This is a genomic window from Acinetobacter sp. RF15B, assembly GCF_007558235.1.
Classification (GTDB): Bacteria; Pseudomonadota; Gammaproteobacteria; order Pseudomonadales; family Moraxellaceae; genus Acinetobacter; species Acinetobacter lwoffii_C.
Genome location: NZ_VLSR01000004.1, coordinates 115,344 through 230,686 on the forward strand (window position 1 = coordinate 115,344; position 115,343 = coordinate 230,686).

At 43.2% G+C, this 115,343-nt stretch carries 102 protein-coding genes, 1 tRNA gene, 1 other RNA gene and 4 pseudogenes (2 of these 108 cut by a window edge); 45 read left to right on the forward strand and 63 right to left on the reverse strand.

Translation table 11 applies throughout. From position 1 onward, the window contains the following. The 11 genes from E2K74_RS04270 to E2K74_RS04320 form a co-directional block, all read right to left on the reverse strand. Positions 1-153 carry the start of a tRNA-(ms[2]io[6]A)-hydroxylase gene (locus E2K74_RS04270; RefSeq protein ID WP_151206444.1) on the reverse strand. It extends 501 nt beyond the left edge of the window, so only the first 153 of its 654 coding nucleotides appear in the window; it begins with the start codon at positions 151-153; the stop codon falls past the left edge of the window. A 15-nt stretch (positions 154-168) separates the two neighbouring features. Continuing rightward, positions 169-894, reverse strand: a complete 726-nt coding sequence (pdxJ, locus tag E2K74_RS04275; protein WP_151203008.1) for a pyridoxine 5'-phosphate synthase — start codon at positions 892-894, stop codon at positions 169-171. A 13-nt stretch (positions 895-907) separates the two neighbouring features. After that, a complete protein-coding gene (recO, locus tag E2K74_RS04280; RefSeq protein WP_151206445.1) occupies positions 908-1,618 on the reverse strand; it encodes a DNA repair protein RecO in 711 nt (236 codons plus the stop codon). 11 nt (positions 1,619-1,629) lie between these two features. Further along, a complete protein-coding gene (locus E2K74_RS04285) occupies positions 1,630-1,824 on the reverse strand; it encodes an NF038104 family lipoprotein (protein ID WP_151206446.1) in 195 nt (64 codons plus the stop codon). 26 nt (positions 1,825-1,850) lie between these two features. After that, positions 1,851-2,879, reverse strand: coding sequence for a GTPase Era (gene era, locus E2K74_RS04290; RefSeq protein ID WP_151206447.1), 1,029 nt, complete (start codon positions 2,877-2,879; stop codon positions 1,851-1,853). Continuing rightward, complete coding sequence (gene rnc / locus E2K74_RS04295; protein WP_151206448.1) at positions 2,879-3,577, reverse strand: ribonuclease III; 699 nt, start codon at positions 3,575-3,577, stop codon at positions 2,879-2,881. Before rnc ends, era begins: the two co-directional genes overlap by 1 nt. After that, positions 3,549-3,920 carry a DUF4845 domain-containing protein gene (locus tag E2K74_RS04300; RefSeq protein WP_151206449.1) on the reverse strand — a complete coding sequence of 124 codons (372 nt, stop codon included), beginning with the start codon at positions 3,918-3,920 and terminating at the stop codon, positions 3,549-3,551. The genes rnc and E2K74_RS04300 overlap by 29 nt, the downstream gene beginning before the upstream one ends. Positions 3,921-3,944: 24 nt before the next feature. Continuing rightward, complete coding sequence (gene lepB / locus E2K74_RS04305) at positions 3,945-4,772, reverse strand: signal peptidase I (protein WP_151206450.1); 828 nt, start codon at positions 4,770-4,772, stop codon at positions 3,945-3,947. A gap of 18 nt (positions 4,773-4,790) precedes the next feature. Beyond that, positions 4,791-6,608 carry a translation elongation factor 4 gene (gene lepA, locus E2K74_RS04310; RefSeq protein ID WP_151203015.1) on the reverse strand — a complete coding sequence of 606 codons (1,818 nt, stop codon included), beginning with the start codon at positions 6,606-6,608 and terminating at the stop codon, positions 4,791-4,793. A 342-nt stretch (positions 6,609-6,950) separates the two neighbouring features. Then, the gene (locus tag E2K74_RS04315; protein WP_151206451.1) at positions 6,951-7,412 is read right to left on the reverse strand and encodes an acyl-CoA thioesterase; all 462 of its coding nucleotides are present in this window, start codon (positions 7,410-7,412) and stop codon (positions 6,951-6,953) included. Between the two features lie 128 nt (positions 7,413-7,540). Beyond that, positions 7,541-8,926 (reverse strand): Do family serine endopeptidase, encoded by a 1,386-nt coding sequence (locus tag E2K74_RS04320; RefSeq protein WP_151203017.1) that lies wholly within the window; start codon positions 8,924-8,926, stop codon positions 7,541-7,543. Positions 8,927-9,154: 228 nt separating this feature from the next. Between E2K74_RS04320 and nadB the strand changes: the two genes are divergently transcribed. Continuing rightward, positions 9,155-10,801 (forward strand): L-aspartate oxidase, encoded by a 1,647-nt coding sequence (nadB, locus tag E2K74_RS04325; RefSeq protein WP_161982773.1) that lies wholly within the window; start codon positions 9,155-9,157, stop codon positions 10,799-10,801. Between the two features lie 59 nt (positions 10,802-10,860). On the opposite strand, the gene E2K74_RS04330 is transcribed toward nadB, so the two are convergent. From E2K74_RS04330 to pabC, 4 genes are all read right to left on the reverse strand, one after another. Continuing rightward, entirely contained in the window at positions 10,861-11,295 is a 435-nt protein-coding gene (locus E2K74_RS04330; protein ID WP_162850564.1) for a PaaI family thioesterase, read from the reverse strand. A gap of 92 nt (positions 11,296-11,387) precedes the next feature. Further along, positions 11,388-11,987, reverse strand: coding sequence for a dTMP kinase (gene tmk / locus E2K74_RS04335; RefSeq protein WP_151206454.1), 600 nt, complete (start codon positions 11,985-11,987; stop codon positions 11,388-11,390). Between the two features lie 2 nt (positions 11,988-11,989). Beyond that, entirely contained in the window at positions 11,990-13,048 is a 1,059-nt protein-coding gene (mltG, locus tag E2K74_RS04340; RefSeq protein WP_151206455.1) for an endolytic transglycosylase MltG, read from the reverse strand. Between the two features lies 1 nt (position 13,049). Further along, entirely contained in the window at positions 13,050-13,865 is an 816-nt protein-coding gene (gene pabC / locus E2K74_RS04345) for an aminodeoxychorismate lyase (protein WP_151206456.1), read from the reverse strand. A 713-nt stretch (positions 13,866-14,578) separates the two neighbouring features. Here pabC and E2K74_RS04350 point away from each other — a divergent pair. The 11 genes from E2K74_RS04350 to E2K74_RS04400 all read left to right on the forward strand — a co-directional run bounded on the left by E2K74_RS04350 (position 14,579) and on the right by E2K74_RS04400 (position 27,098). Beyond that, positions 14,579-15,592: a sulfate ABC transporter substrate-binding protein gene (locus E2K74_RS04350; protein WP_151206457.1), complete on the forward strand. Its 1,014-nt coding sequence runs from the start codon at positions 14,579-14,581 to the stop codon at positions 15,590-15,592. Positions 15,593-15,620: 28 nt separating this feature from the next. Beyond that, positions 15,621-16,226 carry an alpha/beta hydrolase gene (locus E2K74_RS04355; protein ID WP_151206458.1) on the forward strand — a complete coding sequence of 202 codons (606 nt, stop codon included), beginning with the start codon at positions 15,621-15,623 and terminating at the stop codon, positions 16,224-16,226. An 86-nt stretch (positions 16,227-16,312) separates the two neighbouring features. Next, entirely contained in the window at positions 16,313-17,146 is an 834-nt protein-coding gene (gene cysT, locus E2K74_RS04360; protein WP_151206459.1) for a sulfate ABC transporter permease subunit CysT, read from the forward strand. Next, positions 17,143-18,036, forward strand: a complete 894-nt coding sequence (cysW, locus tag E2K74_RS04365) for a sulfate ABC transporter permease subunit CysW (protein WP_151206460.1) — start codon at positions 17,143-17,145, stop codon at positions 18,034-18,036. Before cysT ends, cysW begins: the two co-directional genes overlap by 4 nt. Before the next feature lie 11 nt (positions 18,037-18,047). Next, on the forward strand, positions 18,048-19,109 hold the full coding sequence (locus E2K74_RS04370) for a sulfate/molybdate ABC transporter ATP-binding protein (protein WP_151206461.1): 1,062 nt from the start codon (positions 18,048-18,050) through the stop codon (positions 19,107-19,109). A 51-nt stretch (positions 19,110-19,160) separates the two neighbouring features. Further along, positions 19,161-20,084, forward strand: coding sequence for a CysB family HTH-type transcriptional regulator (locus E2K74_RS04375; protein WP_151203028.1), 924 nt, complete (start codon positions 19,161-19,163; stop codon positions 20,082-20,084). 556 nt (positions 20,085-20,640) lie between these two features. Further along, positions 20,641-21,996: an amino acid permease gene (locus E2K74_RS04380; RefSeq protein WP_151206462.1), complete on the forward strand. Its 1,356-nt coding sequence runs from the start codon at positions 20,641-20,643 to the stop codon at positions 21,994-21,996. 87 nt (positions 21,997-22,083) lie between these two features. Then, positions 22,084-22,159: transfer RNA gene (locus tag E2K74_RS04385), tRNA-Arg, on the forward strand. A 336-nt stretch (positions 22,160-22,495) separates the two neighbouring features. Continuing rightward, entirely contained in the window at positions 22,496-23,749 is a 1,254-nt protein-coding gene (locus E2K74_RS04390; RefSeq protein WP_151206463.1) for an OmpP1/FadL family transporter, read from the forward strand. Positions 23,750-24,087: 338 nt separating this feature from the next. Beyond that, positions 24,088-25,308 (forward strand): OmpP1/FadL family transporter, encoded by a 1,221-nt coding sequence (locus E2K74_RS04395; RefSeq protein ID WP_151206464.1) that lies wholly within the window; start codon positions 24,088-24,090, stop codon positions 25,306-25,308. 404 nt (positions 25,309-25,712) lie between these two features. Continuing rightward, positions 25,713-27,098 carry an OmpP1/FadL family transporter gene (locus tag E2K74_RS04400; RefSeq protein WP_151206466.1) on the forward strand — a complete coding sequence of 462 codons (1,386 nt, stop codon included), beginning with the start codon at positions 25,713-25,715 and terminating at the stop codon, positions 27,096-27,098. Between the two features lie 70 nt (positions 27,099-27,168). Here E2K74_RS04400 and thrH read toward each other — a convergent pair whose 3' ends face one another. Continuing rightward, positions 27,169-27,786, reverse strand: a complete 618-nt coding sequence (gene thrH / locus E2K74_RS04405; protein ID WP_151203033.1) for a bifunctional phosphoserine phosphatase/homoserine phosphotransferase ThrH — start codon at positions 27,784-27,786, stop codon at positions 27,169-27,171. 205 nt (positions 27,787-27,991) lie between these two features. On the opposite strand from thrH, the gene E2K74_RS04410 reads away from it, so the two are divergent. Continuing rightward, positions 27,992-28,726 carry a phosphoadenylyl-sulfate reductase gene (locus tag E2K74_RS04410; RefSeq protein ID WP_151206468.1) on the forward strand — a complete coding sequence of 245 codons (735 nt, stop codon included), beginning with the start codon at positions 27,992-27,994 and terminating at the stop codon, positions 28,724-28,726. A 175-nt stretch (positions 28,727-28,901) separates the two neighbouring features. Then, positions 28,902-30,254, forward strand: a complete 1,353-nt coding sequence (locus E2K74_RS04415; protein ID WP_151206470.1) for a WS/DGAT/MGAT family O-acyltransferase — start codon at positions 28,902-28,904, stop codon at positions 30,252-30,254. Positions 30,255-30,442: 188 nt separating this feature from the next. Here E2K74_RS04415 and E2K74_RS14685 read toward each other — a convergent pair whose 3' ends face one another. From E2K74_RS14685 to E2K74_RS04440, 6 genes are all read right to left on the reverse strand, one after another. Further along, complete coding sequence (locus E2K74_RS14685; RefSeq protein ID WP_162850565.1) at positions 30,443-30,616, reverse strand: PA1571 family protein; 174 nt, start codon at positions 30,614-30,616, stop codon at positions 30,443-30,445. A gap of 133 nt (positions 30,617-30,749) precedes the next feature. Then, positions 30,750-32,204, reverse strand: a complete 1,455-nt coding sequence (gene rng, locus E2K74_RS04420) for a ribonuclease G (RefSeq protein WP_151203036.1) — start codon at positions 32,202-32,204, stop codon at positions 30,750-30,752. Between the two features lie 42 nt (positions 32,205-32,246). Beyond that, the gene (locus E2K74_RS04425; protein ID WP_151206472.1) at positions 32,247-32,813 is read right to left on the reverse strand and encodes a Maf-like protein; all 567 of its coding nucleotides are present in this window, start codon (positions 32,811-32,813) and stop codon (positions 32,247-32,249) included. Next, positions 32,801-33,292 carry a rod shape-determining protein MreD gene (gene mreD / locus E2K74_RS04430; RefSeq protein ID WP_151206474.1) on the reverse strand — a complete coding sequence of 164 codons (492 nt, stop codon included), beginning with the start codon at positions 33,290-33,292 and terminating at the stop codon, positions 32,801-32,803. The genes E2K74_RS04425 and mreD overlap by 13 nt, the downstream gene beginning before the upstream one ends. Continuing rightward, entirely contained in the window at positions 33,279-34,136 is an 858-nt protein-coding gene (gene mreC, locus E2K74_RS04435; protein ID WP_151203039.1) for a rod shape-determining protein MreC, read from the reverse strand. Before mreC ends, mreD begins: the two co-directional genes overlap by 14 nt. Positions 34,137-34,152: 16 nt before the next feature. Then, positions 34,153-35,199 (reverse strand): rod shape-determining protein, encoded by a 1,047-nt coding sequence (locus E2K74_RS04440; protein WP_151206476.1) that lies wholly within the window; start codon positions 35,197-35,199, stop codon positions 34,153-34,155. 131 nt (positions 35,200-35,330) lie between these two features. On the opposite strand from E2K74_RS04440, the gene gatC reads away from it, so the two are divergent. From gatC to gatB, 3 genes are read left to right on the forward strand one after another with little or no spacing between them, the layout of a single operon-like run. After that, positions 35,331-35,645 (forward strand): Asp-tRNA(Asn)/Glu-tRNA(Gln) amidotransferase subunit GatC, encoded by a 315-nt coding sequence (gene gatC / locus E2K74_RS04445; RefSeq protein WP_151205525.1) that lies wholly within the window; start codon positions 35,331-35,333, stop codon positions 35,643-35,645. A 52-nt stretch (positions 35,646-35,697) separates the two neighbouring features. Further along, positions 35,698-37,176, forward strand: coding sequence for an Asp-tRNA(Asn)/Glu-tRNA(Gln) amidotransferase subunit GatA (gene gatA / locus E2K74_RS04450; protein WP_151206478.1), 1,479 nt, complete (start codon positions 35,698-35,700; stop codon positions 37,174-37,176). Further along, on the forward strand, positions 37,176-38,651 hold the full coding sequence (gatB, locus tag E2K74_RS04455) for an Asp-tRNA(Asn)/Glu-tRNA(Gln) amidotransferase subunit GatB (protein WP_151206480.1): 1,476 nt from the start codon (positions 37,176-37,178) through the stop codon (positions 38,649-38,651). The genes gatA and gatB overlap by 1 nt, the downstream gene beginning before the upstream one ends. Before the next feature lie 44 nt (positions 38,652-38,695). Here gatB and E2K74_RS04460 read toward each other — a convergent pair whose 3' ends face one another. Together E2K74_RS04460 and E2K74_RS04470 are read right to left on the reverse strand one after the other, a co-directional pair. Further along, positions 38,696-39,616 carry a restriction endonuclease gene (locus E2K74_RS04460; RefSeq protein WP_227548003.1) on the reverse strand — a complete coding sequence of 307 codons (921 nt, stop codon included), beginning with the start codon at positions 39,614-39,616 and terminating at the stop codon, positions 38,696-38,698. Between the two features lie 672 nt (positions 39,617-40,288). Beyond that, complete coding sequence (locus E2K74_RS04470; RefSeq protein ID WP_151206482.1) at positions 40,289-40,804, reverse strand: hypothetical protein; 516 nt, start codon at positions 40,802-40,804, stop codon at positions 40,289-40,291. 225 nt (positions 40,805-41,029) lie between these two features. On the opposite strand from E2K74_RS04470, the gene E2K74_RS04475 reads away from it, so the two are divergent. After that, the gene (locus E2K74_RS04475) at positions 41,030-41,608 is read left to right on the forward strand and encodes a DJ-1/PfpI family protein (protein ID WP_151206484.1); all 579 of its coding nucleotides are present in this window, start codon (positions 41,030-41,032) and stop codon (positions 41,606-41,608) included. Positions 41,609-41,710: 102 nt separating this feature from the next. Here the strand turns inward: E2K74_RS04475 and E2K74_RS04480 are convergent, their stop codons facing one another. Next, a complete protein-coding gene (locus E2K74_RS04480; RefSeq protein WP_227548004.1) occupies positions 41,711-42,628 on the reverse strand; it encodes a hypothetical protein in 918 nt (305 codons plus the stop codon). A gap of 611 nt (positions 42,629-43,239) precedes the next feature. Then, entirely contained in the window at positions 43,240-44,433 is a 1,194-nt protein-coding gene (gene sbmA, locus E2K74_RS04485) for a peptide antibiotic transporter SbmA (RefSeq protein ID WP_151206488.1), read from the reverse strand. 564 nt (positions 44,434-44,997) lie between these two features. On the opposite strand from sbmA, the gene E2K74_RS04490 reads away from it, so the two are divergent. From E2K74_RS04490 to E2K74_RS04500, 3 genes are all read left to right on the forward strand, one after another. Then, on the forward strand, positions 44,998-45,192 hold the full coding sequence (locus tag E2K74_RS04490; RefSeq protein WP_151206490.1) for a hypothetical protein: 195 nt from the start codon (positions 44,998-45,000) through the stop codon (positions 45,190-45,192). Between the two features lie 828 nt (positions 45,193-46,020). Then, complete coding sequence (otsB, locus tag E2K74_RS04495) at positions 46,021-46,902, forward strand: trehalose-phosphatase (RefSeq protein ID WP_413773034.1); 882 nt, start codon at positions 46,021-46,023, stop codon at positions 46,900-46,902. Further along, positions 46,859-48,292, forward strand: a complete 1,434-nt coding sequence (locus E2K74_RS04500; protein ID WP_151206494.1) for an alpha,alpha-trehalose-phosphate synthase (UDP-forming) — start codon at positions 46,859-46,861, stop codon at positions 48,290-48,292. Before otsB ends, E2K74_RS04500 begins: the two co-directional genes overlap by 44 nt. A gap of 27 nt (positions 48,293-48,319) precedes the next feature. Here E2K74_RS04500 and E2K74_RS04505 read toward each other — a convergent pair whose 3' ends face one another. The 6 genes from E2K74_RS04505 to katE all read right to left on the reverse strand — a co-directional run bounded on the left by E2K74_RS04505 (position 48,320) and on the right by katE (position 55,171). Further along, positions 48,320-49,570, reverse strand: coding sequence for an MFS transporter (locus E2K74_RS04505; protein WP_151206496.1), 1,251 nt, complete (start codon positions 49,568-49,570; stop codon positions 48,320-48,322). Between the two features lie 205 nt (positions 49,571-49,775). After that, complete coding sequence (locus E2K74_RS04510; RefSeq protein ID WP_151206498.1) at positions 49,776-50,489, reverse strand: glycosyltransferase; 714 nt, start codon at positions 50,487-50,489, stop codon at positions 49,776-49,778. After that, positions 50,486-51,100 (reverse strand): class I SAM-dependent DNA methyltransferase, encoded by a 615-nt coding sequence (locus E2K74_RS04515; protein WP_151206500.1) that lies wholly within the window; start codon positions 51,098-51,100, stop codon positions 50,486-50,488. Before E2K74_RS04515 ends, E2K74_RS04510 begins: the two co-directional genes overlap by 4 nt. Further along, positions 51,090-51,875, reverse strand: coding sequence for a PIG-L deacetylase family protein (locus E2K74_RS04520; RefSeq protein ID WP_151206502.1), 786 nt, complete (start codon positions 51,873-51,875; stop codon positions 51,090-51,092). Before E2K74_RS04520 ends, E2K74_RS04515 begins: the two co-directional genes overlap by 11 nt. Further along, the gene (locus tag E2K74_RS04525; RefSeq protein WP_151206504.1) at positions 51,863-52,852 is read right to left on the reverse strand and encodes an acyl-CoA dehydrogenase family protein; all 990 of its coding nucleotides are present in this window, start codon (positions 52,850-52,852) and stop codon (positions 51,863-51,865) included. Before E2K74_RS04525 ends, E2K74_RS04520 begins: the two co-directional genes overlap by 13 nt. Positions 52,853-53,050: 198 nt before the next feature. Further along, positions 53,051-55,171, reverse strand: a complete 2,121-nt coding sequence (gene katE, locus E2K74_RS04530; protein ID WP_151206506.1) for a catalase HPII — start codon at positions 55,169-55,171, stop codon at positions 53,051-53,053. 653 nt (positions 55,172-55,824) lie between these two features. Between katE and E2K74_RS04535 the strand changes: the two genes are divergently transcribed. After that, positions 55,825-56,322: a Dps family protein gene (locus E2K74_RS04535; protein ID WP_151204255.1), complete on the forward strand. Its 498-nt coding sequence runs from the start codon at positions 55,825-55,827 to the stop codon at positions 56,320-56,322. Positions 56,323-56,628: 306 nt separating this feature from the next. Here the strand turns inward: E2K74_RS04535 and E2K74_RS04540 are convergent, their stop codons facing one another. From E2K74_RS04540 to E2K74_RS04550, 3 genes are read right to left on the reverse strand one after another with little or no spacing between them, the layout of a single operon-like run. After that, on the reverse strand, positions 56,629-57,501 hold the full coding sequence (locus E2K74_RS04540; protein ID WP_151206508.1) for an MBL fold metallo-hydrolase: 873 nt from the start codon (positions 57,499-57,501) through the stop codon (positions 56,629-56,631). A gap of 2 nt (positions 57,502-57,503) precedes the next feature. Then, a complete protein-coding gene (locus E2K74_RS04545; protein WP_151204253.1) occupies positions 57,504-57,920 on the reverse strand; it encodes a YeeE/YedE family protein in 417 nt (138 codons plus the stop codon). Position 57,921: 1 nt separating this feature from the next. After that, entirely contained in the window at positions 57,922-58,338 is a 417-nt protein-coding gene (locus E2K74_RS04550) for a YeeE/YedE family protein (protein ID WP_151204252.1), read from the reverse strand. Between the two features lie 115 nt (positions 58,339-58,453). On the opposite strand from E2K74_RS04550, the gene E2K74_RS04555 reads away from it, so the two are divergent. After that, positions 58,454-58,762 carry an ArsR/SmtB family transcription factor gene (locus E2K74_RS04555; protein WP_151206510.1) on the forward strand — a complete coding sequence of 103 codons (309 nt, stop codon included), beginning with the start codon at positions 58,454-58,456 and terminating at the stop codon, positions 58,760-58,762. A 24-nt stretch (positions 58,763-58,786) separates the two neighbouring features. Here E2K74_RS04555 and E2K74_RS04560 read toward each other — a convergent pair whose 3' ends face one another. From E2K74_RS04560 to E2K74_RS04595, 8 genes are all read right to left on the reverse strand, one after another. After that, positions 58,787-59,149: a YidH family protein gene (locus E2K74_RS04560; protein WP_151206512.1), complete on the reverse strand. Its 363-nt coding sequence runs from the start codon at positions 59,147-59,149 to the stop codon at positions 58,787-58,789. A 711-nt stretch (positions 59,150-59,860) separates the two neighbouring features. Further along, complete coding sequence (catA, locus tag E2K74_RS04565) at positions 59,861-60,781, reverse strand: catechol 1,2-dioxygenase (protein ID WP_151206605.1); 921 nt, start codon at positions 60,779-60,781, stop codon at positions 59,861-59,863. Between the two features lie 147 nt (positions 60,782-60,928). Beyond that, entirely contained in the window at positions 60,929-61,990 is a 1,062-nt protein-coding gene (locus tag E2K74_RS04570; protein ID WP_151206514.1) for an NADH:ubiquinone reductase (Na(+)-transporting) subunit F, read from the reverse strand. 15 nt (positions 61,991-62,005) lie between these two features. After that, the gene (locus tag E2K74_RS04575) at positions 62,006-62,368 is read right to left on the reverse strand and encodes a phenol hydroxylase subunit P4 (protein ID WP_151206516.1); all 363 of its coding nucleotides are present in this window, start codon (positions 62,366-62,368) and stop codon (positions 62,006-62,008) included. 104 nt (positions 62,369-62,472) lie between these two features. Further along, a complete protein-coding gene (locus E2K74_RS04580) occupies positions 62,473-64,008 on the reverse strand; it encodes an aromatic/alkene/methane monooxygenase hydroxylase/oxygenase subunit alpha (RefSeq protein ID WP_151206518.1) in 1,536 nt (511 codons plus the stop codon). 93 nt (positions 64,009-64,101) lie between these two features. Then, on the reverse strand, positions 64,102-64,368 hold the full coding sequence (locus tag E2K74_RS04585) for an MmoB/DmpM family protein (protein WP_151204246.1): 267 nt from the start codon (positions 64,366-64,368) through the stop codon (positions 64,102-64,104). A gap of 11 nt (positions 64,369-64,379) precedes the next feature. Then, a complete protein-coding gene (locus E2K74_RS04590) occupies positions 64,380-65,384 on the reverse strand; it encodes an aromatic/alkene monooxygenase hydroxylase subunit beta (protein WP_151206520.1) in 1,005 nt (334 codons plus the stop codon). Between the two features lie 19 nt (positions 65,385-65,403). Further along, a complete protein-coding gene (locus tag E2K74_RS04595; protein WP_151206522.1) occupies positions 65,404-65,697 on the reverse strand; it encodes a phenol hydroxylase subunit in 294 nt (97 codons plus the stop codon). A 414-nt stretch (positions 65,698-66,111) separates the two neighbouring features. Between E2K74_RS04595 and mobR the strand changes: the two genes are divergently transcribed. After that, positions 66,112-67,791 (forward strand): phenol degradation transcriptional regulator MobR, encoded by a 1,680-nt coding sequence (gene mobR, locus E2K74_RS04600; protein WP_151206524.1) that lies wholly within the window; start codon positions 66,112-66,114, stop codon positions 67,789-67,791. Positions 67,792-68,496: 705 nt separating this feature from the next. Next, positions 68,497-68,958 (forward strand): DIP1984 family protein, encoded by a 462-nt coding sequence (locus E2K74_RS04605; RefSeq protein ID WP_151204242.1) that lies wholly within the window; start codon positions 68,497-68,499, stop codon positions 68,956-68,958. A gap of 341 nt (positions 68,959-69,299) precedes the next feature. On the opposite strand, the gene E2K74_RS04610 is transcribed toward E2K74_RS04605, so the two are convergent. From E2K74_RS04610 to E2K74_RS04635, 6 genes and pseudogenes are all read right to left on the reverse strand, one after another. Beyond that, positions 69,300-70,997 carry an NAD-dependent malic enzyme gene (locus tag E2K74_RS04610; protein ID WP_151206526.1) on the reverse strand — a complete coding sequence of 566 codons (1,698 nt, stop codon included), beginning with the start codon at positions 70,995-70,997 and terminating at the stop codon, positions 69,300-69,302. Positions 70,998-71,384: 387 nt separating this feature from the next. Further along, entirely contained in the window at positions 71,385-72,344 is a 960-nt protein-coding gene (gene cntB / locus E2K74_RS04615) for a carnitine monooxygenase, reductase subunit CntB (protein ID WP_151206528.1), read from the reverse strand. 154 nt (positions 72,345-72,498) lie between these two features. Further along, on the reverse strand, positions 72,499-73,950 hold the full coding sequence (locus E2K74_RS04620) for an NAD-dependent succinate-semialdehyde dehydrogenase (RefSeq protein WP_151206530.1): 1,452 nt from the start codon (positions 73,948-73,950) through the stop codon (positions 72,499-72,501). A 79-nt stretch (positions 73,951-74,029) separates the two neighbouring features. Further along, the gene (gene cntA / locus E2K74_RS04625; RefSeq protein ID WP_151206531.1) at positions 74,030-75,172 is read right to left on the reverse strand and encodes a carnitine monooxygenase subunit alpha; all 1,143 of its coding nucleotides are present in this window, start codon (positions 75,170-75,172) and stop codon (positions 74,030-74,032) included. Between the two features lie 34 nt (positions 75,173-75,206). Then, positions 75,207-76,121, reverse strand: coding sequence for an alpha/beta hydrolase (locus E2K74_RS04630; RefSeq protein WP_151206533.1), 915 nt, complete (start codon positions 76,119-76,121; stop codon positions 75,207-75,209). Between the two features lie 109 nt (positions 76,122-76,230). Beyond that, a pseudogene (locus tag E2K74_RS04635) lies at positions 76,231-77,764 on the reverse strand (BCCT family transporter); the annotation flags it as partial. A 487-nt stretch (positions 77,765-78,251) separates the two neighbouring features. Here E2K74_RS04635 and E2K74_RS04640 point away from each other — a divergent pair. Further along, entirely contained in the window at positions 78,252-79,235 is a 984-nt protein-coding gene (locus E2K74_RS04640) for a LysR substrate-binding domain-containing protein (protein WP_151206537.1), read from the forward strand. 96 nt (positions 79,236-79,331) lie between these two features. Here E2K74_RS04640 and E2K74_RS04645 read toward each other — a convergent pair whose 3' ends face one another. After that, on the reverse strand, positions 79,332-80,519 hold the full coding sequence (locus E2K74_RS04645; protein ID WP_151206539.1) for a hypothetical protein: 1,188 nt from the start codon (positions 80,517-80,519) through the stop codon (positions 79,332-79,334). A 981-nt stretch (positions 80,520-81,500) separates the two neighbouring features. Between E2K74_RS04645 and E2K74_RS04655 the strand changes: the two genes are divergently transcribed. The 5 genes from E2K74_RS04655 (at position 81,501) to E2K74_RS04675 (ending at position 86,505) form a co-directional block, all read left to right on the forward strand. Next, on the forward strand, positions 81,501-83,657 hold the full coding sequence (locus tag E2K74_RS04655) for a TonB-dependent siderophore receptor (protein ID WP_151206542.1): 2,157 nt from the start codon (positions 81,501-81,503) through the stop codon (positions 83,655-83,657). A gap of 70 nt (positions 83,658-83,727) precedes the next feature. Then, on the forward strand, positions 83,728-84,339 hold the full coding sequence (locus tag E2K74_RS04660; protein WP_151206544.1) for a DUF4198 domain-containing protein: 612 nt from the start codon (positions 83,728-83,730) through the stop codon (positions 84,337-84,339). Between the two features lie 43 nt (positions 84,340-84,382). Then, complete coding sequence (locus E2K74_RS04665) at positions 84,383-84,661, forward strand: hypothetical protein (RefSeq protein ID WP_151206545.1); 279 nt, start codon at positions 84,383-84,385, stop codon at positions 84,659-84,661. Between the two features lie 3 nt (positions 84,662-84,664). Next, positions 84,665-86,224: a PepSY-associated TM helix domain-containing protein gene (locus tag E2K74_RS04670; protein WP_151206547.1), complete on the forward strand. Its 1,560-nt coding sequence runs from the start codon at positions 84,665-84,667 to the stop codon at positions 86,222-86,224. Further along, positions 86,221-86,505 (forward strand): hypothetical protein, encoded by a 285-nt coding sequence (locus E2K74_RS04675; RefSeq protein ID WP_151206549.1) that lies wholly within the window; start codon positions 86,221-86,223, stop codon positions 86,503-86,505. The genes E2K74_RS04670 and E2K74_RS04675 overlap by 4 nt, the downstream gene beginning before the upstream one ends. Positions 86,506-86,606: 101 nt before the next feature. Here the strand turns inward: E2K74_RS04675 and E2K74_RS04680 are convergent. Continuing rightward, positions 86,607-87,259 (reverse strand): annotated as a pseudogene (locus tag E2K74_RS04680) (transporter associated domain-containing protein); the annotation flags it as partial. 151 nt (positions 87,260-87,410) lie between these two features. On the opposite strand from E2K74_RS04680, the gene antA reads away from it, so the two are divergent. The 5 genes from antA (at position 87,411) to E2K74_RS04705 (ending at position 93,539) form a co-directional block, all read left to right on the forward strand. Continuing rightward, positions 87,411-88,826 (forward strand): anthranilate 1,2-dioxygenase large subunit, encoded by a 1,416-nt coding sequence (antA, locus tag E2K74_RS04685; protein WP_151206551.1) that lies wholly within the window; start codon positions 87,411-87,413, stop codon positions 88,824-88,826. A 2-nt stretch (positions 88,827-88,828) separates the two neighbouring features. Further along, positions 88,829-89,320, forward strand: a complete 492-nt coding sequence (gene antB, locus E2K74_RS04690) for an anthranilate 1,2-dioxygenase small subunit (protein WP_151206553.1) — start codon at positions 88,829-88,831, stop codon at positions 89,318-89,320. Between the two features lie 11 nt (positions 89,321-89,331). Further along, positions 89,332-90,363: an anthranilate 1,2-dioxygenase electron transfer component AntC gene (antC, locus tag E2K74_RS04695; RefSeq protein ID WP_151206555.1), complete on the forward strand. Its 1,032-nt coding sequence runs from the start codon at positions 89,332-89,334 to the stop codon at positions 90,361-90,363. A 105-nt stretch (positions 90,364-90,468) separates the two neighbouring features. Then, entirely contained in the window at positions 90,469-91,389 is a 921-nt protein-coding gene (gene catA / locus E2K74_RS04700) for a catechol 1,2-dioxygenase (RefSeq protein ID WP_151206557.1), read from the forward strand. An 806-nt stretch (positions 91,390-92,195) separates the two neighbouring features. Beyond that, a complete protein-coding gene (locus E2K74_RS04705) occupies positions 92,196-93,539 on the forward strand; it encodes an MFS transporter (RefSeq protein ID WP_151206559.1) in 1,344 nt (447 codons plus the stop codon). A gap of 64 nt (positions 93,540-93,603) precedes the next feature. Here E2K74_RS04705 and E2K74_RS04710 read toward each other — a convergent pair whose 3' ends face one another. The 4 genes and pseudogenes from E2K74_RS04710 to ssrA form a co-directional block, all read right to left on the reverse strand. Further along, positions 93,604-94,602, reverse strand: a complete 999-nt coding sequence (locus E2K74_RS04710) for an AraC family transcriptional regulator (protein WP_151206560.1) — start codon at positions 94,600-94,602, stop codon at positions 93,604-93,606. Positions 94,603-94,894: 292 nt separating this feature from the next. Further along, positions 94,895-95,821: pseudogene (locus E2K74_RS04715) on the reverse strand (IS5 family transposase). Between the two features lie 68 nt (positions 95,822-95,889). After that, positions 95,890-96,024, reverse strand: a pseudogene (locus E2K74_RS04720) (Arm DNA-binding domain-containing protein); the annotation flags it as partial. A 180-nt stretch (positions 96,025-96,204) separates the two neighbouring features. Next, positions 96,205-96,564: a transfer-messenger RNA gene (ssrA, locus tag E2K74_RS04725) on the reverse strand. Positions 96,565-96,694: 130 nt separating this feature from the next. Between ssrA and glpK the strand changes: the two genes are divergently transcribed. Continuing rightward, positions 96,695-98,179, forward strand: coding sequence for a glycerol kinase GlpK (glpK, locus tag E2K74_RS04730; protein WP_151206562.1), 1,485 nt, complete (start codon positions 96,695-96,697; stop codon positions 98,177-98,179). Positions 98,180-98,443: 264 nt separating this feature from the next. Here glpK and E2K74_RS04735 read toward each other — a convergent pair whose 3' ends face one another. Then, positions 98,444-98,941 (reverse strand): thioesterase family protein, encoded by a 498-nt coding sequence (locus tag E2K74_RS04735; RefSeq protein WP_151204233.1) that lies wholly within the window; start codon positions 98,939-98,941, stop codon positions 98,444-98,446. A 103-nt stretch (positions 98,942-99,044) separates the two neighbouring features. Between E2K74_RS04735 and hemB the strand changes: the two genes are divergently transcribed. Both hemB and E2K74_RS04745 read left to right on the forward strand, forming a co-directional pair. Further along, positions 99,045-100,058 (forward strand): porphobilinogen synthase, encoded by a 1,014-nt coding sequence (gene hemB / locus E2K74_RS04740; protein ID WP_151206564.1) that lies wholly within the window; start codon positions 99,045-99,047, stop codon positions 100,056-100,058. Positions 100,059-100,077: 19 nt separating this feature from the next. Continuing rightward, on the forward strand, positions 100,078-101,202 hold the full coding sequence (locus E2K74_RS04745) for an NAD(P)/FAD-dependent oxidoreductase (protein WP_151206566.1): 1,125 nt from the start codon (positions 100,078-100,080) through the stop codon (positions 101,200-101,202). Here the strand turns inward: E2K74_RS04745 and E2K74_RS04750 are convergent. Together E2K74_RS04750 and E2K74_RS04755 are read right to left on the reverse strand one after the other, a co-directional pair. After that, positions 101,191-102,096, reverse strand: coding sequence for a TIGR01777 family oxidoreductase (locus E2K74_RS04750; RefSeq protein ID WP_151206568.1), 906 nt, complete (start codon positions 102,094-102,096; stop codon positions 101,191-101,193). The genes E2K74_RS04745 and E2K74_RS04750 overlap by 12 nt on opposite strands. A 471-nt stretch (positions 102,097-102,567) precedes the next feature. After that, the gene (locus E2K74_RS04755) at positions 102,568-103,017 is read right to left on the reverse strand and encodes an ABZJ_00895 family protein (RefSeq protein ID WP_151203753.1); all 450 of its coding nucleotides are present in this window, start codon (positions 103,015-103,017) and stop codon (positions 102,568-102,570) included. Positions 103,018-103,635: 618 nt separating this feature from the next. Here E2K74_RS04755 and E2K74_RS04760 point away from each other — a divergent pair. The 3 genes from E2K74_RS04760 to E2K74_RS04770 are packed head-to-tail and all read left to right on the forward strand — an operon-like array spanning position 103,636 to position 109,618. After that, positions 103,636-104,889: an exonuclease SbcCD subunit D C-terminal domain-containing protein gene (locus tag E2K74_RS04760; RefSeq protein ID WP_151203751.1), complete on the forward strand. Its 1,254-nt coding sequence runs from the start codon at positions 103,636-103,638 to the stop codon at positions 104,887-104,889. Positions 104,890-104,897: 8 nt separating this feature from the next. After that, positions 104,898-108,509 (forward strand): AAA family ATPase, encoded by a 3,612-nt coding sequence (locus E2K74_RS04765; protein ID WP_151206570.1) that lies wholly within the window; start codon positions 104,898-104,900, stop codon positions 108,507-108,509. 2 nt (positions 108,510-108,511) lie between these two features. Continuing rightward, positions 108,512-109,618, forward strand: coding sequence for an acyltransferase family protein (locus E2K74_RS04770; protein WP_151206572.1), 1,107 nt, complete (start codon positions 108,512-108,514; stop codon positions 109,616-109,618). Positions 109,619-109,650: 32 nt separating this feature from the next. On the opposite strand, the gene E2K74_RS04775 is transcribed toward E2K74_RS04770, so the two are convergent. After that, entirely contained in the window at positions 109,651-110,340 is a 690-nt protein-coding gene (locus tag E2K74_RS04775; protein ID WP_151206574.1) for a YggS family pyridoxal phosphate-dependent enzyme, read from the reverse strand. A 123-nt stretch (positions 110,341-110,463) separates the two neighbouring features. Here E2K74_RS04775 and E2K74_RS04780 point away from each other — a divergent pair, with 123 nt between their 5' ends. Together E2K74_RS04780 and E2K74_RS04785 are read left to right on the forward strand one after the other, a co-directional pair. After that, on the forward strand, positions 110,464-111,501 hold the full coding sequence (locus E2K74_RS04780; protein ID WP_151203744.1) for a type IV pilus twitching motility protein PilT: 1,038 nt from the start codon (positions 110,464-110,466) through the stop codon (positions 111,499-111,501). 30 nt (positions 111,502-111,531) lie between these two features. Further along, on the forward strand, positions 111,532-112,653 hold the full coding sequence (locus E2K74_RS04785; protein WP_151203742.1) for a PilT/PilU family type 4a pilus ATPase: 1,122 nt from the start codon (positions 111,532-111,534) through the stop codon (positions 112,651-112,653). A gap of 69 nt (positions 112,654-112,722) precedes the next feature. Here E2K74_RS04785 and fur read toward each other — a convergent pair whose 3' ends face one another. Next, a complete protein-coding gene (gene fur, locus E2K74_RS04790) occupies positions 112,723-113,160 on the reverse strand; it encodes a ferric iron uptake transcriptional regulator (RefSeq protein WP_151206576.1) in 438 nt (145 codons plus the stop codon). A 113-nt stretch (positions 113,161-113,273) separates the two neighbouring features. Here fur and E2K74_RS04795 point away from each other — a divergent pair, with 113 nt between their 5' ends. Then, a complete protein-coding gene (locus E2K74_RS04795; RefSeq protein WP_151203738.1) occupies positions 113,274-113,672 on the forward strand; it encodes an outer membrane protein assembly factor BamE in 399 nt (132 codons plus the stop codon). Between the two features lie 101 nt (positions 113,673-113,773). On the opposite strand, the gene E2K74_RS04800 is transcribed toward E2K74_RS04795, so the two are convergent. From E2K74_RS04800 to E2K74_RS04810, 3 genes are all read right to left on the reverse strand, one after another. Next, positions 113,774-114,103, reverse strand: a complete 330-nt coding sequence (locus tag E2K74_RS04800) for an RnfH family protein (RefSeq protein WP_151203736.1) — start codon at positions 114,101-114,103, stop codon at positions 113,774-113,776. Beyond that, complete coding sequence (locus E2K74_RS04805; RefSeq protein ID WP_151203734.1) at positions 114,103-115,182, reverse strand: hypothetical protein; 1,080 nt, start codon at positions 115,180-115,182, stop codon at positions 114,103-114,105. Before E2K74_RS04805 ends, E2K74_RS04800 begins: the two co-directional genes overlap by 1 nt. Before the next feature lie 154 nt (positions 115,183-115,336). Beyond that, a protein-coding gene (locus E2K74_RS04810) for a bacteriohemerythrin (protein WP_151203732.1) crosses the window boundary here: on the reverse strand, positions 115,337-115,343 show its 3' end. The gene runs 449 nt beyond the window's last position; only the last 7 of its 456 coding nucleotides appear in the window; its start codon lies off the right edge, out of view; the stop codon is at positions 115,337-115,339.

Genomic DNA, 115,343 nt, shown 5'->3' on the forward strand with positions numbered 1-115,343 from the left:
CGCCGTACTGGCGGCTTTTTTCTCGCAGTTGGCATGATCCTGCATCAGAATATCCAGATTATTCAGTGCTTCATTGAGCCAGGCTTGGGGCGTTTCACAACCCAGGAAGCCAATCACGGGCTTCATGAGTTCATCATAATTTATATTTGACATAACGATCTTTTAATCTTAGCGGGCAGCTTTAATTACGGCTTTCATTTCTTGCACTGCCTGCGCCAAACCAACAAAGACAGCATCTGCAATCAGGGAGTGACCGATATTCAGTTCATGAATCTGTGGAATGGCAGCAATCGGAGTGACATTATCCAAATTCAAGCCATGGCCAGCATTGACCACCAGACCTTTAGAAACTGCGTATTCAGCGCCTTGAATAATACGCTCAAGCTCAGCCTGCTGGGCTGCTGGTGTTTCTGCATCGGCATAGGCACCGGTATGAATCTCAATCGTTGGCGCACCACATGCCACTGCTGCATCGATCTGTGCCAGATCGGCATCAATAAATAGTGAAACATCACAACCAATCGCTGTTAATTCCTGAGTCGCCTTTTTCACATCTTCAAAATGACCAACCACATCCAGCCCACCTTCGGTAGTGACTTCCTGGCGTTTTTCCGGCACAAAACAAACATGCTGTGGCTGAATTTCCTTGGCAAAAGCCACCATTTCATCCGTCACCGCTATTTCCAGGTTCATCCGGGTTTTGAGTGCGGGACGCATACGACGTACATCATCATCCTGAATATGGCGGCGGTCTTCACGCAAATGCAAAGTAATGCCCTCTGCACCTGCCTGCTCGCAGATCAATGCAGCATTGACTGGGTCTGGGTAGGTCGTACCACGTGCTTGTCTTAATGTTGCGACATGGTCAATATTGACACCAAGTAATGCAGCCATACTATCTTCCTAACTACGATTGAGATTGAGAGTTTTGAATCCACAATTGTCGACTTTTTAAGGGGCGATCGCCAAGCAAGGCAGTAATCACCTGTCGATAAAGCTTCGTCAGCAATTGTAACTGTTCTGGGCTAAGATCCCTACCACTTTCATAATGCAGCATGGTTAAAATCTGCTGGCCCGACAAATTCGAGCGAGATGGCTTGGCGGTAGGCATAAAGCCATCATTTAACTGAAAATAATAATACTGCAAGGGATTGATGGGCACCTGATTGGCATCGACTGAAAAGTCCAAAGCGTAGCCCAACTCTTCAAGCAGCACATGCTCGAACTGGCGCAGGATTTGCTTTAAATAACTATGCGGATCAGTCTGGACAGAAAGCTGCTGCAAAGCCACTAGCGTTTCGCCATATTTGGCATAAGTCTGTGGCATTTCCACTTCCAGGGGACACAGCCGCAGCAGAATTTCATTCAGATAAAAACCGGAAAAGAAGGCATCACCAAAAAAGAAAATAGGCTGATTAACAATTTCAAGCTTGGTAAAGTTTTTCAGTTCGGATTTTCCCGAAGCCTGCAAACTGATCGGCTGATATTGAGGGGGTGGAGTCTGTCGAAGTATGCCATCCATGCGGCCATATTCCTGCGTAAACAGGTACACAATATGGCTACGTTCGCGGTATTTACGATGATGAATCAAATAGCCATGCAGCACTTCATTACGCATAGACTGCTGGCTTAATCACGATCTTTTTTAGATCGTTGTTCATCTTCGTCGTCCCCATCCGGGATTACGGCACCAACGACGGCCGCAGTACCTTTGACCACCCCTTTCGTGGTTTTATAGGCCACTTTTACAGGTACAGTCACGACTTTGTGAATACAGCCCTGCAAGAACAAGACACATACCATGAGGGCTAAAACTTTCATCATGCACTCTACCTGTAAAATTTCAGTGATTAAATATCGCTATAACCAAGGCTCTTCAATGCACGCTCATCGTCAGACCAGCCGCCTTTGACTTTCACCCAAAGCGTCAGCATGATTTTTTGCTCGAACATTTTTTCCATATCCACCCGTGCATCCATACCAATTTTTTTCAGTTTAGATCCTTTTTCACCAATTACGATGGCTTTTTGTCCCGGACGGTCAACAAAAATTGTGGCATCGATATAGGTACAGGCAGGCTTCATACGTCCTGTTTTTTCATTCAGTACCGGCTCTTCGATTTTAAAAGATTCAATCTGAACCGTCAGGTCATACGGCAGTTCTTCACCGAGCTGGCGCATGATTTTTTCACGGATAATTTCAGAAGCCAGGAAACGTTCTGAACGGTCTGTCAGTTGATCTAGCGAATAAAGCGGTGGCTGGAACGGTAGGTATTTGGCAATCGTGTCACGTAAATGCTCCAGATTGGCGCCACGCAGTGCAGATACTGGTACGATTTCCGCAAAGCTCATCAACTTGGCACGTTCCTGAATCAGCGGTAAGGCCTGATTCTTGTTTTCAAACGTATCCAGCTTGTTGATGACCAGAATTACCGGCATCTCGGCATTCTTTAATTTTTCTAGCACAAGTTCATCGTTCTGGGTCCATTTCTGTGCATCGACCACAAACAGCACCAGGTTCACATCACGTAGGGCCGAATGTGCAGCACGGTTCATCATTTTATTGATGGCACGCACTTCTTTCTTGTGCATCCCTGGCGTATCCACAAAGACCGCCTGAGATTTTTCACGTGAATCAATTCCCACAATTTTATGACGTGTGGTTTGTGGCTTACGTGAAGTAATGGAAAGTTTCTGTCCGAGCAAATGGTTCATCAGGGTAGATTTACCCACGTTTGGCCGGCCAACAATCGCAACAAAACCGCTACGATAATCCGAAGGAATCTCAGTACCTTCTGCACTAAAGAATTGACTAATCAAGTCATTGCTGTCGCTTTGCGACTCGTGATCAGCATCGATGTGATCGGAATGAGTAGTCATTAAGACTTATGCTCCAAAAGTTTTAAAATATCTGCCGCTACAGCCTGTTCGGCAAATCGGCGGCTTGAACCTTCCCCGGTCATTACTGACATTCCCTGAACCTGACATTCCACCTTGAAATGTTGATTTGGGGCATCACCCTGAATATCCACCACCTCGTAAACCGGGAGAGGCTTCTTACGAGCTTGTAAATATTCCTGCAAGCGTGATTTCGGGTCTTTTAACTGGTCGGTGGGCTCAATATTGTCCAAATATGGTTCATACCATTTTAGCACAACCGCTTCCAGGATATTCAGATCGCCACAATCAACATAGATGGCACCAATAATCGCCTCGACCGTATCTGCAAGTATAGACTCGCGATGATGACCGCCAGATTTCAATTCACCCGTACTGAGAATTAAATTCTGGCTAAGTTTTAAATCATTGGCGATTCTACCCAGCGCTTCCTGACGCACCAAGGTCGCACGCATACGCGTGAGGCGTCCTTCATTTTCGTGCGGATAAGCTGTGAACAGATAGTTCGCAATGATCATTCCTAAAAGTGAATCGCCTAGAAATTCTAGGCGCTCATAGTTATGTTTATGACTGACTGAACGATGAGTCAGGGCCAGCTTAAGTAAATCAGCCTGTTTAAACTGATAACCAATTCGTCTGGTCAGACGTTCATCATTTAGTTTTGACTGTGCTTTGATCAAACTCTTTCTCAAACTTCATCACTAAATCGATATTCATTACAAAATTTTTGCGAATTTCATAATTCTTGTATACCTGCAAGCCATCCGTATTGGTGACTCGGGCAATGTCATCAAACTTCAGATCACGAATATTATTCATCTGTAAGCGCTGATCCATCTGTTGACTGAATTGTGATGGTGCCATGTTGGCGGGAGCAGTCTTAAGCAGCTCCTCAACCTGGTTATCAACCATACGATCATCGAAATACGGCCCCCACACTGCAATTGCCACTTTTGCAAGAAATGCAAAGCCTACAATTGCAACCAAAACTCCAATATAAGAAGCACCCTGTTGATGTTTCATTTTTTATTTTCCTGACTGAAACAATTAATCAATCATTCCGTTTCGATTAAACGATGGCATTTTAAAGCCAGGCTCTTTATGCATCCAGATATAGAATGCTCGACCTGTTAAGTTCTCTTCCGGAACAAATCCCCAAAAACGGCTATCAGCACTCTGATCGCGGTTGTCCCCCATCGCGAAATAGTGCCCTTCTGGTACTTTGATTTCCCAATATAAGCCATTTTCAGTGGAATACTTGCCATTGTCCACATAGTTAATAAATGGTGCCTGACGTGCAACATTCACGTTTTCAAGTTCACGCATGGTGAACGTATGCTCGCCAATGGTTTCTTTATGATACATCGAATTTGGCGTATCCATACGGTCTTTTTCACGGCTAAATTCTACCGGAACCTTTTCAACTTTTTGACCATTAATAATGAGCTGACCATGATCATAAACAATATGATCGCCGGGTAAACCAATGATACGCTTGATATAGCTAATCGTTGGCTGTGGCGGATAGCGGAATACCGCCACATCACCGCGTTCCGGATGGCCGGTATCAATAATTTTGGTGTTTACAATCGGCAGTTTTACCCCATAGTCAAATTTATTGACCAAAATAAAGTCACCCGTTTCCAGGGTCGGTACCATTGAATCTGATGGAATATTGAAAGGCTCATACAAAAACGAACGTAAGATCAGGACCACTGTCAGCACTGGCCAGAAGTCATAAGCCCATGTGATGATAAAATTTTCATTGCCCTTGCCCCGGGTCTGCCGCTGCTTCAGTACAAACTTATCCAGCAACCAGATTGCGACAAAGATTAAGGTCGCAGGAACAAGAATCAAATTAAAATCAAAATCCATGGGCTTTATCCTTATTATTTAGCGTTCGACTTTCAATACAGCTAAGAACGCTTCTTGCGGGATTTCAACACTACCCACCTGTTTCATACGTTTCTTACCTTCTTTTTGTTTCGAAAGCAGTTTCTTCTTACGCGAGACGTCACCACCATAACATTTTGCCAATACGTTTTTACGCATCGCTTTTACGGTTGAACGAGCAATAATTTGTGCGCCAATGGCCGCCTGAATTGCCACATCGAACATCTGACGCGGAATCAGGTCTTTCATTTTTTCAACCAGGGCAATACCACGATGACGGGCATCCTGACGGTGACAAATCATGGCCAGCGCATCAACTTTTTCACCATTGATCAGGACATCCACTTTCACCAGTGATGAGCTTTCAAAACGCACAAAGTTATAGTCCAGCGAAGCAAAGCCGCGTGAACACGACTTCAATTTATCAAAGAAATCCATGACCACTTCAGCCATCGGGATTTCAAAGGTAATGGAAACCTGATTACTCATGAACTTCATGTCTTTTTGTACGCCACGGCGCTCCACACACAAAGTCATTACGTTCCCTAGATACTCTTGAGGCACCAGAATATGACACTCAGCAATCGGCTCACGCAGGTCTTCAACGGTTGTACCATCCGGCATTTTTGAAGGGCTGTCGATATAGAGGATTTCACCGTTCTTCATCACCGCTTCATAAATGACCGTCGGTGCAGATGAAATCAGGTCCAGATCGTATTCACGCTCTAAACGTTCCTGTACGATCTCCATGTGCAGCATGCCCAAGAAACCACAGCGGAAACCAAAACCCAGTGCATCTGAACTTTCCGGTTCAAAAAACAGTGCCGAGTCATTGATCTGTAGTTTCTGCAAAGCTTCACGGAATGGTTCAAAGTCACTGGCATCAATCGGGAAAAGCCCCGCATAGACCTGTGGTTTCACCTTTTTAAATCCGGGTAATATTTCAACTTCTGGTGTGGTCGCCAAGGTAATCGTATCCCCGACTGGTGCACCAAAAATGTCTTTAATCCCTGCAATGACGAAGCCAACTTCACCCGCTTCCAAAATGTCGGTTTCAGTATGTTTTGGATTAAAGATACCTACCGACGTAATGATGTGCGTTTGCCCTGTTGATTTCATCAACATCTTGTCGCCTTTACGCACACGACCCTGCTTGATCCGAACCAGAGAGACAACGCCCAGATAGTTATCAAACCATGAGTCAACAATCAGCGCCTGAAGGGGTGCCTCGCGATCACCTGTTGGAGGTGGAATCACATTGACCAGAGTTTCCAGAACGCCTTCAATGCCCAGACCCGTTTTCGCTGAACAGGTTGGAGCTTCTGTCGCCTCAATGCCAATAATATCTTCAATTTCCTGAATCACACGTTCAGGTTCAGCCTGCGGCAAGTCAATCTTGTTAAGGACTGGCAGTACTTCCAGACCTTGCTCAATCGCAGTATAGCAGTTGGCTACAGACTGGGCTTCTACTCCCTGTGCGGCATCCACCACCAGAAGTGCCCCTTCACATGCTGCCAGAGAGCGTGAAACTTCATAAGAAAAGTCCACGTGTCCCGGAGTGTCAATAAAGTTCAGCTGATATTCCTGACCATTTGGATGCGTATAGTATAGCGTCACGGAGGTGGCTTTAATGGTAATCCCACGTTCGCGCTCTAGCTCCATTGAATCAAGAACTTGGGCCTGCATCTCACGATCCTGCAAACCACCACAAGTTTGAATAAAACGATCTGCAAGAGTCGATTTACCGTGGTCGATATGCGCAATAATCGAGAAATTACGAATATTTTTAATATCAACAGATTTTTTAGCTTGCGCCATGGGCTACCTTGAGAAAAAACGTGTCATGCAATTAAAAAAGATACTGCACAACAAAAACCGAATAGAAATTGCCGAGGATTATAGCAGAATGATGATACAGAAAAAGGATTATCTTTTCCTGCTTTTAAGTCGCCACTCTGCCTTGCTGATTGTTTACTGTGGCAACTCAAGCATATGTTTTTGCTGTTCAGATCACTTGTGCTTGAATGAGCCAGTAACCCAGATCATTTTTCTTGATGAAAACCCTGCTTTCAAGTCGTAGCAAGCCACTTAAAATATCTCGGATCTTTATGATTCAGTCCGCTCGGCAGAATAACAAAACCTATCTGGTTTAAAAGCGAATCAGGCAGTTTCTATGCAATAAGATTGAGAAAAATCAAGCGGATTTAGCTCAGCGGAAATAGGCTGATAAGCCTGGGTAAAGCTTGGTGACATACGTTTGGGATGTCCTGTCTCGATTTCTATACAGGCCCATTGGGTACTTCCTGTAAATAGCAGAGTCTGATCCTGAGGACGGTAAAATGCATATTGTCTGAATAGATACAAGGCATTTAGATCATTCAGCCAGGTCCGTAAAATAATCTTGTCACCCTCAAAGGCAGCCTTCCGGTATTGCACCTGATGTTGCACAGCGACCATGGCATGTTTAAGTTGTAGGTACTCTTTGAGTCCCAGCCCCAAATGCTCGATATGTGCTGAGGCTACATCCTGCATCCATTGCACATAAACCACATTATTAACATGCCCCAAAGCGTCAATATGCTCGTTTTTCACCTCTAAGACCTGATCAAAAATACCTGACACTTTTCATTTGTCCTTTCATTCAACTGTTCTGGCTTGCCTCAGTCTACAGAAATTTTCACTGGGGTAAATTGCAAAATATAAAAAACCGTCTTCACTTAAAGACGGTTTTTAAATAGAACTTCTTAACTTCAGGAAATACGCATTCCCACTATTGCACGCTGTCCCTGACGGATTAAGGTCACCCGTGCAACTGTGCCTTTTTTCAACTCTGAAACAGCTTCAATAAAGCCATTGGTATCCTGTATCGGTGCATTATTGACCTGGGTAATGACATCATTCGGCATGATCCGGGCTTGAGCTGCAATTCCGCCCGGGCGTATATCCTGAATCACCACCCCTCCTTTAATTTCCAGCCCAGTCAGTTCCGCCGGGGTCAGATTCCGGATGGTCACCCCCAAGATCGGGCCTTTGGAAGGCCGAGCCGGGGTAGCCGTTTTGGCTGGTGTATTGTCTGGAGCGGTGACTAAAGTTGCCGCAATTTGACGGCGTTTATCATCACGCAACACTTCCAGTTGAACGCGTTGTTTTGGGGCAGTACGGTTCAGGTAATTCAGCAACTCGCTGGTTCTTGAAATAGAGGTTCCATTATATTTTAGAATCACGTCTCCAGGGCGTAGTCCGGCCTGAGCTGCCGGAGAGTTTGGCTCAACCTGGGTCACCAGCGAACCTTCCGGTTTAGACAGCTTATAAGATTCCGCCAGAGTACGGTCAATGTCCTGCAAACTGACTCCCAGATAAGAACGGGTCACTTTTCCGTTTCGTTTTAACTGCTCTGCAACCTCCATGGCCACATCGATCGGGATTGAAAAAGACAGTCCCATATAACCGCCTGTACCACTAAAGATCCGTGAGTTGACCCCCACCACTTCACCGCGCTGGTTAAATAACGGCCCCCCCGAGTTCCCCGGGTTTAAGGCTACATCGGTCTGAATAAACGGAACTGCCGTTTCTCCCATCATGTTTCGCATTTTGGCGCTGACAATCCCGGCAGAAGCCGAATAGTCAAAACCAAAAGGAGAACCAATGGCAAGCACTGGCTCACCTACCCGTAAGCGGTCTACATCGCCCGTGCTTAATTGGGGAAAATTAGCACCCTGTACTTTAAGTAGGGCAACATCTGTCCGCTCATCACTTCCGACAACCGTGGCATCAATTTCACGGCGGTCATTTAAAGTAATGGTCACTTTGGACGCATCTTCAACTACGTGATGATTGGTCAGCAAATAGCCATCCTTACTGATAAAGAAGGCACTTCCATAGCCGGTTTTTTCCTGTGGCATCCGGGGCTGTGGAATAATCACCTGATTGCCAAAAAAGCGCCGTAAAATTTCAGGCACTTGTTGCTGCAAGAGCTCTTCTTCGCTCATTTTCTTGACAACATTGACACTCACCACAGCCGGGCTGACCTGCTCGACCAGATTTGAAAAGTCTACAGGGTTAGCAGCCTGTAGCTGGGCAGCACTCAGAGTGACAGTAGCTGCAAATAATCCTTTTTTTAAGTCCAGAATTTTCATATAAATTATTCACTCAAATTGTTGATAAATTTATGTAAATAGGTTTTATCATAAACAACATTGGTTTTAAGTAACAATATGTTCACATATCAGAATACTGCTATCTTGGTTTTTTTACTGCATTAAGTTAAGGCTTTTATTAGTTTTTTGATCAATAAATCTGTATTTAAAAGCTTGCCTTTTATGCAAAAAAGCGCTGTCATTACCAGACTTCTTTTAAATTAGCTGATGGACATGTCTAATTTACATCTCACCCATCATTTTGACGTGATTATTGTAGGCAGTGGCGGCGCCGGCTTAAGTTTAGCACTATCGTTGCCAGAACATTTTAATATTGCAGTACTGGCAAAATCCAGTCTTACGGATGCCAGTACCTTCTATGCCCAGGGCGGCGTGGCTGCCGTACTGGATGAAACTGATTCAATTCAACAGCATATTGATGACACCATGATTGCAGGAGTCCATTTGTGTGAAATGGACGCGGTTAAACATACCGTCGAAGGCGGCAAGCCTTCTGTCGATTTCCTGCTCAAGCATGGGGTGCAATTTACACTGGATGAACAGGAGCAGCTGCATTTGACCCGTGAAGGCGGCCACTCCCAACGCCGTATCATTCATGCAGCGGATGCCACTGGACGCGCAATTTCCACCACATTGGTACAGCGCGCCCAGGAAAAAGACAATATTACGATTTTTGAAAATTATATTGCTATTGATCTGATCTGCTCACAGAAACTTGGTCTTGCAGATCAGGCCAACCGTGCGCTCGGCTTATATGCACTGGATGAAAAAACGGAAAAAGTACATACCTTTTTAGCACCTTTTACCGCCCTCGCCTGTGGCGGTGCGATGAAGGCTTATCTTTATACCTCAAACCCGGATATCGCAACCGGTGATGGGATTGCCATGGCTTACCGGGCAGGCTGCCGTGTGGCCAATATGGAATTTAACCAGTTCCACCCCACCTGTTTATATCATCCCCAGGCACGCTCCTTATTAATTACTGAAGCCATGCGTGGTGAAGGCGCCTATTTACGTTTACCGGACGGTGAGCGCTTTATGCTGCGCTTTGACGAGCGGGCTGAACTGGCGCCCCGAGATATTGTGGCGCGTGCGATTGACTATGAAATTAAGCGTCTCGGGATTCGTCATGTCTGGCTCGACATTACTCATAAAGATGCAGATTTTGTCAAAACTCATTTTCCGACACTGTATACACGCCTGCTCGAACTTGGCATTGATATTACCCAGGATATGATTCCGGTTGTTCCAGCTGCGCACTATACCTGCGGGGGCGTTGTGGTCGATGAAAACAGCCAAACCGATATTCAGGGCCTGTATGCAATTGGAGAAACCTCTTATACCGGCTTACACGGTGCTAACCGAATGGCCAGTAACTCACTTTTAGAATGCTTTGTATATGGCATCAGTGCTGCCCGACATATTGAAACGCATTTTGAGGGATCTTATCAGTCCCCTTCGGTGCCCGCTTGGGATGATTCACAGGTCACCAACCCGGATGAAGATGTGGTCATTTTGCAGAACTGGGATGAATTACGTCAAACCATGTGGAACTATGTCGGTATTGTCCGTACGACCAAACGTCTGCAACGTGCGCTACACCGCATTGAGATGCTTAAAAAAGAAATCGCAGAATATTATCAGGACTATCAGGTCAGTAAAAACCTGATTGAACTGCGTAATCTGGTTCTGGTTTCAGAAATGATTGTACGTTGTGCCATTGAGCGTAAAGAATCGCGGGGCTTGCACTTTACTCTGGATTATCCGCAGCTTTTACCAGAACTACGCAAGACGGTGCTGATTCCACCGAGCTTTAAAGTAGAGCAGGTGCTGGTCAATACCGCAGAAGCCTAAAGAGGATTTAAGCTTGTATAAAAAAAACCGGAAACAAGTTCCGGTTTTTTTATAGCTGCTTATGCTTGCACTGCAGAAGCCGGCTGGGGCGGCACAGAATAGGTTCCGGTTACATGCGCGACCGGCTGTTCCTGATCAACTGAATAGATCCAGACCTCGCCCACGATCAGTACCCGGCCGACTTTCATTAACTTACACTCTGCCCGCAAGTTCACGCCACCCGAAGGTTTACGTAAAAAATTAATATTCATATTGGTAGTGACCGCTAAACCGACCAGACCGATCTCTCCCAAGATTGCGACATATAAGGCAAAATCCGCCAGCGTCATCATTGTGGGTCCAGAAACGGTTCCCCCTGGACGCAATTCCTGCTCGCCAACCCGATACAGCATCGTGGCACCGCAAGGAACAACGGCTTCAATCTCACATTTTTCCAGACTCTGAGGAAACTCCTGCTCCAGAAACTGAATAATTTCTTCTCGTGTACTTTTCATCATATTTAATCTTCCTGATTTCCTACACTATAGAAGATTTTGCTGGTAAAAATCGAGGGAAAAACCAGATCAAAAGTATAATTGAAAATTACTTATTTCAGATACTGAAAGGCCTGATCAAATACCTGATCAGGCAGCAAAGTAGCATCGAGACGTTTGATCCGGTCCGGATAACGCTGCCATAAGGTCGCATAACCTGTTCTGACTTTTTCAAAGAAAGTCATTTTTTCTTGTTCAAAGCGGTCCAGTGCTCCGCGCTCGCGGGCACGCGTCATTCCCAGTTCAATCGGAGCATCCAGCCAGAACGTCAGATCTGGCATGTGTGCCACAAAGCTTTTATTCAGCAAATTCAGCTTATCTTCACTCACGCCACGTCCCGCACACTGATAGGCAAAACTGGCATCAGTAAAACGATCACACAGAACGGTTTTACCGGCGGACAAGGCAGGCAGAATGACCTGCGCCAAATGCTGGGCACGGGCTGCATACATCAGCAACAATTCGGTATCATGACACATGGCCTCATCATGATTAACACTGAGCAATAAAGCCCGGATTTGCTCTGCCATGGGCGTACCCCCCGGCTCACGGGTCAGAATGACTTCTTTGCCTTGTGCCATCAGATCAGCATAAATTCGATGAATGAGCGTCGTTTTGCCTACCCCTTCTGTGCCTTCAAAGCTAATAAACATACTCATTCCTTATTTTTCGAGCGTAAAACGGTAAGGTATTCCTGCACAGCTTGGTTATGCTCTTGCAGATTGCTACTGAATTTGTGTCCGCCATTGCCTGTAGCAACAAAATAAATATTTTGTGAGTTATCCGGATGCATGGCAGCCTCAATAGCTTTCTTACTGGGCAATGCAATCGGCGTTGGCGGTAAACCTGCCATGGTATAAGTATTATAAGGCGTTGGGGTACGCAGATCTTTGCGGGTAATATTGCCAGTATAGGCATCGCCCATACCATAAATAACTGTCGGGTCGGTTTGCAGACGCATGCCCATGTTCAAACGGCGTACAAACACACCAGAAACCTGTTGCAGCTCACTATCAACACTGGTTTCTTTTTCAATAATCGATGCCATAATCAGCGCTTCATATTTATTCTGATACGGTAGACCTGATGCGCGTTGCTCCCAGGCTTGATCCAGTGTTTTGATCTGTTGCTGATAGAGATTGGTCAAAATCTTGCGGTCAGTTTCCCCTTTGGCAAAGAAATAGGTATTTGGCGCAAATAGCCCTTCGGGATGCGAAAAGGGAATATCAAGTTCCTTGAGCAGCTGTTCAGTAGGCAGGTGCACCACTTCCTTGGTGACCAGCTCATCTTGCTTTAAAGCATCAATTAACTGTTTAAAGGTGGTGCCTTCAATCACCAGAATACGGTTCATCTGGGCATTTTCAGCATTGGAAATCATCTCCATCACTTCACGAATACTCATGCCTTGACGAATTTCATAAACCCCCGCCTTCATGGTGTCATGAATCATAATGCGCTGATAAAGCTTTAAAGCAAGCGGAAAGCTGACCTGTCCCTCTTTTGCCAAACGGTCAATAAAACCCGAATAGGTCTCACCTGAACTAATCGCCAATAGCTGTTTTTGCCCATCGACCGGATAGGCTTTCCATAGGCTGCTTTTCAGGATCAGGCCGAGAACCAGAATGATTCCGATCAGCACTAAGGCGATCCCCTTTAGAAAACCTGTCGAGTTGGTTTTATTTGTCTTTTTACTGCTGGACTTGGAAGCTGACATATTAATAAGACATCTGATTCAATCGAAGACGGTTAAAAAGCTCAATACAAGCATCTACATTTAAAGCGCGTTGCTCAAATTGAGTGGCAATTTTCATCGGGCTAAGTGCATTACAAAAAAACAGACTATCAATATGTGGAATTTCATCTATTTCCACATCACGTTGCTGACAGACGATTTGCTGCTCTTGCATCCGTTGCATAATTTCTGCACGCATAACACCGAAGACGCCATTATAACGAAGTTTCGGCGTGACCCATTGATTCTTTATACGAATGAAGCAATTACTGCTCACCCCTTCAACAATTGCCCCCTGTACATTGGTCACCAAGGCTTCAGGCCAAGCGCGTAAATCTGCTTCCTGCTTGAGTAAGACCTGTTCCAGCCGGTTCAGGGTTTTTAGTCCGACCAGATTTGGCATACTCAGGCCTATAGCCTGCTGTAGCACGCCGCTCTGAATCTGCTCATAACTAAACTCTGATACGGTTTGCGGATAATAAAACATCCACAGGTCCGCAGAATGGTCTGGCAGGCTATAACCTCGCTGACCAATACCACGACTAAGTACGATTTTTAATGTGCCATTCAGTGCAGTTTCTGATTCAAGCAAGACCGCTAGGCTTTTTGTAATCAGCCCCAGATCAACATCTAAGCTTAGTTTTTGCTGGCTCATTCTTAATCGCCCCAGATGACGTTCAGCTAACTCAATGCGATTGTGCCGGATGCGGGCTGTGGTAAAACAGCCATCTCCATAATGAAAGGCACGATCTAACAAATCTATATTATTGACAATTTGAGCATTTCTTAAACATAGCATCCTTAGATCGCCTCTTAAGCCTTAAAGTGAGGTAGTGAAATTATAAGCCTAGTCCCGCTATCTCTGTTACCCAGCTTACATTGGTTTTTCATTATTTTTTATACAAAAATATCACGCCATATCCGCCTCATCTAACCAAAACCAAAGAAGCCGAGGTCGGCATACATCTTCAGTAATTAACAAGCCCAAGGAACTGGCAGCACTCCTGTCAGTCAGGACAGGAAATATACCTGCAAAAGTTTGCCTGAATATTTTTGATGAACCAGCTTGCAAATTGTACGACAACTTGAATCAAGAATTGAGTCCATGCTGGAAAAAACTACCGATCCAATGATTCCTCTTAACCATCGGATACTGGTTCTGATCAAGCATTGCTCTTCGCAATACCAAGGTATCGAAGCAAGACAGTCCTACACTCAAGTCATTAAAAGCGCCCATCCTTCAGAAAAAATAATGCCTAAACTCAGGGACAAAAATAGCAATTAGACCACTATCGGGCCTTGGATGAGAGGATCACAAGCAATCACACAAAAGCCTGACTCATCTGGTCACTCAGTCAGGCTCTTTTTTATAAGCATAGACTCATGACCAGTACTTAAGTGCTTATTATCTCTTTTTTTCATATTGAATTCATTTTTAGTTATTTTTTATGCATAGCTAATAGGATTATGCTGCGCTTAAGTTAAAAGACATAGAAAAGAGCGGGGATGCAGATGAGCATTGTACAGACATTAAAACTTGGGGTTTTAGCTATAGCGATTTCGGCAAGCTCTTTTGGTGCGATAGCACAGGATTTTCTTAACGTTTCTTATGACCCGACCCGGGAACTGTATGAAGAGATCAATAAAAATTTCAGCAAATACTGGGAAAGCCGTACCGGTCAGAAAATTAATTTTAAACAGTCGCATGGCGGTTCAGGCAAACAGTCACGTGCTGTGCTGGATGGCTTAGAGGCAGATGTTGTTACTCTCGCACTGGCAGCCGATATTGATGTGCTGGCAAAGAAAGCCCAGCTGCTACCCACAGACTGGCAGAAAAAATTACCGCACAACTCAACCCCATATACCTCAACAATTGTCTTTCTGGTTCGTAAAGCCAATCCCAAAGGGATTCAGGACTGGGATGATCTGGTTAAACCCGGCGTGGCCATTATTACGCCAAACCCAAAAACTTCCGGCGGCGCACGCTGGAACTATCTTGCTGCCTGGGCTTGGGCCAAACACCAGAAAGGTGGCAATGATGCCAAAGCCCGCGATTTTGTGCGTCAAATATATAAGCAGACCAAAGTTCTGGATTCAGGTGCACGTGGTGCAACCACGACTTTTGCTGAACGCGGTATCGGAGATGTCTTGCTAACTTGGGAAAATGAAGCACATTTAGCCCTGCGTGAACAGCCCGGCAAGTTTGAAATTGTGACGCCCTCTCTTTCAATTCTGGCTGAACCACCGGTTGCCATTGTCGAGAAAAATGCCCAGGCAAAAGGCAATAGCTACCTGGCCAAAGGTTATTTGAATTTCCTCTATTCCCCATTAGGTCAGGAAGTTGCAGCAAAAAACTATTACCGTCCGCGCAATAAGGCAGTACTTAAAAAATACCAGCAGACTTTTAAGCCACTAAAACTGGTGACGATTGAGCAGGAATTTGGCGGCTGGACTAAGGTGCAACAGACCCATTTTGAAAATGGCGGAATTTTCGACCAGATCGTCAAAGCCAATCAAGCGAAATAACAACTCATTACTTTTAAGGAGCATCGATATGACACATACGCTTATTGTTCCAGGTGTGGGTGGGAGTGAATACTGCCACTGGCAGACATGGTTACAACATCGTCTGATGCGCTGCTCCCGGGTACAGCAAAAAAACTGGCATCATCCTGTCCTGAATGAATGGGTGGCCGAGTGTGTCAAAACCCTTCAAGCCATTCCAGATGATGTGCAGATTGTAGCGCATAGCTTTGGCTGTCTGACCAGTCTGGCGACCCTTGCCCGGTATCCGGAACTGAAGGCCAAAATTAAAAATCTGGTGCTGGTTGCACCTGCCAATCCGGCACGTTTTGGGGAAAATGGGTTTGCAGATGACAGCCTGACGGATTACCGCGCCTATTTTCAGCAACTCAAGATTCAGGTGCCGACTCGCTTATTGATCAGTGAAAATGATCCCTGGCTGAATTTTGCAGATGCCTTGCAACTTGCCAAAGCCTGGAACATCAAACCGATTAATTTAGGTCAGGTCGGCCATGTCAATGTCTCTTCCGGTTTTGGGCCTTTTCCTGAAATTGAACAATACTTAATTTCAGAAAAGACTATGCCACATATCAGTAAAACTGATGACTGCAAGTATTTATTTAAATTTGCATTTTAGATGCTGCTAACTATGCTTGTGCCAAATTTGTTTTCTAATTTTCGCTGGTCAGCTTCCACCAGCATTCTCTCTTTTGAGGAGTAATCATGTCGCAGCGATCCCGAGTGCTGCCAGGATTTGGTCTTTCTCTAGGCTTTACCCTAGCGTATTTATCATTAATCGTTCTGATTCCGCTTTCTGCCGTTTTTATTAAATCACTGGGCATTGGCTGGGATGGCTTATGGGACATCCTGAGCTCTGAACGTATTTTAAAATCATTACAGCTAAGCTTTAGTGCCGCCATTATTGCAGCACTGGTCAATGTGGTTTTCGGTCTGTTACTGGCATGGTGTCTGGTACGTTACAGCTTCCCGGGTAAACGCATTATAGATGCTCTGGTCGATTTACCTTTTGCCCTGCCAACTGCAGTGGCGGGTATTGCCCTAACTTCTTTGTATGCACCGACCGGCTGGATTGGCCAGTATCTTGAGCCACTTGGAATTCAGGTGGCCTATACACCAATTGGTATTACCCTGGCTTTAATCTTTATCGGTTTGCCTTTTGTGGTGCGTACGGTTCAGCCGGTTCTGAGCGATCTGGAAACCGAGCTGGAAGAAGCGGCATCTGCGCTGGGTGCCAACCGTTTGCAGATTGTTACTAAAATCATCTTCCCGATTTTATTGCCAGCGTTAATTACCGGTTTTGCCTTAGCATTCGCTCGCGGTGTCGGGGAATATGGTTCGGTCATCTTTATTGCGGGTAACCAGCCTTTTGAAACGGAAATTGCGCCCTTAATGATCATCTCCCGTCTGGAAGAATATGATTATGCCGGTGCCACCACCATTGCGGTGGTCATGCTGGTATTGTCTTTTGTGATCTTGTTCCTGATTAACTTAGTCCAAGCCTGGGCCAGCCGTCGTACCGGGAGAACTGCGCGATGAGTTTAAATACCAACAGCAATGCGCTGGCTGAAAAACTACAATCACGCGATGCGACTCGAGAGCCGACCTGGGTGCGCTATACCCTGATCACGATTGCCATGATTTTCTTCCTGAGCTGCCTGATTCTTCCTCTGGTTTTAGTCTTTGTAGAAGCATTTAAACAAGGGGTCGGAGTGTATGCCCAAGCTCTGGTACATCCAGATACCCTGTCTGCCGTGAAGCTGACCTTACTGACTGCCGCAATTGCAGTGCCTATGAATGTGGTTTTTGGTGTAGCGGCAGCCTGGACTGTGGCGAAATTTAACTTCCGTGGCAAATCGATATTAACCACCATCATTGACATGCCGTTCTCTGTATCGCCGGTGATTGCAGGTTTGATGCTGGTCCTAATTTTTGGCAGTCAAGGCTGGTTCGGCGGCTGGTTGATGGATCATGACATTAAAGTTTTATATGCCGTACCTGCCATTGTCTTGGCCACAATCTTTATTACTGTACCTTTTGTGGCACGTGAGCTGATTCCGCTAATGGAAGCACAAGGGACTGAAGAAGAAGAAGCAGCGATTGTATTGGGTGCATCGGGCTGGCAGACTTTCTGGAAAGTCACCCTGCCTAATATCAAATGGGGGCTGATCTACGGCGTGATTCTGTGTAATGCCCGTGCAATGGGTGAGTTTGGCGCTGTATCGGTCGTCTCCGGTCATATTCGCGGTGAAACCAATACCTTGCCGCTGCATGTCGAAATTCTCTATAACGAATATACCTTTAGTGCTGCGTTTGCTGTGTCCTCACTGCTGGCTTTCCTCGCGATTATCACCCTGATTTTAAAAACCTGGGTGGAGCTGCGTCAGGAACGACAAAGCAAACGTAATGAAGATTCAACAGTTTCTTAAGGAATGCCCACATGAGTATTCAAGTTAAAAATATTGAAAAACACTTTGGTGCATTTCATGCACTGAAAAATATCTCCCTCGATTTTCCAGATGGTCAGCTCGTTGCACTCCTGGGTCCATCGGGCTGTGGTAAAACCACCCTGCTGCGGATTATTGCCGGTCTGGAATCAGCCGATGGCGGTCAGGTTATTTTAGAAGGCCAAGATGCAACCCGGGTACATGTGCGTGAACGTGAAGTGGGCTTTGTATTTCAACACTATGCCCTATTCCGCCATATGACGGTTTTTGACAACGTCGCTTTCGGTCTGCGTGTACGTCCACGTTCGACTCGCCCTTCCGAAGCAGAAATTAAAAAACGTGTCACCCGTTTGCTGGATCTGGTTCAGTTAGGTTTTCTGGCTGACCGTTATCCGGCACAGCTCTCTGGCGGCCAACGTCAACGTATTGCTTTGGCACGTGCTTTAGCGGTTGAGCCACGTGTCCTGTTACTGGATGAACCCTTTGGTGCGCTGGATGCCAAAGTGCGTAAAGAACTGCGCCGCTGGCTACGCACCCTGCATGATGAACTGCATATCACCTCTATTTTCGTGACTCATGACCAGGAAGAAGCGCTTGAGGTAGCAGACCAAATTATTGTAATGAACAAAGGTAATGTCGAGCAAATTGGTTCACCGCGTGAAGTCTATGAAACTCCAGCCACCCCCTTTGTATTTGACTTTCTGGGACAGGCCAACCGCTTTGAAGGAAAAAATCATGGCGGTATTTTACAACTGGGTGAGGACCGCATCCAGTTTGATGCCGCCAAACAGTCAGCCCAAGGCAATGTCATTGTTTTTGCACGCCCCGATGAACTGCGTATACACGCGCAGCCGCAGGACAATGCCATTCAGGCGACCTTCTTGCGTGAGGTCTGGATTGCTGGCAAAGTAATTGCTGAGCTCAGTGATCGTCAAGACAACCTGATTGAAATTTCTTTGACCCCAGAAGAAGCCAGAGCACATCAGTTCAGACCGAATCAGACCGTTTGGTTAAGTGCATTAAACCTGCATTTGTTTGAAAATCAGGTCGCTTAAGACCAAAGGTGGGGCGATAATATGCCCCATCCTCTTATAGAGTATATCATCATGAATTTCCAACAATTAAGAATTATCCGGGAAACGGTTAGACAGAAATTTAACTTAACTGAAGCTTCAGCAGCACTTTATACTTCACAATCTGGAGTAAGCAAACACATTAAAGATCTGGAAGATGAGCTGGGGGTACAGCTTTTTATTCGCAAAGGCAAACGCTTACTTGGTCTGACTGAACCGGGTCAGGCTCTATTGGGCATTGTCGAACGTATGCTAGTCGATGCGGATAATATCAAACGTCTGGCGGATGACTTTAACAAAGTCGATGAAGGCACACTCACGATTGCCACGACCCATACGCAGGCACGTTATATCCTGCCGCCCATCGTAAACCAGTTTAAAAAAGAGTTTCCTAAAGTCCATCTGATTTTACAGCAAGCCAGTCCAGTCGAAATTACTGAAATGCTGCTGCAAGGTGAGGCTGATATCGGAATTGCCACCGAAGCGCTTACAACTGAAGATAATCTGGTGAGCGTTCCCTACTATACCTGGCAGCACAGCATTATTACCCCGCAAAATCACCCATTAACAGCTATAGAGCATATTCAGATTGAGGACTTAGCCAGCTACCCAATTATTACCTATCATGGTGGTTTTACTGGCCGTTCTAAAATTGACAAAGCGTTTGAAGATGCAGGTGTTGATGTCAATATTGTAATGTCTGCACTTGATGCCGACGTGATCAAGACCTATGTGGAGCTGAATATGGGCGTGGGAATCGTCAATGATGTGGCTTATGATTCAGAACGGGATTATCGCCTAAAACAGATTAAAACTGAGATTTTTGGCTTAAATACCACCTGGATCGCTGTTCGTAAAGGTCATCTGTTGCGGGGATATGGTTATGAGTTTATTTCACTCTGCTCGCCCGATGCCGATATTAAAGCCTTAAAGAGAGTCGCTTATCCGGATGAATAGAAACTAAAAAATTGAGAGGCGCTATGGCCTCTTTTTTAATGAGTGCGTGTTGGTCTTCTGTCTATACGACAGATTCAAGGCACAAGTACAATCAAGAAAACAGCCCTATCCCCCTTCTCTATTTTCGTTTATCGTTCTTTAAATCGGCTCAAGTGGTCTAAAAATAAGTTTCTGTACTTGCGGGCGGATTCATTTTTACTATTTCAAGCAGAATAAACTCTGTCTTTTTTTCTTGAAAAGTTACAGATATGAGGACATTGAAAACTTTCAAATTACAAATTAAAAATTCAAATATTCCAGCATATCTGAGTTTTTATCCCATTGCTCAGGTGTCACATCTGGTTTGCAGCCTATTCGCCGGCAAAAAGTAAAAATCCGTCAATTATTGTGTCAATAAAAATAAGCCATTGATTAATTGATATTATATTTAATTTACCACCATAAATAATCATTATTGTTTTTATAGCCATCATTGATTTTTATGATGCACTAGGCTTCTTATCTTTGATCTATTACAATCAGCGACTTATTATTTTCCATTGTCGGGCTGAAAACTTTGAATAACGAGTCTTCACAACTTCAGCGTGGCTTAAAGAACCGTCATATTCAGTTGATCGCCATGGGCGGTGCAATTGGCACAGGCTTATTCTTAGGTTCCGCACAGGTGATCCAATCAGCTGGCCCTTCTATTATTTTAGGCTATGCCATTGGTGGATTAATCGCATTCTTAATCATGCGCCAATTAGGTGAAATGATTGTTCATGAACCGGTTGCCGGTTCATTTAGCCATTTTGCTTATACATATTGGGGGAAATTCCCGGGTTTTCTTGCAGGCTGGAACTACTGGATTTTGTATATCCTGGTTGCCATGACCGAACTGACTGCTGTCGCAAAATATATTAACTACTGGTGGCCACATATCCCTGCCTGGGCATCAGTTCTGTTTTTCTTTATTGTGATTACCCTGGTCAACCTCGGCAATGTAAAATTCTATGGTGAATCAGAATTCTGGCTGTCAATTATTAAAGTGACTGCGGTCGTTTCGATGATTGTCTTTGGCCTCTATCTGATTTTAACAGCAGATGCCTCCTCAACAGCATCTTTTAGTAACCTTTGGACTGCAGGCGGCTTCTTCCCGAACGGCTTTGAAGGCTTGTTCTATATGCTTGCATTTCTGATGTTCGCTTTTGGCGGGATTGAGCTGATTGGTATGGCAGCAGCAGAAGCTGATGATCCGGAAAAAACCATTCCTAAAGCGATTAATCAGGTGGTTTTCCGTATTCTGATCTTCTATGTGGGTGCTTTGACCATTCTCTTGTCTCTGGTACCTTGGAACCAGCTTGAACTTGGTGGCCTGGATAAAAGTCCATTCGTCATGATTTTTAGCCAGCTTGGTATTGGCTGGGCTGCTCATCTGCTTAACTTTATTATTTTGACTGCTGCGCTTTCTGTCTATAACAGTGGAATGTATGCAAATAGCCGTATGCTGTACGGCCTGGCACATCAAGGGAATGCCCCTAAAGTGTTCAAAACAGTCAATAAACAGGGAGTTCCGGTTCCTGCAGTGCTTTTCTCTGCGCTACTGATCTTTGGTTGTGTCTTGCTTAATTACCTTGTTCCTGAAAATGCACTGAGCCATCTGATTTATATTGTCGTCGGTGCGCTGGTCTTAAACTGGGCCATGATTTCCCTCACCCATCTCAAGTTTTTACAGAGCATGAAGAAATCAGGACAAAAAACCAGTTTCCCTGCGCTTTGGTCACCTGCAGGCAATCTCCTGGTCTTAAGCTTTATTGCTATGATCTTGTATATCATGTGGACACAGGGCTTCAAGGAATCTGTACTGATGATTCCAATCTGGATCATTACCATGCTGTGTGTATTTAAATTGCTTAAGCCAAAAAATACTTGATACGCTGATTTATTTTGTATATTTAAAAAGTTACTGCTCCAGCAGTAACTTTTTTTATGCATTTTGCAGTAAAATAAACTTCTGTTTGCGCCCTTAGCTTAACTGGATAGAGCAGTTGCCTCCTAAGCGACCGGCGTGGGTTCGAGTCCCGCAGGGCGCACCAAGAATAAAAATGTGATTTATTCCGCATAAAAAAACATGAAATTGCATCCTTTTAGAATATTTTTTAAACAAAAAAACATTTTCTTCTCATTATTTTATGCCTTTTACTATCAATAACTTAACCTAACCAACTCTTATATTTTGGTGTAAAAACTCTATTTTGATGCTTTTTTGAACCAATTAGTTTTTTCTAGAGCATTTACTCTTATTTTAATTGTGCTATTTTTGTCACATGGAGTAACAAATGATTGCGGTTCATCCCCCTAAAGTCTCCACAAATTCAACAAGTGCAAACAACAACGCTAGCTATAAATTTGTACCTCAAGGAAAGACATAAATGAAATTAAAAACATTAACGACTGCAATGATTCTCGCGACTGTACCAATGACTGGGGCATTTGCAGCAGCCCTAGATCGTTCAGGTCAATCTATTGCAGCCTTCCTGCAACCAGGGAATTACTTTGAGGCAGGAATTTCAGTTCTAGACCCAAATGTTTCTGGTAAAGCAAAAGCAGCTTCTGGGGGCGGAACATTATCTGATATGGCAGGGGATTACTATTTTCCAAGTGCTGCCATTAAATTCCAGCCAACCGAAAAGTTCTCTGTAGGTATTTTATATGACCAGCCATTTGGGGCAGATGCGGCTTATTCAAACTCTGATCCGTTAGTTGCAGCAGGTACTGGATTATTCCATCTTAATGGCGAAAGCACTGAAGTAGATGTAACTACACAAAGTTTATCTTTCATTCTAGGTTTCCAGCCAATTGAAAATATCAATATTTATGGTGGCGCCGTTTATCAAACTGTGGAAGGTGACGTACAACTTCGTGGAGCTGCTTATGGTTCTGCTAACGGTTTAGGTAAATATAACGCAACCATGAAAGAAGATTCTGCTGTTGGCTGGTTAGCGGGTGTCGCCTACCAAATTCCAGAAATTGCGTTAAAGGCATCTCTAACCTATCGCTCAGAGATTGATCATGAAGCTGCGACACGTGAATATGGTCAAAGTAATATCCTTGCTGTTGTAACACAAAATCCAGCAGCTGCTTTATATGATGTTAATACAACGACCAAAATTACAACTCCGCAATCTGTGAATCTGGATTTCCAAACTGGGATCATGGCAGATACAGTGGCTTTTGCAAACATACGCTGGGTCAATTGGGAAGACTTTTCTATCCGTCCAGAAAAATTTGATCAAGTAGGCCGTATTTTAGGTGCTGCCGGACAAACTCCTGATAATCCTAATGGCTTTGACTTAGTTGCTTATACAGATGACCAATGGTCAGCGACTGTAGGTGTAGGTCGTAAATTCAATGAACAATGGGCCGGTAATGCCTCAGTTGGCTGGGATTCTGGTGCAGGTAACCCAGTTTCAACGCTTGGTCCAACTGAGGGTTATTGGAACGTTGGTTTAGGTCTGCAATATTCTCCAGCTCCAAATTATTTTATCGCTGGTGGTGTTAAATACTTCATGTTAGGCGATGCAGATGCTCAACCTGCTTCTATGTTTGGAACAAATAATGCAATTGCCGAGTTTGAAGATAACGATGCTTGGGGCTACGGTTTAAAAATAGGCTATCGCTTCTAATGTAATCTAGACAACATAATAAAAGACCATTTTCGAATGGTCTTTTATTGGTTAAGCTTGATTGCCTACATCTCTATCTCAGTTGCTGGTTTTTACTACAATTAAAACTCATAAAAAATTAGTACTTTTACATTATTCTGCCTTTGATCGACCCTATATTAAATTTATATTTTTCATATATTTAAGCAAAAAAATCTAGTATAAATACTCTAGACAAGCATTTTCCTTAACCGCTATAGTTCACTTCTTCGACAAAGCTGAGTATTTACTCTTTTTAAAATTGTGTTACTTTTCCACAACTTTTAATAATTTTAATGTAACTCTGTCAAGGATGAGCCATGAAGCTTAAGCCAATTTCTATCGCGATTCTCCTGTCCACACTCCCTACTTCTGTTGTATTCGCTGCCGGTTTAGATCGTTCAGGTCAGTCCATTTCTGCATTTTTACAGCCGGGTAATTATGCAGAAGCAGGTATTTCAATCCTTGACCCTGAAGTAAAAGGAAAGGATACAAGTGGCAACAAAACAGGTGACATGGCAGGTGACTACTACTTCCCTAACGCTGCTCTAAAAATTCAAGCCACAGATCATTTCTCTGTTGGTCTTATTTATGATCAACCTTTCGGTGCAGATGCAGAATATTCTGGTAACAACAGATTTGTAGAAAACCGGCCAGTTCCATTTCAAGGCGGCACATCTGTTACTGTCGATACTCAAAACTTAAATTTACTTTTTGGATATCAACCGAACGAAAACTGGAATCTCTATGCAGGTGCTGTATATCAAACAGTAGATGGTACTGTTCTTTTACGTGGTGAAACTTATTCAGCATTTAATGGATATGATTTTAGAACAGGTGAGGATGAATCTGTAGGTTGGTTAGCAGGTGTTGCCTATCAAATTCCAGAAATAGCACTTAAAGCATCGGTAACTTACCGTGCTGAAATCGAGCATAAAATGAATGCCTCTGAGCGTTTTAATGCCGCAGGGATGACTGGAAACACAGTTTTAGATAACGCAATGATTGCTCTAGACTCTGCTAAAGGTGAAACTGCACTAACCACTCCACAGTCTGTAAATATTGACTTCCAAACAGGTATTATGCAAAACACTATTGCATTTGCTAATGTACGTTGGGTGGATTGGTCAAAATTCAAAGTGCAACCATACAAGTTTGGAAAACTTAGTGAAACACTTGGTCAAGCTGGTATGGTTCCAACCAAGCCAAATGGATTTAACCTGATTGACTATAAAGAGGATCAGATCTCAGCAATAGTAGGTGTGGGCCGTAAGTTTACAGATCATTGGGCGGCAAATGTATCGGTAGGCTGGGATTCTGGCGCCGGTAATCCTGTGACCACCTTAGGTCCAACTGACGGCTATTGGAGTGTCGGCACTGGCGTACGCTTCTCCCCTGCTACAAATTACTTTATTGGCGCTGGCGTAAAATATTTCTGGTTAGGCGATGCTGATGCTGTAACGGGAGCACATACACCCGCGGGCACATTCTCAGACAACCATGCAATTGCTTATGGTTTAAATATGGGTTACAGCTTCTAATCCCAAGGTATAAATACCAGCCAACTCTCTTTTAAAAAGAGCTTCATTAGAAGCTCTTTTTTTATACCCTTAATCCATTAAAATTTACACATACATTATTGCATGACTCATCTAAATTATTTGCTATTAGTTCTTTAAAATCCCCCGCTAGCTATAAGCCAAAGCAATATAGACCAGACACAAAAGAACAATTTTATTAATAAAAATATGCACATAATTAGAATTCTTACTTTATTTGGCTTTATTTTGCAACATCTTTATTTTATTAAAAATTCAAATTAGAACCTTTACTCTTTTTTTCTTTATGCTATGTTTTGCACATAGATATGATTAAAAAATAAATTACATATCTCATATTGTTATTAACGCATTGAAGCGTTTTTTTATACTAGGAAAGTAGAAAAATGAAGTTAAAAACTTTAACCAGTGCCATTCTATTAAGCTGCATCTCAACCTCAGGAGTTTTTGCAGCCGCCTTGGACCGTTCTGGCCAGTCTATTAGTGCCTTTCTTCAGCCAGGCAACTACTTTGAAGCAGGGGTTTCTGTACTAGATGCAGATGTATCCGGTCAGATGCGTGAAGGTTGGATGCCGCCAAACTCTCCTATTCAAGGCAAAGGTTTAGGGGGTACTGAATTATCAGATATGGCTGAAAGCTACCAGTTTTATAATGCAGCGCTTAAAGTTCAATTAACTGATCATTTTTCTTTCGGCTTAATCTATGATCAGCCTTTTGGCGCAAAGGCTAAATATTCAACTACTGATGCCAACTATTCTGACATCGGTACAGGCCAATCAGCACTAAAAGAGTCAGGCGCTTTCTTTGCGGGCGGTGAAGGTACTGAAGTGGATGTAAGCACTCAAAACCTATCAATGATTTTTGGATTCCAACCTAATGAGAATTGGAATATCTACGCAGGCCCAGTGTACCAAACCGTTAAAGGTAATATTAAACTACGTGGTGCAGCCTATGGTCCCTACGGCAGCGCGCTTTGTCCAGTTATGTGTTCAGGTCTCGCAACTGGTCCAGATAAAACACCATTTAAAGGTTATGATGCAAGTGTTGGCGAAGATTCTGCTGTAGGCTGGTTAGCAGGCGCAGCATTCCAAATTCCAGAAATTGCACTTAAAGCTTCTGTAACTTACCGTTCTGAAATTGATCATGATATCAATATCGACGAAACTTTAGGCTATGTCACCAATACTTTAGTATCTGGCCGCTTCCCTCCACTACAGGCTAGTAATATTAATGCCATCAATGCAAGCTCTGGCAATACCCAAATTACAACACCCCAGTCTGTAAACTTAGACCTTCAATCCGGCATCATGGAAAATACTGTTGCTTTTGCACAAGTACGTTGGGTAGATTGGTCGAGTTTTGCAATTCGTCCCTACAAGTTTGGTCAATTATCCTCTCAGTTAACTCAAGCAGTAGCTGGTACTCCACGTGGGTTTGACTTAATCGCTTATGAAAAAGATCAAATTTCTGCAAACGTGGGGGTAGGCCGTAAATTCAATGATCAATGGGCAGGTACAGTGATGGTGGGTTGGGACTCTGGCGCAGGTAATCCTGTCTCCACTTTAGGACCAACTGAAGGCTATTGGAGCCTAGGTTTGGGTGGTCAATTTAGCCCAACTCCCCAAACATTTATTCAAGCTGGAGTTAAATACTTCTGGTTAGGGGATGCTAAATCACAAGTTGCATCAGACTTTGGCACAGACAACTATGCAGCTAATTTTGAAGACAATGATGCAATCGGCTACAGCATGAAAATTGGTTATCGCTTCTAATTTACATCACAAAAATCAGGATTAAACAAGAAAGGGCGCCATGAGCGCCCTTTCTTGTTAACCTAAAAAATTAAGCTGGAATATCACGTACCGACGCATTACGAATCGCTTCTTTTAATGCATCATAACCATTGATTGGCGGAAACTGTGGAAACTCAGCAATCACATTTTCAGGTGCATCAAACAGAAAACCATGATCTGCTTCACCTAGCATAGTGGTATCATTATAGGAATCACCTGCTGCAATCACACGGAAGTTCAGGCCATGCAGAGCTTTTACAGCCTGACGCTTTTGGTCCGGCTGACGTAATTTATAGTCTGTGATCATGCCATTACCATCTGTTTCCAGTTTATGACAGAAAATAGTTGGCCAGCCCAATTGCTTCATTAAAGGATGGGCAAATTCATAGAAGGTATCTGACAAAATAATCAGCTGGAAATGTGTACTTACCCACTCTACAAATTCTTTTGCCCCTTCAAAAGGTCCCATCTCCGCAATCACGGCCTGAATATCATCCAGACCTAAACCATGCTGTTTAAGAATATTCAGACGCTGAGTCATAAGTACATCATAGTCAGGAATATCGCGTGTCGTTGCTTCAAGCTCCTTGATGCCGGTTTTTTTTGCAAAGTTAATCCAAATTTCTGGAACCAGAACGCCTTCTAAATCTAGACATACGACTTCCATGACTATCCCCTTTGAACGGTATTAAAAAAATCAGTCTTATGATAGCTGAAGAAATAAATTTTGCACTGCTCTTTTTAAAATCTATTTTCCTCATAAGTATTTATTTTTTAGTGCTAAGTCCTTTAAGTGAAGTCTATTAAAATGCCTATAAATTAAATTAGTTGATAGGCCGCGTCACTTCCAGGCCTATGTTGCCAGGACTCTTATGACCAAAATCCCGACTATTGATATGGTGGATGCGCTGGCATCCGAATATGCAGATAAATCACCGAGTGAAATTTTGGCGCTTGCGCTAAATCAATCTGGCGAGATTGCGATTTCCTTTTCAGGTGCAGAAGATGTAGTTCTGATTGATATGGCCTCACATCTGGGCAAGCCGTTCCGGGTATTTAGTCTCGATACCGGCCGCCTACATGCCGAAACGTACCAGTTTATTGAGCAGGTTCGCAAACACTATCATATTGATATTGAAATCTGCTTTCCGGAAACTGAAGCCGTTCAACAACTGACCACAACAAAGGGTATGTTTAGTTTTTATCAAGATGGTCATCAGGAATGTTGTGGGATTCGCAAGGTTCAGCCTTTACGTAAAAAACTGGCGACGCTGGATGGCTGGATTACCGGGCAGCGCAAAGACCAGAGTCCGGGCACCCGTCAGGAAATCCCAGTGGTACAGGCGGATCTCGGCTTTTCTGGCCCCGGCAAACAGCTGATCAAATATAATCCGCTAGCAAACTGGTCAAGCGCCGATATATGGAGTTATATCCGCATGATGGAGATTCCTTATAATTCGCTACATGAAAAAGGCTTTATTTCAATTGGCTGTGAGCCATGTACCCGCCCTGTACTTCCAAACCAGCATGAACGTGAAGGTCGCTGGTGGTGGGAAGAAGCCACTCATAAGGAATGCGGTTTGCATGCCGACAATTTAAAAAAATAATCTGGTAAAAACCACCGCCTTGTCGGTGGTTTTTTTGTAAACCTATCCGCTACATAAAAGTACTCCTTTTATGTATGTGGCAAAATCGCTATACTTTATCTTACGATACCAATAATTCTAACAAGGTTGCTTGCACAAAAGCAGCTGAAGAAAATGCAGTGAGGCAATCTACGCTATGCGTCCATTACATCCGATTGATTTTATTTTTTTAACTTTAGAAAAACGCCAGCAACCCATGCATGTCGGCGGATTATTTCTGTTTCAAATCCCTGAGCATGCACCCGCCTCTTTTATTCAAGACTTAGTGAGCGATATTCGTAATTCAAAATCTTCTCCGATTCCCCCTTTTAATAATTACTTAAACGGCCTATTTTGGGACGAAGATGAAGAATTTGATCTTGAGCATCATTTTCGGCATATCGCTCTGCCTAAACCTGGACGTATTCGTGAATTACTCAGCTATATTTCCCAGGAACATAGCGCACTGATTGATCGGGCCAAGCCTTTATGGACTTGTCACATTATTGAAGGCATTGAAGATAACCGTTTTGCCATGTATTTCAAAATACATCATGCCATGGTAGATGGCATTGCCGGAATGCGTCTAGTCGAAAAATCCCTGTCCCACGATCCGGATGCAAAAAGTATTGTACCTCCCTGGTGTGTACAGGGCCCACGGGCTAAACGTTTAATGACCCCGAAGGTGAGCCGGCTAAAAAATATCCTGCGGACTATTAAAGGACAGCTTGAATGTACTCCACGGGTCGCTTACGAGCTGTCTCAGACCATAATGAAAGATATGGGACGCAATCCCGACTATGTATCCAGTTTTCAGGCTCCCTGTTCTATTTTAAACCAGCGGGTCAGCTCCTCGCGCCGTTTTGCCGCCCAATCTTTTGAATTTTCACGCCTGCGTCACATTTCCAAAGCGTTAGGGGTGACCATTAATGATATTGTACTGGCGATTTGCTCAGGCGCCTTACGTGAATATCTGCTCAGCCAGAATGCACTACCTAAAAAGCCTCTGATTGCCATGGTACCAGCTTCAGTACGCAGCGATGACTCCGATCTTTCCAATCGGATTACCATGATTCTGGCAAATCTCGGTACGCATAAAGATGACCCACTGGAGCGTCTAGACATTGTACGCCGCAGCGTATTAAATGCCAAAGAACGTTTTAAACGCATGAATGCCAATCAGATTTTAAACTATAGTGCATTTATTTATGGTGCAGCCGGTTTAAATATTGCATCGGGTTTAATGCCTAAACGTCAGGCGTTTAATCTGGTCATTTCAAATGTTCCAGGACCGCAAGAGCCACTTTACTGGAATGGCGCGCGTCTGGAAGCCCTCTACCCTGCCTCGATTATATTGGACGGTCAGGCACTGAATATCACGATGACCAGCTATCTGGACAAACTTGAAGTCGGCCTCACTGCCTGCCGTAATGCCTTACCGAAAATGCAAAACCTGCTGACTCATCTAGAAGAAGAAATTCAACGTTTTGAGCAACTCATAGAGAGCTAATCCCCCCTGAAGTTACAAGCGGTAGCTTAATTGCCTCCCCTACAGAAAGACATTAACTCAACAATTTGGCATTAAGCACTTTTGCCAATCCCGCAAAGACAAATAAAGGGATCTGATCGATCCCTTTAGTTATTGATTTACATCAAGTGAATTATTTTTATACAGAAAATAAAATCGTTAAACTTGAATTAACCCTTAATAGTACGACACTGTTTTAATAACTGATGGCATACCGTACGAATCATAGAAGCAGTAATCTGAACTTCATTACCGCGCTCATCAACAATATATCCAGCATGAACAGTTTTTGGTTCTAGTACATGTTTTAGGCTTTTATTTACAACCGCTTTACTCATACTCATCATATACTCCTTTTGCTAAGCCTAGAACGGGGAGAAATGGCTTTGGCTAATTTGATGTTTCTAGTATTGTAAATCTCGACCCAATTGTAAAATTCCAGATGTAACAAGTGTTTAACGATATTCTGTTACAATTTCAGCTCAGAATGATATCGTATTGCTCTTGCGTATATAAATTTTCCACTTGGAACTTAATCACGCGATTAATAAAATGCTCAAGATCAGCGACTGCTGGTGCTTCTGCAGTTAACAAGCGATCAATCACCGCAGGATGAGCAACGACAGTAAAGCCACTCTGTGACTCATATGCCCGTGCATAACGCAGAATTTCCCTAAATATTTCGTAACACACTGACTCTGCTGTTTTGACATAACCTCGCCCTTGGCAGGTTGGACATGCTTCACATAATAAATGCTCTAAAGATTCCCGGGTACGCTTTCGGGTCATTTCCACCAGACCCAATTCAGACACCTGGGTAATTTTGGTCTTGGCATAATCCCGTTCCAGCATACGCTCAAACTGCTTCATAACCTCTTCACGATGCTGGGCTTCCTGCATATCAATGAAATCAATAATGATAATTCCACCCAGATTACGCAAGCGCAGTTGACGTGCAATGACCTGGGTAGCCTCCATATTGGTTTTGAATACGGTATCTTCCAGGGAACGGCCACCGACATAAGAACCGGTATTGATGTCAATCGTAGTCATGGCCTCAGTCTGATCAATCATTAGATAGCCACCAGATTTGAGTGCGACACGGGTCTGCAAGGCCTTTTGCAAATCCTCTTCAACATTGTACAAGTCAAAAATAGGACGTTCACCTGGATAATGCAGCAAACGATCCTTCATGCTCGGCACGAATTCTTCGACAAACTCTTGCAACTTGCTATGAATTTCACGTGAATCAATATAGATTTTGGCGGTATTCTCATTTGCCAGATCACGAATCACCCGCTCAGGTAAAGGGAGTTCTTCAAAAATCAGTGAAGGGACTGCAATGACTTTTTGTTTACGCTGAATATATTCCCAGAGCTTGGCCAGATAAGCCATATCCTGAGCAATAGCGGCCTCTTCAATCCCTTCGGCAGCCGTGCGTACAATGACTGAACCCGGAAGCTTATATTCACCCTGAATATGCTCAATGATAGAACGTAAACGGTTGCGCTCATCTTCAGATTCAATCCGTTGGGATACTCCGATATGATTGCCATACGGCATCAGCACCAGATAACGTGAAGGAATCGAAAGGTCGGTAGAAAGACGCGCACCTTTGGTGCCCAACATGTCTTTCATAACCTGAACGGTAAGAATTTGTCCCGGTTGCAGCAGCTCAAATACATTTGGTGTAGGCTGATTGCGCGGCCAGACCATGTCATTAATGTGCAAAAAGGCAGTTCTAGACAGGCCGATATCGACAAAAGCGGCTTGCATGCCAGGCAGAACCCGGACCACTTTGCCTTTATAAATATTTCCAACCAGACCACGCTTGGCCGTGCGCTCGACAAACAGTTCATTGACTGTGCCGTTTTCAATTAACGCAACGCGGCATTCCATTGGCGTGACGTTAATCAACAATTCGTCAGACATAACAACACTCAAAACATTATAAAAATTCTTTTTTATCAGTAGTTAATTTAGTGCCTTAACTCTCTGTAATAACTGTACTGTTTCATAAAGGGGCAATCCCACCACATTGGAATAACTGCCCTGAATGCCTGGAATATAGCGTGCGGCAATGCCCTGAATTGCATAAGCACCTGCTTTTCCTACCGGCTCACTGCTTGCCCAATAACTTTCCATATCCTGGACACTCAGTATCTGAAATTCAACCTGGGTTCTGACAACTATACTGTATTTTTCATCTTTTGTACGCACACACACCCCAGTGTAAACATCATGCCACCGACCTGAGATTTTTGTCCACATTTCAATCGCATGCTGTTTTGATGCGGGTTTACCCAAAATTTCATCATCGACGCCTAAACTGGTATCTGCGGCGATGATAATTGCTTCTGGAAAACGCTCCGCCACGGCATCAGCCTTGGCCCGTGCCAGACGTTCCACATAGGCTGCGACGGACTCGCCTGCATGCACAGATTCGTCGATATCCGGACTATAAATATCAAAGCTCAGTCCAAGTTGCTGTAACAACTCGCGACGTCGCGGCGAGCTAGAAGCAAGAATTATATGCGCCATTTCTTCAACATATAGTAAAGGACAGGCCAGACCAGAATACTGGTCAGCACTGGAATCCAGTGCCGGGCAAAGGAAAACTGTACGCTGGCTAAAATCTGGGCAAAAAAGATCAGCATCAGATGGGCCACAATGGCAATTGCAGTGATGATCCACAAATTGGAAAAGGTCAAAATACGGCGTTCACGGGTCAGGAAACGTGCCAGAAAAGCGATAAGTATAAAACTGAGTGCATTAAGCCCCAAAGGAGCATCCAGCAACAAGTCCGCAAAAATACCGGTCGCAAAAGCAAACCAGATCCCGCACCAGGTGGGCTGACACAATACCCAGAACAGCATCACCATCAGCATAAACAGCGGACGCCAGCCCGACAAGGTATAGGACAAGGGATAAACCATCAAGATCGAAGCGAGGATTACCGATATTACAATTGCCAGAAAAGGATCACGCTGTGTTCTTGATTTCATCTTAGCGATTGACATGCGGCTGCTCCATCGCCAGTGAGTCGGAGAATAACACCACCACATGATGCCCGCCCGCAAGCTGCGCTGCCGGAATCATGTCAATTTGGGCAAACTCGCCTGAATTATGCCGTTGGACTTTAGCCACCGTCCCCACCAGATAACCGGCCGGAAAATGCTGGCCCAACCCGGAGCTATATACTTTTTCTCCAACCTTGATGTTGGCACTGGTCGGTACATATTCCATCTTTAAACGTCCCAGATCGCCCGTACCGGATACAATCGCACGCATGCCAGTACGTTCCAGACGTACGGACAGCGAATGCTCTTTATCAGACAGCAACATTACCCGGCTACTATGTGGATAGACACTGATAATCTGCCCCATGATGCCTTTATCATCCAATACGGTCTGCCCTACTTTCAGGTCATTTCTGGAACCACGGTTGATCACGATAATATGCCGCAGGGGGTCGGCATCTGTGCCAATCACCTCGGCAATTTCCATGCGTCCATCAATAATCAGCGGTGTATCCAGCAGACCACGTAAACGGGTATTTTCGGCAGAAAGCTCGGCAATTTTTTGCAGTCGGACTTGGGCCTGCAACAGCTCAGCCTGCATCGCGGTATTTTCACGACGCAGTTGTGCTTCAGATTTGGTTTGTTGATTCAGCCATTCTCGCGATAGTACCGGATAGCTGGCCACGGCATAAATCGGATTATAAGCCGCGTACAAGACATCCCGTGCAGGTTGGACCACATGTGGCATGCGCCAGTCAAAGAACAGCACTACCAGACAGGTGACCAATGCAATGATAAAAGAGCGAAAAGATGGCGGTTGTCGAGAAAACAGATGTGCTTGCACCCGCCGAATCCTTGTCTTAGCCTACAAATAACATGTCGTGATTTGGATTATCGAAGAACTCGAGTACCTTGCCACCACCACGGGTCACGCATGACAGTGGATCTTCAGCAACCACTACAGGCAGGCCGGTTTCCTTGGCTAACAACTTGTCAAGGTTACGGAGCAATGCGCCACCGCCTGTTAACACAATACCGCGTTCAGCAATGTCCGAAGACAGTTCTGGTGGAGTTTGTTCAAGCGCAGATTTGACTGCTGAGACAATATTTTGTAGGGGATCAGAAATGGCCTGAGTGACTTCATCCGAATTCACCACAATCGCACGTGGCACACCTTCTGCGAGGTTACGGCCGCGGACTTCAATTTCCAGTGGCTTTTCACCTTCATCTGGCAATGCCATACCCACTTCTTTCTTGATCACTTCAGCTGTGGTTTCACCAATCACGCAGCCATGTGCCTTACGCACGTAGTTGATGATCTGCTCATCGAATACATCACCGCCGATACGCAGCGAATCTGCATAGACACAGCCTTGTAGCGAGATGATGGCGATTTCAGTCGTACCCCCACCAACATCAACCACCATGGAACCACAGGCCTGCTCAACCGGCATACCTGCACCAATTGCCGCTGCCATCGGCTCTTCAATCAGACGGACTTCACGCGCACCGGCATTATATACCGCCTCGCGGATCGCCCGGCGTTCAACCAGAGTCGATTTACATGGCACACAGACCACGACACGCGGTGCTGGCGGAAATAAACGTTTTTCGTGTACCTTACCAATGAACTGATTTAACATGGTTTCGGTCACTTCAAAATCTGCAATTACACCATCTTTCATCGGACGAATTGCAGAGATATTTGCAGGCGTACGACCGAGCATTTGTTTCGCGTCAAGACCTACAGCAGCAACAATTTTATGTGAACCGCTATGACGGATGGCTACAACCGTCGGTTCATTTAATATAATGCCTCGTCCTGGCGCATAAATAAGTGTATTTGCAGTACCTAAATCAATAGCGAGATCTGGCGAAAACAAGCCTATTAGTCGTTTTAGAATCACGGGGACGTTCTCAGTTAAACTTTATATGGACGCAAGGTGGCCACTTTAACTAAATGTGATGATTTGGACAAGTCAATCGCTTATCATAACGCATGATAATTTGAATTTTTTAATACTGATTAGGTAATATTATGTCTACATCGGATGCACAGTCTTCTGCAGATTTAAATGCAGAAACAGTTTCAGCTATTGCCCACCTCGCAAGGTTATCTCTTAATGATACGCAATCTGCTGAATATGCTCAAAGTTTAAATAAAATTTTAGGCATGATGGAAACCCTGAAAGGCATCGATACAGACGGTGTTGAGCCGCTAAAAAGCCCTTTCGATCACCCGCAGCCATTACGTGAAGATGTCGTGTCGGAAAGCAATCATCGCGAGCAGTACCAGGCCATTGCCCCTGCAGTTCAGGACGGCTTATATCTCGTCCCGCGCGTAATTGAGTAATTACTACCCAGTTCATTCTTTTTATTAAATTAAACGTAAAGAATTATTTCTCATGACAGATTTACATCGCTTATCCATTCGTGAACTTAGTGAAGGCCTGGCCAATGCCCAGTTTTCATCCCGCGAATTAACTGCACATTATTTAAAGCGCATTGAAAAGATTGATGCTCAGGTGAAGTCTTATGTGACTGTCACTGCTGAACAAGCCTTAGCGCAAGCCGATGCCGCAGATGCGGCCATTAAAGCCGGAAATGCAACCGCACTGACCGGGATTCCGATTGCACACAAAGATATTTTCTGTACCCAAGGCATTAAAACCACTGCCGGTTCTAAAATGCTGGACAATTTTATCTCTCCTTACGACGCAACCGTTGTAGCGAAAGCTAAAGCTGCGGGCCTGGTGACGCTTGGTAAAGTGAACATGGACGAGTTTGCCATGGGTTCAACTTCCGAGTCATCTTACTTTGGCGCGACCAAAAACCCTTGGGCTTTAGATCATGTTCCAGGTGGTTCTTCAGGTGGTTCTGCTGCGGTTGTAGCGGCTGATCTGGCACCCTTCGCAACCGGTACTGATACAGGTGGTTCAATCCGTCAGCCCGCCTCTTTCTGTGGTCTGACTGGTCTGAAACCGACTTATGGCCGGGTATCGCGTTTCGGTATGATCGCGTACGCATCATCACTGGACCAAGGCGGCCCAATAGCACGTTCGGCTGAAGACTGTGCTTATCTGATGAACGTGATGGCCGGTCATGATGCTAAAGACTCTACTTCAATCAATAAAGAAGTAGATGATTATGTAGCAAACCTCAATGGCACATCAGTCAAAGGCTTACGCATTGGTATTCCAAAGCAGTACTTCAATGTTGAAGGTTTGGCTGCCGATGTGAAGGCACGTGTTGAAGAATCCTTAAAAAAACTGGAAGACATGGGCGCCATTCTGGTTGAGATTGATCTCAACATGACTGAAAGCTATGTACCGACCTACTACCTGATCGCACCTGCCGAAGCTTCTTCAAACTTATCTCGCTATGACGGCGTGCGTTATGGCTACCGTGCAGAGAATCCTGTGGACTTGATGGACTTGTACAAACGCTCACGCTCTGAAGGTTTTGGTGCTGAAGTACAACGCCGTATCCTGATCGGGACCTATGCTCTGTCGGCGGGTTATTACGATGCTTACTATGTAAAAGCGCAAAAAGTCCGTCGCCTGATCCAGCAAGACTTCTTAAAAGCCTTTGAAAATGTAGATGTGATTGCTGCACCATCTGCACCAACTACAGCTTATAAGATTGGTGCTAATCTAAGCCCAACGGAAATGTATTTGGGTGATATCTATACCCTCGCAGTGAACCTGGCAGGTCTTCCTGCGATTAACGCGCCTGTTGGTTTTGACCAAGACCACTTGCCAGTTGGCTTACAACTGATTGGTAACTACTGGTCAGAATCTCAATTGTTGTCTGTGGTCCATCAGTACCAGCAAGCCACAGACTGGCATACCGAACGCGCGGCAATTGCTGAGGAGAACGCATAATGGCTCAAGCTCAAAAAAAACCAAAGTCAAATTTAATTGATGGCTGGGAAGTTGTCATTGGGATCGAAATCCATACGCAACTGGCGACCAAATCTAAAATCTTCTCGGGTTCTTCTACTGAATTCGGTCAAGATCCAAATACCCAAGCCAGTTTGGTGGACCTTGCTATGCCGGGCGTACTACCGGTATTGAACAAGGAAGTGGTTGATCTTGCCATTCGCTTTGGTTTGGGAATTGATGCTTATATCGACCAGGCTTCTGTATTTGCACGTAAAAACTACTTTTACCCAGATTCGCCTAAAGGCTACCAGATCAGCCAGATGGACAACCCGATTGTGGGCCTCGGTCATATCGATATCCAGCTGGACGATGGCACAGTTAAACGCATTGGCGTAACACGTGCGCATTTAGAGGAAGATGCAGGTAAATCGATTCATGACCAGTTTGAAGGCATGTCTGGTATCGATTTAAACCGTGCCGGTACACCGCTGCTTGAAATCGTATCTGAACCGGATATGCGTTCGGTCGAAGAAGCAGTGGCTTATATTAAAGCCATTCATACACTGGTACGCTGGTTAGGTATTTCTGACGGTAACATGGCGGAAGGTTCGTTCCGTGCCGACTGTAACGTGTCGTTACGCCGTCCGGGTCAACCGTTTGGTACCCGTTGCGAGCTGAAAAACCTGAACTCATTCCGTTTCATTGAACAGGCGATTAATGTTGAAATTGAGCGTCAAATGGAAATTCTCGAATGGGACGGCACCATTGATCAGGAAACGCGTCTGTTTGACCCGGTGAAGATGGAAACCCGTTCTATGCGCTCGAAAGAAGAAGCGAACGATTACCGTTACTTCCCTGACCCAGACTTGTTACCTGTGATCATTGCAGACGAGCAAATTGAAGCCATTAAAGCAACCATGCCTGAACTTCCTGCGGCACGTCGTGCGCGTTTCGTGGCGGACTTTGGTGTGACTGAGTACGATGCTCATGTGCTTACACTAACGCGTGAAATGTCAGAGTTCTACGAAGAAGTTGTCGCTGCTGCTGGTGGTGCTGCACAAGGTAAGATTGCTGCAAACTGGGTCATGGGTGAATTCTCAGGGGCACTCAACAAAGCAGGCTTAGATTTAGCCGATTCTCCTGTATCTGCGGAGAAACTTGGCGGCATGATCGCGCGTATTGTGGACAACACCATTAGTGGTAAGATCGCGAAACAGGTATTCGGTTTCATGTGGGACGAAGGCAAAACTGCGGACGAGATTATTGCTGAGAAAGGCTTGAAACAGGAAACTGATACAGGTGCGATTGAAGCGATTATTAAGGAAGTGCTTGCTGCCAACGAGAAGATGGTTGAAGAATATAAATCTGGTAAAGATAAAGCGTTCAACGGTCTGGTTGGTCAAGTAATGAAAGCGTCTAAGGGTAAAGCTAACCCTGCTCAAGTGAATGAATTGATGAAGAAATTGATTGGTTAATCTGATTTTTCTTTAAAAGAAAACCCGCTTTAGAGCGGGTTTTTTTATTCTATATAATGAGTGTTTAATAAGGCTTCAGAAGTTTGTGAAACATGACGCCTACTTCTTCTTATAATATTTTTCAACGTTTCTATGCCTTGTAAGAAAGTGAATAAATGACTCGAATCTAGAAGTAAAAGTGTTGTCTTCCTACCTGAGGCTTCCTTAATCGCTTGACAAGAATAACCAGACATCGAAACAAAGATACCCATTGTGTTGTCAGCCATTTTATCAATTTTAGCTTTAAAACTATCAATATCCCCAGATCCTGTTTGGTTTTTCGTAAACTTTAATTCAACTAAGTAAGTAGTCCCATCTATCGTTAATGAACCATCTATTTGTCGGCCATCTACTTTATACGGTCTCCTACATTGAATATCTGAGTAATCCAAGGCTTCATAAAACCATTTTTCAAAATCATATCCCCCTTGTTGAGTGCCGACTGATGGTAATAGGCCATGAAGTTGCTGTTGTAGCCCCTCTCTATCAACAAGTGACTTTCTAATTTCTTTTTGGATTTCTTTAAGGTTCTCTTTTGTCTTTTGCTTTTGTTCTTCCGCTTTGAGTTCATCTAATTTATGATTTATATAAGATCTCAATTCTATAATAGACTTATGTGCTTGCTGTATTTTTAGATCTGAATCTTCAAATCCTCGAAGATCAGGAAAAGTTCTTTGTTCAGATAATTCATGAGCCCATTTAAGCACAACAGATTTACCTTTCTGATTTTTTGATAGGGCAGTAAACAACCTATCTAAAAATTCACGTTTTGTTTCTCCAACTCCCCAACTTGAAATTATATGCTCGCTTATACCTGTATTTCTTAAAAAACTCTTTAAGGTTTGTTTTCTCCAAAAAGATCTTAATAATGCTTCGTATACAAGTAAAATTAAACGTGCATTAACATCCTGTTCAGCAATCCCCATATAAATTTCGCCTCTTTGTATTAATCAGCTATGGATTAAATTATAACCCACAAAATAGTAAAACTTAAAAATCAAAGGGAGAAAGATTATCATTTAATTTCCATAACTTTAATCATAGAATTAATCTAAATATTTCACACCAAAAACAACATGACTATCAAAGATAGTATCTTCTATCGCCGGACTCAAACTTAGGACTTATTAACGTCGCCAATCACTTTAAATCCTCCTTTGAGAAGGGGGAGACTTGTCATGTTCTCAATTTAATAAGCGAAATTCCCTCTCCTGAGCGAGTTTTACAGCACTGCTTTTAAAACGAAGCGCAAGTGAGGGTTAGGGAGAGGTATTTCTAAAAAAGAAACACAAGCGAGGATTAGGTAGAGGATTACTATTTATACTATAAACTCAAAAACACTTAAGAAAAACAAAAATGACAACCGAACTCTTACTTACCATCATTCAAGTAGTAATTGACATATTCGCAGTTGTTATTGTCTTTTTGCTCATTGTTCCTAAAAACTGTAAATGGCTCTCTGAAATAAAACCTGAACCCCGTAGAAAACAACGCGGATAGATTTTCCTATGGAGCTGAAGTGATCTTCTCCCCCATTTACTGGCTGATTAAAATCATCATCGCTATCTTCAAATAAACTCAAAAACCACTTATTCCTCTCACATCGACCCTAACTTATTCCACACATCCGGTGTCAAAAATGTCATCACCAATTTATTTAAATCAATATATCGTACCACGCCCTTGAGCTGCTCTTTCACTGCTGGAGTTTTTAGAATTTCTTCACCCGTAATACTGCCTAGCTCCTGAAAACTATTACCGACAGCTGGCAAGCCTTCTGCCTGAATCACTGCTTTGGTCTGTGCCGAACATTGTTCAACTAAAATACGCTGTAATACCGATGCCAGATTTCGATCCAGACTTTCTCGCTGCTGTGCAGACACATTGCTAAAACCTTTCAGGTCTGGATGTGCAGACAATGCCACAAAAGTCCATTGCAACACCATCGTCTTATCCGTTGTTGTGGTCGATTTCACCAGACAATCACTCAACTGATCCACCGTTGGCCCGGCCGATGCAAGTTGAGTTGCACCGCATAAAGCAAGCGCCATGACAGCAGCACAGCCCATACGGGAAAATGTGTGGCGAACAGCCGTGAATACACTACGAGACATCAGGCAAACTCCTATTAACAATGAATTCTTTGTATCACAAACCGCCTCTGCTCACCTGTTATCCATCTGTAAAAATAAATATTATTCTTTTACTTAGCTCAAAATTCCATGATTTTAAGAACTATTTTTATTCGACCAAAGAAGGTTTCCATTTTCTTATCACTGTCACCTACTTATGCTAAGGTTCGCTAAAACAGTAAAAGTATACTTTTCGAGGGGAAAAACATGTCTAAGCAAATTCTGATGCTGGTTGGCGACTATGCCGAAGATTATGAAACTATGGTGCCATTTCAGTTTCTGACTGGCCTAGGCTATACCGTGCATGCAGTGTGTCCTGACAAAAAAGCGGGAGATAGCATTGCAACAGCCATTCATGACTTTGAAGGCGAGCAAACTTATAGCGAAAAACGCGGTCATAACTTTGCCATTAACTATGATTTTACTGCGGTAAATTCACGGGAGTATGTGGGACTGGTCATTCCTGGTGGACGTGCGCCTGAATACTTGCGTATGAATGATCGTGTGGTCGAGATTGTGCGTGAATTTGATGCAGCACAAAAACCGATTGCTGCGGTGTGTCATGGCGCGCAGCTTTTAGCCGCTGCTGATGTATTAAAAGGCCGTGTCTGTTCTGCTTATCCTGCTTGCGCTGCTGAAGTGAAATTGGCAGGCGGTCAATATGCCGACATTGCTGTTACTGAAGCGGTTACCGATGGTCATCTGGTTACTGCGCCTGCATGGCCTGCTCACCCGGCTTGGATGGCACAATTTGTTAAAGCTTTAGGCGCCACCATTCGCCTTTAATGCTTTATGCCAAAGATTCTAAACTTGCTGGACTCTAAGCGGGTTTAGAATCTTTCCTATCATAATTGCAACTGCTTAAACCTCATTGATCAAGAAAAACATCTAATTGATTTGCTTCAGCATATTCTTCGCACCACTATGATTATAGTGAGTCGCCAAGTTTTGCAACACTCGCTTGGCCTGAGCTTTAGAGTTCGGGAAGCGATTCGCATAAGCAGGAATACCATTCAGGCAGCGCGCCACCAGCATTCCCGACTCGGTATATACCCGGGTGCCTTCTGTTCCTTGTAACTTGCCATAATTATAAGCACGTTGCGCATTATTACAGGCATTGTTCAGGTTTTTACCGCTATTAATATCACGACGGGCTACCACATAGAGCTTCATCTGCTGCTGTTGTGGCGTTTCCACTTTACGGCGCGTTACAACTGCAGGCTGTTCTAGAGGTACTTTACTTTCTTGTTTATCTGTTTCTTTTTTATCAACATCAGCTTTCTCGACCTCTTTCACGGTAGTTTTAGCTTCTGCTTTATCATTGCCCGGTTTCCTGGCTTTAGAGGCGGTCTTATGAGCCTGATAAAAATTATGCGCTTCATTCAACGTGAACATCTGTGTCAATAAACGTACTGCCCGCGTGCCCTTCTTATCCTGCTGGCGCTCGGAAACAGGCTCAATCGATACAATCCAGTTTTTTTGTGCCTGGCTCGACAGATGGCACTGATAGGCACCAATCCCTTGGGTGACATAACGATTTTTATTTAGACTGCTTCTTTGGGCATTCTCTTTGACCAGACTTAGGCGGCTTCGATGTAACAGGGAAAACTTCCCGCCCTGTTCATGACAATACTGGCTGAGGACGGTACGGGGATATAAAGATTGCGGTTCCAGGTGCTGTCTGGCTGCGTCCCATACATAGACATACTCTTTTGCCTGACCATTTTCTAAGTTTAAATTTTTTTTGACAATCACTTCTTGAGGGCTAACAAAAGGGTGCAAAGCCTTGGGTTTTGAGGGCATCATACTATTACAGCCCGCTAAAATTATTGTACTTATTGTTAGAATGATGAATTTTAATTGCACAGCAAACATCTCAACCCGGATTAAGCTATAACATATAGCAAATACAAAAAAACAACAATCACAAGATATTGATAAATATCGGAATTAAAGTAAACATTCGCACAGATCATCGCCAAAGGTGTTAAATATGACAACCTTTGTTTTATAAAAATGGATTTTGTTAACATTTTAATGGTTCATCAATCGGACAAATCACTGTATTTAAATTTTAACCACAACCTGCTCACCTAAAGACCGAAGAAACGAGTTGTTCGGTTATCCATTCTAAATATACTCAAGATCTTTTTATTATTTTATTAAAGATGAACATTGATTCACTTCTTCTATATCCTCTAGATGAGATTAAAAAATTGAATCATTTCAAATATGTAAAATTCTTATTTTATATACACCCAGTATGTAAATTAAAATAGCAGTCATACTGATCTCTCAGACACGAGATAAGAGAAAACAGTTGAATTTGTTGGCTCATTTTCTCGCTTTCTCCTGAAAAATAAAAAAAGGCCACACTTTGAATGTTTGGCCTTAAAATTAAATATTTTAAAACTCATTTATTTAATATGAGATTCAAACGCTTTCAAACGTTTATAGATCGACAAGAGTTCAATAATCGTCGGCCAAGACATAATCAGGTATTGAAAAGACTCGCGAACTTTGCCAAAAACATTCATGATTTGCATCATTAAGCCCAGCGTAATCGTGCCCGCAGCAATACTTGGGAACAAAATAAATAGTCCGTAAATATTATCGAGCTGCAAATACCAGATCCGCACCATATTGAAATAGGCATAATGGAAATATAAACGGAAATAGTTCCAGCGTACCCGGCTAAAAAGTTCCTGCAAGGTCAAAGGATGGGCACGATCTTCATAATCTTCGCCGTAAACTAGCTCTTTTCGATAGGCAGCTTCTACTTTCTGGTTATTAAATTCCAGTCCTGGCAGCTTCATGCCAACGATTATCAAGATCACCGTTCCCAGTGCCGCCCAACCAATTGATGCCCACACCAAACTATGTTGAATCTCCCCGACAAAAGGCAAAACTTTTACATGCGAGGACAGTTGGTACAAAACAGGCAAAAAAGCCATTAATAACATAAGGGATTCAATCAGGGAAACACTAAGCTGCTCGGTGGTCTTGGCAAAACGCATGGTATCTTCCTGAATACGCTGTGATGCCCCTTCAATATGACGCAGTTTTTCCCAGTGTGCAGTGTAATAATCATTCATTGCAGTACGCCAGCGGAATACATAATGGCTGACAAAAAACAGGTTAAAGACTGCCAGCGTGACATAAATCATGGCAATATAAATAAAGGTCAATGCCTCCTGGTAAAGAAACTTTACATCCCCTCCACCTTGACTGAGCATATTCTGAATCTGGTTATAAAACGGATTATACCATTCGTTCAGCACCACATTGACCTGTACGCCAAACCAGATATTAAACAGGATAAAAGCTGATCCCCAGACGGACCAGCGCTGCCATGGGTGATGAGCTTTAAACCGCCAAAACAAAGCAAACAAAGTGGTAGCGACAAAGAACCATAGATAAAACCAGATAAATTTCGGGGTCCAGAAGCGGTTAATTCCAATAGGAAGAGTTGCATCCTGATACCCTTGTGCCAAGCCGAGATACCCCCCCCAGCCTGAACCACCGCTATGCCAAAGGCCGAGATTGATTAGAAACCACAAGACCAGACTGCTGAAAAACCAGACCGGTTGCGGAAAAAATGACTTGAACATAGAGGTATAACTCTCCTTTTATCTCTGGTTCAGAAATGAAGCACAGTGTATTCTTATTTTTAGCTTGAGAACCTGCGACAGCATTATTTTTCAATTTAATGCAAAAAACAACAGATGAATATAAAACATTAATGCCTTAAATATAATTTATTCTTTTAGATTAAATTTATTCTAAATACAGGGGGGTGTTGGCACTTGGTCGAGCTGGGCGACAAAATATATGCTGAGCTAGACGAGACAGAAAACCCAGTCACTCTCCATGAATAAGCCATCATACTATAGCCGCCTCCCCTCTTCTTCACTTCAGTCATTCAATTTTATCTTTAGTTTTGGGGCATCTTTGGCTCTCATAATTTTAAGGGTTAAAATAAAGAATTTTTATCGAATGGAAAATTACCAAGATACTATTTTTATCTTTTCTATGTAGCATATGTTTTTTTAATCTACTGAAATTAATCAGGAAATAATTGATAAAGTTCTCATTTTTTATAGAAACAGTTGAATTTTCACAAAATATGTTATGATTAGGCCTATAAAAATTCATTGACCGCGGGGAGATAAAAAATGGAAAAATCAGTCATCGAACTGCTGAAGCCTGTAACACTGGAAAAAGAAAACTGTCCTCCTTTGGTATTTGAAACAGGTACAGTTCTGAAAGTCCTGATGCAGACTCCTACCAGCCTGCTGGTGAGTAAGGACGATGATTTTAATTTTACTGTTGCTTTAAAAGATGAAAACAAGATTTGGCGTGTACTTTAAATAAAAATAATCGGCTCGACAGAGACTTTATTCTGGTCTGAAAGAATTTAATACCTCCTCCAGATTCTGCTAAAGCCAAGGTTTCAAAAACTCTGATCATTGGCTTATAGAGCAAAGCTGCTGTGTACAAAATGATAGCTCTACCTACCAAATGGCCGGCAGTATTTCTCACTTTCAGCGTGAATAGCTGGCATGTTCCATTTCGTCAACTGCCTAATATTTTATTTTGCTGTATGGTCTGAAATGATATTGGTCTGCTGTAGATGACTAAACTGTCTTCAGGTTCTTTTCAAGATCAACACTTGGCAGGTCTTAAAATCAGGGCTTTGCTGTTTGCATTTATTTTGACTCTTGATCCATATCAGGTTCATCAATTAAGTCTCAGCTCCATAACTCTGATTTAAAGTCAGAAAAAATTTATCTGCTTGTATCAAGGTATTCTATTTTACCTCCAATAACCTTAAGTAGAACTTTAAATAAAAAGTCACTTTAAATCGTTAAATTTAAAACATTTCCAAAACACAACGTGTTTTATATTCTAAAGGAAAATTTAAAGCATTTTAAAGTTTCAGTTAATTAATTTATTATAATTACATAAATATACATTTTTCTAATAAAATAAATAATCATACACTCAGAAAATATAATATTTAAATCGCCTAAATATTTCGAAATTTTACAAAGTAAAGATACACACTAAAAGTGTTTGGTTTCTGCATTGAAGACCGAATCAATAAAAATAATATGTTATAAATCTAGAAGATCAAAAACCAAACAAGTCAAAATTTAATATTTATTTAACCCTATATCAATTACTTAGGCAGATTTATAATGTTCAAGCATTCGGAGCAAGTTATAGAAGATTCATCTGAAGCTTCTTTTTATATGTCGCCAAATACGATTATAAATACTTGCCCATCAGAGATTTATTCTCAAGACTTGGTTTTATTTCTTGATATTGATGGAACAATCTCTGAGTTTAACCCTGATCCAGAAAAAAGTATTATTAGTAGTGAAATTATAGATTTACTTAAACAATTACAAACCTACCTCACCCTTATATTAGTTACTGGCCGTTCTATTATACAGGCGCAAAATCTTATTCATCCATTTAAATGGAATATCGTAGGTTCACATGGCCTGGAATTAAGATATCAGTCTGAGTTAAAAACATTAATTCAATTAAATCCAGAACGGCTTCAACAATTAAAAGACTATATTCAAACTCATGCACGGCAGCTTACCCAACTGAGAATTGAAGTTAAACGCTACTCCGTTGCCCTCCATTTTCGTGAACATCCGGACATGGAACAGGCAGCACATACACTGGCTTTAAACTGCCTGTCTCAGTTTCCAGAGTTTGAGCTAAAACCTGGCAAATATGTCTTTGAACTTGTACCTCAAGGTGCAAACAAAGGCTCAGCCATTCAGCAGATCATGCAGCAATATCACTCCCCCACTGCTTATCCCATTTTTATCGGCGATGACCTGACCGACGAAGCCGGTTTTCAGGCCATTAACGCATTGAAGGGCTGTTCCATTAAAGTCGGCAGCGGAGTAACCGCGGCGCAATACAGATTAGAAAATGTGTCCCAAGTGCAAGCTTTTCTGGAAATATTTTTAACATCACTCAAAGCACAAGAACAACAATTATCGGAGAAATCACATGTCAAAACTCATCGTGTTATCAAATCGTGTGAATCTACCTAACCCAGATAACATGAAAGCTGGTGGATTGGCTGTCGCATTGCAGGATGCTTTGCAGGATATCGGCGGAATCTGGGCAGGCTGGAACGGTTCAAGAACTGAACAGGTCAAGGAGCAAAAATTTCAGATTCAGAAGTTTCAGAATGTCGAATATCATACCAGTCCATTGACTGAGTCCCAGTATCAGGGATTTTATTGTGGTTTTGCCAATAATGCCTTGTGGCCACTGATGCATGATCAGCATCAACTGGTAGATTATCAGCCTCAGGATTTCAAGATATATAAAGAGGTAAATTTACGTTTTGCCAAACACCTGAAACAGATTGCTTCGCCACATGACATCATCTGGATTCATGATTATCATTTTCTCAGTGTGGCACATTATTGTCGCAAGCTCGGCATGCGTAACCGGATTGGTTTCTTTTTGCATATTCCATTTCCGGAATTGAAACTCTGGCAGACGCTTCCTCCTCATCGGGATTTGGCCCATCATCTGGCAAATTACGACGTGCTCGGCTTTCAAACCCCGCGTGACCAGATGAACTGTATTCATTTTCTGGAACAGATGCTGCATCTTGGGCACCGCAATGATGAGATTCTAAATTATCAATCTAGACGGATTAATGTGAAATGTTATCCAATTGGCGTGCATCCGGTACAAATTCAGAAACAGGCGGCAGCCAGTCAGCAGACGGAACTTCCATTTCACTTGACTGAAACGCAATCTTATAAAACTATTATCTCAGTTGACCGAATTGACTATAGTAAAGGTTTACTGGAAAAAATTGGCGCCTTGCAAAGCTTGCTGGAAGATCAACCGGAGTTTAAAGGCCAATTCCAGCAGCTACAGATTGCCTGCCCTTGCCGGCTGGATGTAAAAACCTATCAAAACCTGTATCAACAGTTCCAGTCCGCTGTAGAGCAATTGAATCAGCAACATGGTTCAGCAGACTGGCTGCCTTTTGAGTGCAGTTTTAATACGCTCGGTCATGAAAGCCTGATGCACCTATACCGACATGCTGATATTTGCTGGGTAAACTCCATCCGGGATGGGATGAATCTGGTGGCGAAAGAATATATTGCTGCCCAGGATCCGAAAGATCCGGGCGTACTGATCCTGTCCAAATATGCGGGCGCTGCCGAGCAGATGAAAGAGGCTTTACTGGTCGATCCTTATGATCATGACAGCATGAATAAGGCATTAAAAAAAGCCTTACGGATGTCTAAATCAGAACGTATAGAGCGTTATCGTTATTTGCAGCAAGGTCTTAAAAACTTCGACATTATGCGCTGGCGTGATCAGTTCCTGACCGATCTAAAAAAAGCCCAAAGTTTGCGAATTTACCGTCCGCTGGCTGCGGGGATTTCGACCCAGTTCAGTGTACATGGCTAATCGCTGCACCGTAAAAAAACACCAGCTTTATGCTGGTGTTTCATTTTCCAGTACAGGCAGAGCTGCTTCTGGCTGTTCTACAGGTTGTTGGTCCGCAGTCAGATGGTTCAGGATGACAATACTTAACAGGCCGAAGGCCACTACAGTAAAGACCACACTTAAACCGACTATTTCACTCCCAAAACCCACCAGAGCCGGTCCAATTAATGAGCCGGTATAAGCAAAGACTGATACATAAGACAAAGCCACGTGGGAGGCCAAAGTCTTTTGACGGCCTGCACGTGAAAACATCAAGGGAACGATATTGGCACTGCCCAGTCCTAACACCGCATAACCCACCAGTACCATAGGCCAGACAGGTGCAAATACCACAATAAATAAACCTGTTGCTGCCAGCAATGCACTCAACAGAATCGTGGTTTTCTCACCTAAAACCTGAATGAACAAATGTCCGCTAAAACGCCCCAGCACCATCAAGGCAGCGAAAAAGCTATAAGCCAAGCCGGTTTGTGCAGCTGGCAAGCTGAACTCGGTCGCCAAATAAATTCCGCTCCAGTCCATGGCCGCCCCTTCGGACAGAAAAGCCACGAAACAGATCAGACCAATACCGAGAATGGCCCAGGTTGGACGTGATTTTTTAGTTACTTCATGCGCAGTTTCAGTTATATCTTCCTTGATTGCTGGCGCAGCACGACCCAGGCAAAATGGAATAGCTACCATGGTAATAAGCAGCAAAATTATACTGATAGTTACCGCACCCATTAAAGGGAGCAGGCCGAATCCCATTAAAGTCGTCATCCCCAGCACACCTGCCAGACCACCCAGACTGCATACGCCATGGAAACCAGACATCAGGCTTTTACCCACGTATTTTTCAATTTGAGCAGCCTGAAGGTTGACCGTTACCCCCAGCGCACCAGCACTGGCACCAAAGAAAAATAGGCTGATTGCCATAATTAGGGTGTTTGGACTGGCAGCCAAAGCCGGTAAAATAAACAGGAATGCTGCAAGAATGACTGCTAAAACCGGACGACAGCCAAATTTATTTGCCAGACGCCCCGCCAGTGGCATAGCCAGCATTGAACCAATGCCCGCGCACAGCAATAATAAGCCGAAATCTGCATGGTTCAGAAAAAGACGTTGCTGGGCATAAGGAATAAGCGGTGCCCACGCTGCCGTACTAAAACCCAGACTGAAAAAACATAAAGCCGTTGCAATCTTTTGCCATAGATAGGGTGATGGAGACTGAAGTCGAGCACGTAAAGTTGGATTTAACATGATGTTGTTCCAAAGAAAATTCAGGCATCCATTACCGAGCATCCATAGAAAAACCCCACCTACTTATAGCTTGGAGATATAAGTAGGTAGGGCTTAATTTGCGTGAATTATATATAAAATGAAATGAAATAAAATAGGCAGAAAACAGATTTTTTAATATTTTCTTACAAGTGTTTGATTGTATAAATTTTATAATTTTATTGTTTTATTTGTAAACAATGATCGGTTTTTCGACTGTCTCCTGAGTCTCTAAATTTTGCAAGAAACTGGCAAAGCCTTCTGTCACTTTTGAGTTCAAACGACTACTGGTCAGCACTCTTAAACGGTTAGACCAGGTGATCTGGACATTTGCCCGTTCCAGACGCTGAATGAACTCTACATCTTCATGACAAGCCAGCTGTTCAAAGCCTTGGTTTTTTATATATACATCTGATTTAAAACATAAATTTGCACCATGAACATGGTGATGATTCATTCTATCCTGATAATGGCTCAAGTACTTAAAACGGGTTCCCGGGCTTAAATGATCCCACTCATCCAGCTCGACTACTCCGCAAATCACCTCAGTGGGTTGATGCTCTAACATGACTTTAAACCAGTCCGGCTGCACTCGAGAGTCTGCATCGGTGCAGCAGATCCAATCACAGCCTTGAGCAATGAGTTGCTGGATGCCTAAATGACGGGTTTTGCCTACACACTGAAAATCACACTGGATGCTTTCAACCGCCATTTTCTGGACTTTTTGCGCAGTCTGATCGGTACAAGTGTCTAAGACGACTAAAATCTTAATCTCAAATAGACTTTCTACTGATTCAAGCGATTGAAAAAATTCAAGTTGGGCTGTTTTTAAGGCCAATAAACAGCGTTCAATATAAGCTTCCTCATTGCAAGCAGGAATGACCACACCGATCTTTTTCATTTCAAGCCCTCTTGCTCTGCCACGGATTGAGCGGCATTTACCCACAGATCGACCAGAAAATCAGCCTCTTCCAGATGTAATACCTGACGATATTGCAAGTTTTCTTTTAAATACGCATGGATGACATCGCCATTAAAATGAAAGTCGACAATCGGGGCGCGCCAATGACAGGCCAAAAGACAGCCCCCAGCATCGAGCGCCTCATGTAACCATTGGAGTACCTGTTCCAGACTATGTGGGTCCAGATAATATAGAATCTCACTCACCACAATGAGCTGGAACTTCCGCTTTGGCAAGTCCAACGGGATGATGCCTTGCTGTACATTAACATGTCCATAAGACCGCAACCGTTGCCGAGCCATCTCAACCGCCGTGGCATGCGCATCCAGACAGACCAGCCCCTTACTGCGCTGCGCCAGTTCCTCTGCAAATACACCGTTGCTACAACCGATTTCAATCGCCGAATCAAAAGATGGCTGGGGTAAAATGGCCAGACAAATCTGGCGTTTGCGCTGTTCATACCAGCGCTGTTCATAGTGCCAGGGATCACCCTGATTAATACGATAGAGACGATCGAAATATTCCTGCTGATAGGTCAATTTACTGTTCATACAGATAGACCTCCCATGGTTGTAAAAGACGTTGCAGCGCATAACCGGATAGGATTGGCGGCTGTCCGGTCGTCGGGTCCATTTCCAGCTGACTCTTAAAACACTGCGCGGCTCGTCGCTTATGACTTAATTCGGTAGTACTAAGCTGAAGTTTATGGGCAATGTTCCAGTTTATCCGTGCATCACCCGGCTGGGCCCAGTGCCATGCCCAAATCAGCACCTGTATACAAGGCCGCTGCAATTCTGTCGCCAAATCCTGTATCACCTGCGCAGTCCCTTCATGATCAGGATGTCCGTCATGAATAAAGGTCGTCACCAGTACATCATGGGGCTGTAGTTGTGCTTTTAGACGCTGTTTAAGCAGTTCACGCTGTTCAATTACTTCTCCATCCTGAATTTGTAGTGCAATTCGTTCTACGCTCTGCTGCAACTGTAGTGCTGCTAAGGCTTGCCGTGTTTCATATGGCCGAATCTGATCGAGTTGCGCCGGGCTATAAAGACTGGAATCAGGATGACTGGCAGTCCCATTGGTCACTGCAAAAATCGTGACTGGATACCCGGCCTGATCCAGGCGCTGGATCAGACCGCCACACCCCAGAATTTCATCATCCGGATGTGGCGCAATAATACAGACCCGCGACCCCATTGGAATTATGGCCTGAATATCGAATGCAGGAAGCTGCTGCAAGATCGGGCAGGACAGCCATTGCTCTTTAGGCGTCCCCTCCCCGTGAATTACCCGATCTCCTACGATCTCATGAACTAGAGTTGCCATAAGGTCTGCTCCTCCTCCTGTGCACTTAGTTCACCGATACGCTCCAGATCAAACGCCGCATGACTTTGCCTGATAAACACCGGAAGATCTGCAACCAGACGGGCGAAATGAGCATTTTCACAAAACGGCGTCGCACCTAGCGCTTTGCCTACCATGTTCAGCACATGAAGTGCACTTGCCTCGACTTGAGCGCGCAGGCTGCGAACTTTCAGTTCATGAGACTGTTCGGGATACTGGTCAATCTGCTGTGCCACTTGATGGAACATGGCACGCGTTGCCAAGAGCTCACGACTGACCTCGCCCAAATACATGGCTGTATAAAGATGGGGCCGGTTTAATACGCCCTGTTTTAAATACTGAGCCACAGCGACGGTGGCCCCATACCAGCATGCTGCCACCCCTGCTGCACCATGCCAGAATCCGGCACGCTCCAGATAAGCATGCGGTGCTGCGACTGCTTGTACCGCGACCTGATCCAATTCAAGACGGCTGGTGCCGGTATGCTGCATTCCGACTGCATGCCAATGCTGCTGATGGTAATGAATACCGGGTTGCAACATATCCAGAATCAGGAGCTGCGACTGATGATGTTCATTTCGACAAGTGACCAAGGCGGAATCTACCCAGGCTGCGGCTGAACACCAAGGCTTGCTTCCACTTAATTTGCCCTGTTCCAGTTGCAGCGGTTGAGGTCCGCCTTCTGCAGCCCAGATTGCCCAGAGCCGCCCCGAATCGGCCGGAATATGAAGTTCATGTAAAATAGCCAGCGCATCCAGATGGGACTCAAACAGTTTGCCCAGGCTTAAGTTGGTCGCAGAAACTTCAGCCAGAATTTGCCAGCGTTTTAAGGTATCGCCAGAGGCAGGCAAAGGAATCTGTTCAGAAAACTGTACCAGTTCCTTTAAGGTATGGTGAATACTTTCTTCGAGTTCTAAAGATGAATGTTTAAATTTTTCTAATATTGAACCGAGGTTCATGTAGATTCTTCCTCAAAATGGAAATCGGGTCAGCATCCTCTCCAACAAGCAAAGGGCTGTACTGTTTCTAGGTTTCAAACAGGCATCACCTCAATCATTGTTCAATGATTCTGTTTAACCCTATAAATCCTGCTCTACCCCCTCACTCAGCCCTTGCGAAACAGGGAATAGAAGCCGGATCTTCTATTCCCTGTAAAGTTATGCAGGAATAGTTTCTGCAATCGCTTCACGCATCCACACACGATGGTTCATGATTAAAGTTTTAAATTGATCTTGGACTTTTTCAAACTGTGTACCTACCAAAGTGCCTTCATCACGGCTCAACCGCAGCTCTTCGATCAGCTGGTCTTTATCACCCAGGAAAACCACAGGCTTAAGATGCTTATATGCCTCAAGCAGATAGTGTGTGGCGACTCCATCTTTTAACACCATGTCATGATTATCGCCATCGACAATCACCACAGCATCGTAGGCAATCGAAGGCTCTGCTTTTTGCATGCCATCTGAAGGAATGACTGCACCCTTCTGGCTAAGTATCGGGCCTGAGCGTGGAGTAAGGACATCAGCCACCGCACTTTCTGATTCTGCCCAGACTTGAACTGCCTTAATACTGGCTTCATTGGCCTGATCATGAGCCAGAATGGCAATTTTTCGGCCCTTGATATCTTGTGGTTTAAAAGCCTCAAAAGACAGGCGCTTGGAAACCACCACCTCTGGCAGTTTGGCTGCCTTTTTCTCGGCCGGAATCTCGATACCTAGCTGGTCTGCGACCTGCTGGGCCAAAGACAAGTCAATATTGCACAACACATCCAGTACTTCACGTTCCTGAATATGTTTACGCTGGACTTTACTCAGCTCAAACACATAGGCATCTACAATATGCTTCTGTTCATGCGGCTGCTGGCTTTGGTAGAAAATACGCGCATGACTAAAGTGGTCATTAAAAGATGGGCTGCGCTGACGGATTTTATGACCGTCAATACGCTCCTGATAGCTTTCAAAGCCACCAGCCTGCGCGCCCGCTGCTTCGGCTGGCCAGTTGTTATCAATTGAGTTTGGCTCATAATTGGCCTGGCCACTATAGACAATACGCTGATGCAAGCCATCTCGCTGGTTATTATGAAATGGGCAGACTGGCTTGTTGATTGGAATCTGGTGGAAATTCGGACCACCCAGACGACTTAACTGGGTATCGGTATAAGAAAATAGACGCGCTTGCAGCAGTGGGTCGTTGGTAAAATCAATTCCTGGTACCACATGTCCGGGACAGAAGGCCACCTGTTCAGTCTCGCCGAAGAAATAATCTACATTACGGTTGAGTACCATACGGCCAAGTGGAGTTACTGGCACTAACTCTTCCGGGATGATTTTGGTCGGGTCCAGCAGGTCAAAATCAAACTTCATTTCATCTTCTTCAGCTACGATTTGCACCCCAAGCTCCCACTCAGGATAGTTTCCTGAAGCAATGGCTTCATACAAGTCACGACGATGAAAGTCCGGGTCTTTTCCTGCCAGCTTTTGTGCTTCATCCCAGACCAGCTGCGTCATGCCCTGCTTCGGTGTCCAGTGGAATTTGACAAAGACAGCTTTATTTTCAGCATTAATCAGCCGGAAAGTATGCACGCCAAAACCCTGCATGGAACGCAAGCTGCGTGGAATTGCCCGGTCGGACATGGCCCACATTACCGCATGGGCCGTTTCAGGAACCAGAGACACGAAGTCCCAGAAGGTATCGTGGGCCGTAGCACCGGTTGGTATTTCAGTTTGCTGTTCCGGCTTCATGGCATGTACAAAGTCTGGAAACTTGATACCGTCCTGAATAAAAAATACCGGAGCATTATTTGCCACCAGATCATAATTGCCTTCATCGGTATAGAACTTGGTGGCAAAACCACGAATATCACGTACTGTATCCGCGGAACCACGTGGCCCCTGTACTGTAGAAAAACGTACAAAAACTGGTGTCTGTACGTCAGTACGGGTCAAAAATCCGGCCTTAGTCCATTTGTCATTGCCGGGATAAGCTTCAAAAAAACCGTGCGCTCCAACACCACGTGCATGCACAATCCGCTCCGGGATACGCTCATGGTCGAAATGGGTAATTTTCTCACGCAGAATAAAATCTTCCATGAGCGTTGCGCCGCGAACACCGGCTTTCAGACTGTTCTGATTGTCAGAGATTTTCACCCCCTGATTGGTCGTGAGTGTCTGTTCTGTCGCATCACTACGATATACATCCAGTTGCTCACTTTTCTTATTGGTATTTTGCTTATCTAAACTGCCTGTCGCTGCTATTGGGCTGTTCGCCTTGATTTTCATGATTTTTTCCTTGCCGAGATCGAGTTTAATAAAAGTATTCTTGGTTCTATCTCAAATTTGCTTGAGTCTGGTTCAATACTTGAGTCTGGTTCAATAGACGGCGGGTTCAATAAAAAATTCCGGAGGTCTGCTATCGCTGCTGGGCTGAATCAATTGCGCTAAGCCTCAGTTTTTTTTGATAGTATCCTTAAACTTTAGATCGTTTTCTTATCGACTTCGCCTTTGCTCCCTACCTTAACGGTATTTATAAAATCAGAGTGATGACTCTTTGTAGTGCATTGTTTAATAAAGGCGTTGTTGTGTTATTTTTTTAATACACCCAATGATCAAGCAAGAAAAACCGGCTTAAACTGCAAGTTTGGAGTTACTCACACAGAGATTAAGCCTTTGTTTTATTTGAATTTAAAATATTAAAATAAGTGCGGTTACAATCTTACTCTTAGGCTATACACAAGACCTAAACTTTAAGTTATTCATTCCTATAAAATTTATGGGATGGCGTAACTTAAGTTATACAGCCCGTGCTAATCCTGTGGTGATAAGCGGTTTCAGATGCTTTTGATCAAGCAAACTCAGTCCATTGAGGGCTTAAATCAGTAAGAAAGTGAACAGTTGATAAAAATAGATATTTAGATTTTTTAAGGAGTCACATTATGGGTTCTTCAAACACAGATGCACAGATCATGAAGATTGATATTGGTATCTCCGAAGCTGACCGTGCCAAAATTGTAGAAGGCTTATCCAAACTGCTGGCAGATAGCTACACATTGTATTTGATGACACACAATTTTCACTGGAATGTGACCGGTCCACAATTTAACAGCCTGCATACTATGTTTATGACGCAATATACCGAGCAGTGGAATGCGCTAGACCAGATTGCAGAAAGGATTCGTGCGCTGGGTTTTGCGGCACCGGGAACATATAAAGAATTTGTCAAACTGACTTCGATCCAGGAAGTTGAGGGCGTGCCTAACGCAGAGCAGATGCTCAAGTATCTGGTGACAGCGCATGAAACCACTGCACGTACCGCCAGAGAGCTATTTTCAGTGGTAGATGAAGTCAATGACCAGCCAACTGCTGATTTACTGACTCAACGTCTGGATGTGCACGAAAAAACGGCATGGATGCTCAGAAGTACCTTAGGCTAAGCACGGCCCCTATTTATAAATAATTTAAAAACTATAAATCCTAAGAATTATCCATTTTCCAAACACCCGAATGTCATCATTCGGGTTTTTTTTAGTCTTGTTGGCTGGGCAAATCAAAGCAGGACAATAAAAATCTCTATCTGTTGAGTACGCTGCAAAAGCTTCTTATCGAAAAATCTGCAATAAAATAGTCTGGCCCAACCATACCAAAAATAAAAAAATGCCTTATGCAGGGATAAGGCAATCTTCAGTCAGGCGCTTAGCCGTGCGAGCATCAGTGCAGATAATCGTCCAGCTCTACCCGCTTTATTTAAAATAGTTCAGGGGCAATTTTAAGTAAGACACGCCATTGGCTTCTGCCTCGGGAAACTGCCCGGCTTTCATATTGATCTGGATCGCTGGCAGAATCAGCTTGGGCATACTCAACCCGGCATCCCGCTGATTACGCATCTGTACGAATTCAGCCTTAGGCGTGCCCTCATGAATATGGATATTCTGGGTTTTCTGGGTCCGAATATCGGTTTCACAGTGATAGGACTGGCGTGTTTCAGGCAAATAGTCATGGCACAGAAACATTCGGGTATTTTCTGGAAGCTGATACAGCCTTTGCACTGAATCAAACAGTATTTCTGCACTGCCACGCGGAAAATCACAGCGTGCGGTCCCATAATCCGGCATAAACAGCGTGTCCCCCACAAAGACTGCATCCTCAATTACATAGCTCAGACAGGCCGGTGTATGTCCCGGTGTCGGAATATTATAGGCGTGCAGTGTTCCGATCTGGAACGACTCATGATCTTCAAATAAGTAATCAAAGAGCTGCTGGGCATTGAACTGTTTAATATCCAGATGATAGATGGCCCCAAAGGTGTCCTGCACAATGCCAATTTTTTGGCTCATGGCAATCTTGCCGCCCAATTCTGCTTTCAGATACTGCGCAGCAGTCAGATGATCGGCATGCACATGAGTTTCCAGAATCCACTCGACGCTTAATCCATGCGCCCTGACATAGGCAATGATCTGATCGGCATGTGTGGTTGCGGTGCTGGCCGAAGCGGCATCATAATCCAGCACGCTATCAATAATGGCGCAGCTTTGCGTTGCAGGATCACTCACCACATAACTGAAGGTATTGGTATCTTCATGAAAAAAATCCTGGACGACGGGTCTGTTAGACATATTTAAGCTCCTGCCCATTTACGATGAATCCATACACCCAGCATCATCGCAACAATAAAATAAAGTATCTGATAATGTCCCAGACCAATCAGGGTAAAACTGGGTGCCGGACATACGCCTGCAATGCCCCATCCTATACCGAAGAGTAAACTGCCAGAGATTAGTTTGGGATCAATCTGCTGATTTTTCGGTAAATCAATCGGTTCATTAAAAATAGTTTTTGGAGCCTGACTTCTAACTGCTTTCTGAAAAGGAATAAAAGCGACTGCAATTGCACCCATCATAACAAAAGCCAGACTAGCATCCCAGTCACCAAACACGTCCAGAAAATCGAGTACTTTTTCCGGATTGGACATGCCAGACAGCATCAATCCAACAGAGAACAGGGCACCAAAAACAAAGGCCAAGATATTTTTCATTTTAAAATGCTCCTGTAACATGGCGAATGATATAAACGATCACAAAACCAGCAAACATAAAAGTCAGTGTGGCAATGATAGAACGTCTGGACAGACGGCTGATTCCACAGATCCCATGCCCACTGGTACAGCCTGAACCCAACCGCGTTCCAAAGCCAACCAGCAAACCCGCAACGATCATCATCAGTGGGCTGGCATTCAGTTCAATATCAGGCTGGACAAATAATCCGTACAGGAATGGGGTAAGCACCAAGCCCGACATAAACCAGAGGGCCGGTGTTTTAAACAGGGTTTGAGGATTTAATACCTGACTAATCAGGCCACTAATGCCGGCAATACGGCCATTCACATACAAATAGCCCACCACCGAAACTCCGAGCATCAAGCCTCCGAGAAACGCGATCAGAAAATCATGCATAACACGCCTACCAATTCAATATATATTTTTATATTATATAAAATTAGATATTAATCAAGCTTTCTATGCTATTATTCTGTAAACACGCTGCTGTAGAGGAGCACAAGCCATTTCCATGAATATCGCACAAAATGCCAAAATTGATTTTTCTCAGGTAGATACAGTGACCAACTGCTTAAAAGTCCTGTCCAATCCTGACCGGTTGAGAATTTTATGTGTGCTGGTCGATGGCGAGCTGAATGTACAGCAAATCGAGGAATCTACTGACATTCATCAGCCGACCCTGTCACAGCAGCTCACAGTCTTACGCAAAAATAACATCGTGAATACCCGCCGTGAAGGTAAACAGATTTTTTATCAGGTCTCCGATCCTAACGTGCTGGTGATTATGCAGACGCTCTATCAGTTGTATTGCGCTGTTTAATGCCCGCATCCGGTGAAGACATTTTTAATGAATCCAGAAGGAAATAATCAGTAAGATACCGGTAAAGATGGTAAATAAATTCAACCAGACCGGCTGCCGGGTTTGATAGCCTTCAATAAATTCAGCAGGATTAAGCGATTTGAGACCTGTGCGATATTGTAAAATTGAGCCGATATTGACCAGCAGGCCAAAGACAATCACAGCAATCCCCAGCCATTCTGTATAAACAATTTTATGCTGATAGTGAACTGGATCAATCAACTGAACCAAGAGATTAGATTTTTCAATCACGAAACCAAAAGCAATTAAGGCCAGACCACTACGGTTCCAGGCCAGAGCGGTGCGTTCTAAAGCAAATAAAACCCGCGGATCCTGTAGGTTTGACATATTTATTCCTCCTCTATTTTCTGAACTGCCTCAGCTCGGGTATCGCTTTCCATCCGTCCATCGACCAGCCGGATGGTACGCTCACAAGGGAACAGACGGCCATGGATCATGTGTTACCCATAGTACCGCATACTCTCGCTTGCGATGTACTTGCAAAACAGCTCGAATATGTCTGCTGCGGTTTGCGCAGATTTCTGGGTCGGCCTCATCTGGCAACAATGAGGCAGGATGAACCATTAAATAAGGCCCGGACAAGGGCGACACCTTGCTGCTGTCCGCCACGAGCAGTACAGGAATCATCAAAAGCTTATAGGGGCTGGTTCGCCATGGCATCTCCGGTTAATTTTTAATGGTATATTTTGATTTAAAAGACCGATAATCTTTTTGTATGTTTTAATTCATACCCAGTTTTGCTCAGATTTAGATGCATTTTCTGGGTGTCTGTTCTTAATTAAAAACAGGCTAATGCTTAGCGCTGCTCTGGTCTCAATTGTGTTTCGCCTCCGTTGCTGATGATTAGCTTTGTGCAGTGCTTCAAGTCAGAATTGTGCAAAATTTTCTGACCCTATAATCTGCTTGACATGCTTCTTCAAGTAACTCGGAATCTTCCTGTTTTTGTCCACGACTTGCAGTTAAACAATCGGTATATTCCATACTATGTGCTGGGTGTAAAAAAACAGCCCGTTGGCTGTTTTTTTTGATTCCCTGCGTTCAGACACTGGCACGACGACGTTCCACCTTAGTCGATGGCGCATCCTGTATATCTTTCACCAATTCAATATTAAAACGGATGTATTGGAATGCCTGATCTAAACCACGACGCTGAATTTCAGCAGGATCTGTCACCTCAACGGCACTAGCAACCAGCCCCTCACGGGTCGCAAAGGCAAAGTCATCCCACAAGTACTGGTCACCCTCAATATTAAACTGCGTGGTTAATTTACGGAAACCCGGTGCAGAAACAAAATAATGCACATGGGAGGGTCGATTGCCATGGCGTCCGAGCTTGTTCAGCAAGGCTTGCGTGGTGCCTTGGGGTGGACAGCCATAGCCTACAGGCATTGTGGTTTGTGCCACATACTTCCCTTCAGCATCACTAAAAATGGTACGGCGCAAGTTAAATTCAGACTGTGATTTATCAAAGAATGAGTAGTTGCCTAAACCGTTAGCATGCCAGATTTCCACTTTGGCATTTTCAATGATATTGCCTTCAGTATCACTTACTGTCCCTTCAATAATAAGAGTATCAATCTGATGAGACTCTGAACCATCATCCATACGGGCAAACCCGACCGATTCAGGCGCACCTGCTACATAAAGTGGCCCTTCAATCGTACGTGGCGTGCCCCCTGTCACCCCGGCCTTGGCATCCGCCTGATCGGCACGTAAATCCAGATAATGTTCTAGTCCCAAACCGGCAGCGAGTAAGCCCAGTTCATTGGCTTTCCCTGCATCGGTTAAATATTCCAGGCCTTTCCAGACTTCAGAGGCTTGAATATCTAAATCTTCAATGGCTTGAAATAAGTCTGCCAGCAAACGCACGACTATTTGTTGCACACGTGAATCGACAGGGCCGGTGGCAGTCGCTACATTCATTTTTTTCACTAAAGCATCAATCTCTTGACGATTCATCTCACTCTCCTTAGTTCTTGCTTTGGCCAGTGCCTGTTTGCCCTTGGCACGGTGATAGTCTTTATAAAAGGTCAATACTTCAGCTGGTTCTGCATCCACATCGACCTGTTTTGTGAGTTTTTTATAAAATAACGGGCTAAAATATCTTTAAATATGCTTAAACAACGCTGAACGTGACTGTCCACTGGCACCATCGGCAGCACTTAAGAAACGTTCAGTATGAATATCCCGCTCAAATAACCGGCTTTGCATTAAGGTAGAAATGGCAGCATCAATCATGACCGGTGGACCACATAAATAGGCTTTGTGTCCAGCACAACGCTGTTCAAAATAGTCAGCAACCGCTTCATGGACATAGCCGGTGAAACCGGTCCAGTGATCTTCTGCTTTAGGTGCATTCAAGGCAGGAATATAGCGGAAGTTTGGATAATCCTTAATCCATTGTTCAAACAGCTCACGGTTATAGAGCTCGGCTAAATCACGCGCCCCCTGGAACAGGTAAATGGTGCGAGTATCACCGGATTCGAGTAAGTCCAGAATCATGGACTGCGGACTCGACAAACCAGAACCACCAGCAATAAAGATTGCATCCTGTTGATCTGATTTACGCACAAAGAACTGTCCATATGGTCCGGAGATTTCCAGCTCATCGCCTACTGCCAGTTGCTCATGTACATAAGTGGTTGCACTGCCGCCCGTCACATGGCGAATATGCAGTTCAATCACACCGGGCTGGCTGGGTGCATTGGCAATTGAAAAAGCCCGTGTCCCTTCAATATCAGGGAACTGCACATTAATGTACTGTCCCGCCTGAAATTCCATGTCCCGATCTAGTTGTAAACGCAGGCCTTTAATGGTCGGGGATAAATCGCGGATGTCTAGCACTTTGGCATGGTAGTCCTGTACCAGATAACCCAGAAAATCTGGATCTTCATCGACATCGGCTTCAATTACCATATCCGACTCAGGCTTACAGCAGCATGCCAGGACCTTCTGCTCTTCACGCTCCAGATCCATTAAGGCAAAGGGTGAGGCTTCGCCCACATCATAATAACCGTCCGTCACCTGCACTTTGCAGGTACCGCAGGTGCCATGCCCGCAGGCAAATGGTAACCACACGCCCTGACGTAAAGCGGCATCTAAAATGGTTTGATCTTCTTCAACTTCAATGGTGGTGCCAATTGGCTCAATTGTGACCTGATAGCTCATCTGTGACCTCCTGTCTTAAACATGCGCACCCTGATAACCCTTTAATCCTGGAGTTACAAAGCGAAGTAGAGATTTATGATCGAAACCAATTTCTGCCAGCGTCTGTTCCGGGCGTGGCTGAATGGCTTGTTGATTCAGCTTAAATTGCACTTCGTCCCAGTTAATGTGTTCAAAGTCAGGATGCTGATGAAAACCCGCCTGCATTTGCTGATCCAGAAACTCCTGAAAAGTCTGCTGCGGTGAAACCAGCATGGCATGGGCGGCACAATATAAGGTGTGATGATCCCAACCCACATAAATCAAAATGTTATCGCCATAGTGTTTTTGTAGATCGCGTGGTTCAAAGTCGTAATCTGGGCGAATAGCGCGTATTGCCATGGTCATTCTCCGTATTGGGGGTGGTTTGAGCCCTAATGGCTCAAACCCAAATCCTTTTAAATGTAAATCTTGAAATAAACTACTCGTTGGATATGTAATGCGCTTTAAGCTGCATCACCTTTCTCACCTTTCCATTTTTTCCAGCGCTGCTGGTCTGGTGAGCCTTCAATATCCAGATTGTCTGCACCGACATTGAAGCGGTAGTATTCACGCAACATGTTTTCCAAATCCAAGCCACCACAATTGCCTTGTAGAATCTGGTTGACTGGTAACCATGCCTGTACATATTTTTCCGGTTCACGCTCAAAAATATCGTGACAGCCATCTGAACAGGTGTGATAACGCTCGCCTTGATAAATCGACTCGCGATAAGTAAACAGGGTTGGATCATTTTCCATGTCGGTAAAGGTCATCGGCACTTGGCAAATCTGGCAGAGTTGTGGCAAACCTGAGCTATAAAAGCGCTTGCCTTCCGCTTCCATTTTTCGTGCCAGTTCCCAGCGTGGGCGGTAATACTTATCAAAAGTGTCTGGATATTTTTCAGAGAGCCAGTCCATCTCCTGATCAGTTGGAATCCAGGTATGGAAACCGGCTGCATGACCAAAGTTATAAAAAATCCACCATGCCTGATGCGATACGTGTTCTTTCTCTTTGGTGATCACTTCTGAATATTTCGGCATACGAATACCGTAACGGCTCAGATCATTAAATAATGCTCCTCCCGCTTCTTCAAAATAAGTTTCCCAGGCTTCTTTCCATGACATGACTTTGTTTGGCAGCATGTAATCCATCATCATGCCGACAATAGATAACAGTCGTGTACCGCGCCAGAACCATTTATCAATCCATTCCTGCACAATTGGCACGTTGTCTTCATGCTGTTCCAGCAAGAATTTGACGATTTCCAAGCCTAAAGTCATGTGACGGGCTTCATCCGACTGCGCGCTAAAACCAAAGGTCACGGTGGCCATATCACCATTATGGGCAGCACCGGACATGAACGGTACGAACAACAAGTTGGTCAAGACATATTCAAAGGCAAAACTGATCGCCAGCAGGAATTCAAACGGCCCGGCAGAGCGCGCATCTTCAAAGAAAGATTTTGGTACAGACAGGTACCAAACGCGGTCATGCATGTGCGACCAGTCCTGGAAACCATCAAAGAATTTGTTGTAATGGCTCATGGCATGAATTTGAGTCTGTACATGACGTAATTCATCAATTGACTGCATTTGTGATGCAATACGCGCCCCGACTCCGCTAAACTGACGCCCTACATGGGCATAACCTTGGAACGCCTGATATTCAAGTGGGGTAACCGCAGTTAAAAACAGTTTGATGGCATTTAAATAACGCTCATTGCTCACGTTTAACTGACCATTGTTTTGTGCAAACGCATCAAAAATAGCGTAGAGTTTTTTCTCTTTTTCAGCCTGATATTTCCAGTAGGTATCCATGGTTAAACGAAATGGATCTTCCCATTTGGACCAGTCGGTAATTTTAATGCCTTCAAATTCTTCATAAGGGAACGCTTCTTTACGATCTGTATAAGAAAAGTCCCAGTCTAAATCACGTGTTAACGCGCGATAGCGATCTTTGGCATTCAGTTTTTTTGCCGGGGTTTTAACTTGTGAATTCATGTTCATCATCCTTAAATTTTTGAGCGGCAATCTATGCAGCAATATGTTCTGCTGGCACTGCGCCAATCATTGGCGCAGTGCACATCCTTATTGTTAGTTCCAGTGCAGACGGAAGCTGTCGTCATCTTCTTCGACGTTGCCACCCAACGTAATCATGTTGAGTTGTAAAGACTGAATATCCCAATCCTGTCCAAGCTTTTCAGAGACCGTTTCTGCTTTGACAATCAGACCGGTTTCGCTTTCTACCCGAATCATGGCTGGCAGGTATTGAATGCTGGCATCTGGATTGTCTTCTTCAATCGCTTCAATGATGTAGCGTGACGTGTCATTATCCTGTAGTGCGAGATAAACCTTAGACATGCTGCTTCTCCTTAAGCCTGCAAAGTTTTTTCAAGTTCGATGCCAATTTTTTTACTGCGCTCCAGCAGTTTTTGTTCTGCAATTTCGACTGCATCGGCAGCTAAGACCTGCGCTGCCCACGGGGCAAATGCTGCTTTCACTTCAGGTAAATAGTCTGCTAACCACTGGCTCAATAACTGTTTGTTGTGTTCAGATTCTGCTGCAGCAGTTTTAAATACGCTGTCTGACCATTTGCGTAAATCAGCCAAGGCTTCCTGCATAAACTCAGTCAGCATGGCCAAATCATGCGCTTGATGTTCTGCCAGCCACTGATCAAACTGGGTATAGACCAATTCGGTCATAAAGCTGTCAATCACCAGGTTCTGTAATAAAAATAGTTTGAAATAGTCTTGCTCCGTCAAGCTTTGCTCACACAGCTTGCGTAGCCCTTGCCAAGCTTCATCCTGCATCCATGCCTGTTTGGCTGGAATTAAAGCGTCACCCGTGTTGCCATCTAAGGCCAAACCAACACGCGAAATGTACTGCGCCATGCCTAAACGGTCCATCGCGGCATAAATACAGGCTTGGGTCAGTACCGTGCCATAACCATAGGCACTGCCGGACATCATGTGTAAATTGGCTGTTTGTTCGATATGACGAAACGGTAAAAATAGCGCAATGACTTTGGCTTTGACTTCTTCAGAAATATGCGCTGCCAATTGGCGTTTTTCAAAAAAGCTAAAATTACTTTCGGCAATATCCTGCAAACGCGCACGGTGCTGCACATAAGTACCGTAATAAAACTGGCGTGGATCTTTAAACGCATACCAATCCTGCATTTCAATGGCAGTGTAGGTTTTATCATTTAAGGTTTTGTCCGGATTCCACAACGGACGGTAATGAAAGTTGGTTTCCGCCTGAATATCAAAACTGACTTCCTGGTAACGGGTGGCTGGCTTGTTGCCAAAACGGCGCTCAATATAGGCATAGTTTTGACGAATCGGTTCAATACCCGCTGTTTTGATTTCTAAAGTCATCGCTTATCTCCTTAAGCATTCAGTGTTGATCTTCATGATCAATGTTGTAGCGCTGTGCACCGACTAAGGTCTGGTGCTCAATGCCATAACGCCATTTGTCTTCTTCGGCATCATTCACGGCCTGTTGTTGTTCGCTCATTTCCACCACCTGATGGGTTGCGCAGAACTCGCGAAAGGCTTGCTGCGGTAACACCAGTTCCACATATAAAGTGGGATCGTGAATGGCAAAGTCGAACTCGACAAATGCGGCCTGAATATCCCCGGTCACCCGAATATATTTGGTTAAGGGTAAAGTGCCTGTTGCATCCTTCATGTTGTTCTCCTACAAGATCTGATTCATTCAGAGCTTGCTTCAGTTGCTTCATGCATCTGCTGCTTGGTTTTACTATTACAACAAGCGTGCCAACTTTATAAAAAACAATAGAATCAAAATCTTATAAAATAAGAGTATTTTTATCAGAATTATTTTTTCATGATTTGATGAATTTTTATTTTTTTAAATAAGTGAATTTCATGATTTGATGAAATATAAAGTGGAGTGATACAAAAAATTACCCTTAGACTAGGGCCAGTCTCACTAGAAACAGAATAAATAAAAATAATAAAAACATATGGATATAGCGCCATACCTTTAAGATTTAACTTGATACCGTTTAGGTATTATGAATTTCAGGGATTTTGCCTAAGATGACAGATGGCATCGAATTTAATGGATTAAACACGACGCATGGTACAAGTAAAATACGCCAACAACGGAAAATACGCAGCCTATCCTCAGGAAATTCATGACCTGCTTTCCAAACTGCATTTTGACACTGAACATGGACAAATCTGGTTTGATGAATATCGTATGCTGCTGATGCATACCAGCCTCATGGGGTATTTGCGTAAAGATCTGGCCAACATGATTGGCATAGAACGCACCAAACGCTTTTTTATCCGTCTAGGTTATCAGGCCGGATTAAAAGATGCTGAAGTCACCACCAAAATGCGCCCGGGTTTAAATGAAGAGCAGGTATTTATGGCAGGACCACAAATGCACGGGATTCGTGGCATGGTCAAAGTCGAAGCCAATCAGCTGATTTTAAATCACCAGAAAAAACAGTTTTATGCCGATTTAAACTGGTTCAATTCGTTTGAAGCCGATGTACATCTTGAGCAATTTGGACGGGATGATGAACCGTCCTGCTGGATGTTATTGGGCTATGCCTGTGGCTATAGCAGTTTTGCCACGGGCATGACCATTATTTATCAAGAAATTGAATGCAAAACCTGTGGACATGCGCATTGCCGTATTATTGGCAAGCCTCTGCATGAATGGGAAAATGCTGATGAACTGATCCAGTTTATGTCGCCAGAACCGATGGAAAAGGAACTGATTGCCTTACAGTCTGAATTATTTGAACTAAAAAAGTCGATTTATACGACCAGTAAAAATGACTACAGCATGTTCAGCTCGGTTGGGCAGTCTGCAGCCTATCAACGGGTGTGTGACTTACTCAAAGCCGCCGCCGGGGCCAAAGTATCGATTTTATTGCAAGGCGAAACAGGAGTGGGTAAAGAGGCTTTTGCCCGTGGTGTACATGAACTGAGTCAACGTAAAGAACATGCTTTTGTCGCCTTAAACTGTGCCGCCATTCCTCCTGAACTGATTGAGTCTGAATTATTCGGGGTAGAAAAAGGTGCATTTACAGGGGCGCATCAATCCCGTTTAGGCAAGTTTGAACGTGCGCACGGCGGCACCATTTTTCTGGATGAGGTGATTGAACTTTCCCCTCGCGCCCAGGCTGCTTTACTGCGAATTTTGCAGGAAGGCGAGTTTGAACGCGTGGGCGATTCACAAACGCGGCATGTTGATGTAAGGGTCATTACTGCCACCAACGAAGATCTGGAACAGGCCGTCAAGGCAGGCCGTTTCCGTGCCGACCTCTATTATCGTTTGAATATTTTTCCTGTACAGATTCCCCCATTAAGGGAACGCCGTGAAGACCTGCCGCTTTTGGTCGATCACTTTTTAAAACGCTTTGAGAAGATGTATGACAAACAGATTCAGGGGCTAAGTGAAAAAGCCACCGCTTTTATGCAGACTTATGCCTGGCCGGGTAATATCCGCGAGCTGGAAAATTTGCTGGAGCGCGCAGTACTGCTGACCGAAGATCAGCAACTGATTAAACTGCATGCCCTGTTCCCACAAATGCACACCCAGATGGAGGATCATCAGACTGAGTACCCTGCCAAGGATTTAGCTACAATGCTGACCACAGGATTTGATCTGGAGCAGCATGAACAGCAGTTAATTCAAACCGCCATGCATACAGCCAAACAGAATATTTCTGAAGCAGCACGTTTATTAGGTATTAGCAGGGCAAAGCTGGATTACCGGCTGAAAAAGTATCAGTTTATCTAAATGTGTTATTCATAAAGATGAGATTGACTCAGAGCATCTTTTTTAACATAACGCACAATTCCTGAGGTCGCCAGCCCTGAAACCCTGTAAGCGGTTACAATACTTAGCGTGGATAGGCGAGTTTTAGCTCAGGAATTCGATAAGCTAAACGCTATTTTCTAGAAACCTAATCAGTGCTTTTAGCACAACAAGTTTATGAATATAGTTAGGTTATTTAGCAAACATGCTGCTAAAAAACAGTTTGGAAGGATTGCTAATTAATATGACCAGCTCAAGGGTAATTATCAAAGTGCGGTTGCTTTAGCTGGTCTTTATATTTGACTGCATTTATAGGCTGAATTCTGAACTAAAAATATCGGCACACTTTAGAAAAAGCACTAATTCAAAGGCCTAGACGAATGAATATCTCTCAGAAACCAATCAACGTTTAAATCATCACCCAAGAAAAAGACCCGGCTTTAAAAGTTCGAGTCAGATAGTATTATAATCACATGGTGGTCCACTTCACATGCTGATCTAAGTGATATAATGCTGACGATATAAACTTCAGAATCTCATGCCAGATTTCTTCTTTTGAATAGAAGCGCCCATCGGTCTATTCGTGTTTTGATTTACAGTTTTTGCTTTGTCTCATCCCTCCTTGGCGCTAAAGTAAAAACCATGCCACTCAGTAATGAAATCAAGAAAACCATTCACAGGTGAAAAATGAAATTAGCAGAAGCCCTTTTGCTTAGAAGTGATCAACAAAAAAAACTTGCGTCACTCAAGCAACGTATCAATGCAAATGTACTGGTACAGGATGGGGATGAACCCTCGGAAGATCCCAATGAGTTGTTAAAACAGGTATTTGCTCTTACTCAAGAATCCCAGAAACTGGTGTATGCCATTCATCAAACCAATGCCTTAACAAAGTTAAGTGATGGTCGTTCTTTGCTGGCCTTACTTACTTTGCGTGATGAGCTGGTAGAATGTCATAAAGTCTTAACGGCCGCCATCAGTAGTAGTTCTCGTGAACCCGATCGTTACAGTACACGTGAGATCAAATGGCATAAAGTCATTCCTGTTTCTTCCTTACAGAAACAGGCCGATGATATTAGTGTAAAACTACGTGATTTAAACGTCTTAATTCAAGCCAGCAACTGGAAAATTGACTTGCTCGAAACCTGAAATCTCCCTGATTTCAGGTTATAATTCAATGCGAACATACTGGGCGAGTACAAGATCCCCTACTTCCACAACACAGGATTGCAAATAAAGTGTAGTGGCCTGCAAAGCGAGTGGATCAGCTTAAAACCTTAAGCACTCCTCAATCCATCACTTAGCATTCTTCAAGTCTTTGCGAAAGCAAAGTCACCCTTGACCAGGCACTACCATGTACTGACAGTATGTTCACCTTCTTTAATTAAAATAAGATTTTCCGGAACGCTGGCATCTTACTTGCTCTTAATAGCCCACACTCCTCAAGCTTTAGCTTCTAAAAGCTTGTTTTTAATACAACCTACTCATCCTTAAAATGTAATACGATGATATTTACGATATTGAGGACGCCAGAAATTACTGTTAATTTTTTCCTCCAACTCTTCCAAAGTCAGCATCGGAGCAACCCCTTCTTCCATGGCAGCCTGAGCGACTTTTAAAGCAATCACTTTCGAAATATGCTGAATCTGATCCAATTCCGGAAGTAAATTTGCTTTTGGATCTGTTAATTTTGGCGAGCATTCTGCCAGAGCATTACTGGATGCCATCAGCATTTTATTGGTCACGCGTGTAGCACCTGAGGCAATAACCCCCATCCCTATACCTGGAAAGATATAAGAATTATTGCATTGAGAGATATGATAAATCTCTTCGTGATAATTGACGGGTGCAAATGGACTACCGGTAGCAATCAGTGCCTTGCCCTGTGTCCACTGGATAATATCAGCAGGCACGGCTTCCACTTGAGAGGTTGGATTCGATAAAGGAAAAATAATTGGAGATTCACAGTTCTGCGCCATGGCAGTAATAATATCTTTACTAAATAGGCCGGGCTGCCCAGAAACCCCGATTAACACCGTGGGTTTGGCAAATTTAACCACATCCAGCAAGGATATGGTCTGTTCAGCCTCCGCCCATCCAGCAATATTTTTCAGATCTTGAGCTAATTTTCTTTGGAAATTCAGTAAATTTGGCTGATTTTCTGTGATTAGGCCAAAGCGGTCAACCATAAATACCCGTTTTCTTGCCTCGGCATCGGTCAGACCTTCTGCTACCATCTGGGCAATAATCTGCTCTGCAATACCGCAACCGGCCGATCCAGCGCCTAAAAAGGCAACCGTTTGATCTTTTAACTGTTTATTGGATGCATGTGAAGCTGCTATCAGGCTTCCAACTGCTACAGCAGCCGTTCCCTGAATATCATCATTAAAACAGCATACCTGATCCCGGTATTTTTCTAACAAAGGCATCGCATTATGCTGGGCAAAATCTTCAAACTGAATCAGTGCTTGCGGCCATCTTCTCTGGATCGCTTGGATCACTTTATCTACAAATTCAAAATACTCGTCCCCGGTGATACGCGGTTGAGACCAGCCCATATAAATCGGATCATTCAATAATTGTTGGTTATTGGTTCCCATATCTAAAGTAATGGGCAGTGTGTAGGCAGGACTAATACCGCCACAGGCAGTATATAAAGATAATTTTCCAATCGGGATTCCCATTCCACCAATTCCCTGATCACCTAATCCCAAAATGCGCTCACCGTCTGTAAGCACGATTACTTTGACATTTCTCCGGTTTACATTATGTAAAATGTCATCAATATGATGGCGATCTGGGTATGAAATAAAAATACCGCGATGGCGACGATAAATATCTGAAAAGCGCTGACATGCCTCCCCCACAGTCGGGGTATAAATAATTGGCATCATTTCACTTAAATGATTTTCAATTAAATGATAGAACAGGGTTTCATTGGTATCTTGAATATTTCTTAGATAAATGTGCTTATTAATATCTTCATTGAAGGTACGATACTGCTGATATGAGCGATGACTTTGTTCTTCAATACTCTCAATAACTTGAGGGATAAGCCCCTTCAAGTTAAAGTTTATACGCTCTTCTTCTGAAAAAGCTGACCCTTTATTCAGTAGAGGCAACTCAAGTAAGGTATTGCCTGCATATGGAATATAAAGTGGACGATCAGGATTTTGATTAGTATTCACTTTTGACTCACATAAAATTAAAAATAATAAACTTTCTCATCTTAACCCCTTTAGTGCTGATCTATGTATTTAATAACTTGATTATTAAAAACAGGCCATTTATAAATTTAATAAAATAAGCAATATCTTTCACTCAATACTGAGTTATACGAAAGACTCTTGGATGTACGGTAAGTTTTGAATATAAGCTTCTTCACTTAGAAATTATAGTGTTGATGAGACCTTGAATAATAGGTTTATACAACAAAGCCATAAAAATATAATATTTATAAATTTACTTATTTTTAAACATTCATCCCTTAATTTAAAATGATGAGCATAATAAAACTATCTTACAGAGATTTATATTATGCCCATCTATTTTAATATATAAAAAATTATTAAAAATCAAAGATCCAATGTAATTTCTTTGCCTTTCGCACGAGAAACACAGATCATCATACTTTGTTGTGATGCTTTTTCATCATCATCTAAATATTGATCAAAATGCTCCGCTTCACCTTGTAAAATCGCAGTTTCACACGTTCCGCAGACACCTTCTCGGCATAAGCATTCGACGTCCACATTCAACGCTTCGATCGCTTGTAAAATAGTTTGATCTGCCATCACTTCAATACGCTGATTTGATTTTGCTAAAATGACAGTAAACGATTCAGCATTTTCAGGCGCACTTGAGGCAAACTGTTCCCAATGAATATATTCATCACGATAACGGTGCTGATTACAGGTATTAATCACCGCATCAATCATGGGTTTTGGTCCACATACATAAACATGGGTACCTTTGGGCTGAGAACCAATGAGTGTATTTAAATCTAAATGTGAACCTTCACTGTCGATATAACTGTAAATATATTCAGCATGAATACTTTGTTTTAAATCACTTAGCAAAGCCGCATGTTCAGGTGAACGGAATGCATAATGTAATTCATAATTTACTCCGCGTGCAGCCAATTCGTCCATCTGTGGTAAGAATGGCGTAATTCCAATCCCACCCGCAATCAGAATATGTTTCTCACCTGTCTGTGCCAATTCAAATAGGTTTTTTGGCGAAGAAATCTCAAGTTGAAAGCCTTGCACGCAGTGATCATGCATAAATACAGAACCACCTTTTCCTTCCACATCTTTACGGACACATACTTGGTAGGTCGATAAATCATTGGCATTGCTCATCAATGAATAAGCATTGGAAAGTTTGTCATTCATTTTGACAATGATATGACTTCCGCCAGTAAATGCTGGAAAGTTTTCACCATCTTGACGTTTAAAAGTAAAACGTTTAATCAATGGCGTAAGTTGTTCGACTGCTGTAACAACAGAGGGAAACATTTGATAACTGTCAGTCATCTGTAAATCCTGATTTTTAGCATAAAATACTGCATGCACAGTCTTTAATTTTGAAAAACATATTCCCCAAAATCCTGAGTGACATTGCTAAAATGCCACTCAAAGTTTGGGAAATTTAGCGCAATAAAATGAACTCTTTATACGAAATAAAAAATTAAACCGCTAAACATAAATATTTAATGGTCATAAATTCTTCTAAACCATATTTAGAACCTTCACGACCAATACCTGACTGTTTCACCCCACCAAAAGGTACAACTTCATTAGAGATAGCGGTAGAGTTCATACCCACCATGCCATATTCAAGTTGCTCTGAAACCTTAAAAATACGAGAAATATTTTCGGTATAGATATAAGCCGCTAAGCCGTAAATTGTGGCATTGGCTTTTTCAATCACTTCTTCATCAGTTTCAAAACTGATCAAAGGTGCAACAGGTCCAAAGATTTCTTCAGAGACAATTTCCATGCTTTGATCGACATTGGTCAAAATCGTTGGCTCAAAAAAGCTATGGCCTAATGCATGACGCTGACCACCACAGGCAATTTTTGCACCTTTGCTGCATGCTTCATCAATCAGTTTTTCAGCTTTGAGTACAGCTTTTTCATTAATTAATGGCCCAATTTGCACACCTGCATCCAAACCATTGCCAATTTTTAAAGCCTGTACCGCAGCGACAAATTTTTCAGTAAATGCAGCATAGATATTTTTATGCACATAAATACGGTTAGCACATACACAGGTTTGCCCTGCGTTACGGTATTTTGCCAACATCGCACCTTGAACTGCTTTGTCTAAATCAGCATCTTCAAAGACGATCAGGGGTGCATTTCCCCCCAGTTCTAGCGCAAGCTTTTTAATGGTTGGCGCACATTGCTGCATAAGCAAACGACCTACAGGTGTAGAGCCTGTAAACGTCAGTTTTTTTACTTTTTCGTGTGTAGTAAAGACCGAACCGATTGCTTCAGATTTACCTGTCACCACATTGATCACACCTGCTGGAATACCAGCTTTTTCAGCTAATTTTGCAATCGCTAAAGCACAATAAGGTGTTTCATTGGCAGGTTTAATCACAATGGTACAACCCGCAGCAAGTGCTGGTGCGGCCTTACGTGTAATCATGGCCAATGGGAAATTCCACGGGGTAATCGCCGCAACAACACCCACAGGCTCTTTAGTAACCAAGAAACGTTGACCTGCATTGGTGGTTGGAATGACATCGCCATAAACACGCTTGCCTTCCTCGGCAAACCATTGAATAAATGAAGCTGCATATTTCACTTCACCTAAAGCTTCAGCAAGTGGCTTCCCTTGTTCAATCGTCATGATTTGAGCAAGTTCATTGGCATGCTCTAAAGTGAGCTTGTGCCATAGTAATAGTAAATCGGCACGTTCTTGTGCAGTTAAAGCTTTCCAAGACTGCAAAGCGTCATAAGCACATTCAATTGCGTGTTGTGCTTCGGCTTGTCCCATATTGGGGATCGAACCAATCTCTTCATCTGTGGCTGGGTTAGTGACAATCACACGATCTTGGTCATCGGCATTAACCCATTGTCCCGCAATAAAAGCAGATTGTTGGAATAACGCGTTTTCTTGTAATGCTGACATTGTTTGTTCCTACAGTTAGCGTCTTGGGTTGAGAAATAAGAATGGGCTTATTCCCAACCCAAAAGTGTCGTTCATCAAATTATTGATGATGTTTGGCTACAAGACTCTGGAAATAAGCAATACCATGCTCGCTGATACCTGAACGTTGTTTATCAGTCATGATACGACCTTGACCACGGTAACCCCTTGATTTCAAACCACGCTGTACGCTTTCAACTAGATTCAAATCTTCTGGGCGGAACACATGTTTGTACCATTCGATCAAATCTTTCTGATCTTGAGTCAATTCTTCATTTAAGAAATAGATGTCGTAGTGCTGTAATGTAGTTTCTTCATCCACTGGGAATTCGTAAATTGCAGTCATGAAATCACCACCTGGTGGTACGTTGAACATCGTACTAGGCCAAGTCCAGAAACCACTGAAAGACGGATCAACAATCGATGGATCTAATTTGAATGATTTTTCAGAAGAACGTGCATAACCAAACTGTAAAGTCCAGTTTTCATGAATCGTATGCCAGTATTTATCGACTTGTACAGAGTCCGAGAAGCCAGGGTGTGCAGGACCACAGTGGTAGCATTCCATGTAGTTATCAACGATGAGTTTCCAGTTCGCTGCGGTATCTGTAACAAAACGTGCTGCAAGTTTAAGATCTTTTACAACCTTACATGCTTCGGCTAATTTTTCAGCAAAACCAGGTAATTGATCAGCAACACATGTTGCTTCAGGATCCATATTGATGAAAATGAAACCCGCATGCTCTTCAACTTTTAGAGACACAAGGTTTGAACCTTCTTTGTCAAAGTTGGCAACATTTTCACAGTTACGTGCCAATGCCAATGAGCCATCTAATTTGAATGTCCATGCATGATATGGGCAAGTGATGACATTTTTAGATTTACCCGCACCTGTTAATAACTCATGTCCTCGGTGTGGACACACATTATAAAATGCACGTAAGACACTGTCTTTACCACGAATCACGATGATATTTTCACCAATAATTTTACGGGTGAAATATTGGTTTGGTGTTGCAACTTCGCTGCAATGTCCTACACAAATCCAACTTTTTGCATAGATTTCTGCGGCTTCCTTTTCAAATACTTTTTTAGACGTATAGAATGCTTTTGGAATTGTCCAAGCATTGTCTGCATCCTGACAAAAATCTTCAGGTAATGTATCCACTGCTTCGACAGTAGGAATTTTCTCAAGTGAATTCATCACATTCTCCTCACTAAAATTGAATTCTGATTTTTTAAAAATTAGGCTGTAAAAATTTCAGTAATGCCTCATACACTGAAGCAACTGCATAACAATCACGGAGTAAAGGCAGACAATTGCCCCTTAAACCCATGCCTGTATAAACGTCTATTTGGGTATTGAGCTGCTTTAATTTTTCCAACAAGTCTAAATTTTCCGCATGACATACATCATATTGCGTCAATGCAATAAAGCTGCTTGGCACAGCATGTTTTAGCTGGGGCACAGTACGCAACGCGTGTTGCGCTGACACCCCTGTCCATGTTTTCATCAAGTGTTGATCTTCAATTTGATAGATCAAACTTTGTGGTTGATGCGTTGCGCTGTTTTGAGTTACAAATGATGGGAAAATTAATGCCAATGCTTTCGGTTGTTGCTGTGCTGATAGTGCTTGTTGCACTTGTAATGCAAGCACAGCACCTGAACCATCTGCCACAATTGCACCATGCTCAGGACGGATATTCCATTTTTCTGCTTGTTGCAAAATAAGTTGATAAGCATCCAGACAATCTTGCTGTCCTTGCGTCCAGTCAAACTCAGGCACTAAACCATATTCAGCTAAAAAGACTTTGACTTTAAGATCACGTGCCAATTGGCGGGCAATATATTCATGTGAGTCTGCACCTCCCACCACATTGCCTCCACCATGTACATAAAAAATCCATGACCAACCGGTTAGGGGTTCAATATCTTCAGGTGAGAACACACGCATGTCGATACGATGCGTCGGTAGTGTCAAAGTATGATCTTCGATACACATGCCTTCCGTGCGCGGTAAGGTGTAATGTTGCTGAAAAGCATCATAAGCTGCACGCAAAGAGTCAATATGTTGATCAGCAGGGCTATATACACCACTCCAATAATCAAACATGTGCATCTCTTCGGTTAGAATTGGCTGACTATTTTCCATCACACAGACTTCCTTTCATGCTCAGACTTTAATTCACTGTTCAATGCTTGTTGAATCAGTGTTTCATTACTTTGTTGAATACGTTTGAGCGTGTCGCTTTTCTCACCTTTTTCAATCATATAAGATGGCAATTTTGCATAGTCCTCACGTAACCAGCGCACCAGACCAAAAGTCTGTACCAAAATAATGATAATGAAAGGTAAAGCTGTGACGATGGTTGCTGCTTTCATGGTATCTAAAGGTGCTTTGGAAAAAATCATCGCCAAAGGCACTAAAGTCAGCATCACACACCAGAACAGACGCACATTTTGTGAAGGATCTTGTCCTTCTTGCAAGCCTTTAGAGCAGGTTGCTGATACGGCATAACCCACTGCATCCATGTGTGCTGCAAGGAAAATCACCATAATTGCCAAGAAGATCCACATCATCAATGTGCCGCCTGGTAAGAGGTTCAAGAGCTGTGCAATCGCCACCTCTCCCCCTTGAGTGCTCAACACTTCAGGGACGTTCACCACACCATGTAAAAACTGGTAAATACTGTAATTTTCCATGATGCCAAAGAAAATCCACATCCCAGCACTACCACCAAGTACCATGGCAAGTAATACTTCTTTAATCGTGCGACCTTTTGATACTCGGGTGACAAATAATGCTACACCTGGTGCATAAGACGTCCACCACAACCAGTAAAATACCGTCCATTCACGGGTAAATTTGCCATCGCCCAATGGGTCGGTAAATAAACTCATGCTGACAAAGTTGCTAAACATTAAACCAATACTGGTAATGGTATTATTTAAAATGAACTGGCTAGGACCAAAGAAGAAAACATACAGCGCAAATGCGAAAACCGCATAACACACCATTGAACTCAGGCGTTGCATGCCTTTGTCCATACCCACATAAGAGCTTAGAGCAAATAAAACAGATACACAAAGTACAATAATGGCATTGGTCATGAAAGTATTTGGAATACCTGTCAATGCCGATAAAATATTCGTAAACGTAATTGCGGTGAGAACGAGTGAAATCGTTAAAGCACCAAACATACACAGTAAGAACAACAAGTCAATTGAGCGCCCAACTATGCCTGTGGCTTTAAAACCTGTGATCGACTCGATAATTGATGCCAGACTCAAGCCTTTATTTTTGCGTACATGAAAGCTATAACATACTGAAATAGATGCTAAAGCATAAATTGACCATGCACTAATCGTCCAATGAAACATGGTATAGGGCACACTGTATTTCAATGCTTCAGGTGTTTGAGGTGTAATATTCAAACCTGGTGTTTGATAATAATATGCCCAGTCTAAAAAGCCCCAATATAATGTCGATGAGCCTAGACCTGCCAAGATAAACATGAAAATCCACGAAGACGTGCTGTACTCAGGTTTCCCTTCACCGAGCTTGATATGTCCATATTTGCTGAATGCTAAGCCCGCCACAAATACACAGGCAAAAAAGCCGAACAAAAGAACTGGCGCAGAAAAAAGTGAGGTACTCCAAAATAAAATCTTTTCTGCAAATGCAATTGATTCTTTCGAATACACTGAAAGCGCAATAACCGACAGGAAAACAATAGATAAACTGACTGTTGCCAGCACCTTATCCATTTTCACCTTATTGGGTTTACTGTCCATATTCATAAATCCTTATTGATGCGCACAATCGCAGTTGATCAACCCTACAAATGCCCCATGATTGATACTATCGTTGCATCCATCACGTCATCCGTTCTTAGCCTACGGTCAAACTGATTGTTGTAACGCCATGAATGAATACATGTGCAAGCGCCTACATCATGTCTTAACTGACAAACTCAAAAGCAAAATGGCATCGCGTTTAAAATCATAAAAATCAAAATAGATTAATCTTAAATATCAAGAGAAATATTGCTTTTACCCTCAGTAACAGCACTTCAACCCAATTGATCTAGATCAATGATCTTTACTCACTGTATGCCTTATGGTAAAACCCTCTACAAATCCTCTCATCTGTCATCGTTACGATTTTCCAGATCTTTGCTACACCACCTACTTTGCTTCTTAGTACATTCCTCAGGCGCTAAGATGCTTTTTTGCGCATCAAAGATCAACAAGGTAATCATTAACCCAATGGACACGAATCGTGAATAATCTGCCAAATCTTTCAGACCTAAAGGTCTTTTGTGTCGTTGCGAAACGAAAAAGTTTTGTTGCTTCAGCAGATGAATTAGGTGCATCGCCTGCTTATGTCAGTAAAAGAATTAATATTTTAGAAAATAATTTAAACTGCACCTTGTTTCACCGCAGTACACGACATGTCAGTTTGACTGAAGATGGAAAATTAATATTGGAACGAGTATCCAATATTTTAAATGAGTTTGATGAACTCAGTGATTTGATCAATAATCCGCAAAATACCCCAACAGGACGTATTGATATTGTCAGTAGCTTTGGATTTGGACGTAGCCATATTGCGCCAATTTTATCGAAACTGATGACCATGTATCCGGAGTTAGATATTCAGTTCAATACCATTGACCATACGGTAGACCTGATTCAACACAGCCTAGATCTAGATATTTTTGTTGGCAATGATATCTCACCCAATATGATTGCTAAAAAATTATTGTCGAATTTTCGGATTTTGTGTGCCTCACCACGCTATTTACAAATGAACAGCGAACCTGATGATTTAGATGAACTTGCAAATCACAGCTGTTTAGCCGTTCAAGAACGTGATCAGTCACGCCATGCATGGAAATTACGCAGCCCGATGGAAGATGTGTCGATTGCCATTACACCGAAATTCACTTCAAATAACAGCGAAATTATCAAACAATTGGTGATGGATGATCAGGGCATTATGCTGTGTTCGATCTGGGATGTAATGGAGGAATTACACACAGGAAAGTTACAACATATTTTAACGAGCTATTGGCAGGATGCTGATATTTGGGCAGTTTATCCTTCACGCCTGCGTAGCTCATCGAAATTAAAAACTTGTATTTTGTTTATTCAAGCGCAATTACTTAACCGTCTACAGCATTTAAATACCTTAACTCGAGGCAAACCTGTTCTCGCTAAAGCAGAACAAGTCATTCTTCCTCCTGAAAAAGTGTTTTTATAATTTTAATATGTCTTATTTCCCTCCAACCAGGGTAAACCGTTTCCACGAATTACCCTGTTTTTATATTATTTTTCAGAACTATGTAAACTGCTCAGCTCAGAAATAATAACCAACTGCCAAATATAAAAGTTTATTCCATTCATTATTATCGCCTTCCGCCAAAGCTTTTGAACTTCCACCGATCATGGCATCATTTCTTGACCAAATATATTCTGCTTGTACACCAATTTTTTTATAATTAAAGGCTAAACCAGTAATAATCCGATTTGAGTCTTTATAACCTGACTCATCTTTAAAAAATTGACTATAGGATAAATAAGGCTTAATCCCCGTGATATTTTTAAAGTCATTTTTAAGATTATAATTCAACTCAGCCATAACATATTCACCATCATTAGCAATGTTATACGTATAATCAAATGCACCCAAAGTTGAACTGTGAGGCATCAGCTGATCCTTATTATTTATTTTTTGCTGCCCAGCCAACAGCATGAACTGCCAAGCTTGATACTGAGTGGTAGTGAAGATATTCCAGTTAGTTTTATGTCCGGTTTCCTGGGTTATTCTATTGTCTAAGTCTGAATACCAAATCGAGCCACCAATTTCGGAGGAAAAATGACTTTCTGTATCCCAGGTAATATTTTTTGATACACGCGCCACCCACATATTTTTTTCTTGAATATGGGTTCCGTTTTCCAGATCCTCCGCTTCGACAAAGTTGCCTGTATAACGGCTGGCATCTTTGGATGTTCCTTTAAAATTACCACCATCCGTTGGGTAATAACCTAAAGTTAAATTATAATCCGGATGTTTTAATTGATATTTGAGACCCAGATTATGTACATCTTCATAACCCAGTGTATTAAATAATGTTTCGTAATAACTACTGCCCCAAAAGCGTCCAAAACCAAAATCGACAGGTTGCAGGCCTGCACTTAAAAGTTGCATTTTATCAACTTTATAGCCTAACCATGCACTATGTAAAAATACAGCATCACATAATCGGTCATATTGATAACAACGCACATCACTCTGAGCAAGCCAGGTCGGATTTTCATAATTCAAAACAAGTTTTAAATCTGCAAGTTTCCAATCATTGTTAGTTCCTTCATAAGCCTCATCAACGAAATCTTTAGATTGGTAGCGAGTACGAATTGCCCCCGTGATGGATAATTGGCCAACTTCAGCCTGATTGCTCCCCCAAGTTAAATCATTTGCATATGTAGAGGTAAATGAACTGCCCCACAGACCAATGAACCAACAGCTAAGCAATATTTTTCTCATTGTAAACACCTTGATAAAAGACGTATAACTTGACCACAAACACCTACGCAATCAATACACCATCTATAATTATAATCTTCACACTATGGATTTAATCTAAAGATATTAGGTCTCTTGTCAAAGTCATTATGGACTGCTCGCAATATCCCAGACATGAGACCCCCTCATTTTGAAGCTGCCTCAAAGGATTCTGAGCTTATCCCGTCGAGATGCAAATGATGCCTGCTCCTGATAGTTCGGGACAACTACCTATACCTAGCCATGACCACTTACCATCTGCTTTTTATATCTGAATAACCCTGCTTTTTACCGTCAGGCTTCACACGAAATATATAAGTCTGTGCCATCCTGCTCTCGATACTCTTTTGATTCAGGCTCAAGTTTAGCTAATACCTTATCCGATAAAAGACGGCGTTTTATATCAGTTGTCTTCATGGCTTGTACACCAGCGGATTCACTAAATCTTGCAATGCACAAGACACCTATACACTATGGCTAGTTATACTAGGTTATGTTCAGGCAAGAAAAAGGCTCAATCCCTTTAGAATCAAGCCTCTTCGTTTTAAAACTTGGCGTATTTTGCCATGTTTTGTTGGGTATTTGGTAGAGGGGCAACAATTGAATTCAAAAACCTAAGCCATTCATTTTAAATATTTTTTATTAAATAAAAAATGACTGATCTAATTTTGACCCCAATTAGGTTTAGTGTATTGATTTAACTTTAAATATTGTTCAAATTCGAATTAAGGGTTTGAAAAGTTATAGAGCAGGATATAAAAATGAGTTCAGGAACAAAACTCAAGTAATACCATTTTTTGAATAATAATACTTTATTGCCCTACTCCCTACATCAAAGTCTTGGTTGTCGATTTACCTATCACTAACTCATTTTTAATTTAGATTTCCTATTATGTTGATATTGCTTTAAGACTCAATGAACAATAATATTATTAATAATCATTATCATTTGCATTAACTAAAATGTCTTATACTGTTCCTTCATCATTTAATCTATCTTGTATTAGCGTTGCTATTTTACTTAGCCAGCAAAGTTTTGCCGATACGACTCAGCAATTACCAACGATTACTATTACTACTCAATCCTTAGCAGACTTAGAGAGTTCTGAACAAAGCAAAAGCTATATCATCCAAAACTCTTCAACTGCCTCAAAACTGGATATTTCACTCAAAGAAACGCCGCAAACAGTCAATGTCGTCACCCGCCAGCAGCTGGATGATTTTGCATTAGACAATACCCGAGATGTGCTGCGTAATACCCCAGGGATCACAGTTAGTAATCAGGAAACAGAACGGACCTCCTACCTTGCCCGAGGTTTCGAAATTTCAAATCTCTTAGTCGATGGCGTTGGCATTCCATTCGAAGGCTATAATTATAATAATGATAATCCTGACAGCTTCTTGTTTGACCGCGTCGAAGTAGTCAAAGGTGCAAATGCCTTAAATAATGGAATTGGTGATCCCGGCGCAACCATTAACATGATCCGTAAACGCCCTACTCAGGAACTTCAGGCAGTATTGAATGCTAGCTATGGCTCATGGAATACGCAGCGCTATGAAGCAGATATATCTTCTGCCCTGACCGAAGATGGGAAAATGAGAGGCCGTGTATTTAGTTATCAACAGACTGGCGACAGCTATCTGGATCGTTATAAACTGGAAAAGAACGGCACAGGGGTTGTTCTGGAAGCAGAGGTAACTGACACTACCTTATTGACTGCTGGCTATACCGAAACCAACCATAAGCCGAATGGTGTCAATTGGGGTTCTAATCCGCTGATCAATACCGAAGGTAAGCAGCTCAGTTATTCACGAAATTATAATTACAGTCCAGACTGGACTTATTGGAACAGCAATATTAAAAGTTACTTTGCCGAGCTTGAGCAAAAGCTGGCAGGCGACTGGACAGCCAAACTGACTTATGATGAAAAACGTACACAACGCGATTCAAAACTCTTGTTTCTGTCCGGAAAACCTGGTGCAAATGGCACTTTAGGCATCACCCTATATCCAGGCATGTATATTGATGACAATAAAGAACAACAAGCCAGCCTGAGTTTTAGCGGCACCTATCCACTTTGGGGACAACGCCATGAAGCCTCATTGGGCTATGTATGGGCTAAGAATAGTCTAGATGAATTGGGTTATGCTGGCAGCTTTGCCAACCCGCTGACCACAGATTTAGCCAGCTTTACACCAGAAGAGCCAACCTGGGATATGTCGAAAACCAGTGGTGAAATGCATATCCGTCAGAAGAACCAAAGTCTTTATGCTGCAACCCGACTGCATCTGAATGATGATCTCAAACTTCTTTTAGGTGCCAATTATGTTCAGGCTGAGAGCAGTGGTAGCAGTTATGGGACCGACACCATTTATGATGAAGATAAAGTTTTACCCTATGCCGGTCTAACCTATAACTTTAGCCATGAATATACAGGTTATCTGAGTTATACCTCGATTTTCCGTCCGCAAACCACCAAAGCAATGGATGGCAGCATTAACAAACCGATCGAAGGTGAAAGCTATGAAGTAGGAATGAAAAGTTCCTGGCTAGATGACAAGCTTACCGCCACCATGGCCGTGTTCAGAACGGAGCAAAGTAATTATCCGCTTCGTGATTCTGATGGTATTCCGACTTTACGCAAGACTCAGGTCAGTGACCTGCGTTCCCAAGGCTACGAGTTCGGCTTGGCGGGACAACTGAGCGACCATTTAAACTTAAGCTTTGGTTATATCCAATTTAGCCTGAAAGATCTAATCAATGGCGGCGATGCGCGTACTTTCAATCCAACCCAATCTTTTAATCTCCTAACCACTTATCAGGTACCACAAATTCCAAAACTGAAACTGGGCCTTGGGGTGCAATGGCAGGACCGAACCTATCTGGATGTGCCTGAAGCAACAACCAATGGCGTAATTACCCAGAAAGCTGGAGTTATTGAGCAGGATGCCTACGCCCTGGTGAACTTAATGGCCAGCTATGAGCTGAATGAGCATATGACCTTGCAAGCCAATGGCAATAACCTGACCAATGAAAAATATCTGTTCAATTTCCCGAATCAGCAAGGTTTTTATGGCGCACCAGCGAATTACAGCGTTGCTATGAAATTCAAATATTAATTTTTAGGCTTAGCCTTGACAACATGTTCAGGGCTAAATCATCGATAAATACACAAAACAGGTAAAACAAATGAAAAAAATGATCGCTTTGACCATTGGACTGTCTATGACACTTTCAACTCAGGCGCATATACTTTGGCTGGAACGTGGTAAAGATATGCAGACTCATGCTTTTTTTGGTGAGTATAGTGAACAGCTTAAAGAAACGCAGCAAGGTGCCCTGAAGTCTTTCAATCAGGCAAAGGCCGTTCAGGCCAAAAAAACATTTAGTCCTCAAATGCGACAGGATCATTTGCTCTATGCGACCCAAGGCCAGACAGATGTCCAACTCAGTCATGAATTGATCTATGGAGAATCATTGCTGAGCTATCATGCCAAATCCGGCAGACAAAACTTGAAAGCAGAGTCAGAACTGGATATTGTCCCGACCCAAACCAACAGCAATATATTTACGGTACTGTATCAGGGTAAACCTGCTGCTGATGTTGAAGTCACGGTCTTTTCCCCGCAATTCTGGCTAAAGAAATACACCACCAACAGCCAAGGCCAGATTACGATCGCCACGCCATGGAAAGGTCAATATGTCATTGAAGTCGGTAAAGAAGCAGACAAGGTAGGAAAGTTGAATCAGCAGGCCTATAAAAAACAGTATCTGGTCACGACTTTAAGTTTTGTTCATTAAGTTTTTTAGATTTTCATCAGTATAGATTTATTCAAGGCCAAATATGATTTCTGTAGTGCAGCCACTCGCCATTCTCTATCGCTTAGGCATGGTCTTTGGTATTGGCTACGTGTGCAGTTATTTAATCGCACTCGATCTGGCTTACTTTTTACAAGCTTATTTGCCTAAAGCTGAGTCTGTCTATTTGGCCGCCTTTACTGCCCTGATTTTTTATGTCTGTTTTGTGATTGGAATTTTTTGTATCCAAAGCTTAAAAAAGCTTTCTATCTATAGCCTGATTCCTTTACTTATTTTATTTCTCTTCTTCCGCTTCATAGGTTAAACCATGCATAAATCTGTCCGTCAATCCATGGCATGGTTACATTCATGGTTAGGTTTAAGCTTTGGCTGGTTACTCTTCGGCATTTTTTTAACAGGCGCCGTCACCTATTACCGACATGAGATCAGTATATGGATGCAGCCTGAATTTGCCTCAATACAAGTCAGTCAGGAAACTGCTTTAAAATCTGCTTACAGCTATTTACAGCAGCATGCACCGGACGCCCAAAACTGGTATATCGGAGTCGCCAATCAAGACTCACCTGTGAATAAAGTCTACTGGCAAAAAGCAGATGGCGGCTATGAAGTTAAAACCCTGGATGCCTCAACAGGAAAAGAATTAAACCTCTCAGCCACACAAGGGGGCGATTTTTTCTATAATTTCCATTTTCAGCTCTACGGTATGCCCTACACGATTGGTCGCCTTATTGTGACAATTGCGGCCTTTATCATGTTACTGACTCTGATTTCAGGAATTATCACCCATAAAAAAATATTAACAGACTTTTTTACCCTAAGAGCCTTTAAAGGACAGCGCTCCTATCTGGATTTTCATAATGTCAGCTCAGTGATAGCCCTGCCGTTTTTTTTGACCATGACATTTACCGGGTTGGCGATTTTCTTTTATATAGTGCTGCCTTCTGGTATGAAAAAACTGTATCCAGATAATCCCTTTCAATATTTTGAAGAAATTCGCACGGTCAATGTATTAGCAAAGCCTGTGGCACATGTGAAAACCGAGATGCTGCCAGTTCAACATTTCATCACCACGGCGCAGCAACATTGGGGACAGGCAGAATTTGACCATATCACGGTCAAGCAGCCCAATACCCAGCTGGCACAAATAACCTTGACTCAACTCAAAGATCATTCGATTACCCGAAATCAGGTACAACTTATTTTAAATGCTGCTACCGGAAAATTGCTTGAAAATACACGAAATGAAAGTGCAATTGCCACCTTAAATGCCAGCATGTATGGTTTACATATGGCACGTTTTGCCGAGCCTGCTTTACGTTTAGGATTGTTTTTCTCTGGCCTATTAGGCTGTGGTATGATTGCCTCCGGACTGCTGCTCTGGAGTCTGAAACGCCAGATACAGAAAAAATCAGCGCGGTTTCATCTCGGCCACTATTTGGTTAACCGTTTGAATATCACTATAATCATTGGCTTGCCGCTTGCCATGCTGGGATATCTCTATGCAAATCGTTTCATCAGCATCCCTGCAGGTGCACCGAATTATGAGATTTATAGTTTTTTCAGTATTTGGTTGGGGAGTTTCATTCTGGCCTGTATAACCCCACAGCAGCATATATGGAGAATGCAGCTTAAAACCCTGATCTGTGCCGCTTTCATGCTTCCGCTCATCAATGTTTATTATTTAGTTTCCCAGCAATATATTGATTCTTTTCCAACTTACTGGCCATTTCTACGGATCGATCTAATGCTATGGATTTTGGCAATTCTTGCTCTCTTTTTACACCAGAAAATTACGCCCATTCAGCAAAAGGCTATTAAGAAAATCCAGACCAAACTAAAAGCTACACAGCAGGAGTCTTCCATATGATATGGATCGCAATCATGGGGCTTTTATGGCTAAGCTGTTTTGGTTTTTATGCGGTAAGTGAAAAGCAGATTATAAAAACCCGAAAATCTCACTATTCTTTTTTAACCACTTATCCTAAATGTACTCGGTTTGCTGCGGGTATTTTTTTAGTCAACGCGATGTTTCTGTTAGGCACACAGTTTAGTCCGAGTATTGGCTTTGTGGCTGTATGGGTATTTCTAAGTCCTATACTTTTTATCTTTATTTTAAAAATAAACAACTTAAAAAATATGAATATTTGATTTGCACTATATCTCAGTCCAAATATAAAACTGATATAAATTCCTGCCCCCTAAACTTAAAAGCCCTCATAAAAAATTATGAGGGCCTAAAAAAGCGGTGATTATTTGAAAGTAATCATGACTGTTTTAATGCGATTTTCTTCTAACTCTGTGACTTCAAAGTCCGTATCTTGATATTGCACACTTGAACCTACGTCTACTACGCCATTACACTTCTCCAGCATTAAACCTGAAATACTGATGTAACCAGAATCTGGCTTAACAAGGTCTAAGCCTGATTCAAGCTCAAGTTAATATAGATCTAACCTACCTGATGCTCTGCAAGTACGATCATTTACTTAACTAAATCAAGTTGCTCATCTACATCAGGGAATTCTCTAGCAATCGCTTCAAACACATCCAGCGGAGAAATTAGCCTGGCTATGCCCTAACTCATCATTGCCTAAAACCAATATGAAGCTTTAGAGGTGCGCAAGGTATTAATAGCATCAATCACTTTCATTTTTTCAAATATATAGATTGGGCGGTGACTATCAGAGCTTTCAACTGCTCTTCATTTTCCAGAACCTCTAATATTCCTTTGCACAAACCACATTCAAGACTTTATCCAGACACCCCGGCATACAGGAAATAAACTATGAGGCATAGACAGTACCTGCTCACGAATTTTATCAGGTGTCTCACCAATCTCTATCCACGAAATTTGACTGCGTGGTGTCATGATAGAAGCGATTGATCTTTTAGCCAGGGTCAAATACACATACCCTAAATACTAAATAATTATTTAAATTAAAAATTATTTAGTATCCTAAAAATTGGATAAAGATCTGGAGGATTCGGATAGCTGCATAGGATGAATTTCGCTTCAATGAAGGAAATACCCTAATGGACTAGAGGATATAACAATGACCTCACGCAGCATTACTGAATGGCAAGACTTCATTAAGAACTGTATTGATTTTCGTCCACACGATGGTGTGTTCCGCATTGCTCGAGAAATGTTCACTGAAGCTGAACTGTTTGACTTGGAGATGGAGCAGATCTTTGAAAAAGTCTGGATTTATGCCTGTCATGAAAGTGAAATTCCGAACAACAATGATTTTGTGACGGTTCAAATTGGCCGTCAACCCCTGATTATTAGCCGCGATAGTAATGGTGAACTTCATGCCATGGTCAATGCGTGTGAACACCGCGGCGCCACCTTGACACGTGTCAGTAAAGGAAACCAGGCCACATTTACCTGTCCTTTCCATGCTTGGACCTATAAATCTGATGGTCGCTTAATTAAAGTTAAGGCGCCAGGCGAATATTGCGAACACTTTGATAAAACCACACGTGGTCTTAAACAAGGCCGTATTGCCAGTTATCGTGGTTTCGTATTTGTCAGTTTAGATAGCCAGGCGACGGATTCTTTAGAAGATTTTTTGGGCGATGCCAAGGTCTTTCTTGATTTAATGGTTGAGCAGTCACCAACGGGTGAACTTGAAGTATTACAAGGTAAATCAGCTTATACTTTTGCAGGCAACTGGAAACTCCAAAACGAAAATGGCCTAGATGGTTATCACGTCAGTACGGTGCACTATAACTATGTATCGACTGTTCAGCATCGTCAGCAAGTCAATCTCGAAAAAGGAGCTGACTTAGATACCTTAGATTACAGCAAATTAGGTGCAGGTGACTCTGCAACTGATGATGGCTGGTTCAGCTTTAAAAATGGTCATAGTGTATTGTTCAGTGATATGCCCAATCCAACAGTCCGTCCAGGTTATGACACTGTAATGCCATACCTTTTAGAAAAATATGGAAAAAAACGTGCCGAATGGGCCATGCATCGTTTAAGAAATCTGAATTTGTACCCTAGTCTGTTCTTTATGGATCAAATCAGTTCACAGTTACGTATTATCCGTCCTGTAGCATGGAACAAAACCGAAGTGATTAGCCAGTGTATGGGGGTTAAGGGTGAATCTGCCGAAGCACGCCGTAACCGTATCCGCCAGTTTGAAGACTTTTTTAACGTGTCAGGTCTAGGTACACCAGATGACCTTGTGGAATTCCGTGAACAACAAAAAGGCTTTCAAGCTCGACTTGAACGCTGGAGCGATATTTCTCGCGGTCATCATACTTGGGAATATGGCATTACCCAAAATGCTCAAGATTTAAATATTAAGCCAGTCATTACTGGACGTGAATTCACCCATGAAGGCTTATACGTTAATCAACACGGTCAATGGCAACGTTTAATGCTCAATGGCCTAAATAAAAAAGCGTTAAAAATGCAAGATGTGACTTTTGAGCAACACACTATCAAGGACGAGGTGTAATCATGACTGCTGAACTTAACTTTGCTGTTTCTCAGTTTTTAATCAAAAAAGCCGAACTCTGTGACACCTATGATTGGGATGCTTATCTTGATCTATATGATGAGGATAGTGAATACCATATTCCGCAGTGGATTGATGACCATAACTACGTCCAGGATCCGAATCAGGGCTTGTCCTATATTTATTATGAAGACCGTACAGGCCTAGAAGACCGAATTTTTCGTATCCGTACCGGTAAGGCAGCCTCTGCCACTCCTTTACCCCGCACCTTACACATGATTAAAAATGTTCGGGTCAAAGAACTGGATGATGGCTTAATTGAAGCAAAAGTAGCATGGCACACCCTGTATAACCGTCAAGGTTTAGAAGGTAGTTTTTATGGTCATGCCACGTATACCTTACGCAAAGCTGAAGAGAGCTTCCGCATCCGTCGTCAACATACAGTATTACTGAATGACAAAATTGACTCGGTCTTAGACTTTTATCATGTTTAAGGATCAATAGTATGACTCATTCAGTGGCGCTCAATTTCGCTGATGGTAAAACTTTTTTCATTTCTGTACATAATGACGAATTGCTGCTCAATGCAGCCATTCGTCAAGGAATTACCCTGCCTTTAGATTGTCGTGAAGGGGTATGTGGAACCTGTCAGGGCCAGTGCGAAAGTGGGGCTTACGAACAGGAATATGTCGATGAAGAGGCACTCAGTGAACGTGATTTGGCAGAGCGTAAAATATTGGCATGCCAAACCCGAGTGAAATCCAATGCTGCATTTTATTTCGATCATAATTCAAATCTTTGTAATGCCGGCGAGTCTTTAAAAACTGCCACCACAGTGACTGCTGTAGAACTAGTTTCTGAAACCACGGCCATTTTGCATGTCGATGCCAGCAGTTATAAACAACCTTTGCACTTTTTACCCGGTCAATATGCACGTCTGCAAATTCCAAATTCTGAGGACTGGCGTTCGTATTCTTTTGCCAACCGGCCTAATGCCACCAATCAGCTGCAATTTTTAATTCGTTTGCTGCCAAACGGTGTGATGAGTAATTACTTACGTGAATACTGTAAAGTCGGACAGACCATTTATATGGAAGCTCCTTTAGGTAGTTTCTACTTACGTGAAATCGAGCGCCCCTTGGTGTTTATTGCTGGTGGTACGGGATTATCTGCCTTTTTAGGCATGCTGGATAATATCGTTGAACAGCCTAATGCCCCAGATGTACATCTTTATTATGGCGTGAACCAAGAAGCCGACTTGTGTGAACAGCAACGCTTACATGCCTATACCGAACGGATGCCTAATTTTAAGTATCAACCAATCATTAGTAAGGCTTCAGATAATTGGACCGGTAAAACGGGTTATATTCAGGACCATTTAAATAAAGACCAGCTTGCAGAGCAAGCATTTGATATGTATCTGTGTGGCCCGCCACCAATGATTGAAGCGGTCAAAGACTGGCTGGAGGATCAAGCCTTACAGAACTACCGCCTTTATAGTGAAAAATTCTTGCAAAGCAATACCAGTCGCCTTTAACAACAAGCTTTGTAGATAAAGGCTTAACTTTTGTAGTGCTGAATCAATGCAGCATGAAATCAGCAGTTTTAAATAAATCTAAAATACCCACTTAAGGAAAGTAGCATGGAACGCAAACAAATTAGTGATCTGGTCAAGCAAATGAATGTAGACAGTGCCACTGGACCTGTGGATACACGTGTACAGGAAATTATTGTACGTTTAGTCACAGATCTTTTTCAGGCCATTGAAGAGCTCGATATTCAACCTTCTGAAGTGTGGAAAGGCTTAGAATATTTAACTGATGCAGGACAAGCTAATGAACTGGGCTTACTCGCAGCAGGCTTGGGACTAGAGCATTTTTTAGACTTGCGAGCTGATGAAATCGACTTAAAAGCAGGTATCACTGGAGGCACGCCACGCACCATTGAAGGTCCTCTATATGTAGCAGGTGCGCCTGAGTCGGTAGGTTTTGCACGTATGGATGATGGCTCTGAGTCTAATAAAATTGATACTCTTATTATTGAAGGGACAGTAACTGATACAGAAGGCAACCCGATTGAAAACGCCAAAGTCGAAATATGGCATGCAAACAGTTTAGGAAATTATTCATTCTTCGATAAAGCTCAATCAGAATTCAATTTACGTCGTACGATTTTTACCAATGATAAAGGAAAATATGTAGCATTAACTACAATGCCGATCGGTTATGGTTGTCCTCCAGAAGGTACTACACAGGCTTTGCTGAACAAGTTAGGCCGTCATGGCAATCGCCCTTCTCATGTGCACTATTTTGTATCTGCACCTGGATTCCGTAAGCTGACCACCCAGTTCAATATTGAAGGTGATCAATATTTATGGGATGACTTTGCTTTCGCAACACGTGATGGTTTAGTCGCAACAGCAGTAGATGTTACCGATTCAAGCGAAATTAAACGTTATGGCGTAGATAGACCGTTTAAACATATTACATTTAATATCTCTCTGGCCAAAGACAGTGTTTCAGCGCCTTCCGCAGAAGTTGAACGTCGTCGCTTATGTGCATAGTGCTCTTTTACTCTCCACTTGAACTGAGTTTTAATCTTGATTCAAGTGGGGAGTTCTAAATTAAGCTAAATTGAATTATCTCATTTCCCATTTTTCTAATCTTCTCACTTCAAAATAAATATTTTTTATCCTTAATTATTGTACTGTTCTCTAAAAAACTGATGTATCTATTATCTCCAATCCTATTTTATTAAAAGAGATAATTTATTCCTAAAAAACCTCTAGTCCTTTAGCACAATCGTCTCTTTGTAAAATATTTCCTTCACATATCATTTTTGAGCTATTTAACTAAATATCCCATTTATCTAATTTGGAAAAAATGGATGGTGTTTAGGAATTTCTGGATAGTTTAAAAGAATCAAAAAGCGTTCAATCAATACTCTGAAAAAAAATTTCAAGTGAATGGAATATAGCAAGCAAGAATCAATTTCTCTAAGGAAGGTATGGGATGACAGATCAGCAAAGACCAACAGTAAGATCAAAAAATCATTTATATTATTCAGTATTTTAAGTGATATAAGCTGATGATGAAAAGTCTTATCATTTTATCTATAGCTAAAATTTTAAAGATTATATTCTAGGACTGAATACGATTCGGTAATACCTTTAAGGCTGTTGATGGTCACGAAAATAAAGCAAGTAAAGCTAATTTTATTTGAAGCTATACATTTCAACATGCACTATCTCAAAGGTTTAGCTGTGCACTATCTTTGAATTGATTATGACGTTAAATATAGCACTGATTTCAAAAAGAAACTTTTTTGTAAATTACAGTAAAGAATTCTAAAAACTTTAAAGGAATAAAGATGAAAACAATTGATCTTAATACGGTGATAGACCGTGAAAAATTATCACCATTACAATGGCTCGTATTTACACTAGGCTTTTTAGTATTTTTTTGCGATGGCTTAGACACTGGTATTATTGGTTTTATTGCACCTGCATTATTAGATGATTGGGGGATAAGCAAACCCCAACTTGCACCAGTATTGAGTGCCGCTCTAGTCGGTATGTCGATTGGCGCTATTCTGTCTGGCCCTCTTGCTGATAAATTTGGGCGGAAAAAAGTTATTACTTTCACCACATTACTTTTTGGTGCATTTACAGTTTTATGCGGATTTGCCACGTCAACACAAGAATTGATGATTTACCGGTTCATTACTGGTATCGGCTTAGGTGCAGCCATGCCAAATATCAGTACAATTGTTTCAGAATATATGCCTGCAAAACGTAAAGCATTTTTAACCGGATTGGCGGGTTGTGGATTCATGCTGGGAATTTCTTGTGGTGGCCTTCTATCTGCTTATTTATTAGAGAATTTAGGCTGGGCTAAAGTCATTATTATTGGTGGGATTGTTCCCCTTATTCTGGTAATTATACTACTAGCCAAATTACCAGAATCACCACAATATTTAATCAAAAACAATCAACCTTCAAAAGCTCAGCATATTTTAGAGATGATTCAAGGAAAGCCTTTTCCCGATAGAATCACAATTAGACTGGCTTACACTGAAGTACAGTCTACTCAAAATCCTGTTAAACAAGTTTTAAGTAAATATTTAGTAAGTTCAAGTATGTTATGGCTTTGCTGCTTTATGAGCTTACTAGTTTTTTATCTTTTAACCAGTTGGATGCCAGTTATTTTAAAAACAGCAGGTTTTACCACTCAGCAATTCAGTTTAATTGCCGCTATATTTCCTTTTGGTGGAGTCATTGGCGCTATAATTATGGGCTGGTATATGGATAAGACCAATCCGAATACAGTTATTCGATACTCTTATCTGATTGCTTTTGGCTTATTTATTGTAGCTGGCTTCATAAGTTCAGACATATTTTTATTTGGAGTTACCATATTCTTAATTGGTGCCTTGCTTACTGGTGCTCAATCCTCCTTACTACCTTTAGCAGCTATTTCCTATCCTTCAACCTGTCGAGCTGTAGGGGTATCATGGATGCATGGCATTGGTCGAATTGGAGCAATTCTAGGTGCTTTCTTCGGATCCTTAATTTTCACATTTGATCTGAGCCTGAGTGGTTTATTCTACATCCTTGCAATTCCTACATTTATTTCTTTTATTGCTTTAAGCCTAAAAGTCCTAAGTGAGAAATCAAAATACTCAGAACAAGCTGAAATTAAAGAAATAGCTTAAATTATTATAAGAGCATTAAAAGCCAGATTTAAATCTGGCTTTTAATCTTTACATTTTTAGTCTTTTAATGAAGCTCTTTAAATTTGTTTTTAGTATCACTTGGCTTTTCTCCAAACTCCTCACGATAATCTTGAGAGAATCGACTTAAATGATTAAATCCCCATTTAAAAGCCAATTGTGAAATAGAGATTCTTTTATCAACACTCGGCGTACATAAAGATTTATAAATTTGTTGTAAGCGATATTTTTTTAGATAAGCCAAAGGGCTTGTTCCATAATAGGTGTGAAATTCTTCATATAATTTTGACTTCGAAACTCCTGCTAATTGTTGCAAAGTATCGACACTAATTTCCTCACATGCATGAGTAATTATAAATTTATGTACTTTTTGAATATAAGCAGGCTGTTGTTGATTCGATACTTGTCTAAGCTGTTCTGAATAATTATTTTCTTGAAATAGCAACAAGGTTTTAATGATAAAGTTTTCATAGTCTTCAGCAAGCAAAGACAATCCATGAGAATTAATATACTGAGATTTTGAGTTTAAAAAATCCTGTATATTTTTCCACCACAAAGTCGTAAGTTGCTGCGAATCAAAATGCATTCTTGGGCTAAAAATAACAGACTTTTCAACAGGTTGCTTAAGAATATCTGCTAATACAAGATGTAAACTTCTTTCAGGAATGACGACTTGAAGTTTTTTACAATTTTTATCAATTGTAAGATCTTGCAACTGGGCATTTGAGATAATAAGTCCAGTTTTTTCGTCTGAATAATATTGTTCTCCCCTCATATTTAAAATCTGTTTACCACACAGAGGCAGGCTAATACTATAAGCTCTGAGATGGGAGGTATTGATTGCCACATTTGCACCATAGGAAATGGTGCCAATCGTCATTCGCTTACTTGGCAAGCGCATGCCATCATAATGAAAATCTAAAGTATTTCGATAACTGGTATCTAAGCGATGTTCGCCACAGATGGTAGACATAAGATCTTGAGCAAAGTCGGCTTTTTTCGAATAATGCTTTAATTCAATATCCTGTTGGCTTAGTGAGTGCATTCCTTTTCACCTAGCTAAAATTTATAATATTTTTCCAATATATCAGCTAGACACACTATTTGAATAGATCAATTCTATATTTGAATGATTAAAATTCGTATCGAATATTCTTTAGTTTACAAATTTATTTAATGCTAAATTGAAAATAAATATAATATTCACAATCAAAGTTATAAAGCCTATTATTTTAAAAAAAGAATAACTTCTATACCTTCTGGATATTTATTTATACCCACAACGGGCTTTGTTACATAAAGCATAGAAAGATAGAGTTCTTCTGGGGCACTCAAATTTAAGTGACAATTGGGGTGTGAGGTTGGCCTAATTCTGTAAATTTATTTAAGATGGCTATACGTGCGTGAATCTCCTTGATTTAACTACCGAAGTTCTTAGCACTTAGCTTATCTCCCTATCATTTTATGCCATACATTTTGGTTTCTACCAAACTACGTCGATGATACCCAGACCACTTTTCCCCAATCATTCTTCCTAAGAATTTACAAATTTTCAATAATTCATTTCTATCTAAAGATCCTTATTTTTTGTCTTTCTGTAGTTTTGCATTTGTCTTGGTGGAATTATGGCAGGTGCTTGATGATCTTAAATGAGCTATCGGCAGTATTTAATGTCATAAGCTCTATTGGGATAGATAGAATCTATGCCTTCATCAAATGGGATTTGATCCAGTCAATCACAGAGTACCTGTGAATCGCTGATATCGTTCGGGATGAACTGGTATCTATTTGCAGTGTTTTAGCATTCATACCAAGATGAAGCTTAAGCCATGAGCGGTGATATTCAGGCTGATGCTTCTTACGCTTTCATTCACTCTCACTTAAAAACCTCAAGCCAGTAGAGCCAACGATTAGATGAACTCCATCATTACTTTTCTGGTAGCGAATCGAAATATCAATATGCTTTTGTCTTCTACAAAGCATGGAATAATCTGGCGCTGTCCCCTCTAATTTACAGAGTCTAATGACGCTCTGAACAAAACCTGTGACCATGCGTAAAGAGAGTCGAAATAGAGATTTGATCATGAGCAGCATTGTATAGCTGCATCACAATAGGTTTGATTTCGTCCGTGTTTACCTTGTGGTTGAGCATACCATTGAGTAGTGAGATCAAACCAAATTGATAGGTTTCCTTGATTGATCAGGGCTGTATTGTAAGAGGGACAATTCGTTGTACGGTAGACTTTAGATATGGGCTTATTCATTTGGAAATTATATTGCTGAATAAGCCGTCATCAATAGGTTTGTGCAACAAAGCCTATCTGAACAGCTATGCTTTTTTGCCATCAGGCTTCACACGAAAATATAAGCCTTCGCCGTCCAGTTCCCGATACTCTTTTGACTCAGGTTCTAGGTTAGCTAATACGGTATCTGATAGCGGCCTGCGTTTTATGTCGGTTCTTTTCATGAGCTTGTACACCCGTGAGTTCAATAAAATATGCAATGTACAAGGCAGTGTACACCGTGCATGTACACTATAGATAGTTATATTTAGTTATGTTCAGGCAAGAAAAAAGGCTTAATCCTTTTAGAATCAAGCCTTTTCGCTTTAAACTTGGCATGTTTCGCCATGTTTTGTTTTGAATTTTGGTGGAGGTGGCGGGAGTTGAACCCGCGTCCGCCAGCACTACGCTCGAGAATACTACATGCTTAGATATCGTCTATTGTTTTAACTCTTTGTGACCCGACGAACAGGGTACAAATCGCGATCCTCTTAATTTAGTACAAAACCCCGAGGCTTGGTTTTATACGGACTTGTGTGCTTGCGCTTCAGTCGGGATCTCTAACCACAAGTATTCAGAGATGCGGACAAGCTGCCCTTAGGCAGCTAGAGCGTATGATTCGTCGTTTGCGACTATTAAAATGCAAATTTGATTTACGAGAGAAAATGCGCTCTCGACATGCATCTATGAGTTTCATCACCAGCGTCGAAGCCAGAAACACCCCCAAAGTACGATTCATCATAGCATAACTGTGAAGAATTGCGATGCCATTTTTCAAACAATTACACTTTGATGTGCCTTAATTTAATAATTGCGCTAATATTTTGTTTTTCAAGTCCTCTAAAAGAAACATTCATGAGCTATTTATTGGCCCTTGATCAGGGAACGACTTCAAGTCGTGCGATCATTTTTAATGAACATGGACAGGTTCAGGCAACGGCTCAACGCGAGACCCATATCCAGACGCCATATTCAGGCTGGGTCGAACAGGATGCACAGGAAATCTGGAGCTCCCAAATTGCAGTCGTCCAGCAGGCACTGGCTACAGCGCGCATTCTGGCCAAAGATATTAAAGCCATTGGACTGACCAATCAGCGTGAAACCACAGTGGTATGGGATCGCCGTAATGGTAAACCCTTGGCACCCGCCATTATCTGGCAGGATCGCCGGGCAACCGATTGGTGTAATCAGCTGATCCAGCAAGGCCTTATGGATCAGGTACAACAAAAAACCGGATTACGTATAGATCCTTATTTTAGTGCTGGCAAACTGGTTTGGCTACTGGCAAATATTGATGGATTGCGCGCCCTAGCTGAGCAGGGGCATGTGGCTTTTGGCACCATTGATAGCTGGTTAATCTGGAACCTGACCCAAGGTGCCGAGCATATTATTGAAGCCAGTAATGCATCCCGTACCATGCTGATGAACTTGCGCAATCAGAGCTGGGACGAAGAGTTATTAGAACATTTTAATATTCCGGCCTCTATCCTGCCAAGAATTGTGAGTTCCGATTGCTATATTGCAGATACTGCACCCGGTTTACTCGGTGCGACTATCCCCATCACCGGAATTTTAGGTGACCAGCAATCAGCCCTGTTTGGACAGTCATGTTTTGAGCCTGGTACTGCCAAAAACACCTACGGTACTGGCTGTTTTATGCTCTTCAATACCGGCCATGATATTCAGTTCAGTCAAAATAAGCTCCTTTCTACTCTCGCCTGGCAGGCACAGGACAAAACGACCTATGCACTAGAAGGCAGTGTATTTATGGCTGGCGCAGTAGTACAGTGGCTGCGTGATGGTCTCGGTATTATCCAAAAAAGCAGTGATGTCGAAAAGCTCGCCAGTACAGTCGTTGATACAGATGGAGTAGTTCTAGTGCCTGCCTTTACCGGACTCGGTGCACCGCACTGGGATAGCGAAGCCCGCGCCCTGCTCTGTGGTATGTCACGCGGCACCCATAAAGCCCATATTGCCCGTGCCGCGTTAGAGTCAATTGCCTTTCAAGTTTCAGATGTATTGACCGCAATGCAATCGGATATTAGCCATCCCTTAAAAGAATTACGCGTTGATGGCGGTGCCAGTGGTAATGACATGCTGATGCAGTTTCAGGCAGACCTGCTAAATGTACCGGTATTACGTCCGAAAATGCTGGAGTCTACCGCTTGGGGTGCCGCAGCAATGGCGGGCTTAAAATCTGGCGTATTTGCAAGCTTTGATGAAATTGCACAGTCATGGCAACTCGACCGGGCCTTTGAACCCAAAATGCAGGATGACAAACGTGCAGCACATTTAGCCAAATGGCAAAATGCCTTAAAGCGGGCAAAGTCAGATTTATAAGCCTGATAAAAACCGCTGTCTACTACCGGTTTTCTATTGAATATTTTCTTACTTACTACTTTATATTGCGCTGAGATCAACACCTGGGGAGAGTTCAAAATGAGTTTTACTGGCTTGTTATTTTTTGCGGCCATGAATGATGGTACATCTTGATAACAATCCCCGATAGAACAATGTAAGCTGAAAAGTTAAATCTATAAGCACCTCTGCTTAGAAAGGTGCTTATATACTCAGCTCATAGCCAACCTTGAGCTGCCAGATGGATTAATATGCATAAGAGGCAATAGCTGTAGCAATCGGCTTGTCTTCGTTATTGACCATAGTCATACGCATGGTACAGCCCTTACGCCCCAATCTTAAGGTTTCTGCACGGGCAATAAAATATTTCCCGCGTCCCGGTGCCAGATAGTCTACCCGCATATCCACTGTTGCCAGTCGTGATACTTTTTTAATGGTCTCGGCAATGGTCTCCGGTCCTGCCTTTTTATATAGCTCTCCCATGGCCACAATTCCGCCAATACTATCGAGTACCGTGGCTGCCAGACCACCATGCAGAATCTGGAAGGCCACATTACCAATCATAAAGTCCTGCATCTCAATATAAGCTTCAATCTGACCATCGACGATCCGCATGGTCATACCATTATGCTTAAAAAAAGGAGAGGCATTAAAAGCATGTACCAACTGATTTAAAACCACATCAATATCCACCTTTGCTCCTAAATGTATACTACCTGTCCAGTTTTTCTCTGTCTTAGTCATAAGTCTGTCCGAAGCCACCACAATAAAACCGCTAATTTATGCCCAAAAATTTCAGATAGGGCTACAATAGCAGCCTAGTTTAATACTGATTGCTGAGATTTTTATGACCTATACGTTCAATCGTCCCGCATTTCCTGCAACTCGCATGCGTCGTATTCGTAAAAATGAGCATTTACGTTCTATGGTACGTGAAACGCATCTCAGTGCTGACCACCTGATTTATCCAGTCTTTGTACTGCCAGGACAAGACCAGACGCAAGACATTCCAAGTATGCCCAATGTGCAGCGCCTGTCTGCTGACTTGTTGCTAAAAAAAGCGGAACGCTTGCTGGAACTGGGTGTGAATAAACTGGCGCTGTTCCCAGTAACGCCGCAAGAAGATAAAAGCCTGCTTGCAGAAGCAGCCTGGCGTGAAGATGGGCTGGTACAAACCACCGTACGTCTGTTAAAAAAAGAATTGCCGGAACTGGTATTGATTACCGACGGCGCGCTGGACCCTTATACTACCCATGGTCAAGATGGCATCATTGATGAAACTGGCTATGTATTAAATGATGAAACAGTCGAGGCCCTGATTAAACAGGCTCTGAGTCATGCAGAAGCAGGCGCCGACATCGTAGCCCCGAGCGACATGATGGATGGTCGTATTGGCGCGATCCGTCAGGCTCTCGAACAACAAGGTCATATTTATACTGCTATTATGGCCTATTCAGCCAAATATGCGTCGAGCTTCTATGGCCCGTTCCGTGATGCAGTCGGTTCTGCCAGCAACCTGAAAGGCGGCAATAAATACAATTACCAGATGGATGTTGGCAACCGCGCTGAAGCCCTGCATGAAATTGCGCTGGATATTCAGGAAGGTGCAGACATGGTGATTGTCAAACCTGGCATGCCGTATCTGGATATCGTTCGTGAAGTCAAACACACCTTTGGTCTGCCGACCTTTATCTATCAGGTCAGTGGCGAATATGCCATGCTGGCCGCTGCAATCCAGAATGGCTGGTTATCTGACAGCGTGATTCTGGAATCTTTGATGTGCTGTCGTCGTGCCGGTGCAGATGGTATCTGGACTTATTTTGCTGAAGAAGCAGCTGTTAAACTGAAAGAGATGAAATAAACATAAGGACCCTGGCGCAATGCATATCGCCATTATCGGTGCGGGTATTACCGGATTAATGTCCGCACTGGAACTGCTGGAACAGGGATGTTCGATCACGATTTTGGATCAACAGGCCGCCGGACAGGCAGCGTCCTGGGCCGGAGGCGGCATTCTCTCCCCCATGTATCCCTGGCGTTACCCAAATGCCGTCAACACTCTGGCTCGCCATGCCAAACCGCTGTATCAGGCCTGGAATCAAAAACTGCAACCGACAAGCGGAATTGATTTTCAGATTCATAACACGGGCATGCTGATTTTTGATGAGTCCGATTTTGAAATCGGTTTACGTTATGCCGAGCAATATCAGGACCCGCAGCAGCAGGCGCAACTTCTCGATCAAAGGCAGCTCGGACAGATCAATCCCAGAGTAGATCAGACGAAGTTCAAACAGGCTCTTTATTTTCCTGAACTGGCCAATATCCGCAATCCCCGACTGCTAAAGTCGATCATCAGCTATTTGAGGCAGCATCCCCGTGTGATCTGGCAGGAACATTGTAAAATCAGCCAACTCGATATACAGCAAGGTCATGTTCAACAGATATCAAGCGAGAATGGACTGAGTTTTCAGGCAGATCAGTTTGTGATTGCAACCGGCGCATGGTCAGCTTACTGGTCGGAACAGCTCGGCTTTGACATTCCGGTACAGCCGGTACAGGGCCAGATGTTGCTATTTAAAACACCAGAGCACTGGCTGCCCAGCATGTGCATGCACAAGGTCATGTACCTGATCCCACGCCGTGATGGTCATGTGCTGTGCGGTTCCAGTATGCGTCAGGTGGGCTTTGATACCTCCCCTTCAACCGAAATCCGTCAGGATATTTTCGCTGCCTGTCTGGAGATGGTACCGGAGCTGGCTGATTTTCCGGTGGTGAAACAATGGGCCGGTTTAAGGCCCAGCTCACCCGATGGCATTCCCTATATTGGCAAAATGCCGCATCTGGACAATCTCTGGATCAATTTCGGTCAGTTCCGTAATGGCCTATGTATGGGCGCTGCGTCGGGGAAACTTCTGGCCCAGCTCATGCTGGAACAGCCGACTTTTGTTGATCCAGAGCCTTATAATCCGGCACAGCGTTTAGAAACGCAGGCTTTAGCGGTTTAACACTTCCAGTAGCGCCTCTTTCAGAGTCGGATAACTAAAAGTAAAACCAGCCTCCTGTAAAGCTTTAGGCTGAACATACTGTCCATTTAAAATCAGTTGGGATTGCTCGCCCAGCAGCATTTTCATGCTGCAAGCTGGTAACGGCAATAAAGGTTTACGCTTCAGCACCTGTGCTGCGATCCGGGCAAATTGAGCCTGACTGACTTTTTCTGGAGCCACCAAGTTAAAAATCTGGGGCTGAGTCGATTCCTGCATCAAAAATTCGATGGCCCGCATGACATCCTGAAGATGCACCCAGGTCACCGGCTGGCGGCCATGACCAATCCGGCCAAACAGATTAAGTTTGATGGGTAATAACATCTGCGGAAGAATTCCTCCACCCTTAGCAAACACCACACCTAGACGAATAATCTTGGTGTTCTGCTCAGGATAAGATAAGGCCAAACGCTCCCATTCGGCACATAGCTCGGACATAAAAATGTCTTGTGCCGGGCTGTGTTCTGTACACACCCTATCCCACTGCTCTTCAGAATCAATGCCATAGTAGCCCACAGCAGAGGCTGAAATAATCCGTTTGGGCTTGATCTGATATTTTTCCAGATGCTCAAAAAGCTGCCGGGTGGTCTTTAGACGACTATCCATCAGTTTCTTTTTACGGGCGGTGGTCCAGCGACCCTGACCAATACTTTCACCAGCCAGATTAATCACATAGTCAATCTGCTGGTTTTTTAATTCATCCAGATCATGAACCCAGTGAAAATCCGGGTGGGCGTTGCGCAAGTTTTTCTGTCGGGTCAGACCGATCACCGCATAATCCCGTACCAGTAAAAATCTTACCAGATGGCTGCCAATAAAACCGCTGGCACCTGTCATCAATACGACTGGTTTATACATACCGATTCTGCACTATTCTTCTTGTCATGATTCAGAGTATACGCTGCTCACCTATCAAAATGTCGAGTATAAAAATATTGATCAGTAAATGAAAAATCAGGCCATCCAGAACATGTCTGCTGTTACTCTTTGGCTCATTTTATTTATTAAATAAAGATTTGCGCTAAAACCATCTGAATATTTAAAATAGCCCGCGGTCTGGTTGATAGTTGCGTTAGTTTATAGATTTAATTTTACTAACCCTTTAAACATCCTGGTTTAGCAAGATAAGAGTTGCAGAAGCTTATATTTACCTTAGATAACCTCATTATTCATAAAATTCTGCAAATGGCTGTGTATAGCCAAGATCCAAATTTTGAGAGAGCCAAAGTCTTTTATCTATACACGACGTCCTGTCATGCTGAGTAATCTGTGACCTCCGTGTCCACTCACATATTTAAGGTTTTCTTGCACATAACGGTTGAATGGCAACTATAAACCAGAAATTTTAGCTGCCATACGCTGTGCCTGTTTGCCATAAAACCAGTAGGTCAGCAAATAAAGTGGAATGGCGATCAGAAGGAACATAATCACGACAATGCTGACAAATTGCGGCTGTTGCAAATACAGCAAAAAATCCTGCCAGGCATTCGGATTGGAACGCGTCGCAATCACAATCCCCAAAATTAAAAACGCCAGATTATAGCCCCAGTAAATCAGACTGAAGCCCAAGCTAAATTTTTTACGTTCGGTTGCAGAGGGCGCACGGCGCTGCTGTTTTAAAAATTTGAACAGAACCCAGATCATCGCCACCAGATAAGGCACAATGGTCAAGATGGCGCCCATGCCGGTTGGCATCAAGGCTGCCAGCACACCGCAAATACAGGTAAAGACAAAGCACAGGAAGAAAAACCAGAGAAAATAGCGAGTTAGCGGCACCATTAGAAGAACCCAAAGACGATTAACAAGCTAGTATAAAAAAAATTAAGTTTTTTTTCATTTTATTGTCAACCTCAGCCAAGATCATGACGTTATATAGGGTACAAGGTTCGAAAATTTGGACTGGCATCCACAAGTTTTCGTTCACTTCGCTAAAGCAATAAGTTCAGTGTAGGTGGAAATTTTGAACAGCAGCCAAAATTTTCATCTGCACAATTTTTGACCGACGATTTCACTATCACTCGAATCGTCGGTTTTTATTGTTTAGGCGCTGCATTTTGTCACTCTGACCAGATGAATCAGGGACTGTTTTATAAGAGCTAACATAAGGATCAGTCCTTATTTTTCAAGTCTGCTTTGCCTAGTTTGTATAAAAACCGCTCTAAAAGGGTAAATTTTTCAAACCGGCCTCCCCCAATGAATGAAAGTAAAAACAACCTGAAGCTGAATAAAGATGAGACCCGGCCTATACTTAAAAGCTGTCTCAACGATGGCAGGCAAACTCAGCAGGCTCTACGACCAAGTTCAACGGCTTACAAGCAAACAAGAAAGTATTTTTCAAGTAGACTTTTACTGGCGCTTTTTTCTATAGTAGGAAGGCAAAAATAAAGGTTGGTATACATGGCAGTTCATTTTCTTCATACTTCTGATTGGCATTTGGGGCAATTCTTCCATAACCATGACCGTGAATTTGAACATACGCAATTTCTGACCTGGCTACTTGAACAAATCAAGATCAAACAGCCGCATGCCCTGCTGATTGCCGGGGATATTTTTGATGTCATCAATCCGGCTTCAAGTGCACAACGACAGCTGTATCAGTTTCTTGCTGATGCGCATGAGCTGGCACCCCATATGCAAACCCTGATGATTGCCGGTAACCATGATTCAGGTTACCGGATTGAACAGGTACAGCCTTTACTGACCAAATTTAATGCCAAAGCGGTGGGGATTGTCGGCCGAACCTCGACCAATCAGCTTGATCTGGACCGTCTGCTGGTGCCAATTTATGACCAGAACCGAACGATTGTGGCCTGGTGTCTGACCTTGCCCTATTTACGCAGCGCTGAAATTACCGGAATTAACGAGCACACTCATAACAGTCAGAATGCCATTAGTTATCTGCATCAACAGCTGATCGCAGAAGCCAAAGCACGTAAGGCGCCCCATCAGGCACTGATTTTAATGTCACATGCGCATATGCAAGGTGGTGAAACCTCAGATTCTGAACGCCCGATTATAGTGGGCAATGAAGAAGCGCTTTCAACGGCGCTGTTTGATGAAGTTATCGACTATGTAGCACTTGGTCATCTGCATAAGCCGCAAAAAGTAGGCCAAGCGCATATCCGTTATAGTGGCTCACCGATTCCCCTGTCTTTTAGTGAAATTCACTATTCGCATCAGGTGGTTGAGGTCAAAATTGATCCCGAGCAAAAGGCTGAACAGCGCTTTCAGTTTGCAGCCCTGCAAGTACCGCGTACGGTAGAACTGTTTAGAATCCGGGAAAATCTGGACAATCTGATGAATAAAATCCAGGCGCTACCTGCGGGTGAAATTGAACATCTCGCTGCCCGGCATTTTCTGGAAATTGAATACACAACCGATGCTCCGCCGCCAGTCGATTTACGTCAGCAGATTGAACAGGCGCTGCCAGTCAATCGTTATCGTCTGCTCAGGATCAGCCGGGTTTATCAGCGTCAGGCAGAAGATCCGGCGGATAGTTCCAAAATTGATCTGGCGCCTCCAACGCCGGAATCACTATTTTTTAATATCTGGGAAAAAATGGGCTATCGTCAGGACCCTTCGGTACAGCAGGATTTTCAGCAGCTGCTGGTCGAAGCTCAGCATGAACTTGCCCAAAAACAACAAGCTTAGGATCAGCCATGAAAATTATCCGTCTGAGCCTGAATAATCTGGCATCGCTGGCTGGCACTCATCATATTGATTTTGAATCCAGCCCGCTGGCTTATGCTGGCCTGATTGCCATTACCGGAAAAACCGGCTCCGGCAAGTCCACCTTGCTCGATGCCATGTGTCTGGCACTATATAACGAAATTCCGCGTCTGAAAGGTGCAACCGGTAGCCTGAAAGATGCGGGCGGCCAGGATGTCTCCATCAAGGACACCAAGAATATTCTGCGCCGTGGCTGCGTACAGGGTTTTGCCGAGCTTGAATTTATCGCTTTGGATCAGAAACGCTATACGGCACGCTGGGAAATCCGTCGTGCCCGGCAGAAAGTCGATGGTAATTTAAAAGTAGAACGGGCCATTACCTGTCTGGATGATCAGCGGGTGTTAAACCAGAAAATTTCGGAATGCACCCCACTGATTGAAAAACTGGTGGGCTTGAGTTTTGAGCAGTTTACCCGTGCGGTTCTGCTGGCTCAGTCTGAAGTCGGTGCCTTTTTAAAAGCCAAGGATAATGAGCGTGCCGATTTACTGGAATATCTGACCAACTCACAGATTTTCAGTCTGGTCAGCCAAAAAGCATTTGAAAAACATAGTGAAGTTAAACAGAAACGGGCTGATCTAGAAAAACAGATTGGCTATCTGGAGCTATTATCCGAAACAGATATTGCCACCTTAGAGCAGCAACATACTGCCTTAAAACAGGTGATTGAGCATTTTAACCAGAGTGAAAAAGTGCTGGACAATGATCTAAAATGGCATCGTCAGCAGCATTATTTATATACTGAAATTCAGGCCAAAAAAGAAATTTATATGGTTCAGCTGGATGCTGAGCAGAAGATGGCACCACAACAACAGCTGCTGGAACAGCTGGACCAGTTTCAGCAGATCCGGGAACAATTTGTCCAGCAACAACAGCTCCACAATCAGCGTAGCCATTTTCTGGCCGAGCAGCACAGTGTCGTTGTCGAGTTTTCAGCGATTCAGCAGCAACGTGACACTCAGCAGCAGAAGCTACTTCAATTGCAGCAACAGCAACAACAGCAGCAGCAAGAATTTCAAAAGATCAAACCCTATCTGGATCAGGGATTAAAACTGGATCATGAGCTACAGTCAGTGGGTGAGCAGTATAAACAGCTTACAGCAGAGCAACAAACTTATAAAGCCCAGCAGATTCAGCCTGTACAGGAGCAGATCCGCCAGACCGAACAACGGTTACAACAGCTTCAGCTGCAATCTCAGCAGATTCAGGCACAACTCGAACAACAGGAGTTTTTAGCGGCTTTTGATCATGAGCCGCAGGCCACCCTGCAACGTTTGCAGGAATATCAGGCACTGCGTGAAAAATTTATGCAGCAGTCTCCGGCAGTTTTTCAAGCGGGCCCCGCTGAACTGCAACAGCAGCAACAGCGCTTAGCTGAAAATTTGCAAGAATTCACGCAGCGCTATACCGATCTGGAGCAGCTCGAACAGCAATTACAGCAATTGCAAAGCCAGCAACAGCAAGCCAGCATCCAACAGTTAAAACTGGAAAGCCTGATCCAGGCTGCCCAGAAAATGGCTGGACTTGAGGCTGAAAGCCAGCAACTGAATAGCCAATTACAGCAGCATCAAAATACCTTAAAGCAACTCACCACGGAACTGCTTCAATTACAACAACAGCGCCAAGAAGCTGAACAGTCCTTTGAACAACTGCAACAGATGCTCGCGCAGCAACGCCTGTTACAGGCCCAGAGCGTGCAGGAATTGCGCACCCAGCTAAGACCTGATGAAGCCTGTATGGTCTGCGGCAGTCATGAACACCCTTTTGTGCAGCATCAGGAGTTACTGGAAAATGCCTTGCAGCAGCTGCATGATCAACAGCTTCAGGAAGCCCAAGAAAAGTTGCAGCAACAGACTCATGCATGGCAGCAGGCACAGATCCAGCAATCTCAATTACATACCTTGATTGAGCAACAACAGCAGCGCAATCAACAGCTCACCACCACACTGGCACAGCAAAAATTCCAGCTTCATGAAGAGATGCAACACTTTGGCTGGCAAGTGAATGCAAACCAGAATACCGAGCAGCTACAACAGCAGCTTGGCCAGCATGCGATTCATCTTCAGCAAGAACAACAGCAGCTTGCACAACAGCTCCAGACTCAGCAAGGTGACTGGAAACGCTGGCGTCAGCAGCAGCAACAACTGGATCAGCTGCGTTTGAGCATGCAACAGTATCTCCAGCTAGAACAGATGATTCAGCCCGTGCTGGCCCATTTGCCCGAGTCCCTGCAAAATGCCTGGGTCAAGGATACTGGCTCGAGCTGTCAGCAGCTGTCTCAGCAACTGCAACAGCGCCAGCAGCAATGCCAAGAGTTTAAAACCCTAGAAACCCACATTCAAAACCTCAATCAGCAACTTGAAAAAGCACGTGATCAGTTGATTCTGCATCAGCATCATGATGGGCAGTTGCAACAAAAGCTGGATAAGGCGCTTCACCAGGGTAAAGCATTACGTGAACAGCTGAATAGCCTGACTCTCAGTCATGCCGGACAAAGCTATCGCACGGCACAGGAATGGCGTGACCATCTGGAACAGCAGCAACACATACTGGATGAGCAGCTACGGGCACAACAGCTTACTGCCCAGCAACATGAGCAGCGCTTGCAACAGGCTGAATTGAAAAAGCAAAGTATCAGCACCCAGATTCAGCAACTGCAGCAGCAGATTGAACAATGTCAGCAGGCGATTCAACACTGGCAAAGTCGGCATCCTGATTTTAATCATGAGCATATCCAGCAGTGCCTAAATATTGATCTGCAACAGCACCAGCAAATCCGCCAGCAATTACAGCTACAGCATCAGACTGTAGAAAATGCCAAAACGGCCTGGCAGATTCTGGAAGAACAATATCAGCATCATCTGAAATCCAAGCCTGAACTGAGCTTTGAAGAAGTTGAACTACACTTAAATAAACTGGCTCAGGAAAAGGCTGAACAACAAAATGCCTTTAATGAAGTCGATACCAAGCTAAGGATTCATGCCAATAATCAGGTGACCTTGCAAAGACACCAGCATCAGATTGAACAGGTCAAAGCTGAAGAATACCGCTGGGGTCGGATCTATGACCTGATCGGACACAAGGAAGGCAGCAAATTCCAGAAAATTGCCCAGGAGCATCATCTGGATATATTGGTGGAATACGCTAACCAGCAGTTACAGCCGCTGGCACCGCGTTATCAGCTGTACCGGATTCCGGACAGTTTAAGTCTGGCCATTATTGATCTGGACATGAACAGCGAAGTGCGTCCGGTGCTCTCTTTATCCGGGGGGGAAACTTTCCTGGTTTCACTGGCGCTGGCTTTGGCGATTGCCAATATGGCCTCCGGCTCGATGAAACTGGAATCCCTGTTTATTGATGAAGGCTTTGGTACGCTGGATCCGGCCTCCTTGCACATGGTAATGAATGCTCTGGATAATTTGCAGAGTCAGGGCCGTAAAGTGGTACTGATTTCGCATGTGCAGGAAATGCATGAACGCATTCCGGTACAGATTCAGGTCAAACCGGTCGGTGCCGGTGCCAGTACAATCGAGATTATAGGTTAAAGATGCCCCATCCGCCGAACCAGCTCTCGCCCTATTTCAGCTTACAGCTAGAGAGCTTGCGAGGCATCAGTGCGATAATAGTCCTATTTAGTCACTGCTTTCAGGCCTTTATCGCCCCTTTTGATCTCAGCCTGTATTCATGGGTGCGTCTGCTGGGTCAGGCCGCAGTCATGATCTTTTTTGTACTGAGTGGCTATTTGATCGGAACTTCCATCCAGAACCATTCCCGACGCTATGGACAGTTTAATGTACGGCATTATGCGCGGCAGCGTTGTCGCCGGATTTTACCACCTTTTCTGTTTGCTTCTGCTTTAAGCTTGGTTTTATATATGCTGGCGCCTTGGTTTTTTGCTTCACAAAGCCATCATTTTCAGAACAGTTTTGGCATGATGATCCGGACTGACTATGACATTACAGCCCCGGACTTTATTGCTTCGCTGCTGTTTCTGAATGGCTTTATTGGTCCCACCATATCTGCCAATGCACCCCTCTGGAGTCTGAGTTTTGAAGTCTGGTTCTATGTACTGGCCGGATTTCTGCCTTTTCTGAAAGACTCTGAACTCGCCAAAATCGGCTTTCTGCTTCTGTTCACTACGCTGTCGGCGCTGAATATCCAGTTTTTGTTTTATTTTCTGCTCTGGCTGACAGCGTTCGCCAGTGCGCGCCGTCATCTCCAGCTCCATTTTTTAGACCGCTTACAAGCCATTAAATCCGCCCTGTTAGCTGTAGCCTTCATCATTGCCTGTCTGGATGCCTATCAATTTCAGGTGATTGAACAAACAAGATTTTACACCACGCATTATTTTGTGCCTTTTAATATTTGCATCGGACTGGCCTTTGTCTGCTGGCTGGTGCAGCTACAACAGCAGCAGAGCTGCTATCATCCGGTCTGGGTGCAGTCTGCAAATTTTTCTTATACGCTCTATGTCACCCATTTTCCATTACTGTTATTTATTTTAGGGGCTGTGCCTGCAACGCTGGCCTATGGTCTCGGTGGTGCTGTATTAGCCCTGCTCGGCAGTATGTGTGGCTTAATCCTCTTTGCCTGGCTCATGGCCAAATGGCTTGAACCACAAAGAAACCAAGCGTTATCCAATACCCTGCAATAACGCTTTTTTTTGCCCAAAGAATCTGACCGGCTTTATTCAGCCTTTTTAGGACGCGCACCAAACAGCGCTGTTCCGACACGAACCATGGTAGAGCCAGCTGCAATCGCTTCGGTCATATCGGCAGACATGCCCATACTCAAAGTATCCCAGTCCTCAGGATGGGCATGCTGAGCCTTTACCGCATCAAATAAGGCTTTGGCATCTGCAAAGGCCCGGGTATTTTCAGGAGCAGGAATCACCATCAGGCCGCGTAAGCGTATATTCGGCAATAGGCTGATCTGCCTCACCAGTTCGCTAAGTTGTTCAGGCTGACAACCATCCTTACTGTCCTGTCCGTCAATATTCACTTGTAGACAAATATTCAGTGCCGCTTGAGAATCGCGACGCTGATTGGATAAACGCTCGGCAATAATCAGACGATCCACCCCATGCACCCAAGCAAAATGTTCTGCTAGAGGCCGGGTTTTATTACGCTGTACATGTCCAATAAAATGCCACTCAATGTCCAGCGCGTGTAGAGCCGTGATTTTTTCCAGTGCTTCTTGCAGATAGTTTTCACCAAAGGCCTGCTGTCCGGCCTCATACATCTGCGCCAGGATAGCGCTTGGCTGAGTTTTGGAGACCGCCAAGAGTTGTACCGAATCCGGTTCACGTCCGGCCTGGGTACATGCGCTCTGAATCTGAGCTAAAACCTGATTTCGTGACTGTTGCAGCATATTCATTGATGAGGTTCTCATTTTGTCCTGATTTTTTTCCCTTGCTCGCCAACTAAGGGTTGGTTAAGCTGACGGAAAGCCTTATTATTCTAGCAAAATAAATAATATTTTAATGAAATTGGGGACCTGATGGATATCACAGAACTGTTAGCCTTTTCTGCTAAAAATGGTGCGTCGGATTTACACTTATCTGCCGGCTTGCCGCCGATGATCCGTGTAGATGGTGAAGTACGTCGTATTAACCTGCCTGCACTGGAACACAAGGAAGTACACAAGCTGGTTTATGACATCATGAACGATAAGCAGCGCCGTGATTATGAAGAAAACCTGGAAACTGACTTTTCTTTTGAAGTTCCAGGTGTGGCCCGTTTCCGTGTCAACGCCTTTAACCAGAACCGTGGCGCTGGTGCGGTATTTCGTACCATTCCTTCAAAAGTCCTGACCCTTGAAGATTTAGGCATGGGCCAGATTTTTAAAGATATCAGTGAATATCCACGTGGCCTGGTACTGGTCACCGGACCCACCGGCTCAGGTAAATCAACCACCCTTGCCGCCATGCTCGATTATATCAATGATAACCGTTATGACCATATTCTGACTGTTGAAGACCCCATTGAGTTTGTACACCAGTCGAAAAAATGTCTGGTCAACCAGCGTGAAGTCCACCGTGATACGCACGGCTTTAATGAAGCACTGCGTTCAGCACTACGTGAAGACCCGGATATTATTCTGGTCGGTGAGATGCGTGACCTTGAAACCATCCGCCTGGCCTTAACCGCGGCAGAAACCGGTCACCTGGTCTTTGGTACCCTGCATACCACCTCCGCAGCCAAAACGATTGACCGTGTGATTGACGTCTTCCCGGCCGAGGAAAAAGACATGGTACGTGCCATGCTATCAGAGTCTTTACAGGCCGTTGTTTCACAAACCCTGCTCAAAAAAAATGGTGGCGGTCGTGTGGCAGCGCATGAAATCATGATCGGTATTCCAGCGATCCGTAACCTGATCCGTGAAAATAAGATTGCGCAAATGTACTCTGCGATTCAAACAGGTGCCAACTATGGAATGACCACACTGGATCAAAGCCTAAAAACCCTGGTTTCCAAAGGAATCATCAGCCCGCAAGTAGCGCGTACAGCAGCCAAACAGCCTGAATCATTCTTATAAAAAACAGTTCATTATATTGGGGGCTTGAGCATGGACTTTAATGGCTTACTGAATTATATGGTAGAGAAAAAGGCCTCGGATCTGTTTATTACAGCCGATGTCGAACCTTCCATCAAAATTAATGGCCAGATTGTACCGATTGGTTCGGTAAAATTACCAGGGGCTGCGGTGGGGCAACTTTTAAACTCCATCATGACTGAAAAACAGCGTAAAGAGTTTGCAGAAACCCGTGAATGTAACTTTGCGATCAGCAATCCGGACAAGACTGCGCGCTTTCGTGTCAGCGCTTTTCAGCAACGCGATCAGCCGGGCATGGTCCTGCGCCGGATTGAAACCGTAATTCCCACCATGGACCAACTGAAGTTGCCACCGATTCTTAAAGAACTGGCAATGACCAAACGTGGCATCATCATTTTTGTAGGGGCCACTGGTACAGGTAAATCGACCTCACTGGCCTCGCTAATTGGCTACCGCAATGAAAATTCCAAGGGCCATATCATTACCATTGAAGATCCGATCGAATTCGTCCATCAGCATAAGGGGTGTATCATCACCCAGCGTGAAGTCGGGATTGATACAGACTCCTTTGAAATCGCCCTGAAAAACACCCTGCGTCAGGCACCAGATGTGATCCTGATTGGTGAGATTCGTTCCCGTGAAACCATGGACTATGCAATTGCCTTTGCCGAAACCGGCCATCTGGTCTTTGCGACCCTGCACGCCAACAATGCCAACCAGGCCATTGACCGGATTATCCACTTCTTTGAAGCAGACCGTCATAGCCAGCTGTTTATGGATCTATCCTTAAACATGAAGGCCATCGTGGCGCAGCAGCTGATTCCAACAGTGGATGGAAATGGTCGTCGGGCAGCCATCGAACTTCTGATTAACTCGCCTCTGGTGGCAGACCTAATCCGTAAAGGTGATGTGCATGAGATCAAGGACCTGATGAAACGCTCGCGCGAGCTGGGCATGCAAACCTTTGACCAGGCACTTTATGATTTATATAAAGCCAAACAGATCAGCTATAAAGATGCCCTAAAACATGCGGATTCACCAAACGACCTGCGTCTGCAAATTAAGCTGTCTGAAGAAGGCGGCGAGCATTTATTGCGTGCCAATTCCAATATCACCTTTGATGGTCAGAGCTGATCATTTAAGAGCCATAAAAAAACAGGCTTCTTATGAAGCCTGTTTTTCTTATTTTAAGCTGAACCGGGATTATTTTTTACGGTAAGCTTCCTGACATTCAGAGGCATCACAATAACCGTATAAATTAAGCGAGTGACCGGTTAGCTCGAAGCCGAACTCCTGAGCCACGTCATGCTGCTCTTTTTCAATGGTATCATTAATAAATTCAACAACTTTGCTACAATTCACACAGACCAGATGGTCGTGATGGTCTTCCTGCATAATTTCAAAAACGGAATGATTGTTTTCAAAATTATGACGTTCAATAATTCCCGCGGCTTCAAATTGCGTTAACACACGATACACAGTTGCAAGACCGACATCTTCTCCCTGTTCGAGTAAAGTCTTGTAAATATCTTCCGCACTAAGATGATGCTGTTTAGAGTTTTCTAATAATTCTAATATTTTAATTCGTGGAAGGGTGACTTTCAGTCCAGCTTTTCGTAAATCTTGGTTTGAAATAGGCATGTAAAAAGGTCTCTCAACAAAATCAAAGTTGGAATATAGGCAACAAAGTTTAGATGCAGTATGATCTATCCTTGGATCAAATGCATCATAATTAATTGGGATAGTGTAGCAAAATGCAAAAACTCATGTTGACGTTATTCGTCACCTCACTGCTGGTCGGCTGTTCGGCATTAGGTGTCTACAAAGTAGATATACCGCAGGGTACTCCTCTCACTCAAGCGCAGGCTTCCAAAATCCAGGTGGGAATGAATCACCAACAGGTACGTTTCTTGCTCGGCAGCCCAACGGTGACAGATCCAATGAATCCTTTACGCTGGGACTACATCTACAACTATACCCCGGGAACATATGCCAAAAAGGCCAAGATCCCAGCCGCCCAAGGCCAGCATTTAAAAATCTACTTTAATGAATCTGGCGTGGTGCAGCGGATTGAAGGTCTGGAAACAATTCCAGCATCTCAACCCGGTTTACCAGGTTCTAAAGAAGCAATTTTAAACGCACCTCCACTATAGTCGGTTTTTCATAAAAAAGCCCCTGAATTCTCAGGGGTTTTCTGATTAACTCAATTGATCTATCAAATTACCAGCAAATACACCGAATCAGTCGTCAGTTCCTAGGAAGATGTCTTGAGTTGCTTAAAACGGTTTCCCTTGGCATAACGGCCCACCGGATTTTTCTCTGCACGTTTACGGCGTATATCTTGGGGATTAATGGTCAATACACGATAAATTTCTACACGATCCCCAGCAGCCAATGGCTGCTGCTGATTCTGCAAGCGCATTCCAAAAATTCCTAATACCAGCGGCTCAGGCAAAGTAGCCTGCTGTGCAATTCCACTTTGCTGAACAGCATCCAGCGCAGTCATTCCAGCCTGAAAAGGCAATGCAATATGAAACTGCTGTTCCGGGGCGGCATAAGCCACCCAGACCATGCCCTTACTCATCACACCCACTGCCCGATCACAGCCAGCAATGCAATGATGATAGAAAGCGGCAGGACGACACGCACCGCAATACGCCAGATATTATAAAAGGCTTCATTGCTGAAATTCATAGACTTACGTAAATGACTAATCTTCATGATCCAGCCCGCAAAAATGGCATAGACCAGACAGATGAGCAGTCCCCAGATAATTAACAAGCCATTAAACACCGGAGCTGTATTTGGAATAAGCCAGATCAGAGTCGCTACACTTAGAATCAGCCATTGCATGGCGATATTTAGCTGACGTTGTTGCAACTGCTCACGTGCCATTTGCAGTATAAATGCGGCAGCAGCCACAATTGCTGCGCACAAGGTCAAAGCTGAAATTTGTGCCTTAACAGCAAAGAAAGCAAAGGCCACCACGGCCAGCAATTGCGCGATCCAGATTGGCAGTACAGTTTTAGTTGCAACAGATTGCTCTTTTACACTTGCAAGGCTGGACTGCCAGTACAGTCCCATTCCCAGACCACTTGCCACCAAAGCCAGTACCGTTGCATTGCCCCACTCTGAAAATTCAATTGGGGTGATTTGCCAGGCAGGTAGTGCCGTTCCCTGTATATGGGCAAAGGCCAGCGAAGCCAATACCCCGACGGTACTCAGCAGCAGTAAAATTTGACGGGGAAGCAAAGAGAGCGCCAACGCGAATACGGCAAGGCCTGCAAACAGTATTTGCGGCACAACGTTAATCGCCGCAACGCTGAGTAAACCACTAGCGTTATTAAGTATGGCACCGGCTAAAAATGGAATAAAAATCACGCCAAGCCAGCCAACAATACGCCATTTTTGTGATGCATCCGCTTCCCGGGTCAAACTTGACAGCGCTTGCACGGCGGTGGTTTTAGAGCGTTTGGCTAAGGCAATTTCCAAATAGCAAACGGGAAGCGCCAGAATCAGCATGGTGCCTAACCAGAGCATCCAGAAATCCAGCTGACGATCAGTCTGTATACCTGTTATCGGTGCGAGCGTCGCGATGATAATAAACGATAAACAGAAAGCCATCAGCGGTGATAACCATTTTGACATAGCTTTGTCCTGCATGATGCATTCCTATAAAAACCTAGCGCTATTTTGCCTTGTGAGGCCATGAAAATCAAAAACAAAAAAGCAAATCACCAAGACAGTGATTTGCTGCGCGAACTTATTATTAGAATTTTAATTTTTTTTATCTCAATCTATGCGGAGTTCTTCCAGATTATGAG

Excerpts from the sequence above, each read along its gene's own strand:
- E2K74_RS04540 (WP_151206508.1), bottom strand. The coding sequence starts at position 57,501 with ATGTCTAACAGACCCGTCGTCCAGGATTTTTTTCATGAAGATACCAAT.
- antC (WP_151206555.1), top strand. The coding sequence starts at position 89,332 with ATGACTCATTCAGTGGCGCTCAATTTCGCTGATGGTAAAACTTTTTTC.
- E2K74_RS04460 (WP_227548003.1), bottom strand. The coding sequence starts at position 39,616 with ATGGGGATTGCTGAACAGGATGTTAATGCACGTTTAATTTTACTTGTA.
- E2K74_RS04355 (WP_151206458.1), top strand. The coding sequence starts at position 15,621 with ATGACACATACGCTTATTGTTCCAGGTGTGGGTGGGAGTGAATACTGC.
- E2K74_RS04330 (WP_162850564.1), bottom strand. The coding sequence starts at position 11,295 with ATGAAAAGTACACGAGAAGAAATTATTCAGTTTCTGGAGCAGGAGTTT.
- E2K74_RS04775 (WP_151206574.1), bottom strand. The coding sequence starts at position 110,340 with ATGAATATGCTGCAACAGTCACGAAATCAGGTTTTAGCTCAGATTCAG.
- pabC (WP_151206456.1), bottom strand. The coding sequence starts at position 13,865 with ATGCTATGTTTAAGAAATGCTCAAATTGTCAATAATATAGATTTGTTA.
- E2K74_RS04510 (WP_151206498.1), bottom strand. The coding sequence starts at position 50,489 with ATGAAAAAGATCGGTGTGGTCATTCCTGCTTGCAATGAGGAAGCTTAT.
- era (WP_151206447.1), bottom strand. The coding sequence starts at position 2,879 with ATGACTACTCATTCCGATCACATCGATGCTGATCACGAGTCGCAAAGC.
- mreD (WP_151206474.1), bottom strand. The coding sequence starts at position 33,292 with ATGTCAATCGCTAAGATGAAATCAAGAACACAGCGTGATCCTTTTCTG.
- E2K74_RS04800 (WP_151203736.1), bottom strand. The coding sequence starts at position 114,103 with ATGAGTAAGGGCATGGTCTGGGTGGCTTATGCCGCCCCGGAACAGCAG.
- E2K74_RS04590 (WP_151206520.1), bottom strand. The coding sequence starts at position 65,384 with ATGACTTTAGAAATCAAAACAGCGGGTATTGAACCGATTCGTCAAAAC.
- E2K74_RS04750 (WP_151206568.1), bottom strand. The coding sequence starts at position 102,096 with ATGTATAAACCAGTCGTATTGATGACAGGTGCCAGCGGTTTTATTGGC.
- E2K74_RS04500 (WP_151206494.1), top strand. The coding sequence starts at position 46,859 with ATGTCAAAACTCATCGTGTTATCAAATCGTGTGAATCTACCTAACCCA.
- E2K74_RS04670 (WP_151206547.1), top strand. The coding sequence starts at position 84,665 with ATGCATAAATCTGTCCGTCAATCCATGGCATGGTTACATTCATGGTTA.
- E2K74_RS04395 (WP_151206464.1), top strand. The coding sequence starts at position 24,088 with ATGAAGCTTAAGCCAATTTCTATCGCGATTCTCCTGTCCACACTCCCT.
- E2K74_RS04660 (WP_151206544.1), top strand. The coding sequence starts at position 83,728 with ATGAAAAAAATGATCGCTTTGACCATTGGACTGTCTATGACACTTTCA.
- E2K74_RS04710 (WP_151206560.1), bottom strand. The coding sequence starts at position 94,602 with ATGCACTCACTAAGCCAACAGGATATTGAATTAAAGCATTATTCGAAA.
- E2K74_RS04535 (WP_151204255.1), top strand. The coding sequence starts at position 55,825 with ATGGGTTCTTCAAACACAGATGCACAGATCATGAAGATTGATATTGGT.
- catA (WP_151206605.1), bottom strand. The coding sequence starts at position 60,781 with ATGAATCGTCAAGAGATTGATGCTTTAGTGAAAAAAATGAATGTAGCG.
- mobR (WP_151206524.1), top strand. The coding sequence starts at position 66,112 with ATGGTACAAGTAAAATACGCCAACAACGGAAAATACGCAGCCTATCCT.
- katE (WP_151206506.1), bottom strand. The coding sequence starts at position 55,171 with ATGAAAATCAAGGCGAACAGCCCAATAGCAGCGACAGGCAGTTTAGAT.
- thrH (WP_151203033.1), bottom strand. The coding sequence starts at position 27,786 with ATGGAAGTCGTATGTCTAGATTTAGAAGGCGTTCTGGTTCCAGAAATT.
- gatB (WP_151206480.1), top strand. The coding sequence starts at position 37,176 with ATGGCTCAAGCTCAAAAAAAACCAAAGTCAAATTTAATTGATGGCTGG.
- E2K74_RS04390 (WP_151206463.1), top strand. The coding sequence starts at position 22,496 with ATGAAATTAAAAACATTAACGACTGCAATGATTCTCGCGACTGTACCA.
- E2K74_RS04320 (WP_151203017.1), bottom strand. The coding sequence starts at position 8,926 with ATGAAAATTCTGGACTTAAAAAAAGGATTATTTGCAGCTACTGTCACT.
- gatC (WP_151205525.1), top strand. The coding sequence starts at position 35,331 with ATGTCTACATCGGATGCACAGTCTTCTGCAGATTTAAATGCAGAAACA.
- E2K74_RS04630 (WP_151206533.1), bottom strand. The coding sequence starts at position 76,121 with ATGGAAAATAGTCAGCCAATTCTAACCGAAGAGATGCACATGTTTGAT.
- catA (WP_151206557.1), top strand. The coding sequence starts at position 90,469 with ATGGAACGCAAACAAATTAGTGATCTGGTCAAGCAAATGAATGTAGAC.
- tmk (WP_151206454.1), bottom strand. The coding sequence starts at position 11,987 with ATGTTTATTAGCTTTGAAGGCACAGAAGGGGTAGGCAAAACGACGCTC.
- E2K74_RS04570 (WP_151206514.1), bottom strand. The coding sequence starts at position 61,990 with ATGAGCTATCAGGTCACAATTGAGCCAATTGGCACCACCATTGAAGTT.
- E2K74_RS04605 (WP_151204242.1), top strand. The coding sequence starts at position 68,497 with ATGAAATTAGCAGAAGCCCTTTTGCTTAGAAGTGATCAACAAAAAAAA.
- E2K74_RS04645 (WP_151206539.1), bottom strand. The coding sequence starts at position 80,519 with ATGAGAAAAATATTGCTTAGCTGTTGGTTCATTGGTCTGTGGGGCAGT.
- pdxJ (WP_151203008.1), bottom strand. The coding sequence starts at position 894 with ATGGCTGCATTACTTGGTGTCAATATTGACCATGTCGCAACATTAAGA.
- E2K74_RS04400 (WP_151206466.1), top strand. The coding sequence starts at position 25,713 with ATGAAGTTAAAAACTTTAACCAGTGCCATTCTATTAAGCTGCATCTCA.
- glpK (WP_151206562.1), top strand. The coding sequence starts at position 96,695 with ATGAGCTATTTATTGGCCCTTGATCAGGGAACGACTTCAAGTCGTGCG.
- E2K74_RS04370 (WP_151206461.1), top strand. The coding sequence starts at position 18,048 with ATGAGTATTCAAGTTAAAAATATTGAAAAACACTTTGGTGCATTTCAT.
- E2K74_RS04575 (WP_151206516.1), bottom strand. The coding sequence starts at position 62,368 with ATGGCAATACGCGCTATTCGCCCAGATTACGACTTTGAACCACGCGAT.
- mltG (WP_151206455.1), bottom strand. The coding sequence starts at position 13,048 with ATGTCAGCTTCCAAGTCCAGCAGTAAAAAGACAAATAAAACCAACTCG.
- E2K74_RS04755 (WP_151203753.1), bottom strand. The coding sequence starts at position 103,017 with ATGGTGCCGCTAACTCGCTATTTTCTCTGGTTTTTCTTCCTGTGCTTT.
- recO (WP_151206445.1), bottom strand. The coding sequence starts at position 1,618 with ATGCGTAATGAAGTGCTGCATGGCTATTTGATTCATCATCGTAAATAC.
- E2K74_RS04410 (WP_151206468.1), top strand. The coding sequence starts at position 27,992 with ATGACCAAAATCCCGACTATTGATATGGTGGATGCGCTGGCATCCGAA.
- E2K74_RS04415 (WP_151206470.1), top strand. The coding sequence starts at position 28,902 with ATGCGTCCATTACATCCGATTGATTTTATTTTTTTAACTTTAGAAAAA.
- E2K74_RS04665 (WP_151206545.1), top strand. The coding sequence starts at position 84,383 with ATGATTTCTGTAGTGCAGCCACTCGCCATTCTCTATCGCTTAGGCATG.
- E2K74_RS04425 (WP_151206472.1), bottom strand. The coding sequence starts at position 32,813 with ATGGCGCATATAATTCTTGCTTCTAGCTCGCCGCGACGTCGCGAGTTG.
- E2K74_RS04580 (WP_151206518.1), bottom strand. The coding sequence starts at position 64,008 with ATGAATTCACAAGTTAAAACCCCGGCAAAAAAACTGAATGCCAAAGAT.
- E2K74_RS04285 (WP_151206446.1), bottom strand. The coding sequence starts at position 1,824 with ATGATGAAAGTTTTAGCCCTCATGGTATGTGTCTTGTTCTTGCAGGGC.
- lepB (WP_151206450.1), bottom strand. The coding sequence starts at position 4,772 with ATGGATTTTGATTTTAATTTGATTCTTGTTCCTGCGACCTTAATCTTT.
- rng (WP_151203036.1), bottom strand. The coding sequence starts at position 32,204 with ATGTCTGACGAATTGTTGATTAACGTCACGCCAATGGAATGCCGCGTT.
- E2K74_RS04520 (WP_151206502.1), bottom strand. The coding sequence starts at position 51,875 with ATGGCAACTCTAGTTCATGAGATCGTAGGAGATCGGGTAATTCACGGG.
- E2K74_RS04765 (WP_151206570.1), top strand. The coding sequence starts at position 104,898 with ATGAAAATTATCCGTCTGAGCCTGAATAATCTGGCATCGCTGGCTGGC.
- sbmA (WP_151206488.1), bottom strand. The coding sequence starts at position 44,433 with ATGTTCAAGTCATTTTTTCCGCAACCGGTCTGGTTTTTCAGCAGTCTG.
- E2K74_RS04560 (WP_151206512.1), bottom strand. The coding sequence starts at position 59,149 with ATGTCAAACCTACAGGATCCGCGGGTTTTATTTGCTTTAGAACGCACC.
- E2K74_RS04515 (WP_151206500.1), bottom strand. The coding sequence starts at position 51,100 with ATGAACAGTAAATTGACCTATCAGCAGGAATATTTCGATCGTCTCTAT.
- E2K74_RS04780 (WP_151203744.1), top strand. The coding sequence starts at position 110,464 with ATGGATATCACAGAACTGTTAGCCTTTTCTGCTAAAAATGGTGCGTCG.
- E2K74_RS04795 (WP_151203738.1), top strand. The coding sequence starts at position 113,274 with ATGCAAAAACTCATGTTGACGTTATTCGTCACCTCACTGCTGGTCGGC.
- E2K74_RS04585 (WP_151204246.1), bottom strand. The coding sequence starts at position 64,368 with ATGTCTAAGGTTTATCTCGCACTACAGGATAATGACACGTCACGCTAC.
- E2K74_RS04525 (WP_151206504.1), bottom strand. The coding sequence starts at position 52,852 with ATGAACCTCGGTTCAATATTAGAAAAATTTAAACATTCATCTTTAGAA.
- E2K74_RS04475 (WP_151206484.1), top strand. The coding sequence starts at position 41,030 with ATGTCTAAGCAAATTCTGATGCTGGTTGGCGACTATGCCGAAGATTAT.
- E2K74_RS04785 (WP_151203742.1), top strand. The coding sequence starts at position 111,532 with ATGGACTTTAATGGCTTACTGAATTATATGGTAGAGAAAAAGGCCTCG.
- E2K74_RS04300 (WP_151206449.1), bottom strand. The coding sequence starts at position 3,920 with ATGAAACATCAACAGGGTGCTTCTTATATTGGAGTTTTGGTTGCAATT.
- E2K74_RS04745 (WP_151206566.1), top strand. The coding sequence starts at position 100,078 with ATGCATATCGCCATTATCGGTGCGGGTATTACCGGATTAATGTCCGCA.
- E2K74_RS04375 (WP_151203028.1), top strand. The coding sequence starts at position 19,161 with ATGAATTTCCAACAATTAAGAATTATCCGGGAAACGGTTAGACAGAAA.
- E2K74_RS04470 (WP_151206482.1), bottom strand. The coding sequence starts at position 40,804 with ATGTCTCGTAGTGTATTCACGGCTGTTCGCCACACATTTTCCCGTATG.
- E2K74_RS04480 (WP_227548004.1), bottom strand. The coding sequence starts at position 42,628 with ATGATGCCCTCAAAACCCAAGGCTTTGCACCCTTTTGTTAGCCCTCAA.
- fur (WP_151206576.1), bottom strand. The coding sequence starts at position 113,160 with ATGCCTATTTCAAACCAAGATTTACGAAAAGCTGGACTGAAAGTCACC.
- E2K74_RS04705 (WP_151206559.1), top strand. The coding sequence starts at position 92,196 with ATGAAAACAATTGATCTTAATACGGTGATAGACCGTGAAAAATTATCA.
- cntB (WP_151206528.1), bottom strand. The coding sequence starts at position 72,344 with ATGACTGACAGTTATCAAATGTTTCCCTCTGTTGTTACAGCAGTCGAA.
- E2K74_RS04655 (WP_151206542.1), top strand. The coding sequence starts at position 81,501 with ATGTCTTATACTGTTCCTTCATCATTTAATCTATCTTGTATTAGCGTT.
- E2K74_RS04550 (WP_151204252.1), bottom strand. The coding sequence starts at position 58,338 with ATGCATGATTTTCTGATCGCGTTTCTCGGAGGCTTGATGCTCGGAGTT.
- E2K74_RS04805 (WP_151203734.1), bottom strand. The coding sequence starts at position 115,182 with ATGCAGGACAAAGCTATGTCAAAATGGTTATCACCGCTGATGGCTTTC.
- E2K74_RS04770 (WP_151206572.1), top strand. The coding sequence starts at position 108,512 with ATGCCCCATCCGCCGAACCAGCTCTCGCCCTATTTCAGCTTACAGCTA.
- E2K74_RS04675 (WP_151206549.1), top strand. The coding sequence starts at position 86,221 with ATGATATGGATCGCAATCATGGGGCTTTTATGGCTAAGCTGTTTTGGT.
- gatA (WP_151206478.1), top strand. The coding sequence starts at position 35,698 with ATGACAGATTTACATCGCTTATCCATTCGTGAACTTAGTGAAGGCCTG.
- E2K74_RS04490 (WP_151206490.1), top strand. The coding sequence starts at position 44,998 with ATGGAAAAATCAGTCATCGAACTGCTGAAGCCTGTAACACTGGAAAAA.
- nadB (WP_161982773.1), top strand. The coding sequence starts at position 9,155 with ATGGACATGTCTAATTTACATCTCACCCATCATTTTGACGTGATTATT.
- E2K74_RS14685 (WP_162850565.1), bottom strand. The coding sequence starts at position 30,616 with ATGAGTATGAGTAAAGCGGTTGTAAATAAAAGCCTAAAACATGTACTA.
- E2K74_RS04595 (WP_151206522.1), bottom strand. The coding sequence starts at position 65,697 with ATGAAGGATGCAACAGGCACTTTACCCTTAACCAAATATATTCGGGTG.
- antA (WP_151206551.1), top strand. The coding sequence starts at position 87,411 with ATGACCTCACGCAGCATTACTGAATGGCAAGACTTCATTAAGAACTGT.
- E2K74_RS04545 (WP_151204253.1), bottom strand. The coding sequence starts at position 57,920 with ATGAAAAATATCTTGGCCTTTGTTTTTGGTGCCCTGTTCTCTGTTGGA.
- E2K74_RS04350 (WP_151206457.1), top strand. The coding sequence starts at position 14,579 with ATGAGCATTGTACAGACATTAAAACTTGGGGTTTTAGCTATAGCGATT.
- cntA (WP_151206531.1), bottom strand. The coding sequence starts at position 75,172 with ATGAATTCACTTGAGAAAATTCCTACTGTCGAAGCAGTGGATACATTA.
- cysW (WP_151206460.1), top strand. The coding sequence starts at position 17,143 with ATGAGTTTAAATACCAACAGCAATGCGCTGGCTGAAAAACTACAATCA.
- E2K74_RS04760 (WP_151203751.1), top strand. The coding sequence starts at position 103,636 with ATGGCAGTTCATTTTCTTCATACTTCTGATTGGCATTTGGGGCAATTC.
- E2K74_RS04735 (WP_151204233.1), bottom strand. The coding sequence starts at position 98,941 with ATGACTAAGACAGAGAAAAACTGGACAGGTAGTATACATTTAGGAGCA.
- antB (WP_151206553.1), top strand. The coding sequence starts at position 88,829 with ATGACTGCTGAACTTAACTTTGCTGTTTCTCAGTTTTTAATCAAAAAA.
- lepA (WP_151203015.1), bottom strand. The coding sequence starts at position 6,608 with ATGGCGCAAGCTAAAAAATCTGTTGATATTAAAAATATTCGTAATTTC.
- hemB (WP_151206564.1), top strand. The coding sequence starts at position 99,045 with ATGACCTATACGTTCAATCGTCCCGCATTTCCTGCAACTCGCATGCGT.
- E2K74_RS04555 (WP_151206510.1), top strand. The coding sequence starts at position 58,454 with ATGAATATCGCACAAAATGCCAAAATTGATTTTTCTCAGGTAGATACA.
- E2K74_RS04620 (WP_151206530.1), bottom strand. The coding sequence starts at position 73,950 with ATGTCAGCATTACAAGAAAACGCGTTATTCCAACAATCTGCTTTTATT.
- E2K74_RS04505 (WP_151206496.1), bottom strand. The coding sequence starts at position 49,570 with ATGTTAAATCCAACTTTACGTGCTCGACTTCAGTCTCCATCACCCTAT.
- cysT (WP_151206459.1), top strand. The coding sequence starts at position 16,313 with ATGTCGCAGCGATCCCGAGTGCTGCCAGGATTTGGTCTTTCTCTAGGC.